General features: G+C 59.7%; 104 protein-coding genes, 4 tRNA genes, 3 pseudogenes and 1 riboswitch (2 of these 112 cut by a window edge). Of the genes and pseudogenes, 69 read left to right on the top strand and 42 right to left on the bottom strand.

Annotated features, from left to right (window positions below; translation table 11 throughout):
- The 11 genes from edd to ACEN93_RS09995 form a co-directional block, all read left to right on the top strand.
- A protein-coding gene (gene edd, locus ACEN93_RS10045) for a phosphogluconate dehydratase (protein WP_103386017.1) crosses the window boundary here: on the top strand, positions 1–1,507 show its 3' portion. The gene continues 320 nt to the left of window position 1, outside the view; only the last 1,507 of its 1,827 coding nucleotides appear in the window; the start codon falls outside the window, past its left edge; the stop codon is at positions 1,505–1,507.
- Complete coding sequence (locus tag ACEN93_RS10040) at positions 1,504–2,457, top strand: glucokinase (RefSeq protein WP_103386018.1); 954 nt, start codon at positions 1,504–1,506, stop codon at positions 2,455–2,457. Before edd ends, ACEN93_RS10040 begins: the two co-directional genes overlap by 4 nt.
- A gap of 172 nt (positions 2,458–2,629) precedes the next feature.
- Complete coding sequence (locus ACEN93_RS10035; protein ID WP_074688312.1) at positions 2,630–3,361, top strand: response regulator; 732 nt, start codon at positions 2,630–2,632, stop codon at positions 3,359–3,361.
- Between the two features lie 31 nt (positions 3,362–3,392).
- Positions 3,393–4,820 (top strand): ATP-binding protein, encoded by a 1,428-nt coding sequence (locus ACEN93_RS10030; RefSeq protein WP_170928295.1) that lies wholly within the window; start codon positions 3,393–3,395, stop codon positions 4,818–4,820.
- A gap of 104 nt (positions 4,821–4,924) precedes the next feature.
- Complete coding sequence (locus ACEN93_RS10025; RefSeq protein ID WP_210710764.1) at positions 4,925–6,184, top strand: D-mannose isomerase; 1,260 nt, start codon at positions 4,925–4,927, stop codon at positions 6,182–6,184.
- 118 nt (positions 6,185–6,302) lie between these two features.
- Positions 6,303–7,604 carry an ABC transporter substrate-binding protein gene (locus ACEN93_RS10020; protein WP_074688308.1) on the top strand — a complete coding sequence of 434 codons (1,302 nt, stop codon included), beginning with the start codon at positions 6,303–6,305 and terminating at the stop codon, positions 7,602–7,604.
- A 109-nt stretch (positions 7,605–7,713) separates the two neighbouring features.
- Positions 7,714–8,622 (top strand): carbohydrate ABC transporter permease, encoded by a 909-nt coding sequence (locus ACEN93_RS10015; protein WP_007951166.1) that lies wholly within the window; start codon positions 7,714–7,716, stop codon positions 8,620–8,622.
- Positions 8,615–9,460, top strand: coding sequence for a carbohydrate ABC transporter permease (locus ACEN93_RS10010; protein ID WP_007951164.1), 846 nt, complete (start codon positions 8,615–8,617; stop codon positions 9,458–9,460). Before ACEN93_RS10015 ends, ACEN93_RS10010 begins: the two co-directional genes overlap by 8 nt.
- Before the next feature lie 2 nt (positions 9,461–9,462).
- Positions 9,463–10,623 carry an ABC transporter ATP-binding protein gene (locus tag ACEN93_RS10005; protein WP_490841226.1) on the top strand — a complete coding sequence of 387 codons (1,161 nt, stop codon included), beginning with the start codon at positions 9,463–9,465 and terminating at the stop codon, positions 10,621–10,623.
- A 132-nt stretch (positions 10,624–10,755) separates the two neighbouring features.
- A complete protein-coding gene (locus ACEN93_RS10000) occupies positions 10,756–12,102 on the top strand; it encodes a carbohydrate porin (protein WP_074688306.1) in 1,347 nt (448 codons plus the stop codon).
- Between the two features lie 116 nt (positions 12,103–12,218).
- Positions 12,219–13,073 (top strand): D-hexose-6-phosphate mutarotase, encoded by an 855-nt coding sequence (locus ACEN93_RS09995; RefSeq protein WP_039766094.1) that lies wholly within the window; start codon positions 12,219–12,221, stop codon positions 13,071–13,073.
- A 133-nt stretch (positions 13,074–13,206) separates the two neighbouring features.
- On the opposite strand, the gene ACEN93_RS09990 is transcribed toward ACEN93_RS09995, so the two are convergent.
- Positions 13,207–14,067, bottom strand: coding sequence for a MurR/RpiR family transcriptional regulator (locus ACEN93_RS09990; protein WP_169842436.1), 861 nt, complete (start codon positions 14,065–14,067; stop codon positions 13,207–13,209).
- A 226-nt stretch (positions 14,068–14,293) separates the two neighbouring features.
- Here ACEN93_RS09990 and zwf point away from each other — a divergent pair, with 226 nt between their 5' ends.
- The 4 genes from zwf (at position 14,294) to ACEN93_RS09970 (ending at position 18,060) form a co-directional block, all read left to right on the top strand.
- Complete coding sequence (gene zwf, locus ACEN93_RS09985) at positions 14,294–15,760, top strand: glucose-6-phosphate dehydrogenase (protein WP_039766097.1); 1,467 nt, start codon at positions 14,294–14,296, stop codon at positions 15,758–15,760.
- The gene (gene pgl / locus ACEN93_RS09980) at positions 15,747–16,460 is read left to right on the top strand and encodes a 6-phosphogluconolactonase (RefSeq protein ID WP_039766099.1); all 714 of its coding nucleotides are present in this window, start codon (positions 15,747–15,749) and stop codon (positions 16,458–16,460) included. Before zwf ends, pgl begins: the two co-directional genes overlap by 14 nt.
- Positions 16,461–16,477: 17 nt before the next feature.
- Positions 16,478–17,143: a bifunctional 4-hydroxy-2-oxoglutarate aldolase/2-dehydro-3-deoxy-phosphogluconate aldolase gene (locus ACEN93_RS09975; protein ID WP_039766101.1), complete on the top strand. Its 666-nt coding sequence runs from the start codon at positions 16,478–16,480 to the stop codon at positions 17,141–17,143.
- A gap of 200 nt (positions 17,144–17,343) precedes the next feature.
- Positions 17,344–18,060 (top strand): intradiol ring-cleavage dioxygenase, encoded by a 717-nt coding sequence (locus ACEN93_RS09970; protein WP_495611358.1) that lies wholly within the window; start codon positions 17,344–17,346, stop codon positions 18,058–18,060.
- Here the strand turns inward: ACEN93_RS09970 and ACEN93_RS09965 are convergent.
- Entirely contained in the window at positions 18,057–19,238 is a 1,182-nt protein-coding gene (locus ACEN93_RS09965; RefSeq protein WP_490841222.1) for an aminotransferase class V-fold PLP-dependent enzyme, read from the bottom strand. The genes ACEN93_RS09970 and ACEN93_RS09965 overlap by 4 nt on opposite strands.
- A 25-nt stretch (positions 19,239–19,263) precedes the next feature.
- Complete coding sequence (locus ACEN93_RS09960; RefSeq protein ID WP_003213031.1) at positions 19,264–19,500, bottom strand: DUF3820 family protein; 237 nt, start codon at positions 19,498–19,500, stop codon at positions 19,264–19,266.
- A gap of 204 nt (positions 19,501–19,704) precedes the next feature.
- On the opposite strand from ACEN93_RS09960, the gene ACEN93_RS09955 reads away from it, so the two are divergent.
- On the top strand, positions 19,705–20,172 hold the full coding sequence (locus tag ACEN93_RS09955) for a ferritin-like domain-containing protein (protein WP_064598919.1): 468 nt from the start codon (positions 19,705–19,707) through the stop codon (positions 20,170–20,172).
- A 68-nt stretch (positions 20,173–20,240) separates the two neighbouring features.
- Here ACEN93_RS09955 and ACEN93_RS09950 read toward each other — a convergent pair whose 3' ends face one another.
- The gene (locus tag ACEN93_RS09950) at positions 20,241–20,711 is read right to left on the bottom strand and encodes a MaoC family dehydratase (protein ID WP_003227420.1); all 471 of its coding nucleotides are present in this window, start codon (positions 20,709–20,711) and stop codon (positions 20,241–20,243) included.
- Between the two features lie 43 nt (positions 20,712–20,754).
- Positions 20,755–21,699 carry an alpha/beta hydrolase gene (locus ACEN93_RS09945; protein ID WP_495611357.1) on the bottom strand — a complete coding sequence of 315 codons (945 nt, stop codon included), beginning with the start codon at positions 21,697–21,699 and terminating at the stop codon, positions 20,755–20,757.
- A gap of 248 nt (positions 21,700–21,947) precedes the next feature.
- Between ACEN93_RS09945 and fadD2 the strand changes: the two genes are divergently transcribed.
- Complete coding sequence (gene fadD2 / locus ACEN93_RS09940; protein WP_039766110.1) at positions 21,948–23,636, top strand: long-chain-fatty-acid--CoA ligase FadD2; 1,689 nt, start codon at positions 21,948–21,950, stop codon at positions 23,634–23,636.
- A gap of 345 nt (positions 23,637–23,981) precedes the next feature.
- On the top strand, positions 23,982–25,679 hold the full coding sequence (gene fadD1, locus ACEN93_RS09935; protein WP_495611356.1) for a long-chain-fatty-acid--CoA ligase FadD1: 1,698 nt from the start codon (positions 23,982–23,984) through the stop codon (positions 25,677–25,679).
- A 167-nt stretch (positions 25,680–25,846) separates the two neighbouring features.
- Here the strand turns inward: fadD1 and ACEN93_RS09930 are convergent, their stop codons facing one another.
- The gene (locus tag ACEN93_RS09930; RefSeq protein ID WP_007951149.1) at positions 25,847–26,224 is read right to left on the bottom strand and encodes a hypothetical protein; all 378 of its coding nucleotides are present in this window, start codon (positions 26,222–26,224) and stop codon (positions 25,847–25,849) included.
- A 197-nt stretch (positions 26,225–26,421) separates the two neighbouring features.
- Between ACEN93_RS09930 and ACEN93_RS09925 the strand changes: the two genes are divergently transcribed.
- The 3 genes from ACEN93_RS09925 (at position 26,422) to def (ending at position 28,283) form a co-directional block, all read left to right on the top strand.
- The gene (locus ACEN93_RS09925) at positions 26,422–26,613 is read left to right on the top strand and encodes a CsbD family protein (RefSeq protein WP_039766114.1); all 192 of its coding nucleotides are present in this window, start codon (positions 26,422–26,424) and stop codon (positions 26,611–26,613) included.
- Between the two features lie 177 nt (positions 26,614–26,790).
- The gene (locus ACEN93_RS09920; protein WP_039766115.1) at positions 26,791–27,741 is read left to right on the top strand and encodes a YihY/virulence factor BrkB family protein; all 951 of its coding nucleotides are present in this window, start codon (positions 26,791–26,793) and stop codon (positions 27,739–27,741) included.
- Between the two features lie 2 nt (positions 27,742–27,743).
- Complete coding sequence (gene def, locus ACEN93_RS09915) at positions 27,744–28,283, top strand: peptide deformylase (RefSeq protein ID WP_103386027.1); 540 nt, start codon at positions 27,744–27,746, stop codon at positions 28,281–28,283.
- Here the strand turns inward: def and ACEN93_RS09910 are convergent, their stop codons facing one another.
- Positions 28,284–28,703, bottom strand: a complete 420-nt coding sequence (locus ACEN93_RS09910; protein ID WP_414882095.1) for a GNAT family N-acetyltransferase — start codon at positions 28,701–28,703, stop codon at positions 28,284–28,286.
- A gap of 350 nt (positions 28,704–29,053) precedes the next feature.
- Here ACEN93_RS09910 and ACEN93_RS09905 point away from each other — a divergent pair, with 350 nt between their 5' ends.
- The 6 genes and pseudogenes from ACEN93_RS09905 (at position 29,054) to ACEN93_RS09880 (ending at position 34,386) form a co-directional block, all read left to right on the top strand.
- A complete protein-coding gene (locus ACEN93_RS09905) occupies positions 29,054–29,995 on the top strand; it encodes a fatty acid desaturase (RefSeq protein WP_495611355.1) in 942 nt (313 codons plus the stop codon).
- A 7-nt stretch (positions 29,996–30,002) separates the two neighbouring features.
- Positions 30,003–30,794: a phosphate/phosphite/phosphonate ABC transporter substrate-binding protein gene (locus ACEN93_RS09900; RefSeq protein WP_074688290.1), complete on the top strand. Its 792-nt coding sequence runs from the start codon at positions 30,003–30,005 to the stop codon at positions 30,792–30,794.
- Between the two features lie 127 nt (positions 30,795–30,921).
- On the top strand, positions 30,922–31,467 hold the full coding sequence (locus ACEN93_RS09895; protein ID WP_039766123.1) for a sigma-70 family RNA polymerase sigma factor: 546 nt from the start codon (positions 30,922–30,924) through the stop codon (positions 31,465–31,467).
- On the top strand, positions 31,464–32,477 hold the full coding sequence (locus ACEN93_RS09890; protein WP_039766125.1) for an ABC transporter substrate-binding protein: 1,014 nt from the start codon (positions 31,464–31,466) through the stop codon (positions 32,475–32,477). The genes ACEN93_RS09895 and ACEN93_RS09890 overlap by 4 nt, the downstream gene beginning before the upstream one ends.
- Positions 32,478–33,066: 589 nt before the next feature.
- A pseudogene (locus tag ACEN93_RS09885) lies at positions 33,067–33,837 on the top strand (PAS domain-containing protein); the annotation flags it as partial.
- A 9-nt stretch (positions 33,838–33,846) separates the two neighbouring features.
- Entirely contained in the window at positions 33,847–34,386 is a 540-nt protein-coding gene (locus tag ACEN93_RS09880; RefSeq protein ID WP_495611551.1) for a methyl-accepting chemotaxis protein, read from the top strand.
- A gap of 46 nt (positions 34,387–34,432) precedes the next feature.
- Here ACEN93_RS09880 and ACEN93_RS09875 read toward each other — a convergent pair whose 3' ends face one another.
- The 4 genes from ACEN93_RS09875 to ACEN93_RS09860 all read right to left on the bottom strand — a co-directional run bounded on the left by ACEN93_RS09875 (position 34,433) and on the right by ACEN93_RS09860 (position 37,756).
- Positions 34,433–34,894, bottom strand: a complete 462-nt coding sequence (locus ACEN93_RS09875; protein WP_074688282.1) for a hypothetical protein — start codon at positions 34,892–34,894, stop codon at positions 34,433–34,435.
- Positions 34,895–35,048: 154 nt separating this feature from the next.
- A complete protein-coding gene (locus tag ACEN93_RS09870; protein ID WP_085667971.1) occupies positions 35,049–35,615 on the bottom strand; it encodes a hypothetical protein in 567 nt (188 codons plus the stop codon).
- 153 nt (positions 35,616–35,768) lie between these two features.
- Positions 35,769–37,190 carry an MFS transporter gene (locus ACEN93_RS09865; protein ID WP_495611354.1) on the bottom strand — a complete coding sequence of 474 codons (1,422 nt, stop codon included), beginning with the start codon at positions 37,188–37,190 and terminating at the stop codon, positions 35,769–35,771.
- Between the two features lie 125 nt (positions 37,191–37,315).
- Complete coding sequence (locus ACEN93_RS09860; protein ID WP_495611353.1) at positions 37,316–37,756, bottom strand: PACE efflux transporter; 441 nt, start codon at positions 37,754–37,756, stop codon at positions 37,316–37,318.
- A 121-nt stretch (positions 37,757–37,877) separates the two neighbouring features.
- Here ACEN93_RS09860 and ACEN93_RS09855 point away from each other — a divergent pair, with 121 nt between their 5' ends.
- Positions 37,878–38,750 (top strand): LysR family transcriptional regulator, encoded by an 873-nt coding sequence (locus tag ACEN93_RS09855; protein WP_074688276.1) that lies wholly within the window; start codon positions 37,878–37,880, stop codon positions 38,748–38,750.
- Positions 38,751–38,877: 127 nt separating this feature from the next.
- Here ACEN93_RS09855 and gntR read toward each other — a convergent pair whose 3' ends face one another.
- A complete protein-coding gene (gntR, locus tag ACEN93_RS09850) occupies positions 38,878–39,909 on the bottom strand; it encodes an HTH-type transcriptional regulator GntR (protein ID WP_039766142.1) in 1,032 nt (343 codons plus the stop codon).
- 216 nt (positions 39,910–40,125) lie between these two features.
- On the opposite strand from gntR, the gene ACEN93_RS09845 reads away from it, so the two are divergent.
- Both ACEN93_RS09845 and ACEN93_RS09840 read left to right on the top strand, forming a co-directional pair.
- The gene (locus ACEN93_RS09845) at positions 40,126–40,659 is read left to right on the top strand and encodes a gluconokinase (RefSeq protein WP_011335582.1); all 534 of its coding nucleotides are present in this window, start codon (positions 40,126–40,128) and stop codon (positions 40,657–40,659) included.
- Between the two features lie 82 nt (positions 40,660–40,741).
- Positions 40,742–42,094, top strand: coding sequence for a GntP family permease (locus ACEN93_RS09840; protein WP_011335581.1), 1,353 nt, complete (start codon positions 40,742–40,744; stop codon positions 42,092–42,094).
- A 192-nt stretch (positions 42,095–42,286) separates the two neighbouring features.
- On the opposite strand, the gene alaC is transcribed toward ACEN93_RS09840, so the two are convergent.
- Complete coding sequence (gene alaC / locus ACEN93_RS09835; RefSeq protein WP_074688274.1) at positions 42,287–43,495, bottom strand: alanine transaminase; 1,209 nt, start codon at positions 43,493–43,495, stop codon at positions 42,287–42,289.
- A 139-nt stretch (positions 43,496–43,634) separates the two neighbouring features.
- On the opposite strand from alaC, the gene ACEN93_RS09830 reads away from it, so the two are divergent.
- From ACEN93_RS09830 to ACEN93_RS09820, 3 genes are all read left to right on the top strand, one after another.
- The gene (locus ACEN93_RS09830; RefSeq protein ID WP_039766147.1) at positions 43,635–44,297 is read left to right on the top strand and encodes a LysE family translocator; all 663 of its coding nucleotides are present in this window, start codon (positions 43,635–43,637) and stop codon (positions 44,295–44,297) included.
- A gap of 68 nt (positions 44,298–44,365) precedes the next feature.
- The gene (locus ACEN93_RS09825; protein ID WP_039766149.1) at positions 44,366–44,860 is read left to right on the top strand and encodes a GyrI-like domain-containing protein; all 495 of its coding nucleotides are present in this window, start codon (positions 44,366–44,368) and stop codon (positions 44,858–44,860) included.
- 317 nt (positions 44,861–45,177) lie between these two features.
- Positions 45,178–45,666, top strand: coding sequence for a GNAT family N-acetyltransferase (locus tag ACEN93_RS09820; protein ID WP_103386035.1), 489 nt, complete (start codon positions 45,178–45,180; stop codon positions 45,664–45,666).
- Positions 45,667–45,844: 178 nt separating this feature from the next.
- Here ACEN93_RS09820 and ACEN93_RS09815 read toward each other — a convergent pair whose 3' ends face one another.
- Both ACEN93_RS09815 and ACEN93_RS09810 read right to left on the bottom strand, forming a co-directional pair.
- On the bottom strand, positions 45,845–46,450 hold the full coding sequence (locus ACEN93_RS09815) for a pyridoxamine 5'-phosphate oxidase family protein (protein ID WP_074688270.1): 606 nt from the start codon (positions 46,448–46,450) through the stop codon (positions 45,845–45,847).
- A 17-nt stretch (positions 46,451–46,467) separates the two neighbouring features.
- Positions 46,468–46,953 (bottom strand): GNAT family N-acetyltransferase, encoded by a 486-nt coding sequence (locus ACEN93_RS09810; protein WP_039766155.1) that lies wholly within the window; start codon positions 46,951–46,953, stop codon positions 46,468–46,470.
- 142 nt (positions 46,954–47,095) lie between these two features.
- On the opposite strand from ACEN93_RS09810, the gene ACEN93_RS09805 reads away from it, so the two are divergent.
- From ACEN93_RS09805 to ACEN93_RS09795, 3 genes are read left to right on the top strand one after another with little or no spacing between them, the layout of a single operon-like run.
- The gene (locus ACEN93_RS09805; protein ID WP_039766156.1) at positions 47,096–47,521 is read left to right on the top strand and encodes a YybH family protein; all 426 of its coding nucleotides are present in this window, start codon (positions 47,096–47,098) and stop codon (positions 47,519–47,521) included.
- A 40-nt stretch (positions 47,522–47,561) separates the two neighbouring features.
- Entirely contained in the window at positions 47,562–47,906 is a 345-nt protein-coding gene (locus ACEN93_RS09800; protein ID WP_007951101.1) for a YciI family protein, read from the top strand.
- Positions 47,899–49,143, top strand: coding sequence for an RNA polymerase sigma factor (locus tag ACEN93_RS09795; protein ID WP_495611352.1), 1,245 nt, complete (start codon positions 47,899–47,901; stop codon positions 49,141–49,143). The genes ACEN93_RS09800 and ACEN93_RS09795 overlap by 8 nt, the downstream gene beginning before the upstream one ends.
- A 273-nt stretch (positions 49,144–49,416) precedes the next feature.
- Here ACEN93_RS09795 and ACEN93_RS09790 read toward each other — a convergent pair whose 3' ends face one another.
- On the bottom strand, positions 49,417–50,142 hold the full coding sequence (locus tag ACEN93_RS09790) for an SDR family oxidoreductase (RefSeq protein WP_495611351.1): 726 nt from the start codon (positions 50,140–50,142) through the stop codon (positions 49,417–49,419).
- A gap of 111 nt (positions 50,143–50,253) precedes the next feature.
- On the opposite strand from ACEN93_RS09790, the gene ACEN93_RS09785 reads away from it, so the two are divergent.
- Positions 50,254–51,090 (top strand): LysR family transcriptional regulator, encoded by an 837-nt coding sequence (locus ACEN93_RS09785; RefSeq protein ID WP_074688263.1) that lies wholly within the window; start codon positions 50,254–50,256, stop codon positions 51,088–51,090.
- Between the two features lies 1 nt (position 51,091).
- On the opposite strand, the gene ACEN93_RS09780 is transcribed toward ACEN93_RS09785, so the two are convergent.
- Positions 51,092–51,946: a LysR family transcriptional regulator gene (locus tag ACEN93_RS09780; RefSeq protein ID WP_495611350.1), complete on the bottom strand. Its 855-nt coding sequence runs from the start codon at positions 51,944–51,946 to the stop codon at positions 51,092–51,094.
- An 88-nt stretch (positions 51,947–52,034) separates the two neighbouring features.
- On the opposite strand from ACEN93_RS09780, the gene ACEN93_RS09775 reads away from it, so the two are divergent.
- Positions 52,035–52,472 carry a multidrug/biocide efflux PACE transporter gene (locus tag ACEN93_RS09775; protein WP_495611349.1) on the top strand — a complete coding sequence of 146 codons (438 nt, stop codon included), beginning with the start codon at positions 52,035–52,037 and terminating at the stop codon, positions 52,470–52,472.
- Between the two features lie 60 nt (positions 52,473–52,532).
- Here the strand turns inward: ACEN93_RS09775 and ACEN93_RS09770 are convergent, their stop codons facing one another.
- Entirely contained in the window at positions 52,533–53,288 is a 756-nt protein-coding gene (locus tag ACEN93_RS09770; protein WP_490841214.1) for an SDR family NAD(P)-dependent oxidoreductase, read from the bottom strand.
- A gap of 120 nt (positions 53,289–53,408) precedes the next feature.
- Between ACEN93_RS09770 and ACEN93_RS09765 the strand changes: the two genes are divergently transcribed.
- Complete coding sequence (locus ACEN93_RS09765; protein ID WP_414882102.1) at positions 53,409–54,305, top strand: LysR family transcriptional regulator; 897 nt, start codon at positions 53,409–53,411, stop codon at positions 54,303–54,305.
- Between the two features lie 54 nt (positions 54,306–54,359).
- Here the strand turns inward: ACEN93_RS09765 and ACEN93_RS09760 are convergent, their stop codons facing one another.
- Both ACEN93_RS09760 and ACEN93_RS09755 read right to left on the bottom strand, forming a co-directional pair.
- Positions 54,360–55,973 carry an inorganic phosphate transporter gene (locus tag ACEN93_RS09760; RefSeq protein ID WP_495611348.1) on the bottom strand — a complete coding sequence of 538 codons (1,614 nt, stop codon included), beginning with the start codon at positions 55,971–55,973 and terminating at the stop codon, positions 54,360–54,362.
- A gap of 254 nt (positions 55,974–56,227) precedes the next feature.
- Positions 56,228–57,250, bottom strand: a complete 1,023-nt coding sequence (locus ACEN93_RS09755) for a transporter (RefSeq protein ID WP_163976219.1) — start codon at positions 57,248–57,250, stop codon at positions 56,228–56,230.
- A gap of 275 nt (positions 57,251–57,525) precedes the next feature.
- Between ACEN93_RS09755 and ACEN93_RS09750 the strand changes: the two genes are divergently transcribed.
- Positions 57,526–59,148, top strand: a complete 1,623-nt coding sequence (locus ACEN93_RS09750) for a methyl-accepting chemotaxis protein (protein ID WP_495611347.1) — start codon at positions 57,526–57,528, stop codon at positions 59,146–59,148.
- Between the two features lie 112 nt (positions 59,149–59,260).
- Positions 59,261–59,704: a hypothetical protein gene (locus tag ACEN93_RS09745; RefSeq protein WP_495611346.1), complete on the top strand. Its 444-nt coding sequence runs from the start codon at positions 59,261–59,263 to the stop codon at positions 59,702–59,704.
- Between the two features lie 292 nt (positions 59,705–59,996).
- Here the strand turns inward: ACEN93_RS09745 and ACEN93_RS09740 are convergent, their stop codons facing one another.
- Positions 59,997–60,302, bottom strand: a complete 306-nt coding sequence (locus tag ACEN93_RS09740; RefSeq protein WP_103386044.1) for a PepSY domain-containing protein — start codon at positions 60,300–60,302, stop codon at positions 59,997–59,999.
- Between the two features lie 141 nt (positions 60,303–60,443).
- On the bottom strand, positions 60,444–61,571 hold the full coding sequence (locus ACEN93_RS09735; RefSeq protein ID WP_490841212.1) for a glycerophosphodiester phosphodiesterase: 1,128 nt from the start codon (positions 61,569–61,571) through the stop codon (positions 60,444–60,446).
- Between the two features lie 217 nt (positions 61,572–61,788).
- Between ACEN93_RS09735 and ACEN93_RS09730 the strand changes: the two genes are divergently transcribed.
- The gene (locus ACEN93_RS09730; RefSeq protein ID WP_039773311.1) at positions 61,789–62,115 is read left to right on the top strand and encodes a DUF2025 family protein; all 327 of its coding nucleotides are present in this window, start codon (positions 61,789–61,791) and stop codon (positions 62,113–62,115) included.
- 56 nt (positions 62,116–62,171) lie between these two features.
- Here the strand turns inward: ACEN93_RS09730 and ACEN93_RS09725 are convergent, their stop codons facing one another.
- Together ACEN93_RS09725 and ACEN93_RS09720 are read right to left on the bottom strand one after the other, a co-directional pair.
- Positions 62,172–62,486: an antibiotic biosynthesis monooxygenase family protein gene (locus ACEN93_RS09725; RefSeq protein ID WP_134334298.1), complete on the bottom strand. Its 315-nt coding sequence runs from the start codon at positions 62,484–62,486 to the stop codon at positions 62,172–62,174.
- Positions 62,483–63,190, bottom strand: a complete 708-nt coding sequence (locus ACEN93_RS09720; RefSeq protein ID WP_495611345.1) for a CTP synthase C-terminal region-related (seleno)protein — start codon at positions 63,188–63,190, stop codon at positions 62,483–62,485. Before ACEN93_RS09720 ends, ACEN93_RS09725 begins: the two co-directional genes overlap by 4 nt.
- 42 nt (positions 63,191–63,232) lie before the next feature.
- Between ACEN93_RS09720 and ACEN93_RS09715 the strand changes: the two genes are divergently transcribed.
- Complete coding sequence (locus ACEN93_RS09715; RefSeq protein WP_371855242.1) at positions 63,233–64,147, top strand: LysR family transcriptional regulator; 915 nt, start codon at positions 63,233–63,235, stop codon at positions 64,145–64,147.
- A gap of 6 nt (positions 64,148–64,153) precedes the next feature.
- Here the strand turns inward: ACEN93_RS09715 and ACEN93_RS09710 are convergent.
- The 4 genes and pseudogenes from ACEN93_RS09710 to ACEN93_RS09695 all read right to left on the bottom strand — a co-directional run.
- Positions 64,154–64,591: pseudogene (locus ACEN93_RS09710) on the bottom strand (methyl-accepting chemotaxis protein); the annotation flags it as partial.
- Between the two features lie 108 nt (positions 64,592–64,699).
- Positions 64,700–65,383, bottom strand: a pseudogene (locus ACEN93_RS09705) (PAS domain-containing protein); the annotation flags it as partial.
- A 265-nt stretch (positions 65,384–65,648) separates the two neighbouring features.
- On the bottom strand, positions 65,649–66,701 hold the full coding sequence (locus ACEN93_RS09700; protein ID WP_495611550.1) for a diguanylate cyclase: 1,053 nt from the start codon (positions 66,699–66,701) through the stop codon (positions 65,649–65,651).
- A 146-nt stretch (positions 66,702–66,847) separates the two neighbouring features.
- Entirely contained in the window at positions 66,848–67,456 is a 609-nt protein-coding gene (locus ACEN93_RS09695) for a TetR/AcrR family transcriptional regulator (RefSeq protein ID WP_495611344.1), read from the bottom strand.
- A 215-nt stretch (positions 67,457–67,671) separates the two neighbouring features.
- Here ACEN93_RS09695 and ACEN93_RS09690 point away from each other — a divergent pair, with 215 nt between their 5' ends.
- Positions 67,672–68,724 carry an MBL fold metallo-hydrolase gene (locus ACEN93_RS09690; protein ID WP_495611343.1) on the top strand — a complete coding sequence of 351 codons (1,053 nt, stop codon included), beginning with the start codon at positions 67,672–67,674 and terminating at the stop codon, positions 68,722–68,724.
- A 12-nt stretch (positions 68,725–68,736) separates the two neighbouring features.
- Here ACEN93_RS09690 and ACEN93_RS09685 read toward each other — a convergent pair whose 3' ends face one another.
- From ACEN93_RS09685 to ACEN93_RS09670, 4 genes are all read right to left on the bottom strand, one after another.
- Complete coding sequence (locus ACEN93_RS09685) at positions 68,737–69,057, bottom strand: helix-turn-helix domain-containing protein (protein ID WP_039773303.1); 321 nt, start codon at positions 69,055–69,057, stop codon at positions 68,737–68,739.
- A 2-nt stretch (positions 69,058–69,059) separates the two neighbouring features.
- The gene (locus ACEN93_RS09680) at positions 69,060–69,413 is read right to left on the bottom strand and encodes a type II toxin-antitoxin system RelE/ParE family toxin (RefSeq protein WP_103386049.1); all 354 of its coding nucleotides are present in this window, start codon (positions 69,411–69,413) and stop codon (positions 69,060–69,062) included.
- A 42-nt stretch (positions 69,414–69,455) separates the two neighbouring features.
- Positions 69,456–69,773 carry a Cas5 family CRISPR-associated protein gene (locus ACEN93_RS09675; RefSeq protein ID WP_039773300.1) on the bottom strand — a complete coding sequence of 106 codons (318 nt, stop codon included), beginning with the start codon at positions 69,771–69,773 and terminating at the stop codon, positions 69,456–69,458.
- 93 nt (positions 69,774–69,866) lie between these two features.
- A complete protein-coding gene (locus tag ACEN93_RS09670; RefSeq protein WP_495611342.1) occupies positions 69,867–70,634 on the bottom strand; it encodes an AraC family transcriptional regulator in 768 nt (255 codons plus the stop codon).
- Positions 70,635–70,746: 112 nt separating this feature from the next.
- On the opposite strand from ACEN93_RS09670, the gene ACEN93_RS09665 reads away from it, so the two are divergent.
- The 3 genes from ACEN93_RS09665 to ACEN93_RS09655 all read left to right on the top strand — a co-directional run bounded on the left by ACEN93_RS09665 (position 70,747) and on the right by ACEN93_RS09655 (position 73,572).
- Entirely contained in the window at positions 70,747–71,562 is an 816-nt protein-coding gene (locus ACEN93_RS09665; protein WP_495611341.1) for a sulfite exporter TauE/SafE family protein, read from the top strand.
- A gap of 55 nt (positions 71,563–71,617) precedes the next feature.
- Positions 71,618–72,337, top strand: a complete 720-nt coding sequence (locus tag ACEN93_RS09660) for a DUF6933 domain-containing protein (protein ID WP_134334292.1) — start codon at positions 71,618–71,620, stop codon at positions 72,335–72,337.
- A gap of 86 nt (positions 72,338–72,423) precedes the next feature.
- On the top strand, positions 72,424–73,572 hold the full coding sequence (locus tag ACEN93_RS09655; protein WP_495611340.1) for a hypothetical protein: 1,149 nt from the start codon (positions 72,424–72,426) through the stop codon (positions 73,570–73,572).
- A gap of 3 nt (positions 73,573–73,575) precedes the next feature.
- Here the strand turns inward: ACEN93_RS09655 and ACEN93_RS09650 are convergent, their stop codons facing one another.
- The 7 genes from ACEN93_RS09650 to ACEN93_RS09620 form a co-directional block, all read right to left on the bottom strand.
- Positions 73,576–74,562 carry a hypothetical protein gene (locus ACEN93_RS09650; RefSeq protein ID WP_495611339.1) on the bottom strand — a complete coding sequence of 329 codons (987 nt, stop codon included), beginning with the start codon at positions 74,560–74,562 and terminating at the stop codon, positions 73,576–73,578.
- A 90-nt stretch (positions 74,563–74,652) separates the two neighbouring features.
- Complete coding sequence (locus tag ACEN93_RS09645; RefSeq protein WP_495611338.1) at positions 74,653–75,366, bottom strand: HNH endonuclease; 714 nt, start codon at positions 75,364–75,366, stop codon at positions 74,653–74,655.
- 113 nt (positions 75,367–75,479) lie between these two features.
- Complete coding sequence (locus tag ACEN93_RS09640) at positions 75,480–76,013, bottom strand: BRO-N domain-containing protein (protein WP_495611337.1); 534 nt, start codon at positions 76,011–76,013, stop codon at positions 75,480–75,482.
- A gap of 435 nt (positions 76,014–76,448) precedes the next feature.
- Positions 76,449–78,962, bottom strand: a complete 2,514-nt coding sequence (locus ACEN93_RS09635; protein ID WP_495611336.1) for a MinD/ParA family ATP-binding protein — start codon at positions 78,960–78,962, stop codon at positions 76,449–76,451.
- Between the two features lie 9 nt (positions 78,963–78,971).
- A complete protein-coding gene (locus ACEN93_RS09630; protein WP_495611335.1) occupies positions 78,972–79,394 on the bottom strand; it encodes a hypothetical protein in 423 nt (140 codons plus the stop codon).
- 42 nt (positions 79,395–79,436) lie between these two features.
- Positions 79,437–80,687, bottom strand: a complete 1,251-nt coding sequence (locus tag ACEN93_RS09625) for a ribonucleotide-diphosphate reductase subunit beta (protein ID WP_039772059.1) — start codon at positions 80,685–80,687, stop codon at positions 79,437–79,439.
- A gap of 555 nt (positions 80,688–81,242) precedes the next feature.
- Positions 81,243–81,503 carry a DUF2790 domain-containing protein gene (locus ACEN93_RS09620; protein WP_007912695.1) on the bottom strand — a complete coding sequence of 87 codons (261 nt, stop codon included), beginning with the start codon at positions 81,501–81,503 and terminating at the stop codon, positions 81,243–81,245.
- Between the two features lie 451 nt (positions 81,504–81,954).
- Here ACEN93_RS09620 and acs point away from each other — a divergent pair, with 451 nt between their 5' ends.
- The 7 genes from acs (at position 81,955) to argR (ending at position 89,788) form a co-directional block, all read left to right on the top strand.
- Positions 81,955–83,910, top strand: a complete 1,956-nt coding sequence (gene acs, locus ACEN93_RS09615) for an acetate--CoA ligase (RefSeq protein ID WP_007951065.1) — start codon at positions 81,955–81,957, stop codon at positions 83,908–83,910.
- A gap of 634 nt (positions 83,911–84,544) precedes the next feature.
- On the top strand, positions 84,545–85,318 hold the full coding sequence (locus ACEN93_RS09610) for an ABC transporter substrate-binding protein (RefSeq protein WP_011335541.1): 774 nt from the start codon (positions 84,545–84,547) through the stop codon (positions 85,316–85,318).
- A 91-nt stretch (positions 85,319–85,409) separates the two neighbouring features.
- Positions 85,410–86,099 carry an ABC transporter permease gene (locus ACEN93_RS09605; protein ID WP_007951063.1) on the top strand — a complete coding sequence of 230 codons (690 nt, stop codon included), beginning with the start codon at positions 85,410–85,412 and terminating at the stop codon, positions 86,097–86,099.
- The gene (locus ACEN93_RS09600) at positions 86,096–86,794 is read left to right on the top strand and encodes an ABC transporter permease (protein WP_039772064.1); all 699 of its coding nucleotides are present in this window, start codon (positions 86,096–86,098) and stop codon (positions 86,792–86,794) included. The genes ACEN93_RS09605 and ACEN93_RS09600 overlap by 4 nt, the downstream gene beginning before the upstream one ends.
- Position 86,795: 1 nt before the next feature.
- Positions 86,796–87,908, top strand: a complete 1,113-nt coding sequence (locus ACEN93_RS09595; RefSeq protein WP_039772066.1) for a succinylglutamate desuccinylase/aspartoacylase family protein — start codon at positions 86,796–86,798, stop codon at positions 87,906–87,908.
- A 23-nt stretch (positions 87,909–87,931) separates the two neighbouring features.
- Complete coding sequence (locus ACEN93_RS09590) at positions 87,932–88,696, top strand: ABC transporter ATP-binding protein (protein ID WP_003227281.1); 765 nt, start codon at positions 87,932–87,934, stop codon at positions 88,694–88,696.
- Positions 88,697–88,807: 111 nt separating this feature from the next.
- Positions 88,808–89,788 carry a transcriptional regulator ArgR gene (argR, locus tag ACEN93_RS09585; RefSeq protein ID WP_011335538.1) on the top strand — a complete coding sequence of 327 codons (981 nt, stop codon included), beginning with the start codon at positions 88,808–88,810 and terminating at the stop codon, positions 89,786–89,788.
- Positions 89,789–89,844: 56 nt separating this feature from the next.
- Here argR and ACEN93_RS09580 read toward each other — a convergent pair whose 3' ends face one another.
- On the bottom strand, positions 89,845–97,803 hold the full coding sequence (locus tag ACEN93_RS09580) for a dermonecrotic toxin domain-containing protein (RefSeq protein ID WP_495611334.1): 7,959 nt from the start codon (positions 97,801–97,803) through the stop codon (positions 89,845–89,847).
- Between the two features lie 68 nt (positions 97,804–97,871).
- Here ACEN93_RS09580 and ACEN93_RS09575 point away from each other — a divergent pair, with 68 nt between their 5' ends.
- The 7 genes from ACEN93_RS09575 (at position 97,872) to astE (ending at position 105,578) form a co-directional block, all read left to right on the top strand.
- Positions 97,872–99,092: an aspartate aminotransferase family protein gene (locus ACEN93_RS09575; RefSeq protein ID WP_103386063.1), complete on the top strand. Its 1,221-nt coding sequence runs from the start codon at positions 97,872–97,874 to the stop codon at positions 99,090–99,092.
- A gap of 131 nt (positions 99,093–99,223) precedes the next feature.
- Positions 99,224–100,243: an arginine/ornithine succinyltransferase subunit alpha gene (gene aruF, locus ACEN93_RS09570; RefSeq protein ID WP_011335535.1), complete on the top strand. Its 1,020-nt coding sequence runs from the start codon at positions 99,224–99,226 to the stop codon at positions 100,241–100,243.
- Positions 100,244–100,294: 51 nt separating this feature from the next.
- Positions 100,295–101,320, top strand: a complete 1,026-nt coding sequence (gene astA / locus ACEN93_RS09565; protein WP_011335534.1) for an arginine N-succinyltransferase — start codon at positions 100,295–100,297, stop codon at positions 101,318–101,320.
- On the top strand, positions 101,317–102,786 hold the full coding sequence (gene astD, locus ACEN93_RS09560; protein WP_495611549.1) for a succinylglutamate-semialdehyde dehydrogenase: 1,470 nt from the start codon (positions 101,317–101,319) through the stop codon (positions 102,784–102,786). Before astA ends, astD begins: the two co-directional genes overlap by 4 nt.
- 73 nt (positions 102,787–102,859) lie before the next feature.
- Positions 102,860–104,206 (top strand): N-succinylarginine dihydrolase, encoded by a 1,347-nt coding sequence (gene astB / locus ACEN93_RS09555; protein WP_495611333.1) that lies wholly within the window; start codon positions 102,860–102,862, stop codon positions 104,204–104,206.
- A gap of 59 nt (positions 104,207–104,265) precedes the next feature.
- Positions 104,266–104,556 (top strand): hypothetical protein, encoded by a 291-nt coding sequence (locus ACEN93_RS09550; protein ID WP_011335531.1) that lies wholly within the window; start codon positions 104,266–104,268, stop codon positions 104,554–104,556.
- 11 nt (positions 104,557–104,567) lie between these two features.
- A complete protein-coding gene (astE, locus tag ACEN93_RS09545) occupies positions 104,568–105,578 on the top strand; it encodes a succinylglutamate desuccinylase (protein WP_007951052.1) in 1,011 nt (336 codons plus the stop codon).
- A 131-nt stretch (positions 105,579–105,709) separates the two neighbouring features.
- Here astE and ACEN93_RS09540 read toward each other — a convergent pair whose 3' ends face one another.
- Positions 105,710–106,219, bottom strand: coding sequence for a 6,7-dimethyl-8-ribityllumazine synthase (locus ACEN93_RS09540; RefSeq protein WP_039772077.1), 510 nt, complete (start codon positions 106,217–106,219; stop codon positions 105,710–105,712).
- A 102-nt stretch (positions 106,220–106,321) separates the two neighbouring features.
- Positions 106,322–106,493: riboswitch (FMN riboswitch) on the bottom strand.
- A gap of 197 nt (positions 106,494–106,690) precedes the next feature.
- On the opposite strand from ACEN93_RS09540, the gene ltaE reads away from it, so the two are divergent.
- From ltaE to ACEN93_RS09500, 8 genes are all read left to right on the top strand, one after another.
- Complete coding sequence (gene ltaE / locus ACEN93_RS09535) at positions 106,691–107,695, top strand: low-specificity L-threonine aldolase (RefSeq protein ID WP_039772078.1); 1,005 nt, start codon at positions 106,691–106,693, stop codon at positions 107,693–107,695.
- A gap of 146 nt (positions 107,696–107,841) precedes the next feature.
- Positions 107,842–110,466: an alanine--tRNA ligase gene (gene alaS / locus ACEN93_RS09530; protein ID WP_039772080.1), complete on the top strand. Its 2,625-nt coding sequence runs from the start codon at positions 107,842–107,844 to the stop codon at positions 110,464–110,466.
- Between the two features lie 90 nt (positions 110,467–110,556).
- Positions 110,557–111,798, top strand: a complete 1,242-nt coding sequence (locus tag ACEN93_RS09525) for an aspartate kinase (protein ID WP_007951048.1) — start codon at positions 110,557–110,559, stop codon at positions 111,796–111,798.
- Between the two features lie 187 nt (positions 111,799–111,985).
- Positions 111,986–112,174 (top strand): carbon storage regulator CsrA, encoded by a 189-nt coding sequence (csrA, locus tag ACEN93_RS09520; protein ID WP_002554426.1) that lies wholly within the window; start codon positions 111,986–111,988, stop codon positions 112,172–112,174.
- Positions 112,175–112,236: 62 nt separating this feature from the next.
- A tRNA-Ser gene (locus ACEN93_RS09515) sits at positions 112,237–112,327 on the top strand.
- 107 nt (positions 112,328–112,434) lie between these two features.
- Positions 112,435–112,511 (top strand) — tRNA-Arg (locus ACEN93_RS09510).
- A 72-nt stretch (positions 112,512–112,583) separates the two neighbouring features.
- Positions 112,584–112,660, top strand: a tRNA-Arg gene (locus ACEN93_RS09505).
- Between the two features lie 72 nt (positions 112,661–112,732).
- Positions 112,733–112,809 (top strand) — tRNA-Arg (locus ACEN93_RS09500).
- Positions 112,810–112,828: 19 nt separating this feature from the next.
- On the opposite strand, the gene ACEN93_RS09495 is transcribed toward ACEN93_RS09500, so the two are convergent.
- Positions 112,829–113,221 carry the 3' portion of a SmpA/OmlA family hypothetical protein gene (locus ACEN93_RS09495; protein WP_039772082.1) on the bottom strand. The gene runs 126 nt beyond the window's last position, so the window shows 393 of its 519 coding nt (coding positions 127–519); its start codon lies beyond the right edge, outside the window — the gene reads right to left on this strand; it ends in the stop codon at positions 112,829–112,831.

The raw sequence follows: 113,221 nt of genomic DNA, 5'->3' as shown, positions 1-113,221 counted from the left end.
TACGCCTGCGATGTGCGATGGCGTGACCCAGGGCGAGCCGGGCATGGAACTGAGCCTGCCGAGCCGCGAAGTGATCGCGATGTCGACGGCGGTGGCGCTGTCCCACAACATGTTCGATGGCGCGCTGATGCTCGGCATCTGCGACAAGATCGTGCCGGGCCTGATGATGGGCTCGCTGCGTTTTGGTCACCTGCCGACGATCTTCGTACCGGGCGGGCCGATGGTCTCGGGGATTTCCAACAAGGAAAAAGCCGACGTGCGGCAGAAGTACGCCGAAGGCAAGGCGACTCGCGAAGAGCTGCTGGAATCGGAAATGAAGTCCTACCACAGCCCGGGCACCTGCACTTTCTACGGCACCGCCAACACCAACCAGCTGCTGATGGAGGTGATGGGCCTGCACTTGCCGGGCGCGTCCTTCGTCAACCCGAACACACCACTGCGCGACGCCCTGACCCGCGAAGCCGCGCACCAGGTCACGCGCCTGACCAAACAGAACGGTAACTTCCTGCCGATCGGCGAAATCGTCGACGAGAAGGCGCTGGTCAACTCGATCGTCGCGCTGCACGCCACCGGCGGTTCGACCAACCACACCCTGCACATGCCGGCCATCGCCATGGCGGCGGGCATTCAGCTGACCTGGCAGGACATGGCCGACCTCTCCGAAGTCGTGCCGACCCTGAGCCACGTTTATCCAAACGGCAAGGCTGACATCAACCACTTCCAGGCAGCGGGCGGCATGTCGTTCCTGATCCGCGAACTGCTGGAAGCCGGCCTGCTGCACGAAGACGTCAACACCGTGCTCGGCCACGGCCTGAGCCAGTACACCAAAGAGCCGTTCCTCGATAACGGCAAGCTGGTGTGGCGCGAAGGCCCGACTGAAAGCCTCGATGAAAACATCCTGCGTCCGGTGGCCCGAGCGTTCTCGGCAGAGGGCGGCTTGCGCGTGATGGAAGGCAACCTCGGTCGCGGCGTGATGAAGGTGTCCGCCGTCGCGCTGGAAAACCAGATCGTCGAAGCACCGGCCATGGTGTTTCAGGATCAGCAAGATCTGGCGGACGCCTTCAAGGCCGGTCTGCTGGAGAAGGATTTCGTCGCGGTGATGCGCTTCCAGGGCCCGCGCTCCAACGGCATGCCGGAGCTGCACAAGATGACGCCGTTCCTTGGTGTGCTGCAGGATCGCGGCTTCAAGGTGGCGCTGGTGACGGACGGGCGCATGTCCGGCGCATCCGGGAAAATTCCGGCGGCCATTCATGTCAGTCCCGAGGCTTATGTCGGCGGCGCTTTGGCGCGCGTGCAAGAGGGCGATATCATCCGCGTCGATGGCGTCAAAGGCACTTTGGAACTCAAGGTGGACGCCGCCGAATTCGCAGCGCGCGAACCTGCCAAAGGCCTGTTGGGCAACAACATCGGCAGCGGTCGCGAACTATTCGGCTTCATGCGTTTGGCCTTCAGCTCGGCGGAGCAGGGCGCCAGCGCCTTCACTTCTGCCCTGGAGACGCTTAATTGAAACTGGCTTTGGTCGGTGACATCGGAGGCACCAACGCGCGGTTCGCGTTGTGGAAAGATCAGCAGCTCGAATCGGTTCAGGTGCTGGCCACGGCCGACCACGCCAGCCCGGAAGAGGCGATCAGCCTCTACCTCGGCGGGCTCGGTCTGGCGCCGGGCGCTATCGGCTCGGTGTGCCTGTCGGTGGCGGGGCCGGTGAGCGGCGATGAGTTCAAGTTCACCAACAACCACTGGCGCCTGAGTCGCAAGGCGTTCTGCCAGACCTTGCAGGTCGAGCAGTTGTTGCTGATCAACGATTTCTCGGCGATGGCGCTGGGCATGACCCGTTTGCAGCCCGGCGAATTTCGCGTGGTTTGCGAAGGCACGCCGGAGCCGTTGCGTCCGGCAGTGGTGATCGGCCCGGGCACTGGCTTGGGCGTCGGTACGTTGCTTGATCTCGGTGAAGGGCGGTTTGCCGCGTTGCCGGGAGAGGGCGGTCACGTCGATCTGCCGCTGAGCAGTCTGCGTGAAACCCAGCTCTGGCAGCACATCCATAACGAGATCGGCCATGTCAGCGCGGAAACCGCGTTGAGCGGCGGTGGCTTGCCGCGGGTCTACCGGGCGATCTGCGCGGTGGATGGTCATGAACCGAAGCTCGACACACCAGAGGCAATCACTGCGGCAGGTCTTGCAGGCGACCCGATCGCCCTGGAAGTGCTGGAGCAGTTCTGCTGTTGGCTCGGTCGCGTGGCCGGCAACAACGTGTTGACCACCGGCGGCCGTGGCGGGGTGTACATCGTGGGTGGCGTGATTCCGCGCTTTGCCGATTTCTTCCTCGAAAGCGGTTTCGCCCGCAGCTTCGCCGACAAGGGCTGCATGAGCGATTACTTCAAGGGGATTCCGGTGTGGCTGGTGACAGCGCCGTACTCGGGGCTCGTCGGTGCAGGAGTGGCGCTCGAACAGGAAGGCTGAAGAGCGTTCCCACGTCGAGGCGTCGAACCCTCTGCGTGGGAATACAGGCCGTGACGCTCCGCGTCACTGGACGCGGAGCGTCCCTTGATACATTCCCACGCAGAGCGTGGGAACGATCGGTCTACACATCAGGCATAATCCGCCCAATTCCAACAACAAGGATGCCTTCGAAGTGAGCTCAGTCAACAAGTCGATTTTGTTGGTCGATGACGACCAGGAGATACGCGAGTTGCTGGAAACCTACCTGACCCGCGCGGGTTTTCAGGTACGGGCCACGGCGGATGGCGCCGGTTTCCGTCAGGCGCTGAACGAAGCGCCGAGCGATCTGGTGATCCTCGATGTGATGCTGCCGGATGAAGACGGCTTCAGCCTGTGCCGCTGGGTGCGCCAGCATCCGCGTCAGGCCCAGGTGCCGATCATCATGCTCACCGCCAGTTCCGACGAAGCCGACCGGGTCATCGGCCTGGAGCTCGGCGCCGACGATTACCTCGGCAAACCTTTCAGCCCCCGCGAACTGCAAGCCCGGATCAAGGCCCTGCTGCGTCGCGCCCAATTCGGCCAGGATCGCGGCGGCAGTGAAGTGCTGGCGTTCGATGAATGGCGGCTGGACATGGTCAGCCATCGGCTGTTTCACGCCGACGGCGAGGAGGTGATTCTGTCCGGCGCCGACTTCGCCCTGTTGAAACTGTTTCTTGATCATCCCCAGGAAATCCTCGACCGCGACACCATCGGCAACGCCACCCGTGGCCGCGACCTGATGCCGCTTGATCGCATCGTCGACATGGCCGTCAGCCGTTTGCGCCAGCGTCTGCGCGACACTGAAAAACCGCCACGCCTGATCCGCACCGTGCGCGGCAGCGGCTACCAACTGGCAGCCAATGTGGTTGCCGGCAATGGTCACTGAGTTCCTGCGCACCACCGCGCGCAAAGTGCCGATGCCGCGTTCGCTGCTTGGGCGAATGCTGCTGCTGACGCTGCTCGCGGTGTTGTTCGCCCAGACGCTGTCCAGCGTGATCTGGGTTTCCCAATTGCGCGCGACCCAGCTCGAAGGACTGGTCACCAGCGCCCGCAGCCTCGCCCATTCGATGACCGCCAGCGTCAGTTATTTCCGCTCGTTGCCGGTGGCCTATCGGCCGCTGGTGCTCGATCAATTGCGCAGCATGGGCGGCACGCGTTTTGTGGTGACGCTGAATGACAAACCGCTGGGCATGGAAGTGCTGCCGGTGACGCCGCGCAAGGCCGCGGTACTGAAAGCGGTGGATGAAGTGCTGCGTCAGTCGCTGGGCCAGGACACCGACATTCTGGTGACCTTCGTCAGCCCCGATGACTTACGGATCTTCAATGCCGGGTTGAAACTCGATGAGTTGCCACGTTCGTGGGCGCATTACGCACTGACCCTGGAACCGGTGAATCCGCCGGTGCTCGTGACCCAGATTCAGTTGGCGCCGGGTGAATGGCTGTACATCGCCTCGCTGCTGCCCGAGCCCTACACCAGTCTCGAAGAGCAGGGCCTGCCGACCCAACAGGTGTGGTTCATCGTCTTCACCAGCGGTTTTCTGTTGTTGTTCATCGGCCTGCTGGTGCACTGGCAGAGCCGGCCACTCAAGCGTCTGGCACGGGCCGCGCGGGACTTGTCGCTGGGCGCCGATGTCGAGCCGGTGGCCGAGGGCGGCGGCAGCGAAGTGGTGGAAGTGGGCCGCGCCTTCAACACCATGCGCGAGCGGATCAGCCGTTACCTGACCGAGCGCAGCCAGTTGTTCAGCGCGATTTCCCATGACCTGCGCACGCCGATCACGCGACTGCGCCTGCGGGTCGAACTGCTGGAAGACGAGAAGCTGCAAACCAAGTTCGGCCGCGATCTGGACGAACTGGAGCTGCTGGTCAAGGGTGCGCTGCAGTGCGTGAAGGACACCGACATCCACGAAAACATCGAGCCGGTGGATCTGAACCATGTGCTCGACTGTCTGGTGGAACCGTATCTGGCGCCGGCCGGCAATGGTCGCGTGACGCAGCAGGGGCGGGCGTTGGCGGCGTATCCGGGCAAGCCGCTGGCGCTCAAGCGTTGCATCGGCAACCTGATCGACAACGCGTTGAAGTACGGGCAGAACGCCCACCTGCACATCGATGACGATGATCGCGCGTTTGTGCTGCATGTCGACGATGAAGGGCCGGGCGTGCCGGAGCAGCGGCTGGAGCAGGTGTTCGAGCCGCACTTCCGCTTGGCGGGACAGCAGCAGGGTTACGGTCTCGGTTTGGGGATCGCCCGCAACATTGCCCATAGCCATGGCGGTGAAGTGACGCTGCAGAACCTGCGCGAAGGCGGATTGCGCGTGACCCTGCAATTGCCGCGTTCGGCGGATTGATCTGATTGTCACCAGTCGGTGACAAAACCCGCCCCCTTCGTTACAAGCCCCTCCCGGCCCGTTGTTTAGACTGCCCGCAGTCATAACAACAAAAAAGGCCACCCATGGATCATTTCAATCCGGGCTTCAGCAGTTGGCTGAACGCCCCTGCCCACCAGCAATGGCTCGCCGATGAAGGCCTGCGCCTGCTGGCATTTGCCAAGGCTTCACGGCTGCCCGAAGGGTTTGGCAATCTCGATGAGCGCGGCCAGCTTCAGGCCGGCGCGCAAGCCGAAACCATGAACACCGCACGCATGACCCACAGCTTCGCCATGGCCCACATTCAGGGCCTGCCGGGGTTCGCCGAGCTGGTCGATCACGGCATCGCGGCCCTGCGCGGCCCGTTGCGTGATGCGATGCACGGCGGCTGGTTCGCTGTCGCCGAACACCGTGACGGCAACACCGGCAAGAACGCTTATCTGCATGCTTTCGTCGCTCTGGCGGCGAGTTCCGCAGTGGTCGCGCAACGTCCGGGCGCGCAGGCGTTGCTGGATGACGCCATCGACATCATCGACACGTATTTCTGGAGCGAGGAAGAGGGCGCCATGCGCGAGTTCTTCAATCGCGACTGGCGCGAAGAAGAAGCCTATCGCGGCGCCAACAGCAACATGCACGCCACCGAAGCCTTCCTTGCCTTGGCCGATGTCACAGAAGACCCGCGCTGGCTGGTGCGTGCGCAACGCATCGTCGAGCGGGTGATTCACGGGCACGCCGCCGCCAACGATTACCTGGTGATCGAGCATTTCGATCGCAACTGGCAGCCGCTGCGCGACTACAACCATGACAATCCCGCCGATGGTTTCCGTCCCTACGGCACCACGCCGGGCCATGGTTTCGAGTGGGCGCGGCTGTTGCTGCACCTCGAAGCCGCGCGGGTCCAGGCCGGCATGCTCACGCCCGGCTGGCTGGCCACCGATGCGCAAAAGCTGTTCGAACAAAACTGCCGTTATGGCTGGGACGTCGATGGTGCGCCGGGCATCGTCTATACCCTCGACTGGAACAACAAAGCGGTGGTGCTCCATCGCCTGCACTGGACCCACGCCGAGGCCAGCGCTGCCGCCAGTGCCTTGCTCAAACGCACCGGCGATGCGCAGTACGAAACCTGGTATCGCCTGTTCTGGGAATTTTGCGAAATGTATTTCATCGACCGCTGCGACGGCAGTTGGCACCACGAACTTGATCCGCAAAACCGCCCGAGTGCCGATATCTGGGCGGGCAAACCGGATCTGTACCACGCCTGGCAGGCCGTTCTGATTCCGCGTCTGCCGCTGGCACCGAGCATGGCCAGTGCTCTGGCACACCTGTCTCGAAGCGTTCCTGTGTAACCATGTGGTGACATTCGCGCGTCCCTTCGTTACCTGCGGGGGGAAACGCTCTGTTTAAACTCGTGTGCAGCGCAAGCACCAGACTTGCATGCATAACAACAAGAAAGGTACATCTCAGATGAATGCGATTTCTCGCCTCGCTACTGTCATTTCTGTCGCCTCCCTGTTCCCGCTCGCTGTGCTGCCCCTGAGTGTTTCCGCTGCCGAATCCAAAGGTTCGGTGGAAGTCGTGCATTGGTGGACGTCCGGTGGCGAAAAAGCTGCCGTCGATGTGCTCAAGGCACAAGTCGAGAAAGACGGTTTCACCTGGAAAGACGGCGCTGTCGCCGGCGGTGGCGGTGCGACTGCCATGACCGTGCTGAAAAGCCGCGCAGTAGCCGGCAACCCGCCAGGCGTTGCCCAGATCAAGGGCCCGGACATCCAGGAATGGGCGTCGACCGGTCTGCTCGACACTGACGTGCTGAAGGACGTTTCCAAGTCCGAGAAGTGGGACAGCCTGCTCGACAAGAAAGTCTCCGACACCGTGAAGTTCGAAGGTGATTACGTGGCCGTGCCGGTGAACATTCACCGCGTGAACTGGCTGTGGATCAACCCGGAAGTCTTCAAGAAAGCCGGTATCGAAAAAGCCCCGACCACCCTCGAAGAATTCTACGCCGCCGGCGACAAGCTGAAAGCGGCGGGCTTCATCCCGCTGGCCCACGGCGGTCAGCCATGGCAGGACAGCACCGTGTTCGAAGCGGTCGTGCTGTCGGTGATGGGCGTTGACGGTTACAAGAAAGCCCTGGTCGACCTGGACAACGCTGCCCTGACCGGCCCGGAAATGGTCAAGGCCCTGACCGAGCTGAAGAAAGTTGCGACCTACATGGACCCGGACGGCAAAGGCCAGGACTGGAACCTGGAAGCGGCCAAGGTCATCAACGGCAAGGCCGGCATGCAGATCATGGGTGACTGGGCCAAGTCCGAATGGACCGCCGCCAAGAAAGTCGCCGGCAAGGACTACGAGTGCGTAGCGTTCCCGGGCACCGACAAGGCGTTCACCTACAACATCGACTCGCTGGCCGTGTTCAAGCAGAAGGACGCGGGCACCGCGGCCGGTCAGCAGGACATCGCCAAAGTCGTGCTGGGTGAAAACTTCCAGAAAGTCTTCAGCATCAACAAGGGCTCGATCCCGGTGCGTAACGACATGCTCGCCGACATGGGCAAGTACGGTTTCGACTCCTGCGCCCAGACCGCTGCCAAGGACTTCCTGGCAGACGCCAAGAGCGGCGGCCTGCAACCGAGCATGGCGCACAACATGGCGACCACGCTGGCCGTGCAGGGTGCGTTCTTTGATGTAGTGACCAACTACATCAACGACCCGAAAGCCGACCCGGCCGACGCTGCCAAGAAACTCGGCACTGCCATCAAGGCTGCCAAGTAAGCGGTAGCGACGAGCTGCGAGCTACAAGCTGCGAGACAAGAGCGCCGCTCTGCTGGTCTTGCAGCTCTCAACTCGTAGCTGCTCTTCTCTTTTTTTATTGGATCTTCCCATGAGTTCTGTTGCTGTGTTCAGCAAGGCCTCGCCGTTCGACGCATTGCAGCGCTGGCTACCGAAACTGGTACTGGCGCCGAGCATGTTCATCGTTCTGGTGGGCTTCTATGGCTATATCCTCTGGACGTTTGTCCTGTCGTTCACCACGTCGACGTTCCTGCCGAACTACAAGTGGGCAGGGCTGGCGCAATACGAGCGCCTGTTCGACAACGACCGCTGGTGGGTGGCGAGCAAGAACCTGGCCGTGTTCGGCGGCATGTTCATCGGTATCACCCTGGTAATCGGCGTGACACTGGCGATTTTCCTCGACCAGAAAATCCGTCGCGAAGGCTTTATCCGCACCATTTACCTGTACCCGATGGCGCTCTCGATGATCGTGACCGGCACTGCGTGGAAATGGCTGCTCAACCCGGGCATGGGCCTGGACAAATTGCTGCGGGACTGGGGCTGGGAAGGCTTCCGTCTCGACTGGCTGATCGACCCGGATCGCGTGGTGTATTGCCTGGTGATCGCGGCGGTCTGGCAGGCCTCGGGCTTCATCATGGCGATGTTCCTCGCCGGTCTGCGTGGCGTTGATCAGTCGATCATCCGTGCCGCCCAGATCGACGGCGCGAGCATGCCGCGCATCTACTGGAAAGTGGTGCTGCCAAGCCTGCGTCCGGTGTTCTTCAGTGCGGTGATGATTCTGGCGCACATCGCGATCAAGAGCTTCGACCTGGTGGCGGCCATGACGGCCGGCGGCCCGGGTTATTCCTCCGATTTGCCGGCGATGTTCATGTACTCGTTCACGTTCAGCCGTGGACAGATGGGCATGGGCTCGGCCAGTGCAATCCTGATGCTCGGTGCGATCCTCGCGATCATCGTGCCTTACCTGTACTCCGAGCTGAGGACCAAGCGTCATGACTAGTCTCGCTTCGAAACCTGCCATCAGCCTGAGTCGCATCGCGATCTACGCGGTGTTGATCCTCGCGGTCCTGCTGTACCTGGTGCCGCTGGTGGTCATGCTGCTGACCAGCTTCAAGACCCCGGAAGACATCTCCACCGGCAACCTGCTGAGCTGGCCGACCGTGGTCAGCGGCATCGGCTGGGTGAAAGCCTGGGCCACCGTTGACGGCTACTTCTGGAACTCGATCAAGATCACCGTTCCGGCCGTGATCATCTCCACCGCCATCGGTGCGTTGAACGGTTATGTGCTGTCGTTCTGGCGCTTCCGTGGTTCGCAGCTGTTTTTCGGCCTGTTGCTGTTCGGCTGCTTCCTGCCGTTCCAGACCGTGCTGCTGCCGGCCTCGTTCACCCTCGGCAAGATGGGCCTGGCGAGCACCACCACGGGCCTTGTGTTCATCCATGTGGTCTACGGTCTGGCGTTCACCACGCTGTTCTTCCGTAACTACTACGTGAGCATTCCGGATGCGCTGATCAAGGCTGCGCGCCTCGATGGCGCGGGGTTCTTCACGATCTTCCGCCAGATCATCCTGCCGATGTCGACGCCGATCATCATGGTCTGCCTGATCTGGCAGTTCACCCAGATCTGGAACGACTTCCTGTTCGGCGTGGTGTTCTCCAGCGGTGATTCGCAACCGATCACGGTGGCGCTGAACAACCTGGTCAACACCAGCACCGGGGCCAAGGAATACAACGTGGACATGGCGGCGGCGATGATCGCCGGGCTGCCGACCCTGCTGGTCTATGTGGTCGCAGGCAAGTATTTCGTGCGCGGGCTGACGGCCGGCGCAGTCAAGGGGTAATCATGGCTACGCTCGAACTTCGCAATGTAAACAAGACCTACGGTACCGGCCTGCCGGACACCCTGAAGAACATCGAACTGTCGATCAAGGACGGTGAGTTCCTGATCCTCGTCGGGCCCTCGGGCTGCGGCAAGTCGACCCTGATGAACTGCATCGCCGGCCTGGAAACCATCACCGGCGGCGCAATCATGATCGGCGACCAGGACGTCAGCGGCATGAGCCCCAAGGATCGTGACATCGCCATGGTGTTTCAGTCCTACGCGCTGTACCCGACCATGAGCGTGCGCGAGAACATCGAGTTCGGTCTGAAGATCCGCAAGATGAGCCAGTCGGCGATCGACGAAGAAGTCGCCCGCGTGGCCAAGCTGTTGCAGATCGAGCACCTGCTCAATCGCAAGCCGGGCCAGCTCTCCGGCGGTCAGCAACAGCGCGTGGCGATGGGTCGTGCGCTGGCGCGTCGGCCGAAGATCTACCTGTTCGACGAACCGCTGTCCAACCTCGACGCCAAGCTGCGCGTCGAGATGCGCACCGAAATGAAACTGATGCACCAGCGCCTGAAAACCACCACGGTCTACGTGACCCACGACCAGATCGAAGCGATGACCCTGGGCGACAAAGTGGCGGTGATGAAGGACGGGATCATTCAGCAGTTCGGTACGCCGAAAGAGATCTACAACGACCCGGCCAACCTGTTCGTGGCGAGCTTCATCGGCTCGCCGCCGATGAACTTCATTCCGCTGCGCCTGCAACGCAAGGACGGCCGTCTGGTGGCGCTGCTCGACAGCGGCCAGGCCCGTTGCGAATTGCCGATGGCGATGCAGGACGCCGGTCTCGAAGACCGCGAAGTGATCCTCGGCCTGCGCCCGGAGCAGATTGCGCTGGCGAACGGCGAGGGCAACGGCCTGCCGAGCATCAAGGCTGAAGTGCAGGTCACCGAGCCGACCGGTCCGGACACCCTGGTGTTCGTCAACCTCAACGACACCAAGGTCTGCTGCCGTCTGGCGCCGGACGTGGCGCCGCAGGTGGGCGAAACCCTGACCCTGCAGTTCGATCCGTCGAAAGTGCTGCTGTTCGACGCGCAGTCCGGCGAACGCCTGGGGATTGCGGGCCTGCCGAAAGCCGAGTCGCACAGCGCCAACGTGGCCCAGTTCAAGGGTCGCTGATGAACACAGGCGGGAGCGGGCAGGCCCGTTCCCGCAGGGAGCACGCGGTGCGTGGCCTGTCGCGCGCCGCATCCGATGTAAACCGCGTTAAATAAGAAGAACAGTTAATAACAATAAAACGAGGATGTAGGGATGAAGAAGAACAACAACGCTCAGCGAATCGGCCAGTTGTCAGCAGTTGCGGCAATGATGCTGGCCGGCAGCGTCCACGCGGCTGACGCGTTCAGCTCCGATTCGGAGTGGATGACCGGGGACTGGGGTGGCGAGCGGACCAAGCTGATCGAGCAAGGCATCGACATCAAGATGGACTACGTCGGTGAGGTGGGCGGCAACCTTCACGGCGGCTACAACAACGACAAGACGGCGCGTTACTCCGACCAGTTCGGTCTGGGCGTGGCGCTGGACCTGCAAAAACTGTGGGGCTGGGACAACACCCAGGCCAAGATCCAGCTGACCAACCGTAATGGCGAAAACATTTCCAACGACCGTGTTGGCGATCCGCGTGCCGGCACACTCAGCTCCTCGCAGGAAGTCTACGGTCGTGGCCACATGGTGCGTCTGACCCAGTTGTGGATCAAACACCAGTTCTTCGACAACAAACTCGACATCAAGGCCGGTTACTTCGGCGAAGGCGAAGACTTCAACACCTTCCCGTGCGAGTTCCAGAACCTGGCGTTCTGCGGTTCGCAAGTGGGTAACTGGGCGACCAACATCTGGTACAACTGGCCGGTCAGCCAGGCGGCCATTCGCGTCAAATACAACATCAACGACGAACTCTACGCACAGATCGGTGCGTACAACCAGAACCCGTCGCAGCTGGAACACGGCAACGGCTTCAAGTTGAGCGGCAGTGGCACCAAAGGCACCGTATTGCCAGTGGAACTGGTCTGGTTGCCTAACCCGAACAGCCTGCCGGGCGAATACCGTGTCGGTTACTACAAGAGCACGGCTGATGCCGACGACGTTCGCGAAGACGTCAACGGTTTCGACGCAGCGACCACCGGTGATGCCTACCGTACCCACAGCAGCAAACACGGTTACTGGTTCGTTGCGCAACAGCAACTCACCAGCCATAACGGTGACAAGAGCCGTGGTCTGAGCATCGCTGCCAACGCCACGTTCCACGACAAGGACACCAACTTCATCGACAACTATCAGTCCGTGATGTTTGTGTACAAAGGTCTGTTCGATGCGCGTCCGAAGGATGACTTCGGTATCGGTGCTGCGCGTATTCACGTCAACGATGACGTGAAGAAAAACGCCGAGCTGCTCAACGTCTCCAACGGTGTTTCGGATTACGACAATCCGGTGTTCTCGCCGATTCGCGAAACCGAATACAACTACGAGATCAACTACGGCTTCCACGTGACCAACTGGCTGACCGTACGCCCGAACCTGCAATACATCACTCATCCGGGCGGCGTGGATGAAGTGGATAACGCTTTGGTCGCTGGCCTGAAAATTCAGTCTACGTTCTGACGCGTCTGCGATAAGCTCCTCTCTATGTGCGCATATTTGCGGACAGCCAAGGCTGTCCGCTTTTTTTTGGACAGGGGTGTCGCAGCCCATGAAAGTTGAATCTGGAACCGTGGCCCATGCATGAGCATCCGCTGCAACGCTTCTTCAAATCCTTGCGTGAACGACCGGTGTTCGCCTGGGAGCGCTATCAGATGCGCGATGTGCTGGTGATCGATCATCCGCTGTGTCAGGCGGTGTTCAGTCGCCAAGGCGCGCAATTGCTGCATTTTCAGCCGCGCGGGCAAAAACCGTGGTTGTGGTGCGCGGCGAAATGGCCGCATGTCGGCGCGATTCGTGGCGGCGTGCCGGTTTGCTGGCCATGGTATGGCCGTCACCCGAGCGAAAACGCGTGGCCGTCTCACGGCTGGGCGCGACTGCTGGACTGGAAACTGCTCGACAGCAGCACCGGCGATGACGGCGTGCGCCTGCATTGGCAATTGCAGTTGTGCGATTGGCAGGTGGACCTGCACGCGCACCTGGGCGAACGCATGGAATTGCGCCTGAGCACCGAGCATCAGGACGACATGCCGTGCCAGTTGAGCCAGGCTTTGCATGCTTACTGGCGTATTGGCGATGTGAGTGAGATAGCGCTGTCTGGGCTCGAAGGGGCGCAGGGTTACGACCAGTTGAACCGTGAGATTTGTCAGCAGGAAGGCGAGTTGCGGGTCGATGGCGGCTGTCAGCGGGTGTTCCAGCATGACGGCGAATTGCAGCTCAAGGATCACGCCTGGCAGCGCGAGTTGTGCATCGATACCGGCGACAGCGCGGACACCGTGGTGTGGCATCCGGGGACGCGGCCGTTGCTCGGCGTGACCTGGGATGAGATCTCGGAGTTTGTCTGTGTTGAAGCGGCGGCGGGCGGCACCGACAGCCTGCATCTGGCGCCGGGGGAGAAGGCGCATCTGAGTTTGCAGGCGTGGGCTGCTGCGTAATGATCGCTCCCATGCAGAGCGATGATCGTTCCCACGCTCCGCGTGGGAATGCAGCCCGTGACGCTCCGCGTCACTGGACGCAGAGCGTCCCTTGAGGCGTTCCCACGCAGAGCGTGGGAACGATCAGCGCGAACTAGTTGAACTCGTCACCCACCGGATACCGGCTCGCATTCAAGCTCTCTTTGATCTTGCGCAAATGCGGCTGGAAATCCACCCCGCGACGCAGCGTCATCCCCGTCGCCAGCACATCCAGCACGGTCAACTGAATGATCCGCGAAGTCATCGGCATGTAGATGTCGGTGTCTTCCGGCAGCGGAATATTCAGGCTAAGCGTACTGGCCTTGGCCAGCGGCGAATTCTCTGCCGTCAGGCCCAGCACCGAAGCGCCGTTCTCCCGGGCGATGCGCGCCACTTCCACCAGTTCGCGCGTGCGGCCGGTGTAGGAAATGATCACGAACAGCTCGCCGGTGTGCGCCACCGAGGCAATCATCCGTTGCATCAGCACATCGGCGTGGGCGGTGACTGCCAGGTTAAAGCGGAAGAACTTGTGCTGCGCATCCAGCGCCACCGGCGCCGAAGCACCCAGGCCGAAGAAGTGGATCTGCCGGGCCTGGATCAACAGGTCGACGGCGCGGCTGATCAGGTTCGGGTCCAGTGCCTGGCACGCGCTGTCCAGGGAGGCGATCGCACTGCCGAAAATCTTCTGCGTATAGGCCTCGGGATTGTCGTCAGCTTCCACTGCGCGGCTGACATAGGCCGCGCCGCTGGCCAGGCTCTGCGCCAGTTGCAACTTGAGTTCGGGGTAGCCGCTGACGCCGAACGAACGGCAGAAACGGTTGACCGTCGGTTCACTGACCGACGCCGCCTGGGCGAGGGCGGCGATGCTGAAGCGGGTGGCCTGCTGTGGGTTGAGCAGGATCACTTCGGCGACTTTGCGTTCGGCCTTGTTCAGCTCTTCAAGGCGACTCTGGATCTGTTCCAGTAAATTTCGCACGCGGTCCATAAGAATTCCTAGATTCACCGGCGCCGATAAGCGCGCGGCTATGCAAATTGGGCCTTTGATGTGGCCCGTGACGGTGGCCTATCCTACTGATGGCTCCGACCGACCACCACTCGGAATCTGTATTTTGCGAAAATGTTGTGGTTATTACTACATTTTCCCTTGAGTGATGCCTTGAAAAAAGGTATTTGTAGCTTAACTTGATAAAAGAACAAACATCATGCCTTCGATTACGGTTGAACCGTGCACCTTCGCCTTGTTCGGCGCCTTGGGCGATCTGGCCCTGCGCAAGCTGTTTCCTGCCCTTTATCACCTTGATGGCGCCGGCCTGTTGCACGAGGACACGCGCGTTATCGCACTGGCCCGTGAGACGGGCACCGAGCAGCAACACCTGGCGTTCATCGCCGCCGAGCTGCGTCGTTATGTGGGCAAGGAGCTGGACGAGGCCGTGGCCGAGCGCTTTCTGGCGCGCCTGACCTACCTGCACGTCGACTTCCTCAAGGCTGAAGATTACGTGGCGCTGGCCGAACTGGCCGGCAGCACGCAACGCATGATTGCCTACTTCGCCACTCCGGCGGCGGTGTACGGCGCGATTTGCGAGAATCTGGCGAACGTCGGTCTGGCGGAAAACACCCGCGTGGTGCTGGAAAAACCGATCGGCTCCGACCTCGAATCCTCGCGCAAGGTCAACGACGCCGTGGCGCAGTTCTTCCCGGAGAACCGCACCTACCGCATCGACCACTACCTGGGCAAAGAGACTGTTCAGAACCTCATCGCCCTGCGTTTCGCCAACAGCCTGTTCGAAACCCAGTGGAACCAGAACTACATCTCCCACGTGGAAATCACCGTGGCCGAGAAAGTCGGTATCGAAGGCCGCTGGGGTTACTTCGACAAGGCCGGCCAGTTGCGGGACATGATCCAGAACCACCTGCTGCAACTGCTCTGCCTGATTGCCATGGATCCGCCGGCCGACCTGTCCGCCGACAGCATCCGCGATGAAAAAGTGAAAGTGCTCAAGGCCCTGGCGCCAATCAGTCCCGAAGGCCTCACCACGCAGGTGGTGCGCGGCCAGTACATCGCCGGGCACAGCGAAGGCAAGTCCGTGCCGGGCTACCTCGAAGAGCCGAATTCCAATGCCCAGAGCGATACCGAAACCTTCGTTGCCCTGCGTGCCGACATTCGCAACTGGCGCTGGGCCGGCGTGCCGTTCTACCTGCGCACCGGCAAGCGCATGCCGCAGAAACTGTCGCAGATCGTCATCCACTTCAAGGAACCGTCGCACTACATCTTCGCCCCCGAACAGCGCCTGCAGATCAGCAACAAACTGATCATCCGCCTGCAACCGGACGAAGGCATTTCCTTGCGCGTGATGACCAAAGAGCAAGGCCTGGACAAGGGCATGCAACTGCGCAGCGGCCCGCTGCAACTGAATTTTTCCGACACCTGGCGCAGCGCTCGGATCCCCGATGCCTACGAGCGGTTGTTGCTGGAAGTGATGAACGGCAATCAGAACCTGTTTGTCCGTAAAGATGAAATCGAAGCCGCGTGGAAATGGTGTGACCAGCTGATCGCCGGGTGGAAAAAATCCGGCGACGCGCCCAAGCCGTATGCGGCCGGGTCGTGGGGGCCGATGAGCTCCATTGCATTGATCACGCGGGACGGGAGGTCGTGGTATGGCGATATCTGATGTGAAACTGCCCGAGGGCGTGAATGCCCGCGAATTCAAGAGCCCGGTGCTGCTCGCCGAAGGCCTGGCGCTGAATGTCGCCAAGCAATTGAGCGAAGCGCTGGCGGCACGTGGCAATGCGGTGCTGGTGGTGTCCGGCGGTCGTAGCCCGGTGGCGTTTTTCCAGCACCTGGCCAAGCAGGAACTGGACTGGTCGAAGGTCGTCGTGACCCTCGCCGACGAGCGCTGGGTGCCGGTCGAACATGCCGACAGCAACGCCGGTCTGCTCAAGCAATATCTGCTCAGGGGCCCGGCGGCCAAGGCTCAGTTCCTCAGCCTCTACAGCGCGGCGGCCAACGTCGAGCAGGCTGCGGAGCAGGCTGATCGTTTGCTCGCCGAATTGCCGCCCATTGACGTGCTGGTGCTGGGCATGGGTGATGACGGTCACACCGCATCACTGTTCCCGGACAGCCCGAACCTGGCCGAAGCCCTGCAAGCCGACGGCACCCGTCGCTGCTGGCCGATGCTCGCACCAAGCGTGCCACGCCAGCGCCTGACCATGAGCCGGGCGCTGCTGGCGTCGGCGCGGCACAAGATTCTGTCGATTTCCGGTCAGTCGAAACTGACCACCCTGAATGCCGCACTGGCATCCAACGACGTCGCCGCCATGCCGGTTCGCGCGTTTCTGCAACCTACGTTAGAGATTTACTGGTGCCCATGAGCCAAGGAACAGCCGCTATGAAAATTCCATCCCCGACCGTTTCCATGGCGGACAAAGTTGCCCTGATCGACAGCCTCTGCGCCAAGGCGCGGATCCTGCCGGTGATCACCATCGCCCGCGAACAGGACGTGCTGCCATTGGCCGACGCCTTGGCCGCCGGTGGTCTGACCGCGCTGGAAGTGACCCTGCGTTCGCAGTTCGGCCTCAAGGCGATCCAGATCCTGCGCGAACAGCGCCCGGAACTGGTGACCGGTGCCGGCACCGTGCTCGACCGCAATATGCTGGCCGCGGCCGAAGCTGCCGGTTCGCAATTCATCGTCACCCCGGGCATCACCCGTGACCTGCTGGAAGCCAGTGTCGAAAGCCCGATCCCGCTGCTGCCGGGCATCAGCAATGCCTCCGGCATCATGGAAGGCTATGGCCTGGGTTATCGCCGCTTCAAGCTGTTCCCGGCGGAAGTCAGCGGCGGCGTGGCTGCAATCAAGGCACTCGGCGGCCCGTTCGGCGAAGTGAAATTCTGCCCGACCGGCGGCGTCGGCCCGGCCAACATCAAGAGCTACATGGCGCTGAAAAACGTCATGTGCGTGGGCGGTAGCTGGATGCTCGATCCTGAGTGGATCAAGAACGGCGACTGGGCCCGCATTCAGGAATGCACCGCCGAGGCGCTGGCGCTGCTGGACTGATACTTTTCAATTAGTTGCAACCCTACACTTCGTTGTGTGTTCTACGGCTTTAACGGTGCGCTTGGTCGGTGCGCCGTTTTTTTTTGCCCGCAAAAAGCTTTTGTTATTTCGAGAAACGTTATTTCGAGATACATAGTTACCGCACCAAGCTTCGTATGTGGCGTTAACCTGCGTTCATCTTATGGAAGAGAGAACGCGTCATGGATAACCAGCCTTCAGCTTCATCGGTTTATCAACTGGCCCCCGAGCAGGTCGCGGGGCCCTATTTTCGCAATCCCAAACTGCTGCGCCGCAATATCAGCGAAGGCGCCGAGGGCCTGCCTTTGCTGCTGCGCCTGACCATCGTCGATGCCATGACCGCCGAGCCGGTCACCGGTGCGCTGGTGGATATCTGGCACTGCAACGCCCGCGGCGCGTACTCCGGCTGGAGCCGGGTGAACCCGGATCTGGAAGTCGACGTCGAGGACATCGGCTCGATCCCGCGAACCGACGACGACACCTATCTGCGCGGCGGTCAGTTCAGCGACCACAAGGGCAGGGTGCGCTTCACAACGATCTATCCGGGTTTCTACGCCGGGCGAGCCCTGCACATTCACGTGGCGGTGCGTATCGTCTGCGGTAATGAGTATCTGGATGAGCGCAATGTGGCCTGGGTCGGGCAGCTGTATTTTCCGGAGGTGGTGTCCCGTGGCGTGCTCAACGCCAAGGCCTATCGCGGGCGCGGCTCGCTGCCGGTGTGCAACAACGACGATGTCTACTACACCAAGATGGGTGGTGAAGAGTCGACCCTGACCGTCTGGCCGATCGGCCGCGACTCTCACGAGGACGGTTACTTCGGCCACCTCACGATCGGCATCGACACCTTTGCGGTGTCGTCGCAGATCAAGCCCGAGGATTTCGACAAGTACACGGTTTAACGCAGTTCGTTCAGTGCCTGAACCAGGAGCTGGATTTCCGCCGCCGTGGTGGTCAGCGACGGCGTGATACGGATGCATGGCCCACAGGCCGAGCCATTGCGCACCACGGTGAACAGGTTGTAGTCGTTGAGCAGGCGTTCGACCATCACCTGCTGGTCGGCATGCCGGGTAAAGCGTAGCGAGGTGATGCCGCAATAGAGACGCGGATCGTCCGGGGTCGTGACTTCGATGCCCGGCAGATTGCGCACGGCGCTCACCCACAGGTTGCGCAAGTAATTCATCCGCGCGCCTTTGGCGGCCGCGCCACCCAGTGCGCGGTGTTCCTCGAACACCAGTGGCAAGGTCATCAACGCCGGAATGTTCGGCGTGCTGTAAGGCGTGCGCGAACGGATGTCGTCAGCCGAAAAATGCATCTCGCCCATGTCCGGGTCGATGTCGGCCAGGCGCTGCGGGGCGATGTAGATAAAGCCGAGGGTCAGCGGCGAGCCGATCCACTTGTGCAGGTTGTACCCGGCGAAGGCGATGCCCAACGCTTCGAGGTCGAACTCAATCTGCCCGAGCGCATGGGCGCCATCAAGGATGATATCGACGCCATGCTCCCTGGCCAGCGAGGCAATGGCCTGCACCGGCATTACCAGCCCGGTGCGGTGGGTAACGTGAGTCAGCGCCATCAGCTTGAGCTTCGGATAGCGGGTAAAGGCTTCGCGGTAAGTCGCCAGCAGGCTGTCGAAGCTGGCCGGGTGGGTGTGCTCGATCTCGATCACCTCGACCCCGCGATGCTGCGCCAGCCAGCGCATGGCGCCCTTGACCGTGTCGTACTCCAGGTCGCAGATCAGCACCTGGTCGCCCGGCTGCAGGCGGTTGTAGTTGCGGATCAGAGATTGCAGGCCGGCAGTGGCGTTGTGGGTGAACGCCACGCTTTGCGCGCGGACGCCGATCAGCTCGGCCAGTTGCGCGCGGATATCGAGGCTGTCGTGCTGTTCGAAACGTTGGCGCACGTAGATCGAGTTGCTGTTGTTGATCAGCTCGACGTTGCGCTGATACTCCTCGATCACGGTGCGGGACATCCGTCCGAAGTAGCCGTTCTCCAGGTTCACGGGGCCGGGATGGCGGTCGTATCGGTCAGCGAAGGTTTGCCAGAAGGCTTCGTCTCGGGCGCGGCGGGTGTTATCGGGCATGGTCGACTCGGATCAGGGTGACGCCTCAGTGGCGCGGGGCAGGTTTGCCATGTTTGGCGCGCAGCGGTTCGAGCAGTTCCGACAGGCCGTTGTGATCGATTTCCTGCATCAGGGCCAGCAGCCCGCCCAGTTCGCCATGGGGAAATCCTTCCCGGGCGAACCAGTTCAGGTACGGGCCCGGCAGGTCGGCAATGATCCGGCCCTTGTACTTGCCGAAGGGCATTTCGCGGGTGATCAACAGTTCGAGCTTTTCGGGGTTCATCGTTGGAATCGTCTGGGTTGTAAAACACGTTGGAAAATACAGGCATTCTGCATGCAGGCCAAATGACAGATCATGCAAATAACAGGCATACAGATTTTCGTTTTATTTATAACTTATTGAAAATTAACGATTAATTTCTTTTCGAAAAGCTGGCACGACCACTGCAACACTCCTTGCATCTTTCACCACGCAAGGAATTGAAAAATGACTGACATGAATAAAGAAGCCATCTCCGTCCTCAACGACCTGATCGAAACCAGCAAGGACGGTCAGGAAGGGTTCAAGACCTGCGCTGAAGACATCAAGCACCCAGAACTGAAAGCTCTGTTCACCCAACGCTCTGCCGATTGCGCCACGGCGGCGGCCGAGCTGCAGGCGGCGGTGCGTTCGATGGGCGGCGATCCGGAAACCTCGACCAGTGTCAGCGGTGATCTGCACCGTCGCTGGGTCGACGTCAAAGCGATGTTCACCGGCAAGGACGAAGAAGCGGTGCTCAACGAAGCCGAGCGCGGTGAAGACCACGCCCTGAAGGCTTATCGTGAAGCGATCGAGAAGATCAACAAGCACAACCTGGTCGGCATCCGTGATCTGGTCGAGCGCCAATACCATGGCGTGCAACGCAATCACGATCAGGTGAAAGCGCTGCGTAACCAGGCTCGCGCACGCTCGTAAGCGTTCGAGGCCAACAAAAACGCCAGCTGGTCTGGCGTTTTTTTGTGCCCGGATTTAACCGAGGACGATCAGCCGATGCTGATGGCCGGCAACGTCGGGAGGGTTACGGTCTGTTGCTTGCGCGGCGCCAGGATCTCGGCCTCGCCGTCCACCACCAGCTCATCGCGCTGGTTGAATACGCGCGTGGCGATGCGCACACGGAATTTCGGCAGTTTCTCGAGGATTTCCAGGCGTACGGTCAGGGTGTCGCCGATCTTCACCGGCTTCTGGAAGCTCATCTGCTGGCCGATATAAATGGTGCCCGGTCCAGGCAGCTCGCAAGCCACGGCCGCACTGATCAGCGCGCCGCTGAACATGCCGTGGGCGATACGTTCCTTGAACATGCTGGCGGCGGCGAACTCGGCGTCCAGGTGCACCGGGTTGTGGTCGCCGGACATCGCGGCGAACAGCTGAATGTCGCGTTCCTCGACAGTCTTGCTGTAGCTCGCGGTCTGGCCCACTTCGAGGGCTTCGTAAGGGATGTTGGTAACCTGGGTCATGGGTCTGAATTCCTGTGACGGATGAAATGAATCCACAAAAAAATTATTCGCTGCGGTGCGGCCGGCGATGGCTCAGGGCCTGTTCGATCCAGGCCAGCACATCGGCGGTCACTTCGTCGCGGTTGCTCTCGTTGAACAATTCGTGCCGCGCCTGCGGGTAGATCTTCAGTTGCAGGTTCTGGCTGCCGGCCGCGCGCAAGGCATTGGCCAGATCAGTCAGACGCTTGCCTTCGCTCACCGGATCACATTCGCCGCCGATCACCAGCAGCGGCAGGCCCGGATCGATCTGGGCGAGATTGGACGCTTTGCTGATTTGCTGCAACCCGCCGAGCAGGTCGATCCATAGTTGATTGGTGCAGCGAAAGCCGCACAGCGGGTCGGTGGCGTACTTGTCGACCTCGGCCGGGTCGCGACTGAGCCAGTCAAACGCGGTGCGCGCCGGTCTGAATTTATTGTTGAACGAGCCGAACGACAGCCATTCGATCAGCGCGCTGCGGCCCTTGGCACCCTGGCGCAGCTTTTCGAACCGGGCGATCTGCCGGGCCGCACGGTACAGCGCAACCGGCTGGAAATTCGAACCGCTGAGAATCGCGCCATGCAGGCTGGCGCTGTGATGCAGCAGATAAGCCTGTGCAATGTAACTGCCCATGCTGTGCCCGAGCAGCACGATCGGTACTCCCGGATGACGCTGGCCGAGGAACTGGTTGAGACTCGCGAGATCTCCAACCACCTTGCACCAGCCATCGTCGTCGGCGAAATGCCCCAGAGTCCCATGATCGGCGGTTTTGCCATGCCCGCGCTGGTCGGGTGCGTACACACCGTAGCCTTCGGCGCAGAGCGCCTCTGCCAGCCGAGCGTAGCGTGCGCTGTGTTCCGCCATGCCGTGGGCCAGCAGAATCACCGCCTTCAGCGGCGCGTTCGGCAGCCACAGGTTGACGAAGAGGCGGCTGCGGTCACTCGCGTCCAGCCAGAAGGTGTCGTGGATCATGGCGATTCCTTTTGCGGCCTGTTTTTGCTCAAGCGTCTTGCAGAGGTTGCATTGTATAGCGCGTCCGATCAGCTCACGCCACGGCAGGAAGATTCACACGATCAATGACGACCTTGCCCATATTTGCCTGATTGACCATAGCTGCTAGTGTCCGTGAAGCCCCGCTTTTTGCTCTCGGCTTTTTCACGGACGGAAAGAAATGACAGCGAAGCGGCCCCGGATCGGCTCAGGTAAAGAGGACAAGAACAATGCAACCTGATTTCTGGAATGACAAACGCCCGGCGGGCGTACCCCTGGACATCGACGCGGGTGAATTCAAGTCGGTGATCGAGGTGTTCGAGCGTTCCTGCAAGAAATTCGCTGATCGCCCGGCGTTCAGCAACATGGGCGTGACCCTGACCTACGCCGAGCTGGAGCGCCAGAGCGCCGCGTTCGCCGGTTATCTGCAAGCCCACACCGATCTGGCGCCGGGGGATCGCATCGCGGTGCAGATGCCCAACGTCCTGCATTATCCGATTGCCGTGTTCGGCGCCTTGCGTGCCGGGCTGATCGTGGTCAACACCAACCCGCTGTACACCGCGCGGGAAATGCGCCACCAGTTCAAGGATTCCGGTGCCCGGGCGCTGGTGTACCTGAACATGTTCGGCCAGAAAGTCCAGGAAGTGCTGGCGGACACCGACATTCAGTATCTGATCGAAGCGAAGATGGGCGACCTGATGCCTGCCGCCAAGGGCTGGCTGGTCAACACCGTGGTCAGCAAAGTGAAGAAGATGGTGCCGGCGTATTCGCTGCCCCAGGCGATTTCCTTCAAGAGCGCTCTGCGCATGGGTCGGGGCCTGGGCATCAAGCCGCTGAAGGTCGGCCTGGACGACATTGCCGTCCTGCAATACACCGGCGGCACCACCGGCCTGGCCAAGGGCGCGATGCTGACCCACGGCAATCTGGTGGCGAACATGCAGCAGGTGCGCGCCTGTCTCGGCCAGTTCGGCAGCGACGGCCAGCCGTTGTTGCGCGAAGGGCAGGAGGTGATGATCGCGCCGCTGCCGCTCTACCACATCTATGCCTTCACCGCGAATTGCATGTGCATGATGGTGTCGGGCAACCACAACGTACTGATCACCAACCCGCGTGACATCGGCGGCTTCATCAAGGAGCTGAAGAACTGGAAGTTCTCGGCGCTGCTGGGGCTCAACACGCTGTTTGTCGCGCTGATGGATCATCCGGACTTCAAGACCCTGGATTTCTCCACCCTCAAGCTCACCAACTCCGGCGGCACCGCGCTGGTCAAGGCCACCGCCGAGCGTTGGGAGCAGATCACCGGTTGCCGGATTACCGAAGGTTACGGCCTGACCGAAACCTCGCCGGTGGCCTGCACCAACCCGTACGGCGAGCTGTCGCGGATCGGCACGGTCGGCCTGCCGGTGCCGGGCACCTTGTTGAAAGTCATCAACGACGACGGCGTCGAGCAGCCCCTGGGCGAGCGCGGCGAGCTGTGCATCAAGGGCCCGCAGATCATGAAGGGCTACTGGAACAAGCCCGAGGCTACCGCCGAAGTGCTGGATGCCGAGGGCTGGTTCAAGTCCGGCGACATTGCAGTCATCGACCCGGACGGTTTCGTGCGCATCGTCGACCGCAAGAAAGACATGATCATCGTCTCCGGTTTCAACGTGTATCCGAACGAAATCGAAGACGTGGTGATGGCCCACCCGAAAGTTGCCAACTGCGCAGTGATCGGCGTGCCGGACGAGCGATCCGGCGAGGCGGTGAAGCTGTTTGTGGTGGCGCGGGAAACCGGGGTGAGCCTGGAAGAGCTTAAGGCCTACTGCAAAGAGAATTTCACGGCGTACAAGGTGCCGAAACACATCGTGCTGCGTGAGTCATTGCCGATGACGCCTGTCGGGAAAATTCTGCGCAGAGAGTTGCGCGATATCGCATAAAAGAATTGCGCTTCACTCTATCGCGAGCGGGTTCGCTCCCACAGGATCATCAGTGAACCTGTGGAAGCGAGCCCGCTCGCGATTTTTTGTTTCAAGGCCCCGAAAACCGGGACTTTCAAGGTGTTATAGGATTTTTGCTCTAAAATGACTGCCAGTAGTTCTTGAGTCATTAAAATGACTGTAGGGGCCGCTTTTGGCTCTAGTCGACCCTTGGCAAAGCTGCTACTCTCGGCGCGCTTTGTGACTTCTCGGCCTTGTAAAAAGCCAGACTCACCAATAAACAAACACCAATAATAATCGCATCAAATGCGGTGCTGAATTCGCGTTGCTGAGGAGTGGGCTTCCATGATCGAAGACTTTTGGAAGGATAAGTACCCCGCTGGAATTGCTGCCGACATCAATCCAGACGAGTACCCGAATATTCAGGCAGTGTTGAAGCAATCCTGCCAACGCTTCGCCGACAAACCGGCGTTCAGCAACCTGGGCAAAACCATCACCTACGGTGAACTGTACGAATTGTCCGGTGCGTTTGCCGCTTATCTGCAACAGCATACCGATTTGCAGCCCGGTGATCGAATCGCCGTGCAACTGCCCAACGTGCTGCAGTACCCGGTCGCCGTCTTCGGCGCCATCCGCGCCGGGCTGATCGTGGTCAACACCAACCCGCTGTACACCGCGCGGGAAATGGAGCACCAATTCAACGACTCCGGTGCCAAGGCGCTGGTGTGCCTGGCGAACATGGCGCACCTGGCCGAAGCCGTGGTGCCGAAAACCGGCGTCAAACACGTCATCGTCACCGAAGTCGCCGACCTGCTGCCGCCGATCAAGCGCCTGCTGATCAACAGCGTCATCAAGTACGTGAAGAAAATGGTTCCGGTCTACCACCTGCCCAAAGCCGTCAAGTTCAACGACGTGCTGAGCAAGGGCCAGGGCCAGCCGGTGGCTGAAGCCAACCCGGACAGCGGCGACGTCGCGGTGCTGCAATACACCGGCGGCACCACCGGCGTGGCCAAGGGCGCGATGCTCACCCATCGCAACCTCGTCGCCAACATGCTGCAGTGCAAGGCGCTGATGGGCTCCAACCTCAATGAAGGTTGCGAGATCCTGATCACGCCACTGCCGCTGTACCACATCTATGCGTTCACCTTTCATTGCATGGCGATGATGCTGATCGGCAACCACAACATCCTGATCAGCAACCCGCGCGACCTGCCGGCGATGGTCAAGGAACTGTCGAAGTGGAAGTTCAGCGGTTTCGTCGGCCTCAACACGCTGTTCGTGGCCCTGTGCAACAACGAAGGTTTCCGCAAGCTGGATTTCTCGGCGCTGAAAGTCACCCTGTCCGGCGGCATGGCCCTGCAACTGGCCGCAGCCGAGCGCTGGAAAGCGGTCACCGGTTGCCCGATCTGCGAAGGTTACGGCATGACCGAAACCAGCCCGGTGGCCACGGTCAACCCGATTCAGAACATTCAGATTGGCACCATCGGGATTCCGGTGCCGTCGACCCTGTGCAAAGTCATTGACGACGCCGGTGTCGAGCAGCCGCTGGGCGAAATCGGCGAGCTGTGCGTCAAGGGCCCGCAAGTGATGAAGGGCTACTGGCAGCGTCAGGAAGCCACCGATGAAATGCTCGACAGCGAAGGCTGGCTGAAGACCGGCGACATCGCGCTGATCCAGCCGGACGGCTACATGCGCATCGTCGATCGCAAGAAAGACATGATTCTGGTGTCCGGTTTCAACGTGTATCCGAACGAACTGGAAGACGTGCTGGCGGCCCTGCCGGGCGTGTTGCAGTGTGCGGCCATCGGCGTTCCGGACGAAAAATCCGGCGAGGCGATCAAGATCTTCATCGTCGCCAAACCGGGTGTCACCCTGACCAAGGAACAGGTGATGGAGCACATGCGCGCCAACGTCACCGGCTACAAGGTGCCGCGCTCCGTGGAGTTCCGCGATGCGTTGCCGACCACCAACGTCGGCAAGATCCTGCGTCGCGAACTGCGTGACGAAGAGCTGAAGAAGATCAAGGCGAAGAACGCCGCGTAAACAGGAAGCCCCGCAGATGCGGGGCTTTTTGTTGGTTTACCGCTTGATCGTTCCCACGCTCCGCGTGGTAACGCATCCCGGGACGCTCTGCGTCCCTGCCGTGCTGGACGCGGAGCGTCCTGGGCGGCATTCCCACGCAGAGCGTGGGAACGATCAGCTTGAGTGTCTTATTGGCGGAACGGCGCGAAGTTAACGTTGGTCCCCGCCGGGCGCATGTCCTGCAGGTACGAGTCCTTGTCGGCGCTCAGTTCCAGGCTCAGGGCTGCCTTGCGCTTGCCTTCGTTGCGGATCACCAGGCCTTCGAGTTTCTCGCGCAGGAACACGGTCGGCACTTTCAGGTGCAGCAGTTCGTCGGTGGCCGGGGTGTGCATCAACAGGTGAATCCACTCGTACTGACCGATCGCCAGACGCGACACCGGCAAGTCGAACCACCAGATGTTGCGGTTGCGGTTCAGTTCGGCGAAGTGGCAGTTGTTGGTGCCGAGCACGGCACCGCCCAGTTCCTGGTTGCGACGGGCGATGGCCTGCTTTTTATCGAGTTTCATAACATTCCTGCGGGATCGGTTCTGCGGCGCCTGGCGCCCTTATGGCGGGCATTCTCGGGGCAACGCTCACAAACATAAAGCCAAACCTGCACGCCGCGACGAAATGAAGCCCTGAAAATAAATGAAACTTGGCGCAAACCGGGCCAGTCAATCATTACGTACTGACTTTCCCCGTTAATGTTCCAAGGAGAATCACCATGGGTAGCACGAGCGATAAAGTGAAAGGCATGGCCAACGAAGCGGTCGGCAACGTCAAGCAGGGAGTCGGCAAAGCCACCGACAACACCAAACTGCAAGCCGAAGGCAAACTGCAAGAGAAGAAAGGCGAGGCCCAGCAAGCGGTGGGCAAAGCCAAGGACGCGGTCAAGAAGGGCGTCGACAAGGCCTGATCCGGCCTTGAACGAAACAGCGAAGCGGCCATCCAAGGATGGCCGTTTTCGTATCCCGCTCACATGCGGTCACGGAACACAGTGTTTCAAAGTCGCCAAGTGAGCTACTTTGATGAGAGAAAAACGGCCCCTGAGTCGCCACGACTTCAACCTGTTCTGCGGCGAAAGGAGACGCGAATGATTTTTCCGGACATGAAAGGTCTGCCCCTGCACCGGGTGATGGTGCGCACGGTCACCGAATTCGTCGACGACGAGATGTCGACCTATGCCTCGGCACTGGCCTACCAGATGCTGTTCTCGCTGTTCCCGTTCATTCTGTTTCTGATTGCCCTGATCGGTTTCCTGCACCTGCCGGACTTCTTCTCCTGGCTGCGCCTGCAATCGGAGCTGGTATTGCCGCCCCAGGCGCTGGAGCAGGTCAACCCGGTGATCGATCAGTTGCAGCAATCCAAGGGCGGCCTGCTGTCGGTGGGTATCGTCATCGCCCTGTACACCGCGTCTGCCGGCGTGCGCCTGATGATGAGCGCAATGAACGCCGCCTACGACGTGGTCGAGGGCCGGCCTCTGTGGAAGCGGTTTCCGCTGTCGATCATCTACACCGTCGGCATCGCCGGCATGTTGCTGGTGGCCGCAGCGCTGATGGTGCTCGGCCCGCAGGTGATGGGCTGGATCGCCGCGCAGGTCGGGCTCGAAGAAGTCATCGTTACCCTGTGGACCATCGCCCGCTGGCCGGTGATCGTGATTCTGATGATGGTGGCCGTGGCGCTGATCTATTACGTGATGCCCGACGTCAAACAGGAATTTCGTTTCATCACCCCCGGCTCGGTGCTGGCGGTGGTGGTGTGGATCATCGCGTCCCTGGGCTTCGCGTTCTACGTCAAGACGTTCGCCAACTACAACGCCATGTATGGCAGCATCGGTGCAATCATCGTGCTGTTGCTGTATTTCTACATTTCCGCCGCCGTGTTGTTGCTCGGTGCGGAGATGAATGCGGTGATCGAACACATGTCCAGCGAGGGCAAGGATTCGGGCGAGAAAGTCCCCGGCGAACTCGATGAACATCCCAAACAACACGTTTCCGGCCTCGGGCGCGATCATTCGCTCAAGCCGAACACTGACGAAGCCTGATCATGATCCGTGAAATCCTGAAGATGGGCGACGAACGCCTGCTGCGCATCGCGCCGCCGGTGCCCGCTGAAATGCTCGACAGTCCCGAGCTGTGGCAATTGATCGACGACATGTTCCAGACCATGGAAAGCGTCGGCGGCGTCGGTCTCGCCGCGCCGCAGATCGGTGTCGATCTGCAACTGGTGATCTTCGGTTTCGAGCACAGCAAGCGTTATCCGGACGCCGAAGCAGTGCCGCAGACGATCCTGATCAACCCGCTGATCACGCCGCTCAGTCCGCTGATGGAAGAGGGCTTCGAAGGCTGCCTGTCGGTGCCGGGCCTGCGGGGCGCGGTGGATCGATACCAGCGGATCCGTTACGAAGGCGTCGACCCCAAGGGTGAGCCGATCTCGCGGGAGGCCTCAGGGTTCCATGCGCGGGTGGTACAGCATGAATGCGATCACCTGATCGGGCGCCTGTACCCGTCGCGCATTACCGATTTCAGCAAGTTCGGTTTTACCGAAGTGATGTTTCCGGATCTCGATCCCAACGCTGACGACTGACTAGCCCGCGCGCGGTGCCAGTTCCATGGCAATCATCGGCTTGCTCCGCGCATAACGACTCAAGCGCTCGGCCATGGCCTGGGGCAGGGCAGGATCGAAAGTGAAGCCGCGCCGCTCGTAGAATTCGCGCAAGTCCGGGTGGCAGAACAACCACACCGGCATATCCACACCCTTCACCGCTTCGGCAATCAGCTGTGCGGCAATGCCTTGCTCACGGCAGGCCGGATCGACGAACAACCCGGTCAACCAATGTCCGCCGAACACCGGCCGCAGACACAACGCCGCCACGATTTCCTCTCGCCGCGCCACCCATAATTGCGCCTCGCGCACCGCTTTCATCGACGAGTGATGCTGGCGGTAGAACTTGTTCATCAAGGGCCAGGACAGGTCGTCGAGCTGGCTGTAACGGATGTCGGTCATGAATCGGACTGCCGGTGCAAAAGCTGCGGATTATAAAACAACGTGCCCGCCGGGATAGGTGTATACCTGATCTCACATCCCCTCTGAGTGGAGTACGCATCATGTCCAAAGGTATGGATTCGAAAAAAGCCGCGAAGAAGAAACCGGCCAAGACCGCCATCGAAAAACGCCACGAAAAGAGGGCGAAAAAAGTCGACATTTTTGGCCATTGATCACGCCTCTCGGGAGCCCGGATCCGGGCTCCTGTCTTGTCCTTGAAATCAGCGTCCTTAAAAAAACCGCAAAAATAATCTGCAAGATTTCCCGTTGGTGCTGCACAGAACGATCAGACCCTCGTTCCGAGCCACGCCATGCCCCACTATTTCGACGATGCCCATCGCCAACAGATCGAAACCCTGCGCCAGCGCTTCACCGCCCGCACCGAGTGGCCGACCTGGCTGCTGCTGATCGGCGTGTACGGCGGCTGGTTCGCGATTGTGCTGGGCAGTGAATGGCTCGGCCTCGGGTGGAGCACGCTGCTGCTGATTCCGTTACTGGTGCTGTGGCTGTCGGTGCAGCACGAATTGCTCCACGGTCATCCGACGCGCTGGACCTTCGTCAACAAAATCCTCGGCTATGCGCCATTTGCGGTGTGGTATCCCTACACGCTCTATCGCGACAGCCATTTGCAGCACCATCGCGACGAAGACCTGACGATTCCCGGCGTCGATCCCGAAAGCCGTTACCTGAGCGCCGAGCGCTGGCAGGGCCGTTCGTTGTTCGAACGCAGTCTGCACTGGCTGAACAAGACCGTATTGGGCCGCTTCATTCTTGGTGCGCCGCTGGCGTTGCTGGCGCTGGCCGGTGAAGAACTGCAACGTCTGAAAAGCGGCGAGCGCCAGGCCTGGCTGATGTGGCTGACCCACGGCGCCCTGACCGTGCTGATGCTGTTCTTCATCGCGCGCTACAGCGTGTTGCCGGTGTGGCATTACCTGTTTTTGATCAGTGTGCCGGCGCTGTCGATCGCGATGGTCCGCTCCTACTATGAACACCGACCGCACGAGAGGCCGGAACAGCGCACGGTACTCAACGAAGCCGGATGGCCATGGCGCTGGCTGTTCCTGAACCTGAATTTCCATCTGGTACACCACGACTTGCCGAAGCTGGCGTGGTACGACTTGCCCAAGGCCTATCACATGCGCCGGGAGCAATGGGTGGCGCGCAGCGGCGGGTTTCTGGTGCAAGGTTATGGGCAACTGTGGCGCCGGCACGGCATCAAGCCGATCGACAGCCCGCAGCATCCTTTTATTTGAGGCCAGCATGACGTCAGGTTACGCAGAACTGTTGATGTACATCGCACCCGAGCCGATTCGCGCGGCGAACGAGCAGTGGCTGGCGCGGATTCTCGAACACCTGGGCCGTTCGCGGCTCGATGCCGAAGGCCTGTCGCTGCTTGAACTCTGGCGTTCGCCTGAGTTGCTGCTGACCCAGACCTGCGGCTATCCGCTGATGACCGCGCTGCGTGGGCAGGTCAGGATTGTCGGCCGTCCGCGCTACGAATTGCCCGACGCCAGCGCCGGCAACCATTGCAGCCTGATCCTCGCCCGCGCCGAGGATCCGCGCCGCAATCTGGCGGAGTTCTTCGACAGTCGCGGGGTGATCAACAGCGAGGACTCCAACAGCGGCATGAACCTGTTGCGTCAGCGTTTGGCGCCGCTGCATCGGGACGGTCAGTTTTACGCCTCTGTGGGCATCAGTGGCGGGCATCGCGAAAGCCTGCGCTGGTTGCGCGAAGACCGCGCCGATCTGGCAGCCATCGACAGCGTGACCTTCGCGTACCTGGCGCAGTACGCCGCCGCAGAGGTCAGCGGCTTGCGGGTGGTGGCACGCAGTGCGTTCAGCCCGACCTTGCCCTTCATCACCGCTGCCAGCACGACGGACGAACAGATTGAACACCTGCGCCGGGCGATGAATCGCAGCCTTCAAGACCTGCCCGATGTGGCCCGCATCCTCGGTTTGCCCGAAGTCCTGCCCGCCAGTGAAAGCGATTACCTCGTCCTGCTGGATTATCAGCGCGAGGCCGAAGAACTGGGTTATGGCCGCTTGCGCTAGCAGTCTCTTGTAATTCACTAATGGAATATAAAAATTCTTTTTAAGTATTTTTAACGCATAAGGCGCCTTGCTAGGATCGCGCCACCGGACGACCGGACATTCAGCGACCCTTGACCAAGGAGCCCCCATGTCCGGCGCCGACTCATCCCATCGCAATCATGTGCACACGTTGTTTGGCGACCATTACCAGTGGTTGTGCACACGTCTGCGTCGGCAATCGAATGATGCGGCCACCGCCGAAGACATCGCCGCCGAAACCTTCGCGCAACTGCTCGAAGCCCCGGGCCTGACCGCCATCCGTGAACCCCGCGCCTTGCTCACCACCATCGCCCAACGCCTGCTGTACGAGCGCTGGCGGCGGGGCGATCTGGAGCGTCGACATCTGCACCAACTGCAACAGGGCGACCTCGATCACCCGCCGTCTCCCGAAGAACTCGCCGACCTGTCGCAAAGCCTCAAGCATTTGGACCGCACGCTCCAGCGCCTGCCGGGCAAAGTCCGCTCGACCTTTCTGCTGGCGCGCATTGACGGCCTGACCTACCCGCAAATCGCTGCCGAACTGGGCATCTCCCAGCGTTCGGTGAGCCTGTACATGACCCGTTCCCAGGCCCTGTGCAACCGCCACAGCGCCAACCAAACCCTGACTTCCTCCCAGAACAAGAGGTCCGCATGAGATCGCTCAAAACCCTGCTCGGCAGTTCGCTGCTGGCCCTGACCCTGACTGCCGGCCACGCCGTGGCAGCGGAAAAAACCGCGCCGATTCACTTCGGTGACATCACCTGGGAAAGTGGCAGTTTCATCACCGAAGTGCTGCGCCTGATCGTCGAGAAAGGCTACGGCTACCCGACCGACACGCTGCCGGGCAGCACCGTCAGCCTGGAAGCGGCGCTGGCGAAAAACGACATTCAGGTGATCGGCGAAGAGTGGGCAGGGCGTAGTCCCGCGTGGGTCAAGGCTGCCGCCGAGGGCAAGGTGTTCGGCCTCGGCGACACGGTGAAGGGCGCCACCGAAGGCTGGTGGGTGCCGGAATACGTGATCAAGGGCGACCCGGAGCGCGGGATCAAACCGCTGGCGCCGGAACTGAAATCCGTGGCCGATCTGCCGCGCTACAAGGATGTGTTCAAGGACCCGGAAGACCCGAGCCGCGGGCGCTTCCTCAACAGCCCGACCGGCTGGACTTCGGAAATCGTCAACAGCCAGAAACTCAAGGCGTATGCGTTGAACGACAGTTACGTCAACTTCCGCACCGGCTCCGGCGCGGCGCTGGATGCCGAGGTGGCGTCGTCGATCAAGCGCGGCAAACCGGTGCTGTTCTACTACTGGTCGCCGACGCCGCTGCTCGGTCGCTTCAAACTGGTGAAGCTGGAAGAGCCACCGTTCGACGCCGAAGCCTGGAAAACCCTGGCCGATGCCACCAACCCCAATCCGAGAGGCACCCGCTCGATGCCGGCGAGCCTGGCGATTGGCGTGTCGGCGCCGTTCAAGGCGCAGTACCCGGAGCTGGTGACGTTCTTTGAGAAAGTCGATTTGCCGATCGATCTGCTGAACCAGACCCTGGCCGGGATGAGCGAGAAGCGCCAGCAGCCACGCCAGGTCGCCGAAGCGTTTCTGCGCGATCAACCGCAAGTGTGGAAGCCTTGGGTTCCGGGTGATGTGGCAAACAAGGTGAGCAGCAGTTTGTAGTTCTTTCCGATGTTTTTGTAGTGCTGCACCGACACCATCGCGGGCAGGCCCGCTCCCACAGGGTTGTGCGCAATGTTAAAGCCAGCGTGGTACCTGTGGGAGCGCGGCTTGCCCGCGATGGCGTCCGACCGGCAAAAACGTTTTTGCGCTGAACCGTTTCTCGTCCGCTTCCTGTCCGAACTCCCGCATTACTGGCCGACTAGTGGCCTTGCGCAAGGCCTTGCGCTGTCTATGCTCATTCATAACTAACTATGTCGACCGCCATTCAAAGCGCTCCGACGGCAATCGGTTAGCCGTGAACAAAGCTGCCAGAGTGCGCAATCCAAGGCACCGACACTTGACCGACAAGGAGCTGTTTTTTAAATGGAAGTTCTTCTGCATGTTAGGAATGGCCCGCCCGCGGGCTATCAAGAAAAGGATGTCTTGATTAGAGCGTCGCTGCATGGACTCTTTGATTAATCATCGTTTATCACCTGACAACTTCCTCCCGTGGAGGAAGGCGTGTGCCTGTTCTGTGGAACGTAGTGGTGGATTCTGAAAGACCTGAACTTTCATCAAATCAAAAGAACGCGCGGAAGGTGATAGAGACATGTTCAACCTACATCACAAGGCTGATCTGCAGGAAATCGAACGTTTCAGCTGTGCCCTGACCGAAGCCAACGCCAAGCTGGCGGCGATCAGCCGTTCGATGGCAATGATCGAATTCACCCCCGAGGGCATCGTTCTGGATGCCAATGAGAACTTCTGCAAGACCATGGGCTACAGCGCCGATGAAGTGCGTGGCAAACATCACCGGATTTTTTGTGAAGAAGAATTTTATCGCAGCGAGGAATACGCCAAGTTGTGGCGTGACCTGGCCCGTGGCGAACCCATCAGCGGGACTTTCCTGCGCTTGAACAAGAGTGGGCGGGAGATCTGGCTCGAAGCCAGTTACATGCCGGTGTATGGCCCGGACAAACAGGTCCGAAGTGTGATCAAAGTGGCGTCGGACATAACGGCGCGCGTGAACAAGGAAAAGGAAGAAGAAAGCATGCTGGCCGCCATCGGTCGCTCGATGGCAGTGATCGAGTTCACCCCGGAAGGCAATGTGATCACGGCCAACGACAACTTCCTCAAGACCATGCAGTACTCGCTCAACGAAATCGTCGGCCATCACCACAGTCTGTTCTGTCACCGGGTCGAGGCCGAGTCCGCGCAGTACAAGGCGTTCTGGGCATCGCTCAATCGCGGCGAATATCACTCGCACCGCTTCGAGCGCAAGAACAAGTCCGGGCAGACCGTTTACCTCGAAGCCTCATACAACCCGCTGTTCGACGCCAAGGGCCGTTTGTACAAAGTGGTGAAGTTCGCCAGCGATATCACCCACCAGATGACTACCTTGCAGACCGCTGCGGAATCGGCCCACAGCACCTCGGTACAAAACGACGCCTGCGCGCAAAAAGGCTCACAGGTCGTGCAGCAAACGGTGCAGATCATTCAGGACATTTCCCGCGACCTCAACGAAGCGGCGCTGAGCATCGATGCGGTCAGCAAACAGTCGGACATCATCGGCACCATCGTTCAGACCATTCGCGGCATTGCCGATCAGACCAACCTGCTGGCGCTCAATGCCGCCATTGAAGCGGCGCGGGCGGGTGAGCACGGGCGGGGTTTTGCGGTGGTGGCGGACGAAGTGCGCAGTCTTGCGGCGCGGACCAGTCAGGCGACCCTGGAGATCGTCGACGTGGTGCGCAAGAACCATGAGTTGTCACTGAGCGCAGTGTCGAGCATGCAGTCGAGCCTGAGCCGCACCGGGCTCGGGGTGGAACTGGCGAACGAGGCGGGGGATGCGATTCGGGAGATTCAGCAGGGCTCGCGGCATGTGGTGGATGCGATCAGTCAGTTCAATGAGACGTTGAGATTAGAGTAGCGACTTGGGAATTGCCCCTCTGTATAGAGGGGCAAAATTTTCTCGATCACTCTTTTTCGGTCAAGGAAAAGCTACCAATGGCATTTGCATAATTGGACGCGTTGTCACGCTCTTCTGCCCTGAACTTGAAGGTTCCTCTTGCAAACCTTTTCGTAACGTCTACTTCCAGAATTGTTATTTCCCCGCCCTCTGTAACTGCAGGCCAAGAGCTGACCAATCCGCTTTGATTATAAAAACCAGTGACGCTAAGGTCCTTTGTGAAGGGATATGTGCCAGTTTTGATCTCACCATTGATGTCCACTTGGGCACCTCGTAACCCGTTGGGACCTACTTGGAAACCGCCGACACGTAGCTTTTTTGAGGTGACGATGAAAAAGAGCTCAGTAGTGGTGATGGTTTCTTCCGGGCCACCGTTTTCGCTCACTTTTAAACCAAATAGCCCAACTGCGTTGTTTTCCACGTTCATTTTTAATTCCTTTTCTTGGCTGAGCTGCTGGCGGAGCGGCATTGCTCCTTCACGGTTGATGTTGTTTCAGCTTTGATGGGGAGGACAACTGTCAGAACTTACAGGTATCGACTCTCGGGAGTAAGAAATCGACTAGCGGTAACCGGACGGTGAGGTCAGAGTCTCGAGTGAGACTCTGCTGAGGGAAGGGATCTTCTTAGAGCGAAGCGAGGAACTTGTCCGCCGACTCGTCGCTGATCTTCGCCGAGTTGGCGTCTTGCTTGTTCTGCTTCTCGGCTTCGGCCAGCTTCATCTTGTCCTGCAGTCGCTCGGCGATTTCTTTGCCGATGGCCAGTTGTTTCTCCGGCGGCATGGCTTTGATGTCGTCCTCGGTCAGGCCCATTTCCTTGAGGATACTGTCGCGCAGACGCTGTTCCGGCGTTTTGCTCATGTAGTCCTTGAATTCATCCAGGGCCGATGAGCCTGTGGATTTGCTCGGCGAAGTATCGGAGGTTTGCAGGGCGACGCGGGTCTTGGCGAACGCTTCGTCGACGTTGTCGCTGATACGCGTGGCTTCGCTGACTTGCTGGGTCGCCAGTTGGGTGGCTGATTCCTGCACTTTGGCGTTGGCTTCGGCGGTTTGCGCCTGGGCCTGGTTTTGCAGGGTTTGCAGCATCGCGCCATGCAGACCGCCTTGCAGGCCGGCCGCGGCCGTGGCGGTTGCATCGTCATTCAGCGGCTTGGGCAGGTGGATGATTTGCTGTTGTTTTGCACTGACCAACATGATGAAAGGACCTGTAGGTAATGACTGTCAGCCCTAGGGAGCAATTACCATGCCTATCTAATAATTTATTTTATTTCAATGGCTTGTGGTTTTTGGTGAACCGGCAAAGCGGTCATCCCTTGCCGGAGGGCGGCAGGGGATGACCGTTGTCCGTCAGCGATGAGCGATGTTTTCCAGCGCCAGGTTACGGGTGCGAGGGCCGAAGTAGCCGATGGTCAGCATCACGATCAGCATGCTGGCGACGATGAACGCCAACACGCCCGGTGTCCCGAAGTGATCGAGGAACAGACCGATCAGCAGGCTGCTGAACACCGTCGACAAGCGACTGAACGAATAGCAGAACCCCACCGCCCGGGCGCGGATGTTGGTGGGGAACAGTTCGCTCTGATAGGAGTGGTAACTGAAGCTCAGCCAGGCGTTGCAGAAGGTGATCATCACCCCGCAGAAGATCAGGCCGAAGGCGCTGGTCTGCAACGCGAACAAGGTACCGAAAGTCATGGCACCGAGGGCTGAACCGACGATCTGCCATTTGTTCTCGAAGCGGTTGGCGAATTTGACGAACAGCAGCGGCCCGAGCGGGTAGGCGAGGGTGATGATGAACGCGTACATCAGGCTGTGCGTGACGCTGACGCCCTGGCCGGAGAGCAATGCTGGCAGCCAGTTGCCGAAGCCGAAGAAACCGATCGCCTGGAAGATGTGAAAGACGATCAGCATCAGCGCCCGGCGCCGGTACGGTGGCTGCCAGATATCGGCGAAACGGCCCTTGCCTTCGACGTCGACGGCTACCGCTTCCGGCGCATCCAGTGGCTGGCGGTGATCCTTTTCGCAGCGCGCCTCGATGCCGTCGAGAATCCGGTTCGCCTCATCGAAACGGCCATGCTGGGCCAGCCAGCGCGGTGACTCCGGCAGACGCTTGCGCAGCCACCAGATGAACAGCGCAAACACCGCACTGGCCAACACCACCCAACGCCAGCCGGAAACCCCGAACGGCGCCTGTGGCACCAGCCACCAGGACATCAGCGCCACCGCTGGCACCGACAGGAACTGCACGAAAAACGCGAAGGCAAACGCCGAACTGCGCATGCGCTTGGGCACCAGTTCCGAGAGGTAGGCGTCGATGGTCACCAGTTCGATGCCGAGGCCGATGCCCACCAGAAAACGCATGCAGATGATCCCCAACGCCGAACTCTGCACGCCCATCAGTACCGTGGCCACGGTGTACCAGACCAGCGCGAAGGTGAAGATCGCCCGCCGACCGAACCGATCGGCCATCGGGCTCAGCAGACTGGCGCCGAGAAACAAACCGAGGAACGTCGCTGAGGCGAACGCAGCCTGATCGGAGAAACCGAACACGCCCTGATTGCCGGTGGCGAAGATGCCATCGCGGATCAGGCCGGGGCTGATGTAGGCGGTCTGGAACAGGTCGTAGAGTTCGAAAAAACCACCGATCGACAGCAGCGCCACCAGCCGCCAGAGGGGGGCGACTGCGGGGAGGCGGTCGATGCGGGCGGAAATCTCGGCGGCGCGTATCGGGTCGATGCCGTCGCGTTGCGCGGCGGGGGCGTGTGCAGTCATGGGCTGATCCATTTTTTATTGATGGAAAAGCTTAGCCTGCTATCGGAAATCAAGGATTGTTTATATCGGCGGTTGGTGAGGGAAAACCGCCGATTTCTTGCAATATCCGCTTACCAATTAACGATTTATGTCGCGGGGGCCGGATCGGGTAGCGCAGACGCTGGCAAGCCAAACACCCGGTCGAACAGCCAGTTGAATGCGAAGGTGTAGCAGGGGATGAACACGATCAGTGCCAGATCCAGCAAAAAGGCCTGCACCAGACTGATGTTCATCCACCACGCGATCAGCGGAATCAGGAACACGATCAGCGTCAGCTGGAAACCGACGGCGTGGGCGATGCGCCGTTTCACCGTGCGGGTGCGCGACACCTGGCGGCTTTCCCAGCGCTCGAACAGCGAGGTGTAAATGAAATTCCAGGTCACGGCGATGCTGGTGATGATCACCGCCAGCGGGCCGGTGCTGCCGGGCGAAGTGCCGGACAACAGGGCGAGGCCCAGGGCCGAGAAGGTCATGCCGATCACTTCATAGAGCGACACATAGACCAGTTTGCGTTTGACGCCTTGCATGGGGAATTGCCTCTTTCTTGCGACTTGTGGCCAGTGGGGCTGGCGAAGGCGACGAAAGATAGCTTCAATGCAGGTGACAGAAAAAGTCAGTAGCTTTCAGTTTTATTGATAGGTGTGTGAAGTGAATTTCAACAGTGAAAGCATCGAACTGTTTCTCGCCGTGATTGAGCGCGGCTCGTTTTCCGCAGCGGCCAGGGCATTGGGCAAAGTCCCGTCGGCGGTGAGCATGGCCATCGGCAATCTGGAGGCCGAACTCGGTTACTCGTTGTTCGACCGCAGCCACCGCGAACCGCAACCGACGGCAATGGCGCTGTCGCTGGTGCCCCATGCGCGGCTGATCGCCGATCAGCTCAAGCAATTGCAGGTGCATGCGGTGCAGTTGTCGCTGGGGCTGGAGAGCAAGTTGTCGATAGGTGTGGCGGCGGATATCGACCGCCGACGTTTGCTGACAGCGATCAAGGACATCAGCGAGCGTCATCCGCTGCTCGACATTGAAGTGCTGACTGCACCGCAAGATGACGTGCTGGCGATGCTTCACAGTGGTCGAATCAGCGTGTGTCTGGCGTTCGCCGGGTTGAGCGTGAATGTGCTGGAGCGTTTTCAGTTCGTCGGCAGTGAACGGATGATCGCCACGCTGGCGGCGGACAGCCCGTTGTTGCAGGGGCAGGATCTGTTTCTCGAGGACTTGGTGCATGTGCGGCAGATCGTCGTCGGCAGTCGTGATTTGCCGATCAGCGAAACCCGGCCGCTGGTGGCCGAATCCCACTGGCGCACCGACAACCTGGAAACGGCGCTGGAGATGGTCGAGGCAGGGTTGGGCTGGGGCAATTTTCCGCTGTCGGTGGTGCAGCCCTGGTTTGATAGCGGACGGCTGAAACGCCTGAATTTCCGCAACATCGAAAACGGCCTGGTGCTGCCGGTGCATGCGGTATGGCTCAAGAGCCAGCCGTTGCAGAAGGGTGCGGCGGCATTGGTTGAAATACTCGGACGGTGATCGTTCCCACGCTCCGCGTGGGAATGCCTCAATGGACGCTCTGCGTCCGGCTCTGGAAGGGACGCGGAGCGTCCCGGGCTGCATTCCCACGCGGAGCGTGGGAACGATCAAACAGAAGGCTCAGAGCTCAGGTGCTCTCGCGGATTTTGAGTTCGAAGCCCATGTCTTCCACCGGCCGCGCCACGCTGTTGCCCGCCATCAATGTCAGCATCTGTTCCGCTGCACGCTTGCCGATCGCTTCGCGGGGCGTGTTGATGCTGCTCAGGCGCGGCACCATGTGCTCGGACATCGGCAGGTCGTTGAAGCCGAGGATTGCCACTTGCTCGGGGATCCTGATCCCGTTGCGCAGCGCTTCGAGCAAGGCGCCCTGAGCCAGGTCGTCATTGCCGAAGAAGATCGCATCGACATCCGGATGCGCCGCCAGCAATTGCAGGAACAACTCGCCACCCAGGCCCACGGACGATGAACGCGGGGTCAGCACTTCCAGATCCGGGTCGTAGCGACCGGCCTTCTGCAACGCCTTGCGAAAGCCTTCACCGCGCAGCAGGGTGCGCTGATCGAGTTGCGCGCCGATGTACGCCAGACGCTTGCGGCCACGGGACAGCAAATGTTCGGCAGCCGTTTCGCCGGCGCTGAGCTGGGAGAAACCGACGCAGTTCACCCCGGCGGCGCTGTCCAGCTCCATCATGTAGACGCAGGGAATATTGCTGGCCTCGATCATCCGCCGCGAACTTTCGGTGCGATCGAAGCCGGTCAACAGCAAACCCCGTGGCTGATAGGCCATGTAGTTGCGCAGCAGGTTTTCTTCTTCATCGCGGGAATAGTGGAAGTTGCCGATCAGCACTTCGAAGCCCTTCGGCGTGAGCACCCGATGAATGGCTTCCAGGGTGTCGATGAACAACAGGTTGGACAACGAAGGCACCAGAACCACCACCGAATGGCTCTGGGCCGAGGCCAGGGCGCGGGCGGCGGGGTTGACCACATAGTTGAGTTCCAGCGCGGCTTTCTGGACTTTTTCTACCAATTCAGTGGCAACCGTGCTGACCCCACGCAGGGCGCGGGAGGCGGTAATCGGGCTGACGCCGGCCAGGCGGGCGACTTCATTAAGGGTGGGACGGCCAGTGGTGCGGGTGTTTTTATCGTTTTTAGGGGTGGTCATCGGGCGGCTTGCCAAACAAAAATCAAGGCACTAAGGTAGCGCTGTCCTTATGCAGCTGCAAATGCGTAAGCGAGGTCCTGCCTGATCCTCGCTTTTTGGCGTATCGACAAAACCTGCTGCAACCCAAAAAAACGACAAGAAGGCGTCGGCAACTTCTGCCTGTGCACTAGAGTCATAGCTAGCAAAGGTAGCGCTGTCTGCGCGCTGAGGTGTTACATGAATCATCCCATCACCGCCCTGGTCATCATGGGCGTTGCCGGTTGCGGCAAGACGTGCGTCAGCGAGGCCCTGTGCCAATTGAGCGGCGCCACTGCCATTGAAGGCGATACTTTCCATCCGGCCGCGAACATCGAAAAGATGAGCGCGGGGATCCCCCTGAACGACGAAGACCGTGCCGGCTGGCTCGACAGCCTGTGCGACGAACTGCGTCGTGTCGATGCCCTGGGCGAACGCCCGGTGCTGACCTGCTCGGCCCTCAAACACAGTTATCGCGAAGTACTGCGCAGCGCCTTGCCGGGCCTGGGTTTCGTGTTCCTCGAATTGACGCCTGAAGTCGCCGCCGAACGTGTATCCCACCGTCCGGGCCACTTCATGCCGGCCACCTTGATCGAAAGCCAGTTCGCCACCCTCGAATCGCCCAAGGGCGAGCCATTGACCCTGGCCCTGAATGCTTCGATTCACAGCGTTGAAGAACTGGCGGCGCAAGCCCACGTCTGGTGGCAGGCCCATGGCCTGAAACAGGCGGTATGAGTGTGATTGCGAAGATAGCGCTGTCCTTTCGACTTCTGATTAACCCGCTTTAATAACAACAACAAACCAGGAGACACCCCCAATGTTTGGCATGTCCCATGACGCCTACCTGCTGCTCGATGCAGTGGTCACGGTGATCGGACTCATCGTCCTGATCACCAAATTCAAGATTCACCCCTTCATTGCCCTGACCATCGCCGCCGCGTTCCTCGGCCTGACGTCCGGCATGCCGATCGGCACCATCATCAAGGCGTTCCAGGACGGCTTCGGTGGCGTGCTCGGTTTCGTCGGCATCATCCTCGCGCTGGGTACGATGCTCGGCAAGATGATGGCCGAGTCAGGCGGTGCCGATCAGATCGCCCAGACCCTGATCCGCGCGTTCGGCAAGGACAAGGTCCAGTGGGCGATGATGTTCGCGGCGTTCCTGGTGGGCATTCCGCTGTTCTTCGAAATCGGCTTCGTGTTGCTGATTCCGCTGGTGTTCATTGTGGCTCGCCGCACCGGTGTGTCGATCATCAAGATCGGCATCCCGCTGCTCGCCGGCCTGTCCGCCGTGCACGGTCTGGTGCCGCCGCACCCGGGCCCGCTGCTGGCCATCGGCGTGTTCGGTGCCGACATCGGCAAGACCATTCTGTACGGTCTGATCGTCGCGCTGCCGACCGCCATCATTGCCGGTCCGATCTTCGGTACGTTCATCGCCAAGCACATTCCCGGTACGCCAAATCAGGAACTGGTCGATCAACTGGCCCGTGAAAACGATTCGGCCAATCTGCCGAGCTTCAGCATCACCCTGGTCACCGTGCTGCTGCCGGTGTTCCTGATGCTGCTGAAAACCTTCGCTGACGTGGCGCTGCCGGACGGTCATTTCTTCCGCACCTGGATGGACATGATCGGTCACCCGATCTCGGCACTGTTGCTGGCATTGCTGCTGTCGCTGTACACCTTCGGTCACAAGCAGGGCATCGGTTCTCAGCAGATGCTCAAATGGCTGGATGCGAGCCTGGCGCCGACCGCGGCGATCATCCTGATCATCGGTGCCGGCGGCGGATTCAAGCAGATGCTGGTGACCAGCGGCGTGGGCGACGTGATCGGCCACATGGCGGTCAGCGCGCAGATCTCGCCGATCCTGCTGGCGTGGCTGGTGGCGGCGGTGATCCGCATCGCGACCGGTTCGGCCACCGTGGCGACCATTACTGGCGCGGGCATTGTGGTGCCGGTGGTAGGGATGATTCCGGGCGTGAACCGTGAGCTGCTGGTGCTGGCCACCGGTGCCGGCTCGCTGATCCTGTCCCACGTCAACGACGCCGGTTTCTGGCTGGTGAAGCAGTACTTCAACATGACCGTGGCCGAGACCTTCAAGACCTGGACGGCGATGGAAACCATCCTGTCGGTGGTGGGTCTGGGCTTTATTCTGTTGTTGTCGCTGTTCGTTTAACGTCGAACGCAAGACACAAAAAAACCGCAGCGATGCGGTTTTTTTGTGGGTGCAATTCGCGAGTGATCGTTCCCACGCTCCGCGTGGGAATGCCTCAATGGACGCTCTGCGTCCGCTTTCGGCAGGGACGCGGAGCGTCCCGGGCTGCATTCCCACGCGGAGCGTGGGAACGATCAGGTGGGGAGGAGGCAGTTACTTAGTGCCCAGGCCATCAGCCCGAAACATCCCGCGAATCCCGCGTACGGCCTGACGAATCCGATCCTGGTTTTCGATCAGTGCGAAGCGCACGTGATCGTCGCCGTACTCACCAAAACCGACACCCGGCGAGACGCAGACCTTGGCCTCGGCCAGCAGCTTCTTGGCGAACTCCAGCGAACCGAGGTGCGCGTAGGCGTCGGGAATCTTCGCCCAGACGTACATCGAGGCTTTCGGATTTTCGACCATCCAGCCCAGCTCATGCAGGCCTTTGACCAGCACATTGCGGCGCTGGCGATATTGCTCGGCGATGTCGCGCACGCATTGCTGATCGCCTTCCAGCGCAGCAATCGCGGCCACCTGCAGCGGGGTGAAGGTGCCGTAGTCGTGGTAGCTTTTGATCCGTGCCAGCGCGCTGACCAGTTCCGGATTGCCGACCATGAAACCGATCCGCCAGCCCGCCATGTTGTAGCTCTTGGACAGGGTGAAGAACTCCACCGCAATGTCCTTGGCGCCCGGCACCTGCATGATCGACGGGGCTTTCCAGCCGTCGTAGACGATGTCGGCGTAAGCCAGGTCGTGCACCACCAGCACGTCGTACTGTTTGGCGAGAGCAATCACCCGCTCGAAGAAATCCAGCTCCACGCACTGCGCGGTCGGGTTCGACGGGAAGCCGAGGATCATCATCTTCGGTTTCGGGATCGAGCCGCGAATCGCCCGTTCCAGCTCGGCGAAGAAATCCACGCCCGGCACCAGCGGCACCGACCGCACCTGGGCGCCGGCAATCACGGCACCGTAGATGTGAATCGGGTAGCTCGGGTTCGGCACCAGTACGGTGTCGCCCTGATCCAGGGTCGCCAGCATCAGGTGCGCCAGGCCTTCCTTGGAACCGATGGTGACGATGGCTTCGCTTTCCGGGTCGATCTCGACCTCGTAGCGTTCCTTGTACCAGTTGGAAATCGCCCGGCGCAGGCGCGGAATGCCCTTGGACGTGGAGTAACCGTGGGTGTCTTCGCGTTGTGCAACCTGCACCAGTTTTTCAACGATGTGCGGCGGCGTGGCGCCGTCGGGGTTGCCCATGCTCAAGTCGATGATGTCTTCGCCGCGACGTCGGGCGGCCATCTTCAGCTCGGCGGTGATGTTGAAAACGTAAGGGGGGAGTCGATCAATGCGCGCAAAGCGGCGCGGCGAACCTTGTTCAGCCATTGTTGCCTCGGATAACGTAAGCGCCCGGAACCGTCCGAGCGACGCTGGTCACTGCGGTGACCTGTGGCGGACGATAAGGGCAGCGATGGCAGACTGTCCAGCGCATTTGTAAACAAATTTTTCCCAAGGAAATCGGTTAATGGAATTCACCAGCGGCTTCTTGCTGAGCCTTTCGCTGTGCCTGGATATCGGCGTGGCCAACATCGCGATGATCACCCTGGCGATGCAGCGCGGCTATTTTCAAGGCTTCGCGCTGGGTCTCGGCACCTGCGTCGGCGACCTGATCTACGCGGTGCTGGCGCTGGCCGGAATGACCGTTCTGCTGCAATACGAAACCGTGCGCTGGGTGCTGTGGATCGGTGGTTCAGCGCTGTTGATCTACTTCGCGGCGAAGATGATCTATTCGGCGATCCACCACGAGGCGCAATTGGCGGCGACCGCCGAAGTCGGCCAGAACTCCCATCGCAAGGAATTCTTCCGTGGGATCTTTCTCGCCATGTCATCGCCGAGCGCCATCCTCTGGTTCGCGGCCGTGGGCGGCACGTTGATCGCCCGTTCCGGTGGCGGCGGTCCTTTGAGCTCGGCGCTGTTTCTCGGTGGTTTCCTGTGCGCCGGGCTGCTGTGGTCGGCGGGACTGTGTTTTGCCGCGAGCCATGGCGGCAAGTTGCTGGGCGACAAACTGCTGCGCTATTCCTACATGGCATCGGCAGCGATCTTCTGCTATTTCGCGGTCTACGTGATCGTATCCGGTTATAACGAGTTCGTCGGTTCCGGCGCCGCCGAGGCCCTGCATACGCTGTAAATGTGCGAATCGGGTTTGGCTTCTATACTCCCAGCCGAACCCACTTTTTTCGTTCAAGGAGTCGAGTCATGGATGAGCAAAAACGCGTCGAAGTGGCTGAACCTCGCTTCGAACATGGACACTTCCTGCTGATTGCAGGATTTCGCGATCGCTTCACCAAAGAGACCGTTCGGGACATCTCTGCACTGTGGGAAAAACTCATCCCGCACATCGGGCATATTCCGGGGCAGAAGAGCGAAGTGACTTACGGTGTCTGCAGCAATTTCGACGGTAATGGCGGTTTTGACTACATGGCCGGGGTCGAGATCAGCAAGCTCGATGAGTTTCCACAGGAAAAGTATCCGTGGATCGAAATCCTGCCACGCCAGTACGCGGTGTTCGAACACAAGGGTTCGCTGGATCAGCTGCCGCAGACCATTGACTACATCTACAACACCTGGCTGCCGAATTCCGAATACAAAGGGCTCAACGCCCCGGAGCTGGAACGCTACAGCGCCGATTTCAATCCAAAAACCAATACCGGCAAGCTGGAAATCTGCGTCCCGGTGGAAAAGAAAACCTGACGAATAACCGGCAGCGCGAACCCGCTTCGCGCTGCCGATCAGGCTTTATTTGCCCTTGATCCGTCGTGCCCGCAACAGGTCGATGCCCAGAGTAATAAAGCCGAAGAAGCTGATGCCCAACACCATCAACAAACCGATTTCCACGCTGCTCATAAACGGTTCCCCCCTCGGTTGATCAGAGACATGCACCAGAAATAGACCGTCCCGAATCCGAAGAAAAGCGCTTATACGCAGGCTTTACGCCGCCCGTGCGGATCGATATGAACACCTTATTCCTTTATCCTTGGCGGCCTTGTTTCCTCTGATTTCGAGTCGCCATGAACACCGTCATCCGCCACGTCACCGCCGCCGACCTGGACCGCTGCTACGCCATCGAAACCCTCGCCTATGAAGGCGACGAAGCCGCGACCCGCGAAAAGATCGCCACGCGCATCGCCACCTGGCCGGACGGTTTCATCGTCGCCGAAGTGGACGGGCAGGTAGCCGGCTTCATCAACTCCGGCGCGGCATTTGACGTGCAGATGTCCGACGAGGCGTTCAAGGAGTTGATCGGCCACGACCCGGCGGGGCCGAACGTGGTGATCATGTCGGTGGTGGTGCACCCGGACTATCAGGGCCAGGGCCTGGCCAAGCGTCTGCTGGGCGAATTCATCGAACGCATGCGCGAGCAGGGCAAGGCGACGATTCACCTGATGTGCAAGGAGCGGCACATCCCGCTGTACGCCGGATTCGGTTTTGCCTACATCAAACCGTCCGAGTCCGACCACGGCGGGATGGCGTGGCACGAGATGATCCTGCCCCTCTGAAGAAGAACCCCTGACCTGATCGTTCCCACGCTCTGCGTGGGAATGCAGCCCGGGACGCTCCGCGTTCCTGCCGCACCACTGATGCAACGCCTGGCACCGTCGTGACGCAGAGCGTCAAAGTCTGCATTCCCACGCAGACGGTTCGACGCCTCGACGTGGGAACGATCGGTGGGCGGGGTCAGTAGAGGGTGTCACGTACTCTGGCCGGGGCCTCGCGATCATAGGCCTCGGCATCAAACTGCCCATCATTCAGACGCTTGTGAAACGCACCCGCCGTCGGCAGCGCCGAGCGCGGTAAGTGGGTTTGCGGATTCCACGCATCCGAACGCACGAATGCCTTGGAGCAATGAAAAAACGCCGCCTCCACCGTCACCAGCAACACCGTGCGCGCCGGTTTGCCGTTCACCGCGAAGCTATCCAGTAACTGCGGATCAGCGCTGATGGACGCGGTGCCGTTGACCCGCAACGTCTCGCCAATCCCCGGAATGATGAACAGCAGCGACACCCGCGGATCGTGCAGCACGTTGCGCAAGGTATCGATGCGGTTGTTGCCCGGGCGATCCGGCAGAGCCAGAGTGCGCTCGTCGATGATCCGCACAAACCCCGGCGTATCGCCGCGCGGAGAACCGTCGATGCCATCAGCGCCAACCGAGCTGACAATTACCAACGGCGAAACCCGGACCATCGCCTGATAGTCCTCGTTGAGAAAACCGATCTGCTTGCGCACCGCCCGTTCGTGGGGCAAGCCGTAGATGGCTTCCAGCGCTTCGATTGAATCGATCATCGTTGCTCCTTCGACGATTAGAAGAACAGCCCCATGCGCCGCTCGTAACCGATGCGGCCCTTGTACGCTTCGCCGCTGTCGACGAAGCCGTACTTGGCGTACAGCGCAATCGCAGCGTCGTTGTCGGCGTCCACTGACAGCTCCAGCCCTTTGATTTCCGGCCAGGTCTGGCGCGCAACTTCCGGCAGCGCCAGCAGACAGGCCTTGCCGTAACCGTTGCCCTGTGCGCGGTGATCGACCTGCAACGCATGCAGGGTGGCGCTGTGTTCATCGGCCCATTCCGGCAGAACCGGCGGGCGCTTGAGCAGCAGGAACGCCACTGGCTTATCTTCGGCCAGCAGGGCAAAACCCTTCACGCCAGGGCCGGGTTTCGACAGCAGCGTGTGCAGGGCGCCGTGGATGTCGCCGGAGAACTTGATCTGCTCGGCGTGGATTTCAATCGCTTCGACCTGCTGGCGCTGCAAGTCGTTAAGGCTCTCGTACGGCACGAGTTTGGCTGACAAGGGAATTTCCTTTTTCCTACAAAGTTGAGCCTCGGATTCTAGCGACTTTGCGTTCCCTGGAATTTTTTTGTTTCAACTGTCGATCCGGCAAATCGCCGAACGACTAAGGGTGTCTTCACAACAAAAACCAGGGAGAAACCCCATGAGTACGCAAGCGCAGATTCAAAGCCTGATCGATACCTACCGCGAGGCGGTGATGACCAAGGACGTGGAAAAAGTCATGGCCCTGTACGCCGACGACATCGTTTCCTTCGATGCGATCAAGGCCCTGCAATTCAAGGGCAAGCCGGCCTACCGCGCGCACTGGGTGGATTGCATGGAAATGTGCCCCGGCCCGCACATTTTCGAGTTCCACGAAATCGCCATCGAGACCGCCGACAACATCGCCTTCGCCCACTGGGTCGCCAATTGCGGCGGGACCAATGAAAAGGGCGAAACCCAGAGTTGCTGGATGCGCGTCACCGCCTGTTACCGGCAGGTCGGCGGGGCCTGGAAAATTGCCCACGAACACTGGTCGGCACCGTTCGATCCGATGACCGGCGCGACCCTGTTCGATGCGAAACCCTGATCTTCAGCCATAGTTGATCCGTCCGATTCAGGAGAACGCCATGAAGTATTTATGCCTGGTCTACAGCGATGAGCGCCTGCTGCATTCGTCGCCCGACAGCCCGGAAGACGCCGAGTGCTGGGCCTACGCCGAGTCGATCCAGGGCAGCGGCCGGATGGTCGCCGCCGAAGCGCTGGAGTCGGTGCAGACCGCCACCACGGTGCGCATGCGCAACGGCAAGCTGTCGATCACCGACGGCCCGTTCGCCGAGACCAAGGAGCAGTTGGCCGGTTTCTACCTGATCGACGCGCGGGACCTCAACGAAGCGATTCAGGTCGCCGGCAACATTCCGGCGGCCCGGGTCGGCAGCGTCGAAGTGCGTCCCGTGCGCCAGTTGAATGTCTGAAGTCAGGGCGCGGGTCGAGCAGGTCTATCGCGAAGACTCGCGGCGGATCCTCGCGACCCTGATCCGCCTGCTCGGCGATTTCGACCTCGCCGAAGAAGCCTTGCACGAGGCGTTCTTCGTCGCGGTCGAACGCTGGCAGCGCGACGGCGTGCCGGACAATCCGCGAACCTGGCTGGTGTCCACCGGGCGCTTCAAGGCGATCGACGTGTTGCGCCGTCGCGCGCGGTTCAAGGCCTCGCAGCCGTTATTGCTGGCGCAACTGGAAGAACTGGAACAGTCCGAATGGGACGCCGAAGACGTGGAAGACGACCGCCTGCGCCTGATCTTCACCTGCTGCCACCCGGCGCTGGCGGCGGACGCGCAAGTGCCGCTGACCCTGCGTGAAGTCTGCGACCTCACCACCGAGGAAATCGCCCGGGCATTCCTCTCGGCCCCGGCGGCGATTGCCCAGCGCATCGTGCGCGCCAAGGCGAAGATTCGCGATGCGAAAATCCCTTATCAAGTTCCAGCCCTCAGCGAATTGCCCGAGCGCCTCGACAGCGTGTTGCGGGTGATTTATCTGGTGTTCAACGAAGGCTATTCGGCATCCGGCGGCGCCCAGGTGACCCGCGAAGACCTGACCCGCGAGGCGATCCGTCTCGGGCGGTTGCTGCTGGAGTTGTTGCCGGATCCGGAAGTCATGGGCTTGCTGGCGTTGATGTTGTTGCATGAATCGCGGCGTTCGGCGCGCTCTTCGCCTGATGGTGAACTGATTCTGCTGGATGATCAGGATCGCGGATTGTGGAATGCCGAGTTGATCGCCGAAGGCTGTGATCTGGTGGAAAAGGCGCTGACCACGGGACGCTTCGGGCCGTACTGCCTGCAGGCAGCGATTGCGGCGGTGCATGCCGAGGCGCCGACGGCGGGGGAGACCGACTGGGAACAGATCGTCGGGCTGTATGACGTGTTGCTGCGGGCGGTGCCGTCGCCGGTGATCGAGTTGAACCGGGCGGTGGCGGTGGCCAAGCGTGACGGGGCGCTGGCGGGGTTGACCCTGGTTGAAGGGATTCTGGACCGTGGGGAATTGCAGGATTACCACTTGGCGCATTCGGCGCGGGCGGAGTTTTGTCGGCAGTTGGGGCGGGTTGAGGAGGCGCGGGCGGCTTACCGGCGAGCCTTGGAATTGACTCGGCAAGAGCCGGAGCGGCGGTTTATCGAGGGGCGGCTTTCGGCTTTGGACCGCTTGCCCTCACCCTAGCCCTCTCCCGGGGGGAGAGGGGACCGATCCGGGGATATTGGGGATATACGCCGACCTGAAAGTGTTTTTTTGAATCCATAATCGACCAGATCTTTCAGGTCTTACTCTCACGTAAGTCACCTCGACGCCGACGTGAACTAATTCGCCGTGAATCCATAATCGACTCGATTTTTCAGGTCGATGTATGACGTAAGACACCTCGGTCAGTCCCCTCTCCCTCCGGGAGAGGGTTAGGGTGAGGGCGCTTTTGATTTTGCCTTTCGCCTTTAGCTTTTAGGCCTGCTGCCGAGTCGTAGCCATCACAATCTCCCGAATACAAACCCCCTGCGGCTGCCCATACGCATAAGCAATCGCCGTCGCCACATCCTCAGCACTCAACACCGTGCCACCCATGTCCTGCTTCCAGGCCTGATACCCGGTCTTGATCGCCTCATCCGTGGTGTGGCTCAGCAACTCGGTCTCCACCGCACCCGGCGCAATCGTGGTCACCCGCACGTTATGCGGCGACAGCTCTTCACGCAGATTCTCCGACAGCCCATGCACCGCAAACTTGGTCCCGACATAGGCCACATGGTTGGGGAAGGTCTTGCGCCCGGCCACCGAGCTGACGTTGATGATGGTGCCATGCTTGCGCTCGATCATCCCGGCCACCACCGCGTGCACGCCGTTGAGCAGACCCTTCACGTTGACGTCGAGCATCTGGTCCCACTGCGCCGGATCCTGCTTGCTCATCTCGCCCAGCAGCATCACCCCGGCGTTGTTGATCAGCGCATCGGCCGGGCCAAATTGCGCTTCTGCCTCGGCAACGGCGGCCAGCAAAGCGCCGCGGTCGGTGATGTCGACGCGGCGGCTGAGGGTGTTCGGCAGTGCCAGAGCTTCAAGGCGTTCGATGCGCCGCGCCAGCAACAACAGTGGATGGCCGGCAGCGCTCAAGCGGCGGGCGGTGGCTTCGCCGATGCCCGAGCTGGCGCCGGTGATGATGATCAAGGGCTTGCTCATGGTTGAACTCCTGAGATAAGAAAAACAAATAACCAGATTCGTGACGCAGTATATTTAGCCCGCTGGAGGCTGAAAAATGCCTTATTCCTCTGTCTGCTATCGGAATTTCCTATGGATATCCGCCATCTCAAAGCCTTCCTCGCGGTGTTCGAGGAACGCAACATCACCGCTGCCGCGCAACGGCTGTTCATCAGTCAGCCCACGTTGTCGGTGACCATCAAACAGCTGGAAGAGGAGCTCGGCGCAACGCTGTTTGTGCGTCAGCCTCGTGGTGTGGACGTCAGCGACGAAGCGCGACTGCTGTACCCGCAGGCACGCCGGATGGTGGCCGAATCCGAGGCGCTGAGCCGGATGTTTCGCGGCCGCGAAAATCGCGCACCGCTGACCCTCGGCATCGAGGGCGACATCGCCGCCAGTCACATCGAAGCCTTCGTGCGGATGGCTCATCAGGCGATGCCCAATCTGCTGCTGACCCTGGAGGAGGGCTGTCATGGCGACGGTCGGTTGGCGGTCGAGGAAATGTGCTGCGAGGACGAACTGTTCCTGCCGCTGTGGGAAGAGTCCTATGTGATGGCGCTGCCTCTCGATCATCCGATGGCAAACGCGCAAGCAGGCTGGGCGCCGATCGAGGACTGGATCACCTGCCCACAGCATCCTTCACATCAGCGGTTGATGGCGCTGTACGGACGCTCGCCGGAAGCGGTGGCGGGACATGCCGGTTCACTGCAACAGGCGTTGCATATGGTGGCGGCGGGTGTCGGTGTGGCGATGTTGCCGCAGTCACTGGTGAGCGGGCACGAGCGCATCGTCGTGCGCGCGCTGCACCTGCCGGCGCCGACCCGGCGGGTGGGATTGTGTTACGCGGCGCAGGCGCTGGAGTTGCCGACGATGCGCGGGTTGCACGAGTATTTTCAGGTGAACCGCCCGGCAGCGATCGAGGCGGCCTGAGCTACTCCAGCATCTTGCTCAGCAACCAGCTCCCCGCCGGCCCCGGCGGGTACAGCCGCGACCACAGGGCATCGACGAACACCGGTTTCGGCCAGCCACGCACCTTCAGTTCCACCAGCAAGTCATTGCCGAAACGCTCCACCAGCCAGCGCGGCAGCGGGGCCCAGCCGAAGCCTTTCTCGGCCATTTCCAGCAACATCAGATAACTCGGCGCCGACCACACCCGACCTTTGCTGCGACTGTCATAGGGATTGACGATGGTCGCCAGGCGCAGCTCGCGATGCTGTTCAAGGATCGTTTGATCGATGGATTCCTGTGTCGCCAACGGATGGCCGCGCCCCACGAACAAGGCGATTTCCGTACGCTCGGCGACGGTCGCGCTCGCCAGATCCGGTGGGTAGTTGTCCTGCATTTCGGCGAACGCCAGATGCGCTCGACCGCGCTGCACCAGTTCGATCAGGTCATCGCACTCGGCGATCAGGCATTCCAGCTCCAGGTCCGGATAACGTTGTTCGAAGCCCACCAGTGCCGCTTCGAAACGGTCGGACTGATAAGTGTCGGAAATCGCCACCGTCAGTTTCGGCTCGACGCCCTGAGCCAATTGCCGGGCGGTCATTTCCAGGCGGCTGGTGGCCGCCAGAATCGCCTCGGCCCGTTGCAGCATCACGTGCCCGGCCGGGGTCAGCGTCGGCTTGCGGCTGCTGCGGTCGAACAGGATCAAATCCAGATCGATCTCAAGGCTCGCCACCGCCGCACTCACCGTCGACTGACTGCGCCCGAGTTTGCGCGCCGCCGCTGAAAAAGAGCCTTGAGTCGCCGCCTGGACAAACGCGAGCAACACTTCCTGAGACGCCATGAACTATCGCCTTGATCGATGGTTATTGGTTATGAAGTATCGGTGTGGTGCTGGATCATGGCAACCATCTTCACAGAGGACTTCGGCCATGACTGCCAACAAATCCATCACTGAACGTATCTTCCAGGCCATCGGTTTCGAATTGCTGGCGATCCTGATCTGTACCCCGTTGCTGGCGTGGATCATGGGCAAACCGCTGGTCGAAATGGGCGCCGTCACCATGGCCATCGCGTTGCTGGCCCTGGGTTGGAACGTGGTGTTCAACGGCTTCTTCGACCGGATGCTCAAGCGCTGGAACATCGCTCACAACGCCTGGGTGCGAGTGGCGCACGCGCTGCTGTTCGAGGGCGGGTTGATCGTGATGGGCGTGCCGCTGATTGCCTGGTGGCTGTCGGTCAGCCTGTGGCAGGCGTTCCTGCTCGACATCGGCGTGCTGCTGTTCTTCCTGCCATACACCTACGTTTATCACTGGGGTTATGACGTGGTGCGCGAACGGCTGGTGATGCGCAGCGTTTGCCAGAGCTGAAAACAAAAAATCGCCGCCTGTGAGGGCAGCGATTTTTTTTGTCCGGGATTTTTGCAGGGTTTAGAGAAACATCCCGCCCGACGCTTCAATCCGCTGACCGTTGATCCACTGTGCCCCCGGCGACAGCAGCAGCGCCAGCGCACCGCCGATGTCATCCGGCTGCCCGGCACGGCCCAGCGCGGTGTTGCTGGCGACCATGGCGTTCAGCGCCGAATTGTCGCGCACCGCGCCGCCGCCGAAGTCGGTTTCGATGGCGCCCGGTGCCAGGATATTCACGGCGATCTGCCGCGCCCCCAGCTCCTTGGCCTGATAACGGGTCAGCACTTCCATCGCGCCTTTCATCGCCGCGTAGGCGGCATAACCCGGCAGGGTGAAGCGGGCCAGACCGCTGGAGATGTTGATGATCCGCCCGCCATCATTGATCAGCGGCAGCAGTTGCTGAGTCAGGAAGAATGGCCCTTTCAACTGCACGTTCATCAGCAGGTCGAACTGCTCCGGCGTGGTGTCGGCGAACGACGCATGCACACCAATCCCGGCGTTGTTGATCAGGAAATCGAAGCGCGGACGCTCCAGCTGTTGCAACGCCTGCTCGACTCGCACAGCGAAATCGGCAAAGCCTTCGCTGCGCCCGACATCCAGTTGCAGCATCACGGCTTTGGCGCCTAGCGATTCCAGTTCCTGGACCAGCGCCTGGGCTTCATCGGCGCGGCTGTTGTAGGTGCCGATGATGTCCACGCCTTGCGCGGCGAGGTGCAGGGCGGCGTTCTTGCCGAGGCCACGGCTGGCACCGGTGATCAATGCGATTTTGCGGTTCATGGGTTTTCCTCGATGGCGGTGACGGTTGATGGGGCACAGTTTATTTATCCGCCATGAGGTGATAAACAGACTGAAACCGGAATCACTGGTCGGATTGTCCGAACAATCAATGGGTGGCCCATGAACAAACTGGAACTGCTGCGCACCTTCGTCCGGGTCAGCGAATTGTCGAGTTTCACGATGGCGGGGGAGAGTCTCGGGCTGCCGCGCTCGACGGTGTCCGAGCAGGTGCAGGCGCTGGAAACCCTGCTCGGCACGCGCCTGCTGCAACGCACCACGCGCAAGGTCCAGGCGACTCAGGACGGCCTCGCGCTGTATGAACGCAGCAAGGATCTGCTGTCGCACATGGACGAAATCGAAAACCTGTTCCGTCAGGACGAAGCGTCGCTGACCGGGCGGATCCGGATTGACATGCCGAACATTCTGGCGCGGCGGCTGATCATGCCGAAGTTGCCGGAATTCATGGCCCGTCATCCGAACCTGGAACTGGAAATCAGCAGCACCGATCGTCGGGTCGACCTGCTCGCCGAAGGTTTTGATTGCGTGCTGCGCATCGGCGCGCAGCCCGATCAATCGGTGGTGGCGCGGCATCTGGGGGATTTCAGCATGATCAACTGCGCCAGCCCCGCGTATCTCGAGCGTTACGGCGTGCCGCAGACTCTGGAAGACTTGGCGCAGCATCGGCTGGTGCACTACGTCGGTGTGCTGGGTTCGCGTTCGGAAGGGTTTGTCTACGAGCAGGACGGGCAAGTGCACCGCGTACCGATGGCCGGCAGCGTGACGGTCAACAGCACCGATGCCTACGAGTCGGCGTGCCTGGGCGGGTTTGGTCTGATCCAGGTGCCGCGCACCGGGATGAACACCTATCTGGACAGCGGCGAGATCGTCACCGTGCTGCCGCAATACACCGCGCCGGCGATGGGCATTTCACTGTTGTACGCGAGGCAGCGGCAGCTGCCGTTGCGGGTGCGGGTGTTCATGGACTGGCTGGGGGATTTGATTCGTTCGACGCTCTGATTCCTGCCGCAAATCCCTGTGGGAGCAAGGGCTCTCACAGGGATTTGGGGTGGATCAGAAAATCTGGGTAAACAGCCAATACAGGCTGCCCGACAACAGAATCGCCGCCGGCAACGTCAGTACCCACGCCATCAGCAGATTGCGGATGGTCTTCATCTGCAAACCGCCACCGTTGGCGACCATGGTCCCAGCCACACCGGACGAAAGCACATGAGTGGTCGACACCGGCAGACCGAACATGTCGGCAGCGCCGATGGTCAGCATCGCCACGGTTTCCGCCGAGGCGCCCTGGGCGTAGGTCAGGTGGGTCTTGCCGATCTTCTCGCCGACCGTGACCACGATCCGCTTCCAGCCGACCATGGTGCCCAGCCCCAAGGCAATCGCCACGGCGATCTTCACCCACAGCGGAATGAACCGCGTGGCGTTGTCGATCTGCTGCTTGAACAGTTGCAGCTTGCCGCTGGTGTCGGCGTCGAAGCTGCCGACCTTGTTCTTGTCCATCAGGCGAATGGTTTCGCTGGCCAGGTACATGTCGTTACGCACGTTGCCCATGGCCTCGGCCGGGACTTTCGCCAGCGAGCCGTAGCCTTTCACTTCTTCACCGATGTGCCCGGTCAGGACGGCGAGGGCCGGGACCAGTTGTGGCGTAGCTTCCTTGCTGCGCACGTAGTCGGAGAGCACGGCGCGTGGATCGGCCGGTGCCGGCAGTGGCGCACTTTTCACCAGCGCTTGCTGGGTCACTTGGGCGACGGCGGCGAATTGCAGCGATTGTTCTTCCGGCATCGTGCGGTTCAGTGCATAAGCCATCGGCAGGGTGCCGACCAGAATCAGCATGATCAGGCCCATGCCTTTCTGGCCGTCGTTGGAGCCGTGAGCGAAGGACACGCCAGTGCAGGTCAGGATCAGCAGACCACGAATCCACCACGGCGGCGGGGTGTTGCCTTCCGGCGCCTTGTACAGCGAACGGTTCTTCACGAACGCGCGCAGCGCCAGCAGCAACAGCGCTGCGCAACCGAAACCCACCAGCGGCGACAGCAGTAGCGCGTAACCGATCTTGGTCGCCTGGGCCCAGTCCACACCGCTGGTGCCGTCGCGACCATGCATCAACGCGTTGGCCACGCCGACGCCGATGATCGAACCGATCAGCGTGTGCGATGACGAGGCCGGCAGGCCCAGCCACCAGGTGCCGAGGTTCCACAGGATCGCCGCGATCAGCAGGGCGAAGATCATCGCGAAACCGGCGGACGAGCCGACTTGCAGAATTAACTCTACTGGCAGCAGCGCAATGATGCCGAACGCGACTGCACCGCTGGACAGCAGCACGCCGAGGAAGTTGAAGAATCCCGACCACACCACGGCCACATTCGGCGGCAGAGAGTGGGTGTAGATCACCGTGGCCACGGCGTTGGCGGTGTCGTGGAAGCCGTTGACGAACTCGAAGCCCAGTGCAATCAACAGCGCTACGCCGAGCAGCAGGAATGGGGTCCAGGTGGTGACCACCGTGCCGAGTTCGTGCATGTCGTGCATCAGGCTGTAGGCGGTGAACAGCATTCCCATGGCCAGCACGGCGAAGAACACCACGTAAGTGAAGGGGCCGGTTTTTTTGTCGAGCGCCGGCCTGCCACTGGCAGCGGAGGCCGGGCTGACGGTCAGGGAGGGAGTAGCCATGGGCGGACAATCCTGAGCGGGGGAAGGAGTGTTGCCCATGATCGTTGCTAAATATTACAGAGAGACTGCGACAGATCAGTGTTTGGGTTTTTAGCTTCACCGCTGATCTGAAGGCGGTGATCGTTCCCACGCTCCGCGTGGGAATGCATAAGGTGACGCTCTGCGTCACAGGGACGCGGAGCGTCTCGGGCGGCATTCCCACGCGGACGGTTCGACGCCTCGACGTGGGAACGAGCGGCAGGGGCAGTCGGCTCTTAGTAATCCCGCCGCTTGCGAAACGCCCAGCGCCCGGCAATCACGGTGAACGTCGCCACCAGCGCCACCAGAATCCAGAACCCTTCCGGATCGGTGGCCAGCGGCACGCCGCCAACGTTCATGCCGAAGAAACCGGCAATGATGTTGATCGGCAGCGCCAGCACCGTGACCACGGTCAGAGTGAACAGCGTGCGGTTGCTCTGTTCGTTGAGGTTGGCGGCGATCTCTTCCTGCAACAGCTTGATTCGCTCGCCCAGAGCCGTGAGGTCGTTGATGATCAGCGCGAACTCCTCGGTGGATTTGCGCAGCTCCTTCACGTCTTCCTTCTGCAACCAGGGCGGCGGCCGGTTGAGCAGGCGCAGCAGCGAACCCGGTTCCAGCGCCAGCAGCCGTTGCAGGCGCACCAGCACTCGCCGGTTGGCGCCGAGTTCGGCGCGGTTGGTCGACAGTCGCGAGGACAGCAATTCGTCTTCGACCTGATCGACACTCATGCTGGTCTTGCGCACGATCTGGGTCAGCACTTCGCCCTGGTCGCGCAGCAGGTGCACCAACAGTTCCGACGGCGAACGAAAGCACTCGCCGGCCTTCACCGAAGAACGCAGCTTGTCCACCGAGTGCAGCGGTTGCAGACGCGCACTGACAATCAGTTTGCTGCGCACGCAGACCCACAGCGTCGACACGTCCGACGACACCATGCTGCTGAGGTTGAACACCACATCGTTGACCACCGCCAGCAACGCCGAATCGACATGCTCGATGCGGGTCGAACGTGAACCTTCGTGCAGCGCTTCGAAAAATTCCTCGGGCAATTGCAGATGGCTTTTCATCCAGCGCTCGCACGCAGCGTGGGCCAGGTTCAGGTGCAGCCAGAGAAATTCTTCGCTGTCGCTGTCGTCTTGCAGGCAGCGCAGGGCGGTCGCCGAATCCACCTCGCGCCCGCGTTCGCCGGGGCGAAAGCGAAAGCCGTAAAGCAGGCCGAACAGGTCAGGATCACGATGACTGATATCGAGGCTGTGGTTCATGAAGGCTCGCTGCGAGGAGGCGTCTGTCGCGGGATTTGCAGATTCACCTGAGCCGCATCATCGCAATGTCACATGACGCTTGTGTGACAGCAAAATGACGTCAAATCAACGCGTTACCGGCCGTCGGAAATGACTCAAGAAGGCCTCTGGCACGCCGATCACGCATGAGTTAGGTTGCGCGCCTTCGGCCAAGAGCCAAGGTCCGCCGACACGGATGTCCGGCTAAAAAATCACGTCTTACCGGACGTGCCTCATCCCTGTCCCGAGTACCTGCAATGCTGCAAAAATCCCTGAGAGCGCAAATTCTCGCCCTGCTGAGCGGCAGCCTGCTGGCGATGCTGTTGATCGCGCTGGCCTGCTTTCACTTCCTGTCCAATGGCGTGCAGAGTTACAGCCAGTTGATCGCCGGCCCCTTGCACACTTCGCAACTGATCGACGAAGCCAACCTGCAATTCAAGGTGCAGGTCCAGGAGTGGAAAAACGTCCTGCTGCGCGGCAAGCAAACGGCGGATCTGGCCAAGTACTGGGGCCAGTTCGAAGACCGTCAGCGCGATGTGCAGGGCATCCTCGGTGAGCTGGCCAACCAGAAAGGCCTCGAGCCTGCGCTGAAAACCCGCATCGAACGCCTGCGCGAAGAACATCGTCTGCTCGGCGCTGCGTACCAGAAGGGTCGTGATGCCTACGTCGCCGCCGGTGCCGATCCGACTGCTGGCGATGCCGCCGTCAAAGGCGTTGACCGTGCCGCCAGCGATCAGATGAGCGAACTGGTCGCCGAGTTGCGCAAGCAGGGCACCGAGCAATCGGCGCAGATCAGCGCCAGTGCTGATCGCACTGTGTGGCTGGGGCTGCTGGTGATGCTCGCGTCGGGTTTGCTGATTGGTTTACTGAGCCTGTGGCTGGTCAACCGCAACCTGGTCGAGCCGATCCGCAAGCTCATCGACTACGTCACCCAGTTGAGCAGGGGCCGTCTGGTCGAGCGCGTGGTCAGTGACCGTCAGGACGAGCTGGACAACCTGGCGGCAGCCGCCAACACCCTGCGCGATTTCCTCGCCGAAACCTTCAATCATCTGCAACGCAGCGCCAAGGATCTGGACAACGCCAGCGGCGAGTTGAATGCCATCGCCACGCTGATGGCCGGCGGCACCAACGAACAGTTCAACCGCACCGATCAGGTGGCCACCGCGATGAACGAAATGTCCGCCACTGCCCAGGAAGTCGCCCGTCATGCGGCCGACGCCGCTCGTGCTGCCGACGATGCCGACCAGTCCGCGCAACAGGGCGAGAAGGTCATGCAGAGCACCATCCACAGCATCACCCAGATGCGCGGCGAAATCGCCAACACCGCCACGGTCATCCGTCGTCTGGAAGCCGACAGCGGCCGCATCGGCAAGGTGCTGGAAGTGATTCGCGGGATCGCTGAGCAGACCAACCTGCTGGCGCTCAACGCTGCCATCGAAGCGGCCCGGGCCGGTGAAGCCGGGCGTGGTTTTGCGGTGGTCGCCGACGAGGTTCGCAACCTCGCGCAGCGTACGGCGGAGTCGATCATCGAGATCAACCAGATCATCCACAGCGTGCAGACCGGCGCGGTGGATGCGGCCCACGCCATCGACAGCGGCCAGACCCGCAGCGATGAAAGCGTCGAGCAAGTGACCCAGGCCGGTGCCATGCTCGAGCGCATCACCCACGCGGTGGAGGCGATCCGCGACATGAACCGTCAGATCGCCACGGCGGCTGAAGAGCAGACCTCGGTCGCCGAAGACATCTCGCGCAACCTGACCGAGATCACCTCGATCGCCAGCACCAACCTCGACAACGTGCAGCGCACCGAAAGCGCCAGCCAGAACCTGCACGGCCTGTCCGGCCAACTCAACGACGTCACCGCTCGCCTGAGCGTCTGACCGGCCAGGGACTGTGTACCGGTTCGGATACCGAGTCGGTACACAGTCGATCTCAATTCGTGCAGACCGCCGCCGATGCCCGGTTATCTATCACCGGCATTGGAGATTCCCCATGGTCAGCATCACGTCTGTTTCGATCAATCAGACCGTCACCACGTCTACCCGCAAAACCTCGATTGCCGACACCGGTGACGACACCTCGACCACCGCGGCGGCCAGCACCGGCGTGAAAGCCGACACCAGCAAAGTCGCGGCGGGCGGTGGTGCGGCGCCGGCGGGCGACAGCAGTTCCAGCAGCGATGAATCGGATACGGTGAAGGAACTGCGCAAGCAGATCGCCGAGTTGCAGAAGCAGTTGCTGGAAGAGCAGCAGGCGTTGCAAGCGGCTCAGGCCAAGCAGGAAAGTGAGGACGCCAAGGCTGCGGATGTCGCGGCTGCGCAATCGCAGATCGCGACGACGTCGGCTTCGTTGCAGACGGCGACGGCGGCGTTGTTGGCGGCTTTGCAGGATTCGGACAGCGGTACTTCCGGTTCGTTGGTCAGTACGACCGCGTGAAGCCTTTTCCCCTCATCGGAACGCCGCCCGCCTAGCCCTCTCCCAAAGGGAGAGGGGACTGACGGAGTTGAATGTTCGAGTTACACCGACCTGACAGTTCTGAGTCGAACTCAGGTTTGAACAGCATGAAGATCGGCTCCCTTTCCCCCTCGCCCCCTTGGGGGCGGTCCGACGTTTCGGGAGGGCTGGGGTGAGGGGATGGTTCTCACAGGCGAAACCGGAGTTTCGTCAAACGCCAGACACAAAAAAGCCGCACAACCCAAAAGTCGTGCGGCTTTGTCTTATCAGCCAATCAAGTGTCTTGCTTGTTGCTCAGCACCTTGCCGGTGGTCGCATCGAAGTCCACATCGAACTCCTTGCCATCAGCAGCACGCAGTTCAACTTCATACTCATAACCATTGAAGTGGTTATCCAGATCCGTGTCGGTAATGGTCGCACCCGGATGCAGTTTCAGCGCTTCTGCGTTCATCGACTCCAGCGACTTGATCTTGCCTTCCTTGACCAGTTGCGGGATCTGGTCAACGCGAACGTCAGCCTGGGCCAGGCCAGCGGTGAGGGTCAGGGCGGCAGCGGTAAACAGGGCAGTCAGGGTTTTCATCGGTTATTCCTTTGGGTGATTCGTTTAAGTGAGTTCAGGTTAATCGCCGCAACTTAACTCACCCTTAAAACGCAGCGAGCAGGCTGGACTCCCGAGGGAGCGAGCCTGCTCGCAACACTGACTGACGCGCGGATTTACAGATCAGAAACCGTTGTTCTTCAACACCTGATCCACACTGGCGGCGGCCGGGCGTTTGAAGAATTTCAGCAGTTCGCTGGCGCGGTTGGTGAAAATGCCGTCGACGCCGGCGGCCATGACTTTTTCGAAGTCCACCGGCTCATCCACGGTGTAGACGTGCACCAGCAGGCCCTGATCGTGGGTGTATTTATTCATCCATGGCTGCACCAGATCCGAATAGCTCTGATCGCCGCCGTGGGTCAGCTTCGCCGAAGGGCCGGTGCCGATTGCACCCTGTGCCTTGGCGTAGTCGATCCACTGCTTGAACTCGGCTTCGGATTTCGGCTCTTGCTTGCCGTAGAACGCGTTCTTGTCCTTCTCGCCGGAGTCGGCAAAGGTCACTTTGGATTTCGGCTCGATGCTGCCTTCGCCGACCCACAGCAACAGGATTTTCGGCACCTGCGGCATTTCCTTTTGCAGCATTTCCAGGCTGCTCTTCTCGAACGTTTGCAGGATCACCTTGCCGTTGCTCTCGCCGACGCTGGCGACGTTTTTCGCCGGTTTGGCGTCCGCCGGAATCAACCAGCCACGAGCCCGGAGTTTTTCCTTCAGGTCATGCTCGATCCCCGGGAACAGCTTCGGCTCCTTGGTTTCGATGTACAGGCCCGGCTTGTGCTTCGGATTGGCCTGGGCGATGTCGATGATTTCATCGAGGGTCAGAATCTTCAGACCGACGTAGGACGGGCGGGCGCGATCCGGGTACTTGGCGTTGTACCAGCTGCCGGCGTCGAGGGTTTTCAGTTCGGCCATGGTGAAGGCATTGGCCGGGCTGTCCTTGCGCTCCGGGAACTTGGTCGCGACGTCGGTGGTGCGCTGCAGGTTGTCGTCGTGCAGGGCGAACAGCACGCCGTCCTTGCTGCGCTGCAAGTCCATTTCCAGGTAATCGGCGCCCAGGTCGCGGGCCAGTTTGTAGGACGCAGCGGTGGATTCCGGGGCATCGAAGGACGCGCCACGGTGGGCGATCACCGCCGGGTGCGGAATGCCCTCGGAGGCAGCGAGCGCAACCGGGGTTGGCTGGCCGGCGGCGTGGGCCTGACCGAGGCCGAGCATCAGGCTCAGCAGCAGTGCGCTTTTGGTGAACGTGGCGGGCATGTCGAGGTCCTTTCGCAGGTATTTTCGAAGATGTACCTTTTAGCAACTCAAACGAAAACGTGCTATCGCGAGACCGACATAAACGTACTGAAAGCGAAAATTTGCGCACTTTTGTGCGTTCGTTTGCAGTACGCTTGTGCACGGCAACCGCCCCGGCAGAGGGCGCGCCACCCATTGCCCTGCGTGTAGACCATCGATCCTTTTCGTGAGGTTTACCATGCGCATCACATCGCAACTCATCTGCCAGGCCGCCGACGACCTCAAGGGCTTCGTCGGCCTCAACCGCAAGACCGGCCAGTACATCGTGCGCTTCAGTGAGGACTCGTTCGGCATGGACGTGGCCGATGACGGCATCATTCCGTGCAGCGAATTCGTCTGGGCACCCACCACCGAACAGACCATGACCCTCAAGCGCGAACTGATCCAGTTGCTGCTGGATCAGAACATCGATGACCGGATCAACATTACCGAGCCGTTGCGCGTTTATATGAGTAAACGCGAAGTGCCGGAGATTGAGGCGGTGCGTAGTCTGGTGAAGGGCTGAGATGCTTCGGTGAATCATTTGCCGCCATCGCCAGCCTGCTGACGATGGCGCAATATTCATTTCCCGAACCGATACTCCCGCTCCACCCGACACACCCGCGTATGAAACGCCGAATACCACTCAGCCCGCCCGCGCGCCTGAATCACCCGATGCTCCGGATGCTCGCGCCAGGCCAGAATTGCCGCCTCACTCTCCCAGTACGAAACCGTAATCCCCACCCCGTCCGCGCCCCGGATCGAATCGATGCCGAGAAAACCCGGTTGCTCGGCCACCAGTTGCATCATGCGCTCGGAGGCCTCGGCATAGCCGTTGTCGCCCTCGGTGCGGGTCGACGTGAAGATCACGGCGAAACACGCAGTGTTCGGTTTCATCGACAGTGCTCCGAGCAGGCTTCGACAAACGCCCGCACCAGCGGTGGCAAGTTCCCCTTGAGCGCCGCACGTTCCGGCTGGAACAGCGTGGCGACAAAGAACACATGGTTTTTCAGTTCGATGGCGCGCAGATCGCCTGCCGAATCGTGACCCACGGCGTGTAGTTCATGGGTCAGCAACTCCCGTTCGAACTGCGGATTCACACCGTAGCGGCAGCGATAACCTTCGCGAATTACCGACGTTTCGTACGCCCTGGCGATCAACGAACCGGGCACCAGATGAATGCTGTCCACTGCTTCCACCAGCGAGCAGGTCAGCGGTGTGAGCACTGCGCGGCTCGAGTCAGGCGAAGTTTCGCCATGCTCGGCGTCGGCCCAGCCCAGCACGTTGCGGGAAAACTCCAGCACCGCATGCTGAAAACCGCCGCAGGTGCCGAGGAAAGGGCGGTGCTGCTCGCGGGCAAAGCGGATGGCCCGCAGGGCGCCGTCTTCACTTTTATAGGGACTGGCCGGCACACACCAGAAGCCGTCGAAATGTTCCAGCGGTGTCTCCGGCAGGATTCGGTCGGTGGCCAACCATTGGAAATCGACCGGACGGCGAAGGTGTTCCGCCGCCAGTCCAAGGGCGACCGGGATGGCCTGGTGGGCAATGACTTGCGGATCGTAATCACCAATCAGGGCGATGCGCAGGGCTCTGGATTCCATGAGGACTCGCTGTGCTTGTTGAGGGATGACGCTCACTATAGATTGGCGTTCACGCACTCTAAATTGGCGTTTGCCCAAGTGATCAATGCAGCCGCGCAATACCAACTGGATTTCCCGGATCTGGCCCTGATTCTCGCCTTAGTGCGCGGCGGCTCTCTGGCCCGGGCCGCGCAGTTGTTGAAGGTCGATGTGTCGACGGTGTTTCGCGCCGTGCGCCGACTGGAAGCATCACTCGGCCAGCAACTGTTCGAAAAAAGCCGCGCCGGTTATTTGCCCACCAGCCTCGCGCAGACACTGGCCGAGCAGGCCGAACGTGCCGAGCAAGCACTGGAAGCAGCGCGTATCGGTGTGGAGCAGGGCGGCGAAGTGGTCAGCGGTACGGTGCGCCTGACCTGTACTGATTCGGTGTTGCAAGGTCTGCTGCTGCCGGCGCTGGCGCAGTTCATGCCGAACTATCCGGCGCTGACCATCGAGCTGAGCACCTCCAACGATTTCGCCAACCTCAGCCGCCGCGATGCCGACATCGCCCTGCGCCTGACGCGTACACCGCCGGAGCATCTGGTCGGACGGGAGCTGGCGAAGATTTCCTACCGGGTCTGCGCCAGTCAGCGTTATCTACAAAAGGTTGAAGCGACCGATCTGGCGGCACTGACCTGGATCGCCCCGGACGACTTTCTGCCCGATCACCCGACCGTCGCCTGGCGCCGTCAGCAGTTGCCCGGTGTGACGCCGAGCTATCGCTGCAACAGCATGTTGTCGGTGACGGAACTGGTCCGCGCCGGACTGGGCGTGGCGGCGTTGCCGGACTTTCTGATCGATGATGGTCTGCAAGCCCTGAGCGAACCCTTGCACGGTTACGACACCGCGCTGTGGTTGCTGACCCGCCCGGACTGCCGCGCGTTGCGCTCGGTGGTCACGCTGTTCGACGAACTGGGGCGGGCGCTGCGTTTGCCGTGATCGCGTTTAACCCGGCGCCCGGTCATTGGCGAACATGCTCACGGCTTCCACTGCTTCGCTGGCGCCGTCCCGGATCTGCAGAATCACCGTGCCGGCCTGATCCGCCAGCTCAACACCCTGTGCCGCGCGACCACGGGTGCCGTCCATGCTCTTGATCGCCTGACGGGTTTCGGTCTGGATCAGGCCGATCATGTTGGAAATTTCCGCTGTCGAGCCGCTGGTGCGTGCCGCCAGTTGCCGAACTTCATCGGCTACAACGGCAAAGCCACGACCCTGCTCGCCGGCACGCGCAGCTTCGATGGCGGCGTTCAGGGCCAAAAGATTGGTCTGATCGGCAATCGCGCGGATGGTGTTGACGATGGCGGTGATCTGCTCGGAGCGCTCGCCGAGTTGTGCGATCAGGGTTGAGGATTCGGCGATGTCGTCGGCAATTTCGCGCATTTCACTGGCCGCTTGCTGAATCACTTGCGTACCTTGCTCGGCGACTTTTCGGGTGGCCACCGAGATGTGATAGGCGGCGCTGGCACTGCGCGCATCCTGCTCGTGCTGCTCGACCCGGGCGGTCACGTCCGACGCGAACTTCACCACTTTGCACAAGCGGCCGGCGGCGTCGTAGACCGGGTTGTAATTGGCTTCAAGCCACACGGTCTGCCCGCGTTTGTCGACGCGTTCGAATTGGCCCTGAAACAGTTCGCCCTGATTCAATCGGCGCCAGAAATCCTGGTAGGCGCTGCTGTTGACCAGTTGCGCGGGGCAGAACAAACGGTGATGTTTGCCTTTGAGTTCGGCGAGGGTGTAGCCCATGCGCGTCAGAAAATTCTGATTGGCGGTGAGGATATTGCCGTCGAGATCGAATTCGATCACCGCCATGGCGCGGTCGATCGCCTGCAATTTCGCATTGGCTTCGCTTTCCTGCTGCACTTTGGCGGTGACATCCATGGCGTACTTGACCACTTTCACCACGCGACCCGAGTCATCCTTGAACGGGTTATAGCTGGCTTCGAGCCAGATTGGTCGGCCCTGGCTGTCAATACGTTCAAAGGTGCCGGACTGGAACTGGCCGCTTTTCAATCGCGACCACAACTCGGTGTACTGATTGCCACGGGCAAACTCTGGAGAACAGAAATGGCGATGGGGCTGGCCGACTACCTGTTCACGGGTGTAACCCATGGTTTTCAGGAAGTTGTCGTTGGCGCGCAGAACGACACCGTCGACATCGAATTCGATCACTGCCATGGAGCGGTTGATCGCCTCCAGCAGGCCGGCTTGTTGGTTGATGGTGTTTTGGAGATCGACGAGGGCAGTCTTGTGGCGGTTGAAAATCATGTTCATGGCACTCTGGAAATAGGACTGAAGGTGGGGTCCCTGTTTCCGCGTCAGCCAGCCAGATATCTCGATGGCTGGAAGCAGTGTGCCAGCATCCCGGCTGGCGGATTAACTTATACAAAACTTTATAAACTTGTACAAGAAATCGATTTTTCTCAATTTTGTACAAGTTTTTTCAGGCGGGTGATCGGCTCAACGCTACGCTGATTGTGTTACGTCCCGTGTGCTTGGCCGTGTACAGCGCCTTGTCGGAATCTTCGAACCACTCAAGGGCATCGACGTACGAGGTTTGATAGCGAGCAAGCCCGATACTCAGGCTGACTCGCAGCTCGGGGACGTCGGGATGGCGGTATTGATCCATTCCCTGACGCAGGTGCTTCATCAGCGCTTCGGCCTTGCTCAGGGGCAGGTTGGGCAGGATCACGCAGAATTCGTCGCCGCCGTAGCGTCCGGCCAGCTCGCTTCCGTCGAGCACGAACTTCAGCTCGTGACTCAATTGCCGCAGCACCGCATCGCCGACGATGTGTCCGTAACTGTCGTTGATCGACTTGAAATGATCGATGTCGATCAGCGCCAGAATCGCTTGGGAATTGTGCTGGCGGCACTGCTGGAACTTGAGATGCAGCAGGTCTTTCCAGGCGCCGTGGTTGAGCAGGCCGGTCAGGCTGTCGGTGCGGCTCAGGGCGCTCAGAGTGCGTTTGTGTTCGGCGAGTTTGATCGCCAACCGGTAGCAAACCATTCCCAAAGCCAGCGGATAAAGCGTCAGCATCGGCAGGCAGGCCCAGACTTGAGTCTGCGTGGCCGTCAGAGTGAACTTGACCCCGAACATTGACCAGCCCAGCAGCACGCCGATCACCTGGGCGAGCGCGCCGAGCCAGAACAGGCGCACGCCACCGGCGGCCACGTTGTTCATGGTCATCATCGACAGAATGGTCACGGTGGTCAGTGGGTTGAACTGGAAACAGGCGGTCCAGAAACCGCCAAACACCGAGTCATAGAGCAGGTTGCGGCGTTCGGCGCGATAGGGAAAGGCCGAGCGGGTCGACCATTGATAGGCCACATGCGGCCAGAGAAAGCCATTAAACAGCAACAAGGTCCAGAGCCAGGACGGCATGTTCAACGGATACACCGCGGCGCCCACACTGAAGAAGCCGATGCCCAGCCCGATGGCTCGCGGCAGGTAAATGCGTCTGGCGAATGACAAGCCTTTGCCGCGTTGGTTTTCCATGGTGTTCTGCGCCAGATTCATTCTGAAACACTTTGCAGTGTAATTCTTCAGCGTGACCGTTCATCGGCCAATGGCAGGCATTGTCATTTATTCCAGCGGGAAAATTCAGTGTCCTTGTGAGCCATTTACTGTGGCGCAGGCCTGATCTAGAGCTGATAGCAGGCCAGGAACATGTCGATTGCAGAATCGACCACGGCATTTTGCATCGTGCTCTCGAGCGAGGGCTGGCCCAGGGAGATCTGCGGCCAGAAGGCAAAGGTTTTCAGCAGCCCCTGCACTTGATGGGCGGCGAACTCTGGATCGACCGGTTTCAATCGACCATCCACCTGGGCGGCACGAATCCACACGGTCACGCTTTCCTCACGTTCGCCCATGCGCGCCACCATGTTCTGCGCGCGTTCCGGCGAGTGGATCGCAGCCGCGATGGCGACACGGGCCAGATTCATGAAGTTGTCGTCCGCCATCATTTGCAACTTGGCCAACAGCATCGTTCGCAACTGATCCCGCAAGGGCTGATCGGCCTGATACGACACGGCCTGCTCGGTGCTGATCCGTGCCCACAACTGGTTGAGAATTTCGGCGAAAAGCTCTTCCTTGCTGGGGAAATGGTTGTACACCGTACGCTTTGATACCCCGGCCGTGGCCGCGATCTTGTCCATGCTGGTGACCTCAAACCCGTTGGTACGGAATTCGGCGATCGCGGCCTGGATGATGGCTTCTCGTTTACGGTCGGTGAGGCGCGTTGGAGCTGTCATAAATTGGATTCGGCAGGAAAAAGGAGAGAATTACACTCGGCAGTTTACTTGGCATCCGGTTTGATGCAACCTAGAAACTACACCGATCAGTGTAATGTTGCCTTAATCGGTGCACCCTAAAACCAGATGTCCGGCTGATGCGTGCGTGCCTTGGCCATTTATCGTCCCACCGTGGAAAGCCGTGAATTGCGCGGTGTTTCCGGAGTCATTCAGTCATGGCCAAATCCATTGCTTCTGCGGGCAGTCAAACCCCTGAACCTTCGCGTCAGGCCGAAGGTGTATTCCGCAATCACGCGCCGGTGCAGCGCGAAGGTTTGCGCAAGATGCTGCGGATCATGTGGAACATGATCTTCCACAAACCACGCAACACTCGGCCGGCGGCAGCCATTCCGGTGCAGCCACTGACCCGCGCCGACCTGATCGCCGCTCCCAACCAGAGTGTCTACCGCCTCGGCCACTCGACCTTGCTGTTGAAGCTGCAAGACAAGTTCTGGATCACCGACCCGGTGTTTGCCGAGCGCGCCTCGCCTGTGCAATGGGCCGGGCCGAAACGTTTTCACCAGCCACCAATCAGCATCGATGAATTGCCGCCGATCGAAGCGGTGATCCTGTCGCACAACCACTACGACCACCTGGACTACGAAGCGGTGTTGAAACTGGCCGACAAGGTCAACGTGTTCCTGACCCCGCTAGGCGTCGGCGACACGCTGGTCAAATGGGGCATCGATGCCAGCAAGATCCGCCAGTTCGACTGGTGGCAGGGCACCGAAGTCGCCGGCATCCGCTTCATCGCCACCCCGTCGCAGCACTTCTCCGGTCGTGGCCTGTTCGATGGCAACCAGACCCTGTGGGCTTCGTGGGTGATCATCGATGGCGACACGCGGATTTTCTTCAGTGGTGACAGCGGTTATTTCGACGGCTTTAAACGCATTGGGGAACAGTACGGCCCGTTCGACGTGACCCTGATGGAAACCGGCGCCTACAACGTCGAATGGCCCCACGTGCACATGCAGCCGGAAGAGACCCTGCAAGCCCACATCGACCTCAAGGGCCGCTGGCTGTTCCCGATCCACAACGGCACGTTCGACCTGGCGATGCATGCCTGGCATGAGCCGTTCGACCGCATTCTTGCGCTGGCCTGGGAACGCAGTGTGTCCATCACCACGCCGAAAATGGGCGAGGTGTTTAACCTGGCACAACCGCAACGAGGTAATGCATGGTGGTTGGCGGTTGAAGGGGAGAATGAGGCAGTGGTTCAAAGGGCGTAGTGGAGCTTCGCGTTATGCGAACACCACCTCAATTCGGCCCTCTTTGCGAGAGCGGGGGGCCGGTTTGACCACAATCTGCACATCTCGGCCGAGGTGGGAAAGGCATTCCATCATCTTGGCCTCACTGATGCCGCGGAATTTTCCTCTCAGCATTTCGGATAGCTTGGGTTGTGATAACCCCAAGATTTCAGAAGCTTGAGATTGAGTGAGATGACGCGCTTTGATGATTTCACCGATCTTTGCGGCGAGTTGAGACTTGACCTGCATTTCACTGGCGTCGGGCAAGCCGAGGTCTTGATAGACGTTGCCGCTGCCTTCTTCGATTTCAATCATTTCTAAGTTCCTTTCGCGTGGTCCTGAGCGGCTTGAAGTCTCTTTCGGATCAGATCGACATCGCACTGCGCGGTTTTTATACCGGTGGTCGACTTTTTCTGAAAACAATGCAGGACGTAAATTGCATTGCCAAAACGGACCGTGTAAACGGCGCGGTAGGTATTCGTATCAAAGTCCTCAATCAACTCGAGGACACCCGCGCCTCCAAACCCCTTCAGAGGTTTTGCATCTGGATGTCTGAGACCGCTTTGGGCCAAATCCAGTGCGTAACCAAAAACATCCTGTACATCAGTGGGCATCTGCTTGAGATCTTTCTTGCTACTGCTAACCCACAGGAGTGGCTTCCTTGTACTCATGCGAAAAATATACCTATATTGGGATAATCTCAATCAATTGGTTCAGTCAGCCATCGCATAATCTCCATGACTCGCTGATTCCGGCATCGCACTTCTGACATTTCCCCCACGCCCCGGCGCAAACCCCGGAAAGAACACCAACCCCTGCGCCTCGAACCGATAGGTCAACGCCAGCCGCACCTCATCCGCCACGTCCTGCTGCGCTTCGAACCGCTGAATGTCCTCTACTGAAACCTTGGCCTCCCGCGACAACTGTTCAATGCTCCAGCCCAACATCCCGCGGGCCTGGGCGCAGTGGGTCGGGGTGAACTGGAAAAGGGCGATACGTTCGAGGATGAGGTTCATCGCTGAAGAGGCCATGGTGTGCTCCGGGCTCGAGAGTGCTGATGGAAAATGTACTGTGTTTTTGTACAGTTGTTTTCGGCCGGGATCAAACGCATTTTTTGATTTGCCCTAGTTCGCCGCCTTCAACCAGACGGACGGTGCCTGACCGAGGACCCGGCGGAACATCGTCGAGAACGCCGCCGGGCTGTCATAGCCGAAATCCAGGGCAATCCGCGTCACTGCTTCACCCGCCGCCAGCCGTGCCAGTGCCAATACCACGCAGGCGCGCTGGCGCCATTGACTGAAACTCAGGCCGGTCTGCTGACGAAACAGTCTGTTGAAGGTGCGTAAGCTTACGTGCAGCTGATCGGCCCAATGCTGGGGTGATTGGTGAGCATTCGGCTGATGCAGAAAGGTCTGACACAATTCGAGCAGTCTTCCGTCAGACGGCAGCGGGATATGCAACGGAAGCGGTGCACTGCGCACCAATTCATGCAGCAACAAGTCGATCAGCACGCCGTCACGCCCGGTCAGGTCATAGGCCAACGGCAGCTCCACTGCTTCCATCAGCAAGTGCCGCATCAGCGACGACACGCTGATCACCTGACAACGCTCACCCAGATCCACCGCCCCCGGCTCGATATACAAACTGCGCGTGCTGACCCCCAGCATCAACACCTCATGCGCCACCCCCGGCGGAACCCAAACCGCCCGCTGCGGCGGCACCACCCAGTTGCCGTCATGCGTGCTGACGTGCATCACCCCGGTCGCGCCGTACAACAATTGCGCCCGTCGATGCGTATGACGTGGCAACAGATAGCCGTGGGAATAATCCGTACCGATCGCCACCACCGGGCGTGGCGTGTCATCCAGCAGATTGATCGAAACATTGCGCATCGAGCGGCACCCGGCAGTTGGCGTAAACGCGAACATTATTGGCTGACTTGCTGAAGCAGGCCAAGCACCGACGCTCTATCGTCGACCGCTCCCCAACCACGGACGACGCGCCATGTTCTACCTCTTGCTGACACTCTTCGGCTGCCTGACCGGCGTCACCGCCGTGCTCTTCGGCTTCGGCGGCGGCTTCGTCGTCGTGCCACTGCTGTACCGCATGCTCACCGCAAGCCACGGCGCCGACGACCCGATCAGCCAATCCGCCATGCACATCGCCGTCGCCACCTCGACCTGCGTGATGATCGTCAACGCCCTGGTCGCCACCGGCAAACATCGCCGTGCCGGCAACCTCATCCGTGATTACCTGTGGCCCTTGGGCGGGTTCATCGGGTTGGGCGCGGTCGTCGGCGCAATCGCAGCGGTGTGGGTCAGCGGCGAAGTCATTCGCTATGCCTTCATCGCCTACCTCGGCGTGACGATTGTCGATTGCCTGCTGCGACGCGGATTTCTTACGCAGTCCGAAGGCGCCATCCCACGGCGATTGGGAACACTGGAAACTTCTGGCGGCGGTGTAGGCATCGGCGCCATCGCAACCTTCCTTGGTGTAGGAGGAAGCGTCATGACCGTGCCGTTGTTGCGGCGTTGCGGGTTGAGCATGTCGCAGGCGACTTCGATGGCCAATCCATTGAGCGTGCCTGTGGCATTGGCGGGGACGCTGACTTACATGTTGTTGGCGGGGTTCAGCGAGACAGAAATCGGGCCATGGTTTGTCGGGTATGTGGATCTGCTGGCGTTTGCGGTGCTGACGCTCGGATCGTTGCTGGGGATTCGACTGGCCACGCCGTGGATCGGGCGGATACCTGATCGGGTGCATGCTTGGGTTTATATTGGATTGTTGGTTATTGTGATGTTGGGAATGTCGATGAAGTAATCGTCTACCGACAGACCCATAATCCATCGTCCCCAGTATTTATCAGAGATCAAGGATGCTGATCTTCAACTGCACCGAAGCTGCCAGCAAGTTCTTCAGTCGCGTCCATCAGGGCAAAAAGATCACCCCGGTGGATTTCGCCCCGCCGTCATCAACCATCGAAGATGATGAGATGGGCAGTGGTGTCGAACAGTGGCTGGTGCATGCGATCACCGTGCAACGAAAGCATGTGCTGTTCGCCATGCATATCAAGACTCGCTATTGCATGGTTTTCGCCGACATGAAAAAGGCGGATCTGGATGCATTTGTGGGGCAATTCGCTGATCGCTGGTTCAACGGTGTAATGCTTCATGCAACCCATCACGGGCTCTCCGAGTGGATTGATATCGAACCGTTGATTGAGCGATTCCAGTGGATGTGTCGACCGCAGCAGTTCTATCGCCGCAGCCATCGCAGCGCACAAAAACACATCGATGAAATTGCCTGGGTCTTCCAGGACAAGGCCGCAGGGGCCGGTTGTTTACCGCCTGATGAAGTCGCAGCCATGGTGTTCGACGCGCAGATGAACGACACCCCGAGAAACAGCAAGGGCGCCAAGGGTTACTACTACCCGGATGAGGAGATGACCGTTCATTGGCTTCGTCGTTATTGCGCGCTGGATGAGGACGAAGTTCAAGCGGCCAAGGACCGGCGCAAGCAAGTTTATCGGGAGATCGCAGCAGTCGAGCGCGCAGCCTGGCTGGAAGAATACAACCGACGAAACTCGATTACTTAAGCCACCCCCGCCATAATCCGCCCCGCATTCACTAGCGCCGGCATCAATGTCCCGGCGCGACCTCCGACTCATTCAGGGATCGATCCATGCTCAAGGGACTGTTGCGCCTGGCGCCATACACCGCCGTGCTGTTTTCACTGCTTTCCAACGCTCAGGCTGACGACGGCAGACGTGTGTTCACCGGCACGCTGGGCAAGACGCCGATTGTGGTTGAGCTCAATACACAGCAGCCGGATGAAGTGACCGGTCGTTACTTCTACGAGAAGTATCACCGCGATTTGGCCCTCAGCGGCGCGTTGCAGGACAGCACGCTGACGTTGGTCGAGGGCAACAATCGCTACGGCGAGGACAAACCGCTGCCAACCCTCAAACTGAAATCCACCGCCAATGGTTGGCAGGGCGAATGGCAAAACCCGAAGGGCAAAAAGCTGCCGGTACAACTAGTCGAGGCCAAACTACCCGCGCCGACTGCGACGACGTTGCCCTTCATTGCCACATTGCCGAAAGAAGATCCCTACGAGTATTTGCGCTTACAGGGGCTCAAGCTCAAACCGGGGAAGAAAGACAACTTCATGGGCTACGACCTGCAATGGTGGGCGGAGCCGGAGTCGAAAATCTCTTTCTTCAGCATTGAGTCCGGTTATCCCAAACAGGAGCAACAGCGGATCAACGAGCAATTGTTGGGACGGCTCTGGAAAGAGGTCATCAGTTATCACGCCTGCATGCTGCAAGGTGGTGAGAATGCCGAGCAATGGCAAAGCGTCGCGCCCACGTTTCTGTCGTCCGATATCGTCAGCCTGAACATCAACACCGGTTACGACTGTGGCGGCGCGCATCCGGATGTCGGCAACTCCCCGATCAATCTCAATGTTCATACTGGGCAAGCGATAAAGCTGGAAGACGTTTTGGCAGTGGGTGGGCGTGAAGGTACTTCGACTGGAACAAGCGAAGGCGAACAGAGGGAGGAGTTTGCGCGGTGGCTTATAAAGCAGTTCACCTCGCTGTATCCCGACGAAATGAAGAAGCCCGCCGAAGGTGATGAAGACAGCTGCGACTACAACGATGAAAACGTCTGGGGCGTTTTCGATTGGTACTTCACCGCCAAGGGCATCTACCTGGGGCCGTACTTCCCTCGCGTACAACGTGGTTGCGATGAACCCGAGTGGTCGATCCTGCCGTACTCAGTCGTCAAACAACACCCCGGCGCCGTCCAACTGCAACTGCCCAAGGGCTAACCATCACGCCAGACCCGGCGCTTCACGAATGATGAAGTGATCCAGGTTCTCGATATTGGCATTGAAGACCTCGAAAGGCCTTTCGGGGTTCTTCTTCCCCGGCACCTGCTTCAACTCCGGCGTCACACCATAGAAGAAGCAGAACAACTCCTTATCACTGTCGATCGCGTGCTTGATCTCTTCCAGAAACGCCTTGCGCTTGCGGTAGTTGTCGATCAGCTTCTTGTTGAGATAGACACTGACCGGATAAGGCTTCTTCTTGCTGTCATCCGGCTTCTTGAACCAGACCTTGTCCTCGAAATCGATCCGGAAACTGGCGCTGTGAAAGTCCTCGATCTTCTTGATCCGACCCCAATAAATCAGCCCCTTGTTGTCCATCAAATACTCGATCTTCTTGAAGAACGAACTGTACGGCGCCGTATGCTCGCCAATCTTCAACAGCATGCGCTTGAGCAAATCCTTGTCCGCGAAGTTCGACACAAAACACTCCACGGGGTGAGCGAAGACACTGGTCTTGTCCGGCGCCGTCTCACGACTCGGCGATTCTTTTGAGGGGGAGGTCGCCACCCGCACCGGATCATCCCGCAATACATCCGCGGCCCCCGCTGGCGCGGCAGGCTTGCGCACATACTCACGGCGCGTCAGCAACAACTCCGACGGAAAATGCTCCTCCCGCCCGTCATCCGATTCCCCATCCGCCGCCTCAACCCCCGACGCCGACGTCTTCAAACTCACATACGGACAACCCGCCACATGCTGCGTACCGGGCAGATTCTTGAAGTGCGGTGTGCGCACGTAATTCACGTTCTTGGCGTTGAACGTACCCAACTCGTTGGAAGCTTCGAACGCCGAACGACAGGCGTCGTTGGGGCACTGGAAATGCTCCTTCGCAGAATCGAACGCCACCGTCTCATCAAAATTGAGATCGCGAACGTCATAGATCGACAGCTTGTCGTCGAGGCTGAGGCAGTAGGCGAGGTCGAATTTCATGGTGGGGCTCGGGTCCTTGAGTGGGGGGGATTAATAGCGAGAGGCGGGTTGGATTTCTTCCCTCACCACATCCTCTATTGGGCAGAGAATTTACTGTCGCTTCAACCGTTTCACTTTTTTATAGAGTGAATCAGTGAACTCCACTCGGTCGCTCGAGTGGTGGCAGCGCCGATGGCAATTCGGACAGAGCGCAACAGTATTGTTTTTGAGATCCTTACCCTGCTGTGCCAGGTGCTTAACGTGATGAACCTCAAGGTACGGTTTTCCATCCATTTCGAATGGACCAGGTTGATCACAGGCCTCACAAATACCTTTAGCGTTTTCTAGAATCCAGCCTTTGATTTTTGAGTTTCGAACGAAGTACCGGGTAACTGTCACCCCTTGTTGTGGGGGCGAGTCATCTTCTGGAGCGTCTACGAAATTCTGTGCTTTAGCTGGCTTAACGTGTCGACTCCGAACGCCACCCTCGTTAGCAAGCAGCTCGGTGCTCTGAGTCAAAAGACCTTTGGCTTGTAAAATTTTTGTCAGGCGCGCGGCTATTCCCGAGCCAATGTTCACTTTCGGCTTGTAGTGGACAATTGGCTTCAGCCCCAGCTCATCAAAGAGAGCCGAAATGTTTTGTAGGCGATAGTCGATCGACTTGGTATTGCGACTCGCGAGCACGCCATCCTGCAGAAGCTTGTGCTCCGCAGACTTGTTGAATTTTTCATCGTTTGGATATTTCGCTTGAATCGCGAGATAGGCGTCGACCGATGCTCCCAATTCGTCATTGGTCCAGCCTTTTTGTTCCTTTTTCGTATCCATACAGTCGCCGAGGGTTGTTAACCCTCGGACGATACTGAGTGGCCATTACAGCTGTCTACGAAAATTCCTACAGAAAATCGCGACGGATCTCGCATAGCCCTACAACCATGGCTCTAACTCATCGAGTGTTTCGAAGACTGGAATACTTGCGTGAATCTCCGCCACCACGGTTTCGCCGCCCTAGCTCGCCCTTGGCTCTGATCGTTCAGCAGGTAAGGCATATCTCGCAGCCGAATCCAGCTTTCATCTCGCCAATGCAGCAAGCTCAGCGACATCTCCGGCCAATCCAACAAACTCAACATCGGTCGATCCGTGTTCTCGGACGGCTCCGCGTCGCGCAAGGCTGGCACAACCTGATTGGTTAGCCAGTCACGTAGCGGCCGGTTTCCTGGGACGTAGTGATATACCAACAGCGCATACACACCAGATTCGCTAAGCATCAGCTGTTTTTCGGGTTGTCGGTAATAGTCGATCCACAGGACGCGGTGCTGATCTTTATCTAGCTTGTTGACCATGCGATCGCATAGGTGGACCCCCATCAGGCGGCCGATATCGCGGGCACAGAACCACGGTTGGTTTTCAAGGAGGAGGGCGTGAAGGGCAAGGTTGTGACGATTGAAAACTGTGGGTGTGATGACTTCAGACATGATCGACCTCCTTGTGTGGAGGCGTAAATGCAGCAGTAAAGCTGTAGGTGATTTCCTTCACTGAGAAGAGAAAAATCTTAGGCATATCCATTACCTCTACTTGATAGCTTCTTAGGGCTAAGGCGCCGGGAGTTAAGAAACCCCAAGTAGAAGGCCGGACATATTTCCCTTACGGGTCTTGTATTAGCCCACTCCCGACATAGCAGAGGTGTTTTGCGCCCACAAGAAATCCGTAGGCACAAAAAAGCCGCATCTTTCGGGAACGGTCAGGCCGCTACTTGAGGCGTTTCTTAGGCGCCGGAGTAAAGAGGATATTAAATAGACTTGGATCGGTCAAGTTATCTATTGAGAATGTCTGAAGGTTTTTTATTTTGGTGGTGTCTTAGAGCTAATTTCCAGGTGGAGCTGTGTGGGAGTTCCACCTGGTGGGATCTCTTAGCTAATTTCTGAGGTCAGTTTTGTACCTCGAACATATTTCATGCCGAGAGAGCTTTTGAATAATCTTCCAACTCGCCATTGCTCGGAAAATCCAGGTCTAAGCTCAAACATGCCTATGTCTTTCATTATGTTCATTGACTCCCTGACTAAAGACGTCTCAATGCGAGTCTTTTCATGAAGCAGTCGAACACATACTTCTACGTTGAAAGGTGTTGATAGTCCGTTGAAGCCTTCCGTAAATTTTTGAATATCTACTTCAGGGTCTAGCATGTACTTGAGTTCTGCAGATACTTCGCTGAGATAATACTCAGAAGCTGCCTGATGTGCCTGTGAGATTAGCTTTTGGCCAAGTCGATGGCTTTCAAGTATTTCGCTTTCCTTTACTCGGACTTTTTCGCGATCCGTTAAGAACTCTAAAAAACGATCATAAAGTCTTGGCGAGTAGGTTGAGTCCACAGTATCGGAAAAATATGTCCGCAGGAAAGTGATTGTTTGAATATTGCTTGCTCTCAGTTTTAATGGAAAAAACTCCATTAACAGCGGTTCATACTCATCCGCAGTAATACTCCCGCTTTTTAGCCGATCTTCGTGGAGCTTAAGTTTTTCGCATGCCTCCGGGAAGCGTGTTTTAAACCAGCTTTTCTGATTTATTCTAAGAAGAACAAAGTTGAATATAGACTGCTCATCCCATACGAGGTTTATGGTTCGCCCGTCTAATTGCTGTTCTATATTTTCTATCGCGTTCTTTGCTAAATCGCTACGGATAAATAAGCGGGTCGTAATTTTTTGAGATAAAAATGAGTCAGATTGTATTGTCAGTAAGAAACTGAATAGTGACTCAATGTTCTTTTTTATCTCGTTCGATGGAAAAGCAGTTTCAATGCCGTCAATTAAAAATGTAAAATGGTCGGTTTGGTGGTTTGGGTCGTTTAATAGTATTTTTATGTCTTGAAAAGTTATTTCTTTATCTATGTTTTTTGTGATTGATTCTTCCATGGTGAGTGTTTGAGTGGTTGCGTAGTTTGATTCAATTGCTGCGTGAAGTAACGCGCACCAAATGGATTGCGGAGACCCTCTGCGACGATCTACTAGGGTTTTGAAACAGGCAGCAGCAGAGCCAATGCCTCCATCGTGATTGTAATCTGCTGCAGTTAGAATCGGACGCCCCAGTCCGCGAGCGTGTAATTCTCGTACGAGCCTCGTTTTACCAGTTCCCTTTCGACCCAAAATGTAATTAATAGGGGAGTTTGGTGAAAGCAGGCGTTTCAAAAAATCTGCTTCTAGATATATTCCAGGGTCTGTCGAACCGCTGCTGGTTAATGGCTGATCTATGGGGGGGATCTCTGATTTGCTCAGGTGTGGAGGCTCATTGGAGAGGCCAAGAACGGAGGAGATTTCCCTAATCGCAGAAAGGTTTTCAGGATTTAATTTTCTTATGTCAGGGATGGTTCCACTAACAAGCGATTTATTGTGAAACCAATCAATCCAATAACTGTCAATGGCATCTTCCACGTCCGCGCGAAAGCCCTCCGGGAATTGCATCAGGAGTTCTTCTTGGATCTTAAGTGCTTCTTGGCTTAAGCCGGTTCTTTTAAATTCCGGGTCAAGAGAGAAGCTTACATAAAGTCCGGGGGGGCCGCTATTTAGATTGAATAGTGATTTAAAGATTCGAGCTCCAGATAGAGACTGAGTGTCTCTTCGAGCAAACGAAATGACGGGGCCGGGAAGGCTTAGTGCGAGAGGGATAACGGAACCAGAGATTCCCGTGCGATGGTCTATAAAAACAAAATCGTATCCAAAGCTCTCTGCAAAGTCGCCAATTCTTGTAAGCCCATTCTTTAAGATTACGGGGTCTAAAGATGTGTGCAATGAGAAAGTGGAGAAATCAATATCAAATGTTTCGTTGTCAGGTCGACAAGCAATGAGGTCAATTTTTCCATTTTTTTGTGTATATGCGTTTGCTGTGCTTACTTCTGTCCTGAAATGACAAATTCCCAGCAAGGTCTCAGAAAGTCTTGTAGTTTTGGTTTGAAAAATTTTATCGAGAGAAGGTGCTTCAATATCTGCATCTATGATGAGTATTTTATAGCCTTGATCTGCAAGAAATTTTGAAAGAACACCAAGAACGGTAGAGCGAGCTTGACCTCCTTTGTAACCATAAAAATGCAAGGTTTTGAAGCTTCTTGCAGCATTAATGTTTTCTTGTTTTGCGCCAGATAGTACTTCAATCCAGTGATGCCTTTTATTTTCTTCATCAAGGAATGAATAATCAGTGCCGCGCTCTTCTGGCGTGACTAAGCACAATTGGATACTGCTGTTGTGTTCAAGTTCAATGAAGTCCTGAGGAGTAATGTTAACTCGTTCGGAAAATAGCTCTATTCTTTGGTCGTTTTCAGTGTTGCTATATCGCTCATCAACATTGATTATGTAAAGATTGGGGTGGAGATATTTAACAGAGAACTCGACTCCGCTCTCGTTAAGCTTAGCAATAAGTTCGTGAGTAGTAATCATCGTGGCTCTCTAGAAATTTTTCTTTAGAAAGGCTTGAATTTGTTTTGCGTCATTTAGTAGAGCAAATATTTCATCTTCGGCTTGGCTGGGTGATGGCCAATCTGAGTTATGTCTAAAATATCTTATGAAGGGGTATGATTCGCTCGGAGCAGGCCGAGATCCACCATATTTGTCTTGGACGTAGATTGCTTGCAGGGAATTTCTAAGTTGGCGAGAGAATGTAGTAAGCTGAATTTGATGTTTCGGTTTTACTGAGCAGGCATTTTTCAACATTGCAGGAATATCATGATTTCCTGAGATACTTAGAATTCTTTTTAGTATGAGTTCCACCGTAACTAATGTGCAGTAAGTAACGGCTAAGAGGGTTTTTTGATTTTTCCCTGTAGCTGTTTTGCCTAATTCATAAAATGAATATTCATTATATAAAAACATAGCCGTCCTCAAAAAAAGCGGCCCATAGGCCGCTTGTTTTTATCAATCCCAGCTCAACGCCCCACCAGTCTGATACTCAATAACCCGAGTCTCAAAGAAATTCTTCTCTTTCTTCAAGTCCATAATCTCGCTCATCCAAGGGAAGGGGTTAGTAGTCCCTGGATATTCTTCTTTAAGGCCGATCTGCGACAAACGACGGTTAGCGATGAACTTCAGGTAGTCCTCCATCATCGCTGCGTTCATGCCCAGTACGCCGCGAGGCATGGTGTCGCGGGCGTATTCGATTTCCAGCTGGGTGCCCTGCAGGATCATCTGCGAAGCTTCTTCCTTCATTTCGGCGTCCCACAGGTGTGGGTTTTCGATTTTGATCTGGTTGATCACGTCGATGCCGAAGTTCAGGTGCATGGATTCGTCGCGCAGGATGTACTGGAACTGCTCGGCGACGCCGGTCATTTTGTTGCGGCGGCCCATGGAGAGGATCTGGGTGAAGCCGCAGTAGAAGAAGATGCCTTCCAGAACGCAGTAGTAGGCGATCAGGTTGCGCAGCAGTTCCTTGTCGGTCTCTACGGTGCCGGTGTTGAATTCCGGGTCGGAGATGGCGCGGGTGTATTTCAGGCCCCAGGCGGCTTTTTTCGCGACCGACGGGATCTCGTGGTACATGTTGAAGATCTCGCCTTCATCCATGCCCAGCGATTCGATGCAGTACTGGTAGGCGTGGGTGTGGATCGCCTCTTCGAATGCCTGGCGCAGGATGTACTGGCGGCATTCCGGGTTGGTGATCAGGCGGTACACGGCCAGGGCCAGGTTGTTGGCAACCAGGGAGTCGGCGGTGGAGAAGAAGCCGAGGTTGCGCATCACGATGCGGCGCTCGTCGTCGGTCAGGCCTTCCGGGTTTTTCCAGAGGGCGATGTCGGCGGTCATGTTGACTTCTTGCGGCATCCAGTGGTTTGCGCAGCCGTCCAGGTATTTCTGCCAGGCCCAGTCGTACTTGAATGGCACGAGCTGGTTGAGGTCGGCGCGGCAGTTGATCATGCGCTTTTCGTCAACGGCGACACGGGCGGCGGAGCCTTCGAGTTCGGCGAGGCCTTCGGCGACGTCGAGGGAATCCAGTGCAGCCTTGGCGCGGGCCACGGCGGCCGAGTCTTCGGCGGTCACGGCGCGGGCTTCGAGGGCGGCGGCACCGCCGGCGGTGTCGAGGCGGTCCATGTTGGCTTCGCTAGCGTGGCCGGCGTTGGCGCCTTTCACTGCTGCTACTTCACTGTCTTCTTTGTCGAATTCGTCCCAGCTCAGCATGACGTGTTGTCTCCTGCGTGAGGGCCTGTGCCCGTGTGAAAACTGATTGGTTGGTTTTTCACACGGCCGTACAAGCCGCGTTGGATGTCGTTTTTTGCAGCGGTGCTACGCAGGCAATAAACAGAAAATTTTTACGGGTTTCCGAGAGCCTCTGACGGGCGCAGGCCAGCGTTGTCGCTGCTGCGGGGCTTCAGAATGGCTTTGATCCCTGTAAGGGAATATTGCTGACCCGATTAGGGCGGCATTATAGGGAAAAAAACACGGGCGTGGGGGAGGGCGAAACAGCGCAGGGCGGTCGAGCGCGCGGGTGATTTCGATCGGAGCGAGGGTTTACAGGGCTTTCGCCGGGATTGGCCCCGGAGAATTTTTTTTCATTAATTTTTTGGCGTGTGATTGATTGCTCAAAAAACGAGCAAAAATCCGCGTTTTTCACTATATCTTGTGTTTTGCAACCCTTTTGCGCCGCTTCAAACACAACTGAGCCCGACCGAAGCCGGGCTGGAATCGACCCTCGATGTTGCGCTGAGTGATCCGATTCGGTGCAGTCTCAACGCATCAATTGGTGCAGCCGTTACCCATGATGCTGTAACGCAGGATGTGACGCTGACCCTTGGAGTCGTCGTACTCCATTTTTGCCGGAACAACTTCGCAGACATTCGGAACTTCGCTCATCGATACAACTTTGGCGATGTCCAGGTGAGTGGAGTAAGTGTATTCCTCGATAACCGGTTGTTGCTGTGCGACATCAGTCGGAACCTCGTCTGCCATGGCGGTTGCGCACAGACTGCTGAGGGCCAGAACCAATAAAGCTTTCATTTGAAATTTACCTTCTTGAGGTCGAGTGGGGGCACGCAACCTTTTTGGGGTTGCGTGTGGAACTTCATCGTTTTGCTTTGTTACTTCAGAACTGGATTAACGGCCTTCGTGGGGGCTGTAACCTTGTTAATCGCTTTGCCTTGTCGGCGAGGTGAATTTTAGGGAGGCGGGGCAGGGGTAAACAGACCCGGTTTTGATAAACACCTTTGGCAGATTTGGTAACAATCCTTGGATGCGGTGTTACCGGCGCTGCGGCTTTCCCGGGAAACCGGGTCGTCTGAATCGCTGGCAGGCCAGCTCCCACGAGGGTTGCGGGGTTTGTTTCAGGGGGGCTGTGGCATTTCTGGATGTTTTGTAGGGGCTTGTTACTACCATCGTCGAATGGTTCTATACGGGCGCCCCGGCTACAACAGGGTCATACAAAAACAACTATTACACCGAGGTAGGAAAGATGAGTGCGGCTTCCCTGTATCCCGTTCGTCCCGAGGTTCTGGCCAATACGCTGACCGACGAGGCGACCTACAAAGCCATGTACCAACAGTCGGTCGTCAACCCTGACGGCTTCTGGCGCGAACAAGCCAAGCGCCTCGACTGGATCAAGCCTTTCACCACGGTGAAACAGACTTCCTTCGACGATCACCATGTCGACATCAAGTGGTTTGCCGACGGCACCCTGAACGTTTCCTACAACTGCCTCGACCGTCATCTGGCCGAGCGCGGCGATCAGGTCGCCATCATCTGGGAAGGCGACGATCCTTCCGAAAGCCGCAACATCACCTACCGCGAACTGCACGAACAAGTGTGCAAACTCGCCAACGCCCTGCGTGGCCAGGACGTGCACCGCGGCGACGTGGTGACCATTTATATGCCGATGATCCCCGAAGCCGTGGTCGCCATGCTGGCCTGCACCCGGATCGGCGCGATTCACTCGGTGGTGTTCGGCGGTTTCTCGCCGGAAGCCCTGGCCGGTCGCATCATCGACTGCCGCTCGAAAGTGGTAATTACCGCTGATGAAGGTATCCGTGCCGGCAAGAAGATTTCCCTCAAGGCCAACGTCGACGACGCGCTGACCAACCCGGAAACCAGCAGCATCCAGAAAGTCATCGTGTGCAAGCGCACCGGCGGCGACATCAAGTGGAACCAGCATCGCGACATCTGGTACGAAGACCTGATGAAAGTGGCGGGCACTGTCTGCGCGCCGAAAGAGATGGGTGCCGAAGAAGCGCTGTTCATCCTTTATACCTCCGGCTCCACCGGCAAGCCGAAGGGCGTGCAGCACACCACCGGCGGTTATCTGCTGTACGCGGCCATGACTCACGAGCGCGTGTTCGACTACCGTCCGGGCGAAATCTACTGGTGCACCGCCGACGTCGGCTGGGTCACCGGTCACAGCTACATCGTTTACGGCCCGCTGGCCAACGGCGCGACCACGCTGCTGTTCGAAGGCGTGCCGAACTACCCGGACATCACCCGGGTGGCGAAGATCGTCGACAAGCACAAGGTCAACATCCTCTACACCGCGCCGACCGCGATCCGCGCGATGATGGCCTCCGGCACCGCCGCCGTTGAAGGCGCGGACGGCAGCAGCCTGCGTCTGCTGGGTTCGGTGGGCGAGCCGATCAACCCGGAAGCCTGGGACTGGTATTACAAGAACGTCGGCAAGTCCCGCTGCCCGATCGTCGATACCTGGTGGCAGACCGAAACCGGCGGCAACATGATGAGCCCGCTGCCGGGCGCTCACGCGCTGAAGCCGGGTTCGGCGGCACGTCCGTTCTTCGGCGTGGTGCCGGCGCTGGTGGACAACCTCGGCAACATCATCGAGGGCGAGGCCGAAGGCAATCTGGTGATTCTCGATTCGTGGCCAGGCCAGGCACGCACCCTGTACGGCGACCACGACCGTTTCGTCGACACCTACTTCAAGACCTTCCGTGGCATGTACTTCACCGGTGACGGCGCCCGTCGCGATGCCGACGGTTACTACTGGATCACCGGTCGCGTGGACGACGTGCTCAACGTGTCCGGCCACCGCATGGGCACTGCCGAGATCGAAAGTGCGATGGTTGCTCACCCGAAAGTCGCCGAAGCGGCGGTGGTCGGTGTGCCGCACGACATCAAGGGTCAGGGCATTTATGTCTACGTCACCCTGAAAAATGGCGAAGAGCCGAGCGAGCAGCTGCGCCTGGAGCTGAAAAACTGGGTGCGCAAGGAGATCGGGCCGATTGCTTCGCCGGACGTGATCCAGTGGGCGCCGGGGCTGCCGAAGACCCGTTCGGGCAAGATCATGCGCCGCATCCTGCGCAAGATCGCCACGGCTGAATACGAAGGGTTGGGCGACATCTCTACCCTGGCCGATCCGGGTGTGGTGCAGCATCTGATCGATACGCACAAGACCATGAATGTCGCGTAAGCGGCGGGTCTGAAGACTGAAAAGCCCCGTCCGGCATCGCGCCGGGCGGGGCTTTTTCATTTGTGGCGTGATCGTTCCCACGTCGAGGCGTCGAACGATCAGTTAGGAGGGGGGGGGCAGGGCGTGGGTGATCAGCAACCAATAATTATCGAATTGCTCCGTCAGCCCATTCCCACTGTTACCCGTCCGCCTTCAAGTAACCGAATGTGTAACCGCCCGCTCCGCAACGGGGCATCCGGAAACGCATCGCCCCGTTTTAGAGCCTCAAAACACCCGGTGAAAAATAAGACACAACCCCGCGCTTGCCGGATTAGAAGGGTTTGCGAATAATAGGCCCGCAATTTGCAGCATAGATCGGTTCACTGTCTTTCGCTCTTGCATGAAATTGCAGGGCTGTCAATGTGCTCAAGCGGGTTTCTCGGTGCATCTGTAATTAGTTGTCGCATTGAAGAAATATCGGCTTCGGGCCTGTCGTTAGAATGCCGATCACTCGCTCGTCGTGGCTTGCGTTGAAGCCGTCGCGGTTTTGACTGGAACTGTCCCACGCACGCAGCAACCGATTTCGTTACACCCATTCGCATATTGGGCTGTCGCTCACTCTGCCGTTTTTGCCCTTTACCGATGGAGTCCCAAGATGAAGAAACTTGTGCTGCTTGGCGCCCTGGCACTGTCCGTGCTGTCCCTGCCGACATTCGCCGATGAAAAGCCTCTGAAAATCGGTATCGAAGCGGCTTACCCTCCATTCGCCTCCAAAGCGCCGGACGGCAGCATCGTCGGTTTCGACTACGACATCGGCAACGCGCTGTGCGAAGAGATGAAGGTCAAGTGCCAGTGGGTCGAGCAAGAGTTCGACGGTCTGATCCCGGCACTGAAAGTGCGCAAGATCGACGCGATCCTGTCGTCCATGTCGATCACTGACGATCGCAAGAAGTCCGTGGACTTCACCAACAAGTACTACAACACCCCGGCCCGCCTCGTGATGAAGGAAGGCACTCAGGTCAGCGAAGGTCTGGCAGAGCTGAAAGGCAAGAACATTGGCGTGCAGCGTGGTTCGATCCACGAGCGTTTCGCCCGCGAAGTCCTGGCCCCGTTGGGTGCCGAGATCAAGCCGTACGGCTCGCAGAACGAAATCTACCTCGACGTGGCCGCCGGCCGCCTCGACGGCACCGTGGCGGACGCTACGCTGTTGAATGACGGCTTCCTGAAAACCGACGCCGGCAAAGGCTTCGCGTTCGTCGGCCCGGCGTTCACCGACGTCAAATACTTCGGCGACGGCGTTGGTATCGCGGTACGCAAGGGCGACGCCCTGAAAGACAAGATCAACACCGCCATCGCGGCCATCCGCGAGAACGGCAAGTACAAGGCAATCCAGGACAAGTACTTCGACTTCGACATTTACGGCAAGTAAAGACGTCGCTCGACCCGTCCGAAATGGCGCAAGCAACAGGATCTCTGCGGTTTGCGCCATTTTTTCATCCCAACTTTCGAGGACCTGAATCATGTTGAAAGGCTACGGGGCTGTCATCCTCGATGGCGCTTGGCTGACGCTTCAGCTCGCCTTGTCGTCCATGGCCCTGGCCATCGTTCTCGGGCTGATCGGCGTCGCGTTGCGCCTGTCGCCGGTGCGCTGGCTGGCGTGGCTGGGCGATCTGTATTCCACGGTGATTCGCGGGATTCCCGACCTGGTGCTGATCCTGCTGATCTTCTACGGCGGTCAGGACCTGCTCAACCGCGTCGCACCGATGCTCGGCTATGACGACTACATCGACCTGAACCCGCTGGCCGCCGGTATCGGCACCCTTGGTTTCATCTTCGGTGCGTACCTGTCGGAAACTTTCCGCGGCGCATTCATGGCGATCCCCAAAGGTCAGGCCGAAGCCGGCATGGCGTACGGCATGAGCAGCTTCCAGGTGTTCTTCCGGGTGCTGGTGCCGCAGATGATTCGTCTGGCGATTCCGGGCTTCACCAACAACTGGCTGGTATTGACCAAGGCCACCGCGCTGATTTCCGTGGTCGGTCTGCAGGACATGATGTTCAAGGCCAAGCAGGCGGCCGACGCCACCCGCGAGCCTTTCACCTTCTTCCTCGCAGTGGCGGCGATGTACCTGGTGATCACCAGTGTCTCGTTGCTGGCGCTGCGTCACCTTGAGAAGCGCTACTCGGTAGGCGTAAGGGCGGCTGATCTATGATCTTCGACTACAACGTCATTTGGGAGGCTCTGCCGCTGTACTTCGGCGGTCTGGTCACCACCCTCAAGTTGCTCGCGCTGTCGCTGTTCTTCGGTCTGCTCGCGGCCCTGCCGCTGGGCCTGATGCGCGTATCCAAGAACGCTGTGGTCAATGGCGCAGCCTGGCTCTACACCTACGTGATTCGCGGCACGCCGATGCTGGTTCAACTGTTCCTGATCTACTACGGTCTGGCTCAGTTCGAAGCGGTGCGTGAAAGCTTTCTCTGGCCGTGGCTGTCCAGCGCAACGTTCTGTGCGTGCCTGGCGTTCGCGATCAACACCAGCGCCTACACCGCCGAAATCATTGCGGGCAGCCTGAAGGCCACGCCGAACGGCGAGATCGAAGCGGCCAAGGCCATGGGCATGTCGCGCTTCAAGATGTACAAGCGCATCCTGCTGCCATCGGCCCTGCGCCGGGCGCTGCCGCAGTACAGCAACGAAGTGATCATGATGCTGCAGACCACCAGTCTGGCGTCCATCGTGACCCTGATCGACATCACCGGCGCGGCCCGTACCGTCAACGCGCAGTTCTACCTGCCGTTCGAGGCGTACATCACCGCCGGCGTGTTCTACCTGTGCCTGACCTTCATTCTGGTGCGCCTGTTCAAGCTGGCCGAGCGTCGCTGGCTGAGCTACCTGGCCCCGAGGAAGCACTGATATGGAACGCATCGACCACGTTCTACCGTGGAGCCACCTGGGCAGCGAGCGCCGGATTTCGGTTTTTCGCTTCGGCAGCGGCGAGCGCAAGGCCTACATCCAGGCCAGCCTCCACGCTGACGAACTGCCCGGCATGCGCACCGCCTGGGAACTGAAAAAACGCCTCGGCGAACTCGAAGCCAAGGGCCTGCTCAACGGCATCATCGAACTGGTGCCGGTGGCCAACCCGCTGGGTCTCGGCCAGTTGCTGCAAGGCAATCATCAGGGCCGTTTCGAGGCCGGCAGCGGCAAGAATTTCAACCGTGATTTCGTCGAGCTCAGCGCGCCAGTGGCCGCCAGGCTGGAAGGACAGCTCGGTGATGATCCGCACGCCAACATCCGTCTGATCCGTCAGGCGATGGCCGATCACCTGGCCGCACTGCCTGAGGCGAGCAGCCAGCTGCAAGGCATGCAGCGCATCCTGCTGCAACACGCCGCCACCGCCGATGTGGTGCTGGATCTGCATTGCGACTGCGAAGCCGCGCTGCACATGTACGCCTTGCCGCAGCACTGGCCGCAGTGGCGTTCGCTCGCCGCACATCTGGATGTGAAGGTCGGTTTGCTGGCGGAAGACTCCGGCGGCAGCTCGTTCGACGAGGCTTGCTCGCTGCCGTGGCTGCGTCTGTCGCGCCTGTTCCCGGACGCGCAGATTCCACTGGCGTGCCTGGCGACCACCGTTGAACTCGGCGGTCAGGCTGACACCACGCCGGCGCAGGCCGAAGCCTGGGCTGAAGGCATTCTGGCGTTCCTCGCCGAGCAGGGCCTGATCCATGGCGAGTGGCCGAGCGCGGCGCACGAGCCGTGCGAAGGCATGCCGTTCGAGGGCACTGAATTGCTTCTTCCGCCGCATCCCGGCGTGGTGAGTTTTCTGCGCAAGCCCGGCGAGTGGGTTGAAGCCGGTGACAAGATTTTCGAAGTGATCGATCCGCTGTCGGATCGGGTCAGCACGGTGTGTGCTGGTACGTCCGGGGTGCTGTTTGCCATTGAGCGGCTGCGTTACGCCCAACCCGGTTTCTGGCTGGCCAAAGTGGCGGGGCGCGATGCGCTGCGCGACGGCCCTTTGCTCAACGACTGACTGTTTTTGTGAGAACCGACCGCATGTACAAACTTGAAGTCCAAGACCTGCATAAACGCTATGGCAGTCACGAAGTGCTCAAGGGCGTTTCCCTGAAAGCGGCCGCCGGCGATGTGATCAGCATCATCGGCTCCAGTGGCTCCGGCAAAAGTACCTTCCTGCGCTGCATCAACCTGCTCGAGCAGCCGCACGCGGGCAAGATCCTGCTCAACAACGAAGAGCTGAAACTGGTGGCGAACAAGGACGGCGCGCTGAAAGCCGCTGATCCGAAACAGCTGCAACGCATGCGTTCGCGCCTGTCGATGGTGTTCCAGCACTTCAACCTGTGGTCGCACATGACCGCGCTGGAAAACATCATGGAAGCGCCGGTTCACGTGCTGGGCGTGTCCAAGGCCGAAGCCCGCGAGAAAGCCGAGCACTACCTGAACAAGGTCGGCGTGGCCCATCGTAAGGACGCGTTCCCGGGGCACATGTCCGGTGGCGAACAGCAGCGTGTGGCAATCGCCCGTGCGCTGGCGATGGAACCGGAAGTGATGCTGTTCGACGAACCGACTTCGGCCCTCGACCCGGAACTGGTCGGCGACGTGCTGAAAGTCATGCAGGCCCTCGCTCAGGAAGGCCGGACCATGGTGGTGGTGACCCACGAAATGGGCTTCGCCCGTGAAGTGTCGAACCAGCTGGTGTTCCTGCACAAAGGCGTCGTCGAAGAAAGCGGCAACCCGCGTGAAGTGCTGGTCAATCCGCAATCGGAACGTTTGCAACAATTCCTCTCGGGCAGCCTCAAGTAATCGCTCCCGTTATGCACCAGATTAGGTCATGCTGCGCAGCGCGCCAGATGGTCTAATTTGGTTGCAGCCGATTTCGGTTTTTCCCTCTGTTTACGTTTCGGATCGCCCGCCATGACTGCCCATCGAATTGGTTTCCTGATTTGGCCCAGCACTAAAGCTCTGACTTTGGCGCTGGCAGAGGAGGCCTTGCGTGTTGCCCAGCGTGTGCATCCGGACGTGGTTTACGAGTTGTCGTTCCTGCAGGCCGAAGCACCGGCCGAAGGTGAATGGCAACTGCCCGGCGAACCTTGGGCGGGCAAGCTCGAAAACTTCCAGAAACTGTTCCTGCTCGCCGATGAACCACCGACCACTTTGGCGCCGGCACTCAGCAGCGCGCTCAAGCAACTGGTGCGCGCCGGTTGTGTGATCGGCGGTCTGTCGGCCGGTGTGTATCCGCTGGCGCAACTCGGTCTGCTCGACGGTTACCGCGCCGCCGTGCACTGGCGCTGGCAGGACGATTTCGCCGAGCGATTCCCGAAAGTCATCGCCACCAGCCATCTGTTCGACTGGGATCGCGATCGTCTGACGGCGTGCGGCGGCATGTCGGTACTCGATTTGCTGCTCGCTGTTTTGGCCCGTGATCACGGGGCGGAACTGGCCGGTGCGGTATCCGAAGAACTGGTGGTCGAGCGCATCCGCGAAGGTGGCGAGCGTCAGCGCATTCCATTGCAGAACCGTCTCGGCTCCAGCCATCCGAAGCTCACCCAGGCGGTGCTGCTGATGGAAGCCAACATCGAAGAGCCGCTGACCACCGACGAAATCGCCCAGCATGTGTGCGTGTCCCGTCGCCAGCTGGAGCGGATCTTCAAGCAATACCTCAACCGCGTGCCGAGCCAGTACTACCTGGAACTGCGCCTGAACAAGGCCCGGCAGATGTTGATGCAGACCAGCAAGTCGATCATCCAGATCGGCCTGTCGTGCGGTTTCTCCTCGGGGCCGCATTTCTCCAGCGCCTACCGCAACTTCTTCGGCGCCACGCCACGGGAAGACCGCAACCAGCGGCGCAGCAGCAGTCCTTTCGAATTGTCCTCGGTGCCACCCGAGCGCGGATGACCCGCAAGACCAACGCCATGGATTCCGATTCCATGGCGTTGTCGTTTTCAGGCCTTTCAATCTTCTATGGCGACCCCGGGACGAGTCGCAGGAGCCTGCTGTCCGACCACGTTGTCGACATTCAGCGTATGACCCGTTTCCTGGTAATACATACGAATGCGGTTCATGGCCTCGGCGGAGAAGGGGTTGCCGCGCAGGTCGTAACGATCACCGATGTAGGCCGGTACTTCCAGAAGTTCGTCCGGAACTTCGGTGATTTCATTGCCTGACAGGTCGATTTCCATCCAGTTGTGATTTTCGAGCACGCCCCTGGGGATTTCGCGGATGCCGGTGGTGCTCAGGTCGAGATCGCTCAGGCGCTGCAGATTGCTCAGGTCGGGCGTCAGTGTCAGGGGGTTGTCCTGCAGATGCAGGAGCTCAAGCGAATGCAGCCCGGCCAGCCCGTTGACTTCATGCGGGGTCAGGGTGATACGGCAGGCGGGCAGACTCAGGGTGGTGAGCCGGTTCATCCTGAAGATGGCCTCGGGCACCGTGCCGAGGTCGTAGCCACGGATATCGACATGTTCAAGGTTGGGAAACGCGTCCAGGAACCGGCCGAGGCGTGGCCAGTGGTCGGCGGTATTGACCAGGTAAAAGTCCGACACATGGCTGAGCTCGACCTGCAATGTCGGCAGTTCACCCCGAACCGAAACGGTCGAGGTGAATCGATGCTCGGCAACGCTCCCACCCTCCACCGGAATCTTGCGCCAGCACATCAACAACCCTTCCGCGAGGAGCGCCCTGTTGTATTCCTCTTGCAGGCGCTCCTGCGTGCTCAGCGGCAGTCCGGTCAGCGGATGGTCGGGAATGTCGGCTTCCCATGCAGCGAGATTTCCCCGCAGCGTTTCGAGCTCTGCTTCCAGGCGCGTCAACTCGTTTCGGCCGTCCGCCAGCGTGCCGTCCAGACGATAGACGAAAGTGCTGGCGTGCTCATCGTCCAGCGCCGGATACAGTGTGCGGGCGCGGGCGATATCCGCCGGCTCGGCCAGCACGCCCAGATCCTCGCCGTTGCGACGAAAGTAATCCTTGATGCGCTCACGAGTGCCGGCGCTCAGCGGGTTGTCCCCAAAGTCGTAGCCGGCGCCTGCAGTGGCTGGCAGTTCGAAGACGCCCACGGGAATGTCAGTGATTTGATTGTTGTTGAGTACCACGGTCTCGATGTTCGGCAGATCCAGCAGCCCCTCGGGCAGTTCGCGGATGCCGGTGCTGGCCAGATCCAGATACTCAAGGGCTGTCATGCGTCGCAAATCGGGCGCCCGGCCCAGCGGATTGCGGTAGAGATCCAGGCTGGTGAGTCGGGTCAGCGCCGAAAGAGCCGTCCGGCCCTCGTTGTCCAGTACCAGGTCGCAATTGCTTAACACCAGCTCTTCAAGTGCAGGCATCCCGGTGATCGCTCGCGGAAACTGTCCCAGTCCCAGGTCGCGTAACTCCAACGCCTTGAGCCCGCTGAAACACTGGAGAAACCGGTCGTTGACCCGCAGTTGCGTATTGCCCGTGAGCGACAGGCTCAGCACATGGCTGAAGTCTGTGCGCAATGGAGGCAGGTCGCCGACAAACGCAATATTCAGGTTCAGCGTCTGTGACCTGATCTCGGGCTGTTCTTGCGACCGTTCACGCCAGAACGCTTCGAGTTCCCGGCAGAACGTTTCGCGATCCGCCTGTTCTGCCAGTCGCAGATCGTTACTCAGCAACTCACCGGTGGCCGGGAAGCGCTCGGGTACATCGACAACCCAAGCGGTGAGATCTTCGTCAAGTTGTTGCCACTGCGTTTCCAAGTTCGCAATCTGCATCCGGCCGTCCTCAAGCGTTCCCGGCAACAGATACAGCACGCGATTGGCATCCTCGCGATCCAGGTCTGGAAAGAGCGACAGGGTCCGGTCCAGATCCTCTTGAGGCATGAAGACTCCAAAATTCTGCCGTTTCTCCTGGAAGTAGACCTTGATGCGTTCGAGGCTGGCCGCACTCAGCGGATTACCGGTCAAGCTCAGTTGCGCGGGGTGTGGTGACGGGATATTGAACACGCCATCGGGCAGCTCGCTGATCAGGTTGTTGTCCAGGATGGCGGCACTCAGTCGTGGGTGATCGAACATGCCGTCCGGCAGGCGGGTGATTGCCGTGTCTGTCAGTCGCAAATGCACCAGTGCCGTCATGCCCGACAGCGAGGGCGGGGCGCCCAATGGGTTGCGGCTCAGGTTCAGGTATTGCAGCCGGCTCAGGGAGGAAAGGCTGGCCTGTGTCTGCGGGGTCAATGTCAACGCACAGTTTTCGATGATCAGGCGCTGCAACGACGGCATGCGTTCACAGGCCGGGGGAAGTTGATTGAAGGAGAAGTCATGCAGTTCCAGATGCCGCAGTCCGCTGAACGAGTCGAGGAAGGTGTCCATTGCGTTCAGTGCATTGTTGCCTCTGAACGAGAGGTCGGAAACGTGACTGAAGTCCGCCGACAGGGCAGGCAGGTCACCGATGAGCGCAACGTTCAGGATCAGTGTGTCGTTCCTTTGCCTGGGGGTGTCCGGCGTTCTCGCACGCCAGAACTGTTCCAGTTGCCGGGCGAATGTCGTTCTTTGCGTATGCTCCGCGAACATTTGCGCCGGACTCATCGTCTCCCCGGTAATCGGGTGTCTGGTCGGCGTCGCATTGATCCAGTGCGCGAGGTCCGACGAGAGCTGTTCAATCTCCGCCTGCCAGTGCCTGAGCCGGGAGCGGCCATGCTCGATATCGCCAGGCAAGCCATAGAACACTTCACTGGCTTCTTCATCGTCCAGACCGGGGAACAACGATTTGGTGATGCCAATATCCGTCGGGTCGGCGAGGACGCCGAAGTCCGGGCCGTGCTCGCGGGAATAGGTCTTGATTCTTTCCCGCGTCTCGGCGGTCAACGGGTTGCCGGAAAAATCGAGCCCTTCGCTGGCGCGGGCCGGGAGCGAGAAAAAGGCGTCGGGAATTTCTGTTATGCGGTTTTCGCTGATGATCGCGGTTTTCAGTTTCGGATGACCCGCCAGGCCGGGCGGCACCTCCACGATGCCGGTATTGGACAGGTCAAGGTAAGTCAGTTCGCCCAGTTCACTCAGATCGGGTGCGCTGCCAAGCGGGTTGTCAGGCAGTTCCAGCAGTTCCAGTTCGGGCATCGCTGCCAGTGCCGCCTGGATTTCGGCGGTGAATTTCAAGTCGCAGTTGTTCAACGTCAGCGTTGTCAGAGCGCTTTGCTGCGCCAGGGACTGGGACGCACCTTCGAGTGTGAAGTCCTGAAGAATCAGACTGGTCAGGCGTGGGAAGGTGCGCAGAAAGGCGCCGATGCTGCTGATGCCCTTGTTGCCGGTCATGGACAGCGTGGTGATGTGGCTGAAATCGGCCGTGAGCTCGGGCATCTCCCCCCTGAACGTCGCTTGAGCGGTGAACACTTCCGCCCTCATCAGTGAATGCGCTGTCGAGCGATGACGCCAGAGCCGTTCCAGCCGCCCGGCGAACACGTCTCGCGCCGAGTGCTCGGCGAGTCGCTCATCGAAGCTGAACAGTTCGCCCGTGAGCGGGTTGCGGTCGGGTATGTCCCTGACCCAGGCGGCCAGGTCGGCGGTCATCTGTGCAATCTCGGTTTCCCAGCGAGTCAGCTGGATCTGCCCTTGAATGAGCGACCCCGGCAATCGATAGACCAGCTCACTGGCCTGACGATCATTGAGATCGGTGAACAGGGCCTTGGTCCGGTCGATCTCCGATTGTGCGGCCCGCACGCCCATGTGGTTGCCTGTCCGGTTGAAGTAGACCTTTATCCGTTCCCGCGTGACGCTGGAAAACGGGTTGCCGGAAAAATCGTATCCAGCGGTGGTGCCGGGGGAGAGCTCGAACATGACCTCGGGAAGAACGGTGAGCCGGTTGTTGGCAAGCCAGACACTTTTGATCCGTGGGTGAGCCAGCAAGCCGTGGGGCAATTCGGAAATTCCGGTATCGGTCAGGTTGAGGTGATGCAGTGCCGACAGGGCATTGACGTCCATCGTGATGCCCAGGGGATTGCCTTGCAGGTCAAGGGCGGTCAGCTCATTGAGCGATGACAGCAGCAACTGGTTTTGCGGAGTGAGAGTAATGCCGCAATGGCGCAGCCTCAGTTGTCGCAGCGAGGTCATGGTGGTGATCGGGTGCGGCAGGTCATCCAGGTCGAAGTGATTCAATGCCAGTCGTCGCAGGCGTGTGAAACCTTGCAGGAATCGGACGATCTGGCCATTGCTGTCGGAGCCTGTCAGCTCAAGGCTGGTGACATGATCGAAATTCGCGCTCAGGACCGGCAGTTCGCCCGTCAGAGGCTCTGCAAACTGCAATCGGAAACCGCCCGGCTCCGACGTTTCCCTGCGCCAGCAGCGACGCACTGCATGGGCGAATTGTTGGCGGTCGCGCTGGGCGGCTGCGTGTCGGATCGGTGAAAGGGCCTGTCTTGTGTCCGGATCGACCCGCGGAGTATTGATCGTCCAGTGGGTCAGGTCGCTGTCCAGTTGTGCGTACTCGAGCTGAAGGCGCGACAGTTCCGCGAGCGGGCCGTCAGGGTGATTTCGAAGGTGCTGCACCATGGCAGGCATATCGTCGTCCGCCATGCCTGGATAAACCTGCCTGATGCGGTTTTCCAGGGTGCGCGGACTTTGCGGGTTTTCCCGGGCATAGCCTTGTGTACCGACCAGTCGCAATGTGTCGACGACCTCTGGCTGCTGGGGGATATCGGAAATCGTCAGGCGCAGGTCGTTCCGATCCACTGGATTGTCACGAATGGCTTGCCTGAGTTTTGTGCCTTCGCCGATCTGCAGGTTCAGGGCCTGTCGTTGCGCATCCGGCAATGCCTGCAACACGCAGGTGTAGAAATCGGTGGGCGCGTGCAATTCCAGCCCTTGATCATCAAACGGTTGCCAGTGGCCATCGGTTCTGCGCACCAGCACTTTCCGGACAGCGGCCGATTGCGGACCGGTGCTGTCCAGCAATGCTCCCTCGGGGGATCCGGCCCGGACTTCGAGTCGGACATCCTTCGACCATCCCGACAGCCTTTTGAGACTGTGCAACGCCAGCGTATCGGTATCCGGGTTGTGCACCGAGTCCAGCTCCAGGCCTTCATAGGCACGGGCGATGCGCAGTTCGTGGGTCGCGGCGGTGGCAAGATGTTGTTGGCGCTCCGGCCATTCTCCGGCGTCGATGGCCAGCAGTTCGGTACCCGTGGCCGTGTGCAGCAATTCTTCGGTGAGCCTGGCGGGCAGGTGCGGCTCCTTCACGGCAACCTTTTTCACCAGCGCATCTTCGCGATGTTGAAGCGCCTGATAGCGTGCCTCGAACAATGCCGTACGGCGCGATGTCGCGATCTGCGCGATCCGGCTTCTCAGTTGGCGAGTGCGGGCATCCAGGGCGATCATCTGGCCGAACTCTTCCGCCAGCAGGGCGTTGATGTCCTGTTCGCCGAGCGACTGCAGCAAGGTCTTGAGCAGGTCGCCGTCGACCAGTCGATCCTGGGGAAGGTCAATGATCGGCAGATGTTCATCGGCGGAGGATTGCCAGAGAACTTCTCCTTGCCCATCGATCAGGCGCAGGCGTCGGGTGCCAGGCAGCAGCTTTTGATCATTGAGCAGCTGGAGCTGCAGCAGCGGATCGGCACGAAGGTAGTCCTCGGCCTGGTCGCTGGCCATCCTGCTGATGAAATCCTGCAGATCCTGATCGATCCGAAAGCGCTGGATCGTGTCGGCCAGCAGCGGGGGGACGCGCTCGTGATCGACGTGCATCCTGCGCAAGGCATCTTCGTGGCAACCGCTGACCTTGAGGATCTGTTCGCGACGGGTGGGGGAGAACGGCTCGATGTTCGGACCCAGACGCTGCAATGCAACCGCCTTATCCCATTCCAGCGGTCGATCGAGTTCGGTATGAAAGGCGCCTTCGCCATTATGAAAGACGACCGGGCGGTAAGCATCCGGTCGGGTCGGGTGTTCGATCTGCAACTTGTCGGGATGGGCGTGATCGCTGACCGCGTAATGCTTCTGATCGACCGGCATCAGTTTTTTGCCCTGATGCCAGTGCAACCCTTGCTGGTCGGGTGCGGCACCTTCTGGGGGCACGATCGGGCTTTCGTAGGGTTTGAGGTCCGGTTTCCAGTACAGGGTCTTGCCGTTGCGCAATTTGACGGGCTGGAACCGGTCAGCGAATGAGACGACGCTCGGTGGCAGTACCTTGGGCAGCTCCGTCATGGCGATGCCGCCGCCGATGGCGAAGGCTCCCAGTTGAACCAGCGATTCGAGGGCGCTGAACAATTGTTCGCCGGCCTCGGTGACTGCCCCTTCGGCCCAGTCGACAATGCCTTCGAAGACCTCGTCGAGAAATTGCCAGGCCATGTAAGCCATCATCATTTCGCCCAGGAACGGCACGAAGGGCAGCACGACAAACGAGGCGATCTGCAGGATCGAGGAGGCTATGTCGACGAGGGAATCCCAAAGCGCCCAGCGCGCTTTTCGGTCGGCGTAGGCAGTCGGGACGGCAAGGGTGGCCGCGTCGTTGAGTATTTTATTCAGTTTGCGTTGGTAGAGGTGTTCCCAGAGGTCTCCGGTGATGGGCGAGACAGCCAGTTGCAGCTTGGGCTTTTCGATCGGTGTGTCTCGCCAGGAGGGCAGTTGGCTGCCTGGCTCCGGTTTATGCCATTTCACCTGGCTCAGGCGCCGGTTCAGATCGGCAAGGAAATGCCCTCGTTGTTCATGGGCGACGAACTGGACAAAAAAGCGTTGGTACTCCGGCGAACGCAACTGGCGGGCCAGTTCCTTTTCCATGTCCGCACTCGAGGCGTACTCCTTGATCGGGTGTTCCGGGTCGCCCGGTATGTAGGCCACTACTCCGAGTGCGACCCTCGCCTGTTCCAGATCCGCCGCGAAAACCACGATGCCGGTGAGGGGGGCCGACATCATCGTCAAATCCTGGCAGCGCAAGGTGTGACCGTTGATGCGCATGCCCTGTATGCCGTCGAGCATCCCGTTGATCAGCCGCAACCAGTTCTCGCCGATGTCTCCGTTGATGCGTGCCAGTTGCAGGGCCGCTTTCAGGGCGGTTTTCTGACTCTCCCTCAGCCTGTCGGGCAGGATGGCGGCAACGACCGGGTTGGAGATGCCCAGACAGTCTTCAAGATAGGCCTTATAGCTGGCGCCGATATCCAGCTCCCGGCAGAGGCTGATGAAGGCGGGAATGCTGATCTTCGCGCGGATCTGCGGCAAGGTTTCGAACTGGCCGGTCTGGGACGGGCGAGTGATGAAACCGGAGTCCGTGTCGTAGGCCTCGTCCCGGGTCTCGTCCTTCTGGAAGTTGTGCAGTGCGGCATCGATCAGGGAAACCGTCCAGCTGCGCACACCTGTCCTGATGCCGAAAATGGGCGTGGTGGCAGGCAGATAGAGGCGCAGGAAGGTCTCCTTCACATCCAGCTCCAGGCCGAATCGTGACTTGAGTGCCGCCTTGAGCAGGGGCTCGGCATAAGCGCTGGCGTCCTGCACTTGCTCAAGTCTCTGGTCGATGCCGTTTTGCACCTGCATATGCCCGGCAATCGCGGCGCGCAATTGATCGTGCTGTGCCTGGGGGGCTTTCCTGATGCTGTCGGTGACCGGGCGGCGGTTGTTCTTCAACGCCGCGCGCCGGCTGGAAGAGGCCTGGCTCAGCCATTCGGGGATCGCATCCACCAGAAGTTGATAGTGTGAGGGGGAATTGCCGGGTATGACGCCCGGTTGCGGTTCGGTCGGTGATTGCATGGGATTGCGCCTTGGCGTCTGGAAATGAGCCAAGCAAATCAAAAAGTCCCGAGCGGGGTGCGGTATATAGATATGACCTCGCTGTGGCCTGCAATTGATATCTTCTCGGGCCTGCTGCAATTGTCGTCGACGGTTTAAACTGCGCCTTTGCGACGGTATATGTCGCATTGCCGTAAACCCGGGAAAATCCGGGGTTTGCGCTATAAGAAGTTGTCGCTTGGCGACAAGGCCGGGCACAAAACTGTCCTTACAATCCCCCCATCGCTCGCCAGTTTCAGGCGGGTGGCCCTCATCAGGAGACTCCGATGTCCGTTGAGCACGCTGCGGTACAACGCGCCGATTTCGACCAGGTTATGGTTCCCAACTACGCGCCTGCCGCTTTCATTCCGGTGCGTGGCGCCGGTTCCCGCGTCTGGGATCAGGCCGGCCGCGAGCTGATCGACTTCGCCGGCGGTATCGCCGTCAACGTATTGGGTCACGCGCATCCGGCGCTGGTCGGTGCCTTGACCGAGCAAGCGAACAAGCTGTGGCACGTGTCCAACGTGTTCACCAACGAGCCGGCTCTGCGTCTGGCGCACAAGCTGATCGACGCCACCTTTGCCGAGCGCGTGTTCTTCTGCAACTCCGGCGCCGAAGCCAACGAGGCGGCCTTCAAGCTGGCCCGTCGCGTCGCGTTCGACCGTTTCGGCACCGAAAAATACGAAATCATCGCCGCGCTCAACAGCTTCCACGGCCGCACCCTGTTCACCGTGAACGTCGGTGGCCAGTCGAAGTACTCCGACGGTTTCGGCCCGAAGATCAGTGGCATCACCCACGTGCCGTACAACGATCTGGCGGCGCTGAAAGCCGCTGTTTCGGACAAGACCTGCGCGGTCGTTCTGGAGCCGATCCAGGGTGAAGGCGGCGTGCTGCCGGCCGAGCTGGCTTACCTGCAAGGCGCCCGTGAACTGTGCGACGCGAACAACGCGTTGCTGGTGTTCGACGAAGTGCAGACCGGCATGGGCCGCACCGGCAACCTGTTCGCCTACCAGCATTTCGGTGTGGTTCCGGACATCCTGACCAGCGCCAAGAGCCTGGGCGGCGGTTTCCCGATCGCCGCGATGCTGACCACCGAAGCGCTGGCCAAGCATCTGGTCGTCGGCACTCACGGCACCACTTACGGCGGCAACCCGCTGGCGTGCGCCGTGGCTGAGGCAGTGATTGACGTGATCAACACCCCTGAGGTGCTGAACGGCGTCAACGCCAAGCACGACAAGTTCAAGACCCGCCTGCAGCAGATCGGCGAGAAGTACGGCCTGTTCACCCAGGTGCGCGGTCTCGGTCTGCTGATCGGTTGCGTGCTGAGCGATGCCTGGAAAGGCAAGGCCAAGGACATCTTCAACGCCGCTGAACAAGAAGGCCTGATGATTCTGCAGGCCGGCCCGGACGTGATCCGTTTCGCCCCGAGCCTGGTGGTTGAAGACGCGGACATCGACGCCGGTCTGGATCGCTTCGAACGTGCTGCCGCGAAACTGACGCAAGCCTGATTCATGCAAGACCGCCCGGCGTCTGTCGTGATCGACAGGCGCCGGGACCATTTTCCTGTGCCGGGCCTGCCCGGCATTTTTTTCCCGAGTCGGCGCTTTCGCCGACCTGAAGTAGAGAAAGGAGTGACACCATGCTGGTGATGCGCCCCGCGCAAATGGCTGATCTGGGCGAGGTACAGCGTCTGGCTGCGGACAGCCCGATTGGTGTCACTTCCTTGCCGGATGACGTTGAACGCCTGAGCGACAAGATCGCTGCGAGCGAAGCCTCGTTTGCCGCCGAAGTGAGCTTCAACGGCGAGGAGAGTTATTTCTTCGTCCTCGAAGACACCGCCACCGGCAAATTGGTGGGCTGCTCGGCAATCGTTGCTTCGGCCGGTTATTCCGAGCCGTTCTACAGCTTTCGCAACGAGACCTTCGTGCATGCCTCTCGCGAGCTGAAGATCCACAACAAGATCCACGTCCTCTCGCAATGCCATGACCTGACCGGCAACAGCTTGCTGACCAGTTTCTACGTGCAGCGCGAGCTGGTGGGTTCGCCGTGGTCTGAGCTCAACTCTCGTGGCCGTCTGCTGTTCGTCGCCAGCCACCCTGAGCGGTTCGCCGATTCGGTGGTGACCGAGATCGTCGGTTACAGCGACGAGAACGGCGACTCGCCATTCTGGGACGCCATCGGTCGCAACTTCTTCGACCTGAACTACGCCGAGGCCGAGCGCCTGTGTGGCCTGAAAAGCCGTACGTTCCTCGCCGAGTTGATGCCGCATTACCCGATCTACGTGCCGCTGCTGCCGGACTCCGCTCAGGAAGCGATGGGCCAGGTACACCCGCGTGCGCAGATCACCTTCGACATCCTGATGCGTGAAGGCTTCGAGACCGATCACTACATCGACATCTTCGACGGTGGCCCGACCCTGCATGCGCGTGTTTCGGGGATCCGTTCGATCGCCCAGAGCCGTGTGGTGCCGGTGAAGCTCGGCGAGCCGGTCAAAGGTGCCGGGCGCCAGTATCTGGTGGCCAACGCCCAGTTGCAGGATTACCGCGCGGTATTGCTTGAGCTGGATTACGCGCCCGGCAAACCGGTGACCCTGGATCTGGAAGCGGCCGAAGCCCTGGGCGTCGGTGAAGGTGCCAGCGTGCGCCTGGTGGCGGTTTAACGCCTTAGCGAGTTTCACGGGTGGCCACGGCGGCCCGTTTGAGGAGATAGCATGATTGTTCGTCCCGTACGCAGCAGCGATTTGTCCGCTCTGATCGACCTGGCCCGCAGCACCGGCACCGGCCTGACCACCTTGCCGGCCAACGAAGAGCGCCTGACCCACCGGGTCGGCTGGGCCGAGAAGACCTTTCGCGGTGAAGCCGGCCGTGGCGACGCGGACTACCTGTTCGTGCTCGAAGACGACAACGGTCGCGTGGTGGGGATTTCCGCCATCGCCGGCGCCGTCGGTCTGCGCGAGCCTTGGTACAACTTCCGCGTCGGCCTGACCGTCAGCGCCTCGCAGGAGCTGAACATCTATCGCGAGATCCCGACGCTGTTCCTGGCCAACGACCTGACCGGCAACTCCGAGCTGTGCTCGCTGTTCCTGCACGCCGATTACCGCACCGGCCTCAACGGCCGCATGCTGTCCAAGGCGCGGATGCTGTTCATCGCCGAATTCCCGGAGCTGTTCGGCAACAAGATCATCGCCGAGATGCGCGGCGTGTCGGATGACGCCGGTCGTTCGCCGTTCTGGGAAAGCCTGGGCCGTCACTTCTTCAAGATGGAATTCAGCCAGGCCGATTATTTGACCGGTGTCGGCAACAAGGCATTCATTGCCGAACTGATGCCGAAATTCCCGCTGTACACCTGCTTCCTGTCGCCGGACGCGCGCAACGTCATCGGTCAGGTGCACCCGGACACCGAGCCGGCGCTGGCGATGCTCAAGAGTGAAGGCTTCAGCTATCAGGGTTACGTCGACATCTTCGATGCCGGCCCGGCCATCGAGTGCGAGACCAGCAAGATCCGCGCGGTGCGTGACAGCGAGGCGCTGGTGCTGGCCATCGGCACGCCGGGCGACGACGCCACGCCGTTCATCATCCATAACCGCAAACGCGAAGATTGCCGCATCACGGCTGCGCCGGCCCGTCTGGCCGCCGGCACCCTGGTGGTCGATCCGCTGACCGCCAAACGTCTTCAACTCAACGCTGGCGATCAGGTTCGCGCCGTGGCGTTGTCCGCTGCCCGGGAGTCGAAATAATGAATTCGCTATACATCGCAGGTGAGTGGCTGGCCGGTCAGGGCGAGGCCTTTCAATCGTTGAACCCGGTGACCCAGCAAGTGCTGTGGTCGGGGGAGGGCGCCACCGCCGCTCAGGTCGAGTCGGCCGTGCAGGCTGCGCGTCAGGCATTCCCAAGCTGGGCCCGGCGTACCCTGGAAGATCGCATCAGCGTGCTCGAAGCGTTCGCCGCTGCACTGAAAAATCACGCTGACGAACTGGCCCGCACCATCGGTGAGGAAACCGGCAAGCCGCTGTGGGAAGCCGCGACCGAAGTCACCAGCATGGTCAACAAGATCGCGATCTCGGTGCAGAGCTACCGCGAACGTACCGGCGAGAAGAGCGGCCCGTTGGGCGACGCCACCGCCGTATTGCGCCACAAGCCCCACGGCGTGGTCGCGGTGTTCGGCCCTTACAACTTCCCTGGTCATTTGCCGAACGGCCACATCGTGCCGGCGCTGTTGGCCGGTAACAGCGTGCTGTTCAAACCAAGCGAGCTGACCCCGAAAGTCGCCGAGCTGACGGTCAAGTGCTGGATTGAAGCCGGTCTGCCGGCCGGTGTCCTGAACCTGCTGCAAGGCGCCCGCGAAACCGGTATCGCTCTGGCGGCGAACCCGGGCATCGACGGTCTGTTCTTCACCGGTTCCAGCCGTACCGGCAATCACCTGCACCAGCAGTTCGCAGGTCGTCCGGACAAGATCCTTGCGCTGGAAATGGGCGGCAACAACCCGCTGGTGGTCGATCAGGTCGCCGACCTCGACGCAGCGGTGTACACGATCATTCAGTCGGCGTTCATTTCCGCCGGTCAGCGTTGCACTTGCGCCCGGCGTCTGCTGGTGCCGGAAGGCGCGTGGGGCGACAGCCTGCTCAAGCGTCTGGTGGAAGTCAGCTCGACCATCGAGGTCGGCGCGTTCGACCAGCAGCCGGCGCCGTTCATGGGCTCGGTGGTTTCCCTTGGCGCGGCAAAAGCCTTGATGGATGCCCAGGCGCATCTGCTGGCCAATGGCGCAGTGTCGCTGCTGGCGATGACTCAACCGCAGGCGCAGTCGGCGCTGCTGACTCCGGGCATCGTTGATGTGACGGCGGTTGCCGATCGTTCCGACGAAGAACTGTTCGGTCCGCTGCTGCAAGTGATTCGCTACACCGATTTCGAAGCCGCGATTGCCGAAGCCAACAACACCGCGTTTGGCCTGGCCGCTGGCCTGCTGTCGGATTCCGAAGAGCGCTACCAGCAGTTCTGGCTGGAAAGCCGTGCCGGGATCGTCAACTGGAACAAGCAACTGACGGGTGCCGCGAGCAGCGCACCGTTCGGCGGTGTCGGCGCTTCGGGCAACCATCGCGCCAGCGCCTACTACGCGGCGGATTACTGCGCATACCCGGTGGCCTCGCTGGAAACCCCGAGCCTGGTGTTGCCGGCGGCCCTGACGCCTGGCGTGAAGATGGTGTGAGGCGCGTCGCGCCTCGATTGCACTCGATTGTTATTTGATGCCTATAAAAACAGATTCTCGTGGAGCCTCGCTGATGAAATCCTATGAAGTCAATTTTGACGGTCTAGTGGGGCCGACCCATAACTACGGTGGTCTGTCCTACGGCAACGTTGCGTCCCAGAGCAACAGCCAGCAATCCTCGAACCCGAAGGAAGCGGCGCTGCAAGGCCTGGCGAAAATGAAAGCGCTGATGGAAATGGGCTTTCAGCAGGGCGTTCTCGCACCGCAGGAGCGTCCGGACGTGGCTGCCTTGCGCCGTCTGGGTTTCAGCGGCACCGACGCTCAGGTGATCGAGCGCGCCGCCAAAGAAGCGATGCCGCTGCTGGTCGCCAGTTGCTCGGCGTCGAGCATGTGGGTGGCCAACGCCGCCACGGTCAGCCCGAGTGCCGACACCGCTGACGGTCGCGTGCACTTCACCGCCGCCAACCTGAACTGCAAATACCACCGCAGCATCGAGCACCCGACCACCAGTCGCGTGCTGGGCGCGATGTTCGCCAACCAGCAACACTTCGCTCACCACGCCGCGTTGCCGGCGGTGGCGCAATTCGGTGACGAAGGCGCAGCGAACCACACGCGTTTCTGCCGTGAGTACGGCGAGGCTGGCGTCGAGTTCTTCGTGTTCGGTCGCAGTGCGTTCGACACCCGCTATCCGGCACCGCAAAAGTATCCGGCGCGCCAGACCCTCGAAGCCTCGCAAGCAGTCGCTCGTTTGCACGGCCTGAGTGACGATGGCGTGGTCTATGCGCAGCAGAACCCGGCGGTTATCGATCAGGGCGTGTTCCACAACGACGTGATCGCGGTGGGCAACGGCGAGGTGCTGTTCTACCACGAGGACGCGTTCCTCGACACCGATCAGATGCTGGCCGAACTGCAAGCCAAACTGGCCAAGGTCGGCGGCAAGTTCCAGTCGGTCTGCGTGCCGCGTTCGGCGGTCACCGTGGATGACGCGGTGCGTTCCTACCTGTTCAACAGTCAGTTGCTGTCGCGTCCTGACGGTTCGATGCTGCTGATCGTGCCGGAAGAGTGCCGTGGCAACGAGCGCGTATGGAATTACCTGCAAGGCCTGACCAGCTCCGGCGGCCTGATCCGTGAAGTGAAAGTCTTCGACCTCAAGCAAAGCATGCAGAACGGCGGTGGCCCGGCGTGCCTGCGACTGCGCGTCGCGCTCAACGAAACCGAGCTGGCGGCCGTCAACCCAGGGGTTATCATGACCGCCCCGTTGTACGGTTCGTTGACCGCATGGGTTGAAAAGCACTACCGCGATCGCCTGACCGAAACTGATCTGGCGGATCCGCAATTGCTGCTTGAATGCCGGACGGCACTGGATGAACTGACGCAAATCCTTAAACTGGGCGCGGTTTATCCATTCCAGATCAATTGATGACCGATACGCCGCCTCGTCGCGGCGAACGGTTCCATCTCCCCAAGAGAGCGTAAAACATGAGCGATTCCCTGCAGCTGATCCTTGAAGACACTGACGGCACGCAACTGCAAACTTCCTGCACCCGCGTCGCGGTCATGTGGCAAGGCAAAGAGCTGTGGATCCAGCAGGACGGCCGCGGCCAACTGTTGATCGGCGTGGACGTCGAAGAGGGCGACGAAGAGTACGCCAACCTGCTGTTGCGCCCATTGGCGACTAATCTGGTAAGTCTGCAACTGGAGATGGAACCGGCTGACCTCGGTGACGATGACGGCCACGTGCACGGCCCGGATTGCAATCACGACCACTAAGGAAACGCTCTATGCTCGCCCTCGGCAAACTGCTTGAACTGACCCTCGCCGGCCGCGAACCGGCGGAGAAGACTCAACTGACTGTCGAAGGCGTGCGCATGCGCTGGTTGAGCGAGGGGGCGCTGGAAGTCCGGCCACCCGAAGCGCGCGACAATGGCCTGGACCTGCTGCTGTCGGCAGGCATCCACGGCAATGAAACGGCACCGATCGAACTGCTCGACCGGCTGCTGCATGACATCGCTCGCGGCGATCTGAAGCCGCGCGCACGCATTCTGTTCCTGTTCGGCAACCCGGAAGCGATTCGCAAGGGCGAGCGTTTCGTCGAGCAGGACGTCAATCGGCTGTTCAATGGCCGTCACGAACAAAGCAGCGGTTCCGAAGCCCTGCGTGCCTGCGAGCTGGAACGGCTGGCGGCAAGTTTCTTCAGCCTTCCTGATCGTCAGCGCCTGCACTACGACCTGCACACGGCGATTCGAGGTTCGAAGATCGAGCAGTTCGCTTTGTATCCGTGGAAGGAAGGTCGCCAGCATTCCCGCCTCGAACTGGCACGCCTGCGCGCCGCCGGCATGGAAGCGGTGCTGCTGCAGAACAAACCGTCGATCGTGTTCAGCTCTTACACCTACGACAAGCTGGGGGCCGAGTCCTTCACCCTGGAACTGGGCAAGGCGCGGCCATTCGGGCAGAACGCCGGGGTCAATGTGTCGCTGCTGGAAACCCGCCTGAAGCAGATCATCGAAGGCACCGAACCGGAGATGGCCGAGCAGGGCCTGGACGGTCTGCAACTGTTCAGCGTGGCCCGGGAAATCATCAAGCACAGCGATGCGTTCCGGCTGAACCTGCCGGCGGACATCGAAAACTTTTCGGAACTGGATGTGGGTTATGTGCTGGCCGAAGACCTGGCCAATACCCGCTGGATCATTGAGGAGCAGGGCGCGCGGATCATCTTCCCCAATCCCAAGGTCAAGAACGGCCTGCGGGCAGGCATTCTGATCGTGCCGACCACTGACGAAAATCTTGCCTGATGATCGTTCCCACGCTCCGCGTGGGAATGCAGCCCGGGACGCTCCGCGTCCCAAAGCGGACGCAGAGCGTCCATTGAGGCGTTCCCACGCAGACGGTTCGACGCCTCGACGTGGGAACGATCATTGTGGGGTCAGACCGCTACAGCACGCGGCTCGGTACGACGCAACGCACGCACCTTCTGCAGCGTATCGGCGCAGGTCTTCGCCGCTTCCTGACCCTTGTGCACGAAATGCTCGAAGAAGAACTTCTGGTGCTCTTCGCCGGCATGGAAGTGGTGCGGGGTCAGCGACACCGAGAACACCGGCACTTCGGTTTCCAGCTGCACCTGCATCAGGCCGCTGACCACCGACTGGGCGACGAACTCGTGACGGTAGATCCCGCCGTCCACCACCAGGGCCGCCGCGACGATACCGGCATAACGACCGGTCTTGGCCAGCAGCTTGGCGTGCAGGGGCATTTCAAAGGCGCCGCCGACTTCAAAGAAATCGATGTCCGATTCCTGATAGCCCTGAGCGATCATTTCGGCGAGGAAGCCTTTACGGCTCTGGTCGACAATTTCCTTGTGCCAGCAGGCCTGGATGAACGCGACGCGCTCGCCGTGAGGGTGTTTGCTTTTGCTGTCGATAGCGGTGGGTTGCATGTTCTGACTCCTGTTTGTGTGAAAAACAGGGCGTTATGAATCGAAAGGGATTCAAGGGTACGCACGCTCGCGCATACACGGCGGACGGCCCTTTGGCGTCAATCCCGTTCTCTCTTCATCCGGACTGTGACCGTCGGCCCCGGAATCACACCGGGTCTGCTGACCTTGCCGCCGCTCACGGCTTTTGCCGTGCCCGTCACCAAGCGCTCGCGGGCTATGCGCATTGCGCGCAATTACCGCCGGTGGGGAATTGCACCCCGCCCTGAGAACGTTTCGCCGCCCTTTATCGGGCGGCGCAGCGTTTTTAACACAGATTGCCAGGCCGTGCATTGCGCCTTTGTGATGATTGCCATCTGATTATTCGAAGCGTGAAAACGACTTTTCCTTGCGCAAGGGTTGATTAATCCGCGCCATGCCCGCAGTAATTCGTCTTCGAAAAGGGATTTTCCCTGCTGACTTGAGGCCAGGTTCATGAGCGTTATCGATCTTCGCAGCGACACCGTCACTCAACCGACCCCCGCCATGCTCGACGCGATGACCCGCGCCGACACCGGCGATGACGTGTATGGCGAAGATCCGACGGTCAATCGTCTGGAAGCGGAACTGGCAAAACGACTGGGTTTCGCCGCCGCGCTGTTCGTCCCGACCGGCACCATGAGCAATCTGCTGGGCTTGATGGCGCACTGCGAGCGCGGTGACGAATACATCGTCGGTCAACAGGCGCACACCTATAAGTACGAAGGCGGCGGCGCAGCGGTGCTCGGTTCGATCCAGCCGCAGCCGCTGGAAGTGCAGGCCGATGGCTCGCTGGACCTGGATCAGGCGGCAGCGGCGATCAAGCCTGATGACTTCCACTTCGCCCGCACCCGCCTGCTGGCGCTGGAAAACACCATGCAGGGCAAAGTGCTGCCGCTGGAATATCTGGCCAGGGCCCGTCAGTTCACTCAGGACAATGGCCTGCAACTGCATCTGGACGGCGCGCGGCTGTATAACGCGGCGGTCAAGCTCGGAGTCGATGCCCGGGAAATCACCCAGTATTTCGATTCGGTCTCGGTGTGCCTGTCCAAAGGCCTCGGCGCGCCGGTCGGTTCAGTGCTGTGCGGTTCGTCGGCGTTGATTGCAAAGGCCCGGCGCCTGCGCAAAATGGTCGGTGGCGGCATGCGTCAGGCCGGACTGCTGGCGGCGGCGGGGCTGTATGCGCTGGATCACAATGTGGAGCGTCTGGCCGACGACCATGCCAACGCGCAGTTGCTGGCCGAAGGCCTGCGCGAGGCCGGTTTCAGTGTCGAGCCGGTGCAGACCAACATGGTTTACGTGCAGATGGGCGACCGCGCCGAGGCGATCAAGGCCTTTGCCGCCGAGCGCGGGATCAAATTGAGCGCTGCCGCCCGTCTGCGGATGGTCACGCACATGGACGTCAATCGCTCGCAAATCGAGCAAGTGATCGCGACATTCGTCGAGTTTTCGCGCAAGTGACAGCGTTAGCGGCCCAATTGACCGTTTCTATCGTATAAACACGCTGTACCCCGCGCGCAGGGCCGATATAATGCGGCCCTTTGCCGTCGTTTCGTCTGTTGACGTTTCGTACAGGCCTTTGGCCGCAGCCTCCGTGGAAGAACCTAATGAAAAGCGCAGAAATCCGTGAAGCCTTCCTTCGCTTCTTCGAAGAGCAAGGCCACACCCGTGTAGCCTCCAGCTCTTTGATTCCGGGCAACGACCCCACCCTGCTGTTCACCAACGCGGGGATGAACCAGTTCAAGGACTGCTTCCTGGGCCAGGAAAAGCGCGCGTACACCCGCGCCGTCTCCAGCCAGAAATGCGTGCGCGCCGGCGGCAAGCACAATGACCTGGAAAACGTCGGTTACACCGCCCGTCACCACACCTTCTTCGAAATGCTGGGTAACTTCAGCTTCGGCGACTACTTCAAGCGTGATGCCATCACCTACGCCTGGAACTTCCTGACCTCCGAGAAGTGGCTGAACCTGCCGAAGGAAAAACTGTGGGTCACCGTCTACGCCAGCGATGACGAGGCCTACGACATCTGGACCAAGGAAGTCGGTGTGCCGGCCGAGCGCATGGTGCGCATCGGCGACAACAAGGGCGCGCCTTACGCCTCCGACAACTTCTGGACCATGGGCGATACCGGCCCGTGCGGTCCTTGCACCGAGATTTTCTACGATCACGGCGCCGACATCTGGGGTGGCCCGCCGGGCTCGCCGGAAGAAGACGGCGACCGTTACATCGAAATCTGGAACAACGTGTTCATGCAGTTCAACCGCACCGCCGACGGCGTGTTGCACCCGCTGCCAGCCCCGTCGGTGGACACCGGCATGGGTCTTGAGCGGATCAGTGCCGTGTTGCAGCACGTTCACTCGAACTATGAAATCGACCTGTTCCAGAGCCTGCTGGCCGCATCGGCCAAGGCCATCGGCTGCAGCAACGACAACCAGGCGTCCCTGAAAGTCGTGGCGGACCACATCCGTTCCTGCGGCTTCCTGATTGCCGACGGCGTACTGCCGTCCAACGAAGGTCGCGGTTATGTGCTGCGCCGGATCATCCGTCGCGCCTGCCGTCACGGTAACAAGCTGGGCGCCAAGGGCAGCTTCTTCTACCAGATCGTTGCCGCTCTCGTGGCCGAGATGGGCGAAGCGTTCCCGGAACTGAAATCCCAGCAGGCGCACATCGAACGCGTACTGAAAGCCGAAGAAGAGCAATTCGCCAAGACCCTGGAGCAGGGCCTGAAAATCCTCGAGCAGGATCTGGCCGAGCTCAAAGGCGACGTGGTGCCGGGCGACGTGGTGTTCAAACTCTACGACACCTACGGTTTCCCGATGGACCTGACCGCAGACATCGCCCGCGAGCGCAGCCTGACCATCGACGAAGCCGGCTTCGAGCGTGAAATGGAAGCCCAGCGCGTCCGTGCACGTTCCGCCAGCTCGTTCGGTCTGGACTACAACAGCCTGGTCAAGGTTGACGTCGACACCGAGTTCACCGGTTATCACGCCACCAGCGGTTCGGCGAAAGTCGTTGCTCTCTATAAAGATGGCCAGTCCGTGGACGTCTTGAGTGAAGGGCAGGAAGGCGTTGTGGTGCTGAACCAAACGCCGTTCTACGCCGAATCCGGCGGCCAGGTCGGCGATTGCGGTTACCTGCAGGCCGGCAACAGCCGTTTCGACGTGCGCGACACCACCAAGACCGGCGGCGCGTTCCTGCACCACGGTGTACTGGCGTCGGGCAGCCTGATCGTTGGCGCACCGGTGGAAACCCACGTCGAGGCCGACGTGCGTCACGCCACTTCGCTGAACCACTCGGCCACTCACTTGCTGCACGCTGCGCTGCGCAAAGTGCTGGGCGACCACGTTCAACAGAAGGGCTCGCTGGTCGACAGTCAGCGCCTGCGTTTCGACTTCAGTCACTTCGAAGCGATCAAGCCTGAGCAGATCAAGGCGCTGGAAGACATCGTCAACGCCGAGATCCGCAAGAACTCCGCCGTTGAAACCGAAGAAACCGACATCGAAACCGCCAAGCAGAAAGGCGCGATGGCGCTGTTCGGCGAGAAGTATGGTGACAACGTGCGCGTGCTGAGCATGGGCGGTGATTTCTCCGTTGAACTGTGCGGCGGTATCCACGCCAACCGTACCGGCGACATCGGCCTGCTGAAAATCATCAGCGAAGGCGGTGTGGCATCGGGCGTGCGTCGTATCGAAGCGGTCACTGGCGCTGCGGCGCTGGCTTACTTGAACGCTGCTGAAGAACAACTCAAGGAAGCGGCCAGCCTGGTCAAGGGCAGCCGCGACAACCTGATCGACAAGCTGTCGGCGGTGCTGGAGCGCAACCGTGCGCTTGAAAAGCAGCTCGAGCAGTTGCAGGCCAAGGCCGCTGCCGCTGCCGGCGACGATCTGTCGGCTTCGGCTGTGGACGTCAAGGGCGTGAAAGTGCTGGCCGTGCGTCTGGATGGTCAGGACGGCAAGGCGCTGCTGGCGCTGGTCGATCAGCTGAAAAACAAACTCGGCCGCGCAGTGATCCTGCTCGGCAGTGTCCATGAGGAAAAGGTCGTACTGGTTGCAGGTGTAACCAAGGACCTGACTGGCCAACTCAAAGCCGGTGATTTGATGAAACAGGCTGCTGCGGCAGTGGGCGGGAAGGGCGGTGGTCGTCCGGACATGGCGCAGGGCGGCGGTGTCGACGCCGGCGCACTGGATGGCGCACTGGCGCTGACCGTTCCATTCGTCGAGCAGGGTTTATAAGACGGCCCGTCGGGCCCGCAGTCTAGTGGCGGGCCCGGCGGCTGTTCGAGTGATTATTGGGCGCCCTTCATGGGCAGAGGCGGCTTTGAAATGGCTTTGATCGTACAGAAATTTGGAGGCACCTCGGTCGGCACTGTCGAGAGAATCGAGCAGGTCGCCGACAAGGTTAAGAAATTCCGCGATGCCGGCGATGACCTGGTGGTTGTGCTGTCTGCAATGAGCGGCGAGACCAACCGTCTGATCGATCTGGCCAAGCAAATCAGTGGCGAAGATCAACCGGTTCCACGCGAACTGGACGTGATCGTTTCCACCGGTGAGCAGGTGACGATCGCCCTGTTGGCCATGGCGCTGATCAAGCGCGGTGTGCCGGCGGTGTCGTACACCGGCAACCAGGTGCGGATCCTGACGGACAGCGCGCACAATAAAGCGCGTATCTTGCAGATCGATGACCAGAAGATTCGCGGTGACCTGAAAGCAGGTCGCGTGGTGGTGGTCGCCGGTTTCCAGGGCGTCGACGAGCACGGCAACATCACGACCCTGGGTCGTGGCGGTTCCGACACCACCGGCGTGGCGCTGGCCGCTGCGCTGAAGGCTGATGAGTGCCAGATCTACACCGACGTCGATGGTGTCTATACCACTGACCCGCGCGTGGTATCGGTTGCTCAGCGTCTGGACAAGATCACCTTCGAAGAGATGCTGGAAATGGCCAGCCTCGGTTCCAAGGTGCTGCAGATCCGCGCGGTGGAGTTCGCCGGCAAGTACAACGTTCCGCTGCGCGTACTGCACAGCTTCAAGGAGGGTCCGGGCACCCTCATTACTATTGATGAAGAGGAAACCATGGAACAGCCGATCATTTCCGGCATCGCTTTCAACCGCGATGAAGCCAAGCTGACCATCCGTGGCGTGCCAGACACCCCGGGCGTGGCGTTCAAGATTCTCGGCCCGATCAGTGCCGCGAACATCGAAGTCGACATGATCGTGCAGAACGTCGCGCACGATAACACCACCGACTTCACCTTCACCGTGCACCGCAACGACTACCAGTCCGCGCAAACCGTGCTGGAAAACACCGCTCGCGAGATCGGTGCCCGTGAAGTGGTGGGTGACACCAAGATTGCCAAAGTCTCGATCGTCGGCGTCGGCATGCGTTCCCACGCAGGCGTGGCCAGCCGCATGTTTGAATCCCTGGCAAAGGAAAGCATCAACATCCAGATGATCTCGACCTCGGAAATCAAGGTTTCCGTGGTGATCGAAGAGAAGTACCTGGAACTGGCCGTGCGCGCCCTGCACACGGCTTTCGAGCTCGACGCTCCGGCCCGTCAGGGCGAGTGATGCGTTGTCTGAAGGGCGCGGTCTGACCGCGCCCTTTATTTTTTGAATGGCGCGAGCCCCCGAACTGTTCTTTTGCTCGCGCTGGTCAATACTCAGGCATGTAGGGCTACGATCGCTCCGGTTGTAGGTCGGGTGCCTTTTTTTTGCAGACTGTTGTCCCTGAAATGATTCGCGTGAGGAGAAAGGTATGCTGATTCTGACTCGTCGGTGCGCAGAAAGCCTGATTATCGGTGATGGCGAAATCACCGTGACCGTGCTCGGCGTCAAAGGAAATCAAGTGCGTATCGGCGTCAATGCCCCGAAAGAGGTGGCCGTGCACCGTGAAGAAATCTATCTGCGTATAAAGAAAGAGAAGGACGAAGAACCAAGCCATTAATTTTTATCGATTTTTATGTTTGCAAACGGGGAAGAAGGTGGTTAATATACGCCCCGTGTTGCGGAGAGCTGGCCGAGTGGCCGAAGGCGCTCCCCTGCTAAGGGAGTACACCTCAAAAGGGTGTCGGGGGTTCGAATCCCCCGTTCTCCGCCATTATTTGCTTAGTACGTTGTAATCTGGCTTTTTCTGTAAGTTGTTGAAATTTATAGAAAAAGTGGTTGGAATAGAGATTAGACGGGCTATAATGCGGCGCAACAAATGCACTCGTAGCTCAGCTGGATAGAGTACTCGGCTACGAACCGAGCGGTCACAGGTTCGAATCCTGTCGAGTGCACCATTTAAGAGTCAATTACAGCGATGTAAATGACTCGGCTTCAACCAGTTGTGATCTGGTCTAAAAACACAAAATGCACTCGTAGCTCAGCTGGATAGAGTACTCGGCTACGAACCGAGCGGTCACAGGTTCGAATCCTGTCGAGTGCACCATTTAAGAGTTAATTGCAGCAATGCAGATAACTTGGTTACAGCCAGTTGTGGTCTGGTCTAAAAACACAAATTGCACTCGTAGCTCAGCTGGATAGAGTACTCGGCTACGAACCGAGCGGTCACAGGTTCGAATCCTGTCGAGTGCACCATATACCGAAAAGCCCGCGTTTAACGCGGGCTTTTTGCTGTCCTGGATTTGGCTTTTCCTGTCACGCATCCTTTTTCATCAAAATCGATTTGAGCACTGCGCCCTCGCTTGAGGTCGTAACGATAACTCGTTGCCGAATTGCGGATGCTCACCTTGTCGGGTTTGCCCAAAGCGCTTTCAACATCCTGTTGGCTCATGCCGGCGATGATTCGTTGATTGATGATTGCTTCACGCTTTTGTCGCGCGTCGATCAGATCTCCGCATTTGTCCTGGGTGCGCCCGACGACGGCCATTTCTCGCTTTCTGATATTCATACCGGATATTTCTTCATGCCGGGCTTCGGGTATCAGGGTGACTGTCGAGCCAGGGGAGTAGGGGTGAACTTCCTGCAATGAAAGGTGCTCATCGTTCGC

This window comes from Pseudomonas sp. Pseusp21 (assembly GCF_059492145.1).
The sequence above is the reverse complement of the archived record's forward strand: the minus strand, read 5'-3'. Positions and strand labels throughout refer to the sequence as shown.

Excerpts from the sequence above, each read along its gene's own strand:
- ACEN93_RS09670 (WP_495611342.1), bottom strand. The coding sequence starts at position 70,634 with ATGCGCAATGTTTCGATCAATCTGCTGGATGACACGCCACGCCCGGTG.
- aruF (WP_011335535.1), top strand. The coding sequence starts at position 99,224 with ATGCTGGTGATGCGCCCCGCGCAAATGGCTGATCTGGGCGAGGTACAG.
- ACEN93_RS09680 (WP_103386049.1), bottom strand. The coding sequence starts at position 69,413 with ATGAGTACAAGGAAGCCACTCCTGTGGGTTAGCAGTAGCAAGAAAGAT.
- ACEN93_RS09605 (WP_007951063.1), top strand. The coding sequence starts at position 85,410 with ATGTTGAAAGGCTACGGGGCTGTCATCCTCGATGGCGCTTGGCTGACG.
- ACEN93_RS09640 (WP_495611337.1), bottom strand. The coding sequence starts at position 76,013 with ATGTCTGAAGTCATCACACCCACAGTTTTCAATCGTCACAACCTTGCC.
- ACEN93_RS10020 (WP_074688308.1), top strand. The coding sequence starts at position 6,303 with ATGAATGCGATTTCTCGCCTCGCTACTGTCATTTCTGTCGCCTCCCTG.
- ACEN93_RS09840 (WP_011335581.1), top strand. The coding sequence starts at position 40,742 with ATGTTTGGCATGTCCCATGACGCCTACCTGCTGCTCGATGCAGTGGTC.
- ACEN93_RS09865 (WP_495611354.1), bottom strand. The coding sequence starts at position 37,190 with ATGACTGCACACGCCCCCGCCGCGCAACGCGACGGCATCGACCCGATA.
- ACEN93_RS10025 (WP_210710764.1), top strand. The coding sequence starts at position 4,925 with ATGGATCATTTCAATCCGGGCTTCAGCAGTTGGCTGAACGCCCCTGCC.
- fadD2 (WP_039766110.1), top strand. The coding sequence starts at position 21,948 with ATGCAACCTGATTTCTGGAATGACAAACGCCCGGCGGGCGTACCCCTG.
- ACEN93_RS09805 (WP_039766156.1), top strand. The coding sequence starts at position 47,096 with ATGAGTACGCAAGCGCAGATTCAAAGCCTGATCGATACCTACCGCGAG.
- ACEN93_RS09735 (WP_490841212.1), bottom strand. The coding sequence starts at position 61,571 with ATGCCCGCCACGTTCACCAAAAGCGCACTGCTGCTGAGCCTGATGCTC.
- ACEN93_RS10005 (WP_490841226.1), top strand. The coding sequence starts at position 9,463 with ATGGCTACGCTCGAACTTCGCAATGTAAACAAGACCTACGGTACCGGC.
- gntR (WP_039766142.1), bottom strand. The coding sequence starts at position 39,909 with ATGACCACCCCTAAAAACGATAAAAACACCCGCACCACTGGCCGTCCC.
- ACEN93_RS10010 (WP_007951164.1), top strand. The coding sequence starts at position 8,615 with ATGACTAGTCTCGCTTCGAAACCTGCCATCAGCCTGAGTCGCATCGCG.
- ACEN93_RS09625 (WP_039772059.1), bottom strand. The coding sequence starts at position 80,687 with ATGCTGAGCTGGGACGAATTCGACAAAGAAGACAGTGAAGTAGCAGCA.
- ACEN93_RS09910 (WP_414882095.1), bottom strand. The coding sequence starts at position 28,703 with ATGACCGACATCCGTTACAGCCAGCTCGACGACCTGTCCTGGCCCTTG.
- ACEN93_RS09765 (WP_414882102.1), top strand. The coding sequence starts at position 53,409 with ATGAACAAACTGGAACTGCTGCGCACCTTCGTCCGGGTCAGCGAATTG.
- ACEN93_RS09725 (WP_134334298.1), bottom strand. The coding sequence starts at position 62,486 with ATGAAACCGAACACTGCGTGTTTCGCCGTGATCTTCACGTCGACCCGC.
- ACEN93_RS09925 (WP_039766114.1), top strand. The coding sequence starts at position 26,422 with ATGGGTAGCACGAGCGATAAAGTGAAAGGCATGGCCAACGAAGCGGTC.
- ACEN93_RS09685 (WP_039773303.1), bottom strand. The coding sequence starts at position 69,057 with ATGATTGAAATCGAAGAAGGCAGCGGCAACGTCTATCAAGACCTCGGC.
- ACEN93_RS09895 (WP_039766123.1), top strand. The coding sequence starts at position 30,922 with ATGTCCGGCGCCGACTCATCCCATCGCAATCATGTGCACACGTTGTTT.
- ACEN93_RS09590 (WP_003227281.1), top strand. The coding sequence starts at position 87,932 with ATGTACAAACTTGAAGTCCAAGACCTGCATAAACGCTATGGCAGTCAC.
- ACEN93_RS09675 (WP_039773300.1), bottom strand. The coding sequence starts at position 69,773 with ATGGCCTCTTCAGCGATGAACCTCATCCTCGAACGTATCGCCCTTTTC.
- ACEN93_RS09900 (WP_074688290.1), top strand. The coding sequence starts at position 30,003 with ATGACGTCAGGTTACGCAGAACTGTTGATGTACATCGCACCCGAGCCG.
- ACEN93_RS09760 (WP_495611348.1), bottom strand. The coding sequence starts at position 55,973 with ATGGCTACTCCCTCCCTGACCGTCAGCCCGGCCTCCGCTGCCAGTGGC.
- ACEN93_RS09775 (WP_495611349.1), top strand. The coding sequence starts at position 52,035 with ATGACTGCCAACAAATCCATCACTGAACGTATCTTCCAGGCCATCGGT.
- ACEN93_RS09540 (WP_039772077.1), bottom strand. The coding sequence starts at position 106,219 with ATGCAACCCACCGCTATCGACAGCAAAAGCAAACACCCTCACGGCGAG.
- ACEN93_RS09780 (WP_495611350.1), bottom strand. The coding sequence starts at position 51,946 with ATGGCGTCTCAGGAAGTGTTGCTCGCGTTTGTCCAGGCGGCGACTCAA.
- ACEN93_RS09655 (WP_495611340.1), top strand. The coding sequence starts at position 72,424 with ATGCTCAAGGGACTGTTGCGCCTGGCGCCATACACCGCCGTGCTGTTT.
- ACEN93_RS09650 (WP_495611339.1), bottom strand. The coding sequence starts at position 74,562 with ATGAAATTCGACCTCGCCTACTGCCTCAGCCTCGACGACAAGCTGTCG.
- ACEN93_RS09800 (WP_007951101.1), top strand. The coding sequence starts at position 47,562 with ATGAAGTATTTATGCCTGGTCTACAGCGATGAGCGCCTGCTGCATTCG.
- ACEN93_RS09755 (WP_163976219.1), bottom strand. The coding sequence starts at position 57,250 with ATGAACCACAGCCTCGATATCAGTCATCGTGATCCTGACCTGTTCGGC.
- ACEN93_RS09860 (WP_495611353.1), bottom strand. The coding sequence starts at position 37,756 with ATGCAAGGCGTCAAACGCAAACTGGTCTATGTGTCGCTCTATGAAGTG.
- ACEN93_RS09645 (WP_495611338.1), bottom strand. The coding sequence starts at position 75,366 with ATGGATACGAAAAAGGAACAAAAAGGCTGGACCAATGACGAATTGGGA.
- ACEN93_RS09750 (WP_495611347.1), top strand. The coding sequence starts at position 57,526 with ATGCTGCAAAAATCCCTGAGAGCGCAAATTCTCGCCCTGCTGAGCGGC.
- astE (WP_007951052.1), top strand. The coding sequence starts at position 104,568 with ATGCTCGCCCTCGGCAAACTGCTTGAACTGACCCTCGCCGGCCGCGAA.
- ACEN93_RS09660 (WP_134334292.1), top strand. The coding sequence starts at position 71,618 with ATGCTGATCTTCAACTGCACCGAAGCTGCCAGCAAGTTCTTCAGTCGC.
- ACEN93_RS09965 (WP_490841222.1), bottom strand. The coding sequence starts at position 19,238 with ATGCCCGATAACACCCGCCGCGCCCGAGACGAAGCCTTCTGGCAAACC.
- alaC (WP_074688274.1), bottom strand. The coding sequence starts at position 43,495 with ATGGCTGAACAAGGTTCGCCGCGCCGCTTTGCGCGCATTGATCGACTC.
- ACEN93_RS09635 (WP_495611336.1), bottom strand. The coding sequence starts at position 78,962 with ATGATTACTACTCACGAACTTATTGCTAAGCTTAACGAGAGCGGAGTC.
- ACEN93_RS10030 (WP_170928295.1), top strand. The coding sequence starts at position 3,393 with ATGCCGCGTTCGCTGCTTGGGCGAATGCTGCTGCTGACGCTGCTCGCG.
- ACEN93_RS10015 (WP_007951166.1), top strand. The coding sequence starts at position 7,714 with ATGAGTTCTGTTGCTGTGTTCAGCAAGGCCTCGCCGTTCGACGCATTG.
- ACEN93_RS09890 (WP_039766125.1), top strand. The coding sequence starts at position 31,464 with ATGAGATCGCTCAAAACCCTGCTCGGCAGTTCGCTGCTGGCCCTGACC.
- ACEN93_RS09620 (WP_007912695.1), bottom strand. The coding sequence starts at position 81,503 with ATGAAAGCTTTATTGGTTCTGGCCCTCAGCAGTCTGTGCGCAACCGCC.
- ACEN93_RS09995 (WP_039766094.1), top strand. The coding sequence starts at position 12,219 with ATGCATGAGCATCCGCTGCAACGCTTCTTCAAATCCTTGCGTGAACGA.
- ACEN93_RS09790 (WP_495611351.1), bottom strand. The coding sequence starts at position 50,142 with ATGAGCAAGCCCTTGATCATCATCACCGGCGCCAGCTCGGGCATCGGC.
- ACEN93_RS09525 (WP_007951048.1), top strand. The coding sequence starts at position 110,557 with ATGGCTTTGATCGTACAGAAATTTGGAGGCACCTCGGTCGGCACTGTC.
- ACEN93_RS09745 (WP_495611346.1), top strand. The coding sequence starts at position 59,261 with ATGGTCAGCATCACGTCTGTTTCGATCAATCAGACCGTCACCACGTCT.
- ACEN93_RS09665 (WP_495611341.1), top strand. The coding sequence starts at position 70,747 with ATGTTCTACCTCTTGCTGACACTCTTCGGCTGCCTGACCGGCGTCACC.
- ACEN93_RS09630 (WP_495611335.1), bottom strand. The coding sequence starts at position 79,394 with ATGTTTTTATATAATGAATATTCATTTTATGAATTAGGCAAAACAGCT.
- ACEN93_RS10000 (WP_074688306.1), top strand. The coding sequence starts at position 10,756 with ATGAAGAAGAACAACAACGCTCAGCGAATCGGCCAGTTGTCAGCAGTT.
- ACEN93_RS09845 (WP_011335582.1), top strand. The coding sequence starts at position 40,126 with ATGAATCATCCCATCACCGCCCTGGTCATCATGGGCGTTGCCGGTTGC.
- ACEN93_RS09875 (WP_074688282.1), bottom strand. The coding sequence starts at position 34,894 with ATGCCGCTCCGCCAGCAGCTCAGCCAAGAAAAGGAATTAAAAATGAAC.
- ACEN93_RS09550 (WP_011335531.1), top strand. The coding sequence starts at position 104,266 with ATGAGCGATTCCCTGCAGCTGATCCTTGAAGACACTGACGGCACGCAA.
- pgl (WP_039766099.1), top strand. The coding sequence starts at position 15,747 with ATGGCGATATCTGATGTGAAACTGCCCGAGGGCGTGAATGCCCGCGAA.
- ACEN93_RS09820 (WP_103386035.1), top strand. The coding sequence starts at position 45,178 with ATGAACACCGTCATCCGCCACGTCACCGCCGCCGACCTGGACCGCTGC.
- ACEN93_RS09730 (WP_039773311.1), top strand. The coding sequence starts at position 61,789 with ATGCGCATCACATCGCAACTCATCTGCCAGGCCGCCGACGACCTCAAG.
- ACEN93_RS09830 (WP_039766147.1), top strand. The coding sequence starts at position 43,635 with ATGGAATTCACCAGCGGCTTCTTGCTGAGCCTTTCGCTGTGCCTGGAT.
- ACEN93_RS09960 (WP_003213031.1), bottom strand. The coding sequence starts at position 19,500 with ATGAACCCCGAAAAGCTCGAACTGTTGATCACCCGCGAAATGCCCTTC.
- ACEN93_RS09610 (WP_011335541.1), top strand. The coding sequence starts at position 84,545 with ATGAAGAAACTTGTGCTGCTTGGCGCCCTGGCACTGTCCGTGCTGTCC.
- ACEN93_RS09930 (WP_007951149.1), bottom strand. The coding sequence starts at position 26,224 with ATGAAACTCGATAAAAAGCAGGCCATCGCCCGTCGCAACCAGGAACTG.
- ACEN93_RS09575 (WP_103386063.1), top strand. The coding sequence starts at position 97,872 with ATGTCCGTTGAGCACGCTGCGGTACAACGCGCCGATTTCGACCAGGTT.
- ACEN93_RS09700 (WP_495611550.1), bottom strand. The coding sequence starts at position 66,701 with ATGGAAAACCAACGCGGCAAAGGCTTGTCATTCGCCAGACGCATTTAC.
- ACEN93_RS09970 (WP_495611358.1), top strand. The coding sequence starts at position 17,344 with ATGGATAACCAGCCTTCAGCTTCATCGGTTTATCAACTGGCCCCCGAG.
- ACEN93_RS09870 (WP_085667971.1), bottom strand. The coding sequence starts at position 35,615 with ATGTTGGTCAGTGCAAAACAACAGCAAATCATCCACCTGCCCAAGCCG.
- zwf (WP_039766097.1), top strand. The coding sequence starts at position 14,294 with ATGCCTTCGATTACGGTTGAACCGTGCACCTTCGCCTTGTTCGGCGCC.
- astA (WP_011335534.1), top strand. The coding sequence starts at position 100,295 with ATGATTGTTCGTCCCGTACGCAGCAGCGATTTGTCCGCTCTGATCGAC.
- ACEN93_RS09695 (WP_495611344.1), bottom strand. The coding sequence starts at position 67,456 with ATGACAGCTCCAACGCGCCTCACCGACCGTAAACGAGAAGCCATCATC.
- alaS (WP_039772080.1), top strand. The coding sequence starts at position 107,842 with ATGAAAAGCGCAGAAATCCGTGAAGCCTTCCTTCGCTTCTTCGAAGAG.
- ACEN93_RS09945 (WP_495611357.1), bottom strand. The coding sequence starts at position 21,699 with ATGATCCACGACACCTTCTGGCTGGACGCGAGTGACCGCAGCCGCCTC.
- acs (WP_007951065.1), top strand. The coding sequence starts at position 81,955 with ATGAGTGCGGCTTCCCTGTATCCCGTTCGTCCCGAGGTTCTGGCCAAT.
- ACEN93_RS09825 (WP_039766149.1), top strand. The coding sequence starts at position 44,366 with ATGGATGAGCAAAAACGCGTCGAAGTGGCTGAACCTCGCTTCGAACAT.
- ACEN93_RS09690 (WP_495611343.1), top strand. The coding sequence starts at position 67,672 with ATGGCCAAATCCATTGCTTCTGCGGGCAGTCAAACCCCTGAACCTTCG.
- def (WP_103386027.1), top strand. The coding sequence starts at position 27,744 with ATGATCCGTGAAATCCTGAAGATGGGCGACGAACGCCTGCTGCGCATC.
- argR (WP_011335538.1), top strand. The coding sequence starts at position 88,808 with ATGACTGCCCATCGAATTGGTTTCCTGATTTGGCCCAGCACTAAAGCT.
- ACEN93_RS09785 (WP_074688263.1), top strand. The coding sequence starts at position 50,254 with ATGGATATCCGCCATCTCAAAGCCTTCCTCGCGGTGTTCGAGGAACGC.
- fadD1 (WP_495611356.1), top strand. The coding sequence starts at position 23,982 with ATGATCGAAGACTTTTGGAAGGATAAGTACCCCGCTGGAATTGCTGCC.
- ACEN93_RS09740 (WP_103386044.1), bottom strand. The coding sequence starts at position 60,302 with ATGAAAACCCTGACTGCCCTGTTTACCGCTGCCGCCCTGACCCTCACC.
- ltaE (WP_039772078.1), top strand. The coding sequence starts at position 106,691 with ATGAGCGTTATCGATCTTCGCAGCGACACCGTCACTCAACCGACCCCC.
- ACEN93_RS09975 (WP_039766101.1), top strand. The coding sequence starts at position 16,478 with ATGAAAATTCCATCCCCGACCGTTTCCATGGCGGACAAAGTTGCCCTG.
- ACEN93_RS09815 (WP_074688270.1), bottom strand. The coding sequence starts at position 46,450 with ATGATCGATTCAATCGAAGCGCTGGAAGCCATCTACGGCTTGCCCCAC.
- ACEN93_RS09600 (WP_039772064.1), top strand. The coding sequence starts at position 86,096 with ATGATCTTCGACTACAACGTCATTTGGGAGGCTCTGCCGCTGTACTTC.
- ACEN93_RS09595 (WP_039772066.1), top strand. The coding sequence starts at position 86,796 with ATGGAACGCATCGACCACGTTCTACCGTGGAGCCACCTGGGCAGCGAG.
- ACEN93_RS09880 (WP_495611551.1), top strand. The coding sequence starts at position 33,847 with ATGACTACCTTGCAGACCGCTGCGGAATCGGCCCACAGCACCTCGGTA.
- ACEN93_RS09905 (WP_495611355.1), top strand. The coding sequence starts at position 29,054 with ATGCCCCACTATTTCGACGATGCCCATCGCCAACAGATCGAAACCCTG.
- ACEN93_RS09955 (WP_064598919.1), top strand. The coding sequence starts at position 19,705 with ATGACTGACATGAATAAAGAAGCCATCTCCGTCCTCAACGACCTGATC.
- ACEN93_RS09950 (WP_003227420.1), bottom strand. The coding sequence starts at position 20,711 with ATGACCCAGGTTACCAACATCCCTTACGAAGCCCTCGAAGTGGGCCAG.
- ACEN93_RS09920 (WP_039766115.1), top strand. The coding sequence starts at position 26,791 with ATGATTTTTCCGGACATGAAAGGTCTGCCCCTGCACCGGGTGATGGTG.
- ACEN93_RS09795 (WP_495611352.1), top strand. The coding sequence starts at position 47,899 with ATGTCTGAAGTCAGGGCGCGGGTCGAGCAGGTCTATCGCGAAGACTCG.
- csrA (WP_002554426.1), top strand. The coding sequence starts at position 111,986 with ATGCTGATTCTGACTCGTCGGTGCGCAGAAAGCCTGATTATCGGTGAT.
- astB (WP_495611333.1), top strand. The coding sequence starts at position 102,860 with ATGAAATCCTATGAAGTCAATTTTGACGGTCTAGTGGGGCCGACCCAT.
- ACEN93_RS09720 (WP_495611345.1), bottom strand. The coding sequence starts at position 63,190 with ATGGAATCCAGAGCCCTGCGCATCGCCCTGATTGGTGATTACGATCCG.
- ACEN93_RS09770 (WP_490841214.1), bottom strand. The coding sequence starts at position 53,288 with ATGAACCGCAAAATCGCATTGATCACCGGTGCCAGCCGTGGCCTCGGC.